The sequence below is a fragment of the Bacillus sp. FJAT-26390 genome (assembly GCF_001682865.1).
In the GTDB taxonomy this organism is placed as follows: Bacteria; Bacillota; Bacilli; order Paenibacillales; family Paenibacillaceae; genus Pristimantibacillus.
Window position 1 is genome coordinate 403700 of sequence record NZ_MAQX01000022.1, and the last position, 115343, is coordinate 519042.

Annotated in this window: 102 protein-coding genes (2 of these 102 running past the window's edge); 90 read left to right on the plus strand and 12 right to left on the minus strand. The window is 49.9% G+C overall.

Going from position 1 to position 115343, the window contains the following annotated elements:
- The 8 genes in view from ruvC to yajC are tightly spaced (at most 19 nt apart) and all read left to right on the plus strand, a layout consistent with a single transcriptional unit that may run on beyond the window.
- On the plus strand, nucleotides 1-126 hold the end of the coding sequence (gene ruvC / locus A7975_RS18965; protein ID WP_053374809.1) for a crossover junction endodeoxyribonuclease RuvC. The gene continues 378 nt to the left of window position 1, outside the view; 126 of the gene's 504 nt are visible here — the last part of the coding sequence; the start codon falls outside the window, past its left edge; the stop codon is at nucleotides 124-126.
- Complete coding sequence (gene ruvA / locus A7975_RS18970; protein ID WP_053374810.1) at nucleotides 123-758, plus strand: Holliday junction branch migration protein RuvA; 636 nt, start codon at nucleotides 123-125, stop codon at nucleotides 756-758. The genes ruvC and ruvA overlap by 4 nt, the downstream gene beginning before the upstream one ends.
- Nucleotides 759-777: 19 nt before the next feature.
- Nucleotides 778-1779: a Holliday junction branch migration DNA helicase RuvB gene (gene ruvB, locus A7975_RS18975; protein WP_053374811.1), complete on the plus strand. Its 1002-nt coding sequence runs from the start codon at nucleotides 778-780 to the stop codon at nucleotides 1777-1779.
- A gap of 6 nt (nucleotides 1780-1785) precedes the next feature.
- Entirely contained in the window at nucleotides 1786-2265 is a 480-nt protein-coding gene (locus A7975_RS18980) for a thiol-disulfide oxidoreductase DCC family protein (RefSeq protein ID WP_065386129.1), read from the plus strand.
- Nucleotides 2243-4363, plus strand: a complete 2121-nt coding sequence (locus A7975_RS18985; protein ID WP_065386130.1) for a SpoIID/LytB domain-containing protein — start codon at nucleotides 2243-2245, stop codon at nucleotides 4361-4363. The genes A7975_RS18980 and A7975_RS18985 overlap by 23 nt, the downstream gene beginning before the upstream one ends.
- A 10-nt stretch (nucleotides 4364-4373) precedes the next feature.
- A complete protein-coding gene (gene queA, locus A7975_RS18990; protein ID WP_065386131.1) occupies nucleotides 4374-5420 on the plus strand; it encodes a tRNA preQ1(34) S-adenosylmethionine ribosyltransferase-isomerase QueA in 1047 nt (348 codons plus the stop codon).
- Nucleotides 5421-5439: 19 nt separating this feature from the next.
- Nucleotides 5440-6576 (plus strand): tRNA guanosine(34) transglycosylase Tgt, encoded by a 1137-nt coding sequence (tgt, locus tag A7975_RS18995; protein WP_065386132.1) that lies wholly within the window; start codon nucleotides 5440-5442, stop codon nucleotides 6574-6576.
- A gap of 17 nt (nucleotides 6577-6593) precedes the next feature.
- Nucleotides 6594-6899, plus strand: a complete 306-nt coding sequence (yajC, locus tag A7975_RS19000) for a preprotein translocase subunit YajC (RefSeq protein WP_065386133.1) — start codon at nucleotides 6594-6596, stop codon at nucleotides 6897-6899.
- Between the two features lie 80 nt (nucleotides 6900-6979).
- On the opposite strand, the gene A7975_RS19005 is transcribed toward yajC, so the two are convergent.
- Nucleotides 6980-7372, minus strand: a complete 393-nt coding sequence (locus tag A7975_RS19005) for a TIGR04086 family membrane protein (RefSeq protein WP_065386134.1) — start codon at nucleotides 7370-7372, stop codon at nucleotides 6980-6982.
- Nucleotides 7373-7575: 203 nt separating this feature from the next.
- Here A7975_RS19005 and A7975_RS19010 point away from each other — a divergent pair, with 203 nt between their 5' ends.
- Entirely contained in the window at nucleotides 7576-8355 is a 780-nt protein-coding gene (locus A7975_RS19010; RefSeq protein ID WP_065386135.1) for a YetF domain-containing protein, read from the plus strand.
- Between the two features lie 54 nt (nucleotides 8356-8409).
- Here the strand turns inward: A7975_RS19010 and spoVB are convergent, their stop codons facing one another.
- Nucleotides 8410-9978, minus strand: coding sequence for a stage V sporulation protein B (gene spoVB, locus A7975_RS19015; RefSeq protein ID WP_053374819.1), 1569 nt, complete (start codon nucleotides 9976-9978; stop codon nucleotides 8410-8412).
- 206 nt (nucleotides 9979-10184) lie between these two features.
- On the opposite strand from spoVB, the gene A7975_RS19020 reads away from it, so the two are divergent.
- The 15 genes from A7975_RS19020 to A7975_RS19075 all read left to right on the plus strand — a co-directional run bounded on the left by A7975_RS19020 (nucleotide 10185) and on the right by A7975_RS19075 (nucleotide 26150).
- Complete coding sequence (locus A7975_RS19020; RefSeq protein ID WP_053374820.1) at nucleotides 10185-10424, plus strand: post-transcriptional regulator; 240 nt, start codon at nucleotides 10185-10187, stop codon at nucleotides 10422-10424.
- An 83-nt stretch (nucleotides 10425-10507) separates the two neighbouring features.
- On the plus strand, nucleotides 10508-11740 hold the full coding sequence (gene secD, locus A7975_RS33170; RefSeq protein WP_082198301.1) for a protein translocase subunit SecD: 1233 nt from the start codon (nucleotides 10508-10510) through the stop codon (nucleotides 11738-11740).
- Entirely contained in the window at nucleotides 11730-12644 is a 915-nt protein-coding gene (secF, locus tag A7975_RS33175) for a protein translocase subunit SecF (protein WP_082198302.1), read from the plus strand. The genes secD and secF overlap by 11 nt, the downstream gene beginning before the upstream one ends.
- 105 nt (nucleotides 12645-12749) lie before the next feature.
- Nucleotides 12750-13667 (plus strand): cation diffusion facilitator family transporter, encoded by a 918-nt coding sequence (locus tag A7975_RS19030; protein ID WP_065386136.1) that lies wholly within the window; start codon nucleotides 12750-12752, stop codon nucleotides 13665-13667.
- Nucleotides 13668-13699: 32 nt separating this feature from the next.
- On the plus strand, nucleotides 13700-15712 hold the full coding sequence (gene recJ / locus A7975_RS19035; protein ID WP_065386137.1) for a single-stranded-DNA-specific exonuclease RecJ: 2013 nt from the start codon (nucleotides 13700-13702) through the stop codon (nucleotides 15710-15712).
- A gap of 49 nt (nucleotides 15713-15761) precedes the next feature.
- Nucleotides 15762-16289, plus strand: a complete 528-nt coding sequence (locus tag A7975_RS19040) for an adenine phosphoribosyltransferase (RefSeq protein ID WP_065386138.1) — start codon at nucleotides 15762-15764, stop codon at nucleotides 16287-16289.
- A 190-nt stretch (nucleotides 16290-16479) separates the two neighbouring features.
- The gene (locus A7975_RS19045) at nucleotides 16480-18660 is read left to right on the plus strand and encodes a RelA/SpoT family protein (protein WP_053374824.1); all 2181 of its coding nucleotides are present in this window, start codon (nucleotides 16480-16482) and stop codon (nucleotides 18658-18660) included.
- Between the two features lie 51 nt (nucleotides 18661-18711).
- On the plus strand, nucleotides 18712-19155 hold the full coding sequence (gene dtd / locus A7975_RS19050) for a D-aminoacyl-tRNA deacylase (protein WP_065386139.1): 444 nt from the start codon (nucleotides 18712-18714) through the stop codon (nucleotides 19153-19155).
- Between the two features lie 93 nt (nucleotides 19156-19248).
- Nucleotides 19249-19419, plus strand: coding sequence for a hypothetical protein (locus A7975_RS34255; protein WP_176707764.1), 171 nt, complete (start codon nucleotides 19249-19251; stop codon nucleotides 19417-19419).
- 350 nt (nucleotides 19420-19769) lie between these two features.
- A complete protein-coding gene (locus tag A7975_RS33740; protein WP_141680357.1) occupies nucleotides 19770-19964 on the plus strand; it encodes a hypothetical protein in 195 nt (64 codons plus the stop codon).
- Between the two features lie 142 nt (nucleotides 19965-20106).
- A complete protein-coding gene (gene hisS, locus A7975_RS19055; protein WP_053374826.1) occupies nucleotides 20107-21354 on the plus strand; it encodes a histidine--tRNA ligase in 1248 nt (415 codons plus the stop codon).
- A 45-nt stretch (nucleotides 21355-21399) separates the two neighbouring features.
- A complete protein-coding gene (aspS, locus tag A7975_RS19060) occupies nucleotides 21400-23223 on the plus strand; it encodes an aspartate--tRNA ligase (RefSeq protein WP_065386140.1) in 1824 nt (607 codons plus the stop codon).
- A 29-nt stretch (nucleotides 23224-23252) separates the two neighbouring features.
- The gene (locus A7975_RS19065; protein WP_053374828.1) at nucleotides 23253-24008 is read left to right on the plus strand and encodes a tRNA threonylcarbamoyladenosine dehydratase; all 756 of its coding nucleotides are present in this window, start codon (nucleotides 23253-23255) and stop codon (nucleotides 24006-24008) included.
- Entirely contained in the window at nucleotides 24005-24676 is a 672-nt protein-coding gene (locus A7975_RS19070) for a YdeI/OmpD-associated family protein (RefSeq protein WP_065386141.1), read from the plus strand. The genes A7975_RS19065 and A7975_RS19070 overlap by 4 nt, the downstream gene beginning before the upstream one ends.
- Before the next feature lie 163 nt (nucleotides 24677-24839).
- Nucleotides 24840-26150, plus strand: coding sequence for a replication-associated recombination protein A (locus A7975_RS19075; protein WP_065386142.1), 1311 nt, complete (start codon nucleotides 24840-24842; stop codon nucleotides 26148-26150).
- Between the two features lie 140 nt (nucleotides 26151-26290).
- On the opposite strand, the gene A7975_RS19080 is transcribed toward A7975_RS19075, so the two are convergent.
- Together A7975_RS19080 and A7975_RS19085 are read right to left on the minus strand one after the other, a co-directional pair.
- Nucleotides 26291-27376, minus strand: a complete 1086-nt coding sequence (locus A7975_RS19080) for a copper resistance D family protein (RefSeq protein WP_065386143.1) — start codon at nucleotides 27374-27376, stop codon at nucleotides 26291-26293.
- Nucleotides 27376-27951 (minus strand): copper resistance CopC family protein, encoded by a 576-nt coding sequence (locus tag A7975_RS19085; protein ID WP_065386144.1) that lies wholly within the window; start codon nucleotides 27949-27951, stop codon nucleotides 27376-27378. Before A7975_RS19085 ends, A7975_RS19080 begins: the two co-directional genes overlap by 1 nt.
- A gap of 383 nt (nucleotides 27952-28334) precedes the next feature.
- Between A7975_RS19085 and A7975_RS19090 the strand changes: the two genes are divergently transcribed.
- On the plus strand, nucleotides 28335-29672 hold the full coding sequence (locus tag A7975_RS19090) for a hemolysin family protein (RefSeq protein WP_065386145.1): 1338 nt from the start codon (nucleotides 28335-28337) through the stop codon (nucleotides 29670-29672).
- Between the two features lie 69 nt (nucleotides 29673-29741).
- Here the strand turns inward: A7975_RS19090 and mnmA are convergent, their stop codons facing one another.
- Nucleotides 29742-30875 carry a tRNA 2-thiouridine(34) synthase MnmA gene (gene mnmA / locus A7975_RS19095; RefSeq protein WP_065386146.1) on the minus strand — a complete coding sequence of 378 codons (1134 nt, stop codon included), beginning with the start codon at nucleotides 30873-30875 and terminating at the stop codon, nucleotides 29742-29744.
- A gap of 200 nt (nucleotides 30876-31075) precedes the next feature.
- Between mnmA and cymR the strand changes: the two genes are divergently transcribed.
- The 15 genes from cymR (at nucleotide 31076) to A7975_RS34980 (ending at nucleotide 47721) form a co-directional block, all read left to right on the plus strand.
- Nucleotides 31076-31495 (plus strand): cysteine metabolism transcriptional regulator CymR, encoded by a 420-nt coding sequence (gene cymR, locus A7975_RS19100; protein ID WP_053374835.1) that lies wholly within the window; start codon nucleotides 31076-31078, stop codon nucleotides 31493-31495.
- A 349-nt stretch (nucleotides 31496-31844) separates the two neighbouring features.
- On the plus strand, nucleotides 31845-32999 hold the full coding sequence (locus A7975_RS19105; RefSeq protein WP_065386147.1) for a cysteine desulfurase family protein: 1155 nt from the start codon (nucleotides 31845-31847) through the stop codon (nucleotides 32997-32999).
- 17 nt (nucleotides 33000-33016) lie between these two features.
- Complete coding sequence (locus tag A7975_RS19110; protein ID WP_053374837.1) at nucleotides 33017-33553, plus strand: PRC-barrel domain-containing protein; 537 nt, start codon at nucleotides 33017-33019, stop codon at nucleotides 33551-33553.
- Nucleotides 33554-33566: 13 nt separating this feature from the next.
- Complete coding sequence (locus A7975_RS19115) at nucleotides 33567-33764, plus strand: hypothetical protein (protein WP_053374838.1); 198 nt, start codon at nucleotides 33567-33569, stop codon at nucleotides 33762-33764.
- A 154-nt stretch (nucleotides 33765-33918) separates the two neighbouring features.
- Nucleotides 33919-34989, plus strand: a complete 1071-nt coding sequence (locus tag A7975_RS19120) for an AI-2E family transporter (protein ID WP_053377681.1) — start codon at nucleotides 33919-33921, stop codon at nucleotides 34987-34989.
- Nucleotides 34990-35344: 355 nt separating this feature from the next.
- Nucleotides 35345-37978, plus strand: a complete 2634-nt coding sequence (alaS, locus tag A7975_RS19125; RefSeq protein ID WP_053374839.1) for an alanine--tRNA ligase — start codon at nucleotides 35345-35347, stop codon at nucleotides 37976-37978.
- Nucleotides 37979-38028: 50 nt separating this feature from the next.
- Nucleotides 38029-38289, plus strand: coding sequence for an IreB family regulatory phosphoprotein (locus A7975_RS19130; protein ID WP_053377682.1), 261 nt, complete (start codon nucleotides 38029-38031; stop codon nucleotides 38287-38289).
- Nucleotides 38290-38315: 26 nt separating this feature from the next.
- The gene (ruvX, locus tag A7975_RS19135; RefSeq protein ID WP_053374840.1) at nucleotides 38316-38732 is read left to right on the plus strand and encodes a Holliday junction resolvase RuvX; all 417 of its coding nucleotides are present in this window, start codon (nucleotides 38316-38318) and stop codon (nucleotides 38730-38732) included.
- An 8-nt stretch (nucleotides 38733-38740) separates the two neighbouring features.
- Nucleotides 38741-39037, plus strand: a complete 297-nt coding sequence (locus tag A7975_RS19140) for a DUF1292 domain-containing protein (protein WP_053374841.1) — start codon at nucleotides 38741-38743, stop codon at nucleotides 39035-39037.
- A complete protein-coding gene (locus A7975_RS19145) occupies nucleotides 39037-39348 on the plus strand; it encodes a DUF1292 domain-containing protein (RefSeq protein ID WP_053374842.1) in 312 nt (103 codons plus the stop codon). The genes A7975_RS19140 and A7975_RS19145 overlap by 1 nt, the downstream gene beginning before the upstream one ends.
- 201 nt (nucleotides 39349-39549) lie before the next feature.
- The gene (mltG, locus tag A7975_RS19150; RefSeq protein ID WP_255314357.1) at nucleotides 39550-40665 is read left to right on the plus strand and encodes an endolytic transglycosylase MltG; all 1116 of its coding nucleotides are present in this window, start codon (nucleotides 39550-39552) and stop codon (nucleotides 40663-40665) included.
- A 56-nt stretch (nucleotides 40666-40721) separates the two neighbouring features.
- Nucleotides 40722-41654: a peptidase U32 family protein gene (locus tag A7975_RS19155; RefSeq protein ID WP_065386148.1), complete on the plus strand. Its 933-nt coding sequence runs from the start codon at nucleotides 40722-40724 to the stop codon at nucleotides 41652-41654.
- Between the two features lie 96 nt (nucleotides 41655-41750).
- Nucleotides 41751-43013 (plus strand): peptidase U32 family protein, encoded by a 1263-nt coding sequence (locus tag A7975_RS19160; protein WP_053374844.1) that lies wholly within the window; start codon nucleotides 41751-41753, stop codon nucleotides 43011-43013.
- A 197-nt stretch (nucleotides 43014-43210) separates the two neighbouring features.
- Nucleotides 43211-45427, plus strand: a complete 2217-nt coding sequence (locus A7975_RS19165) for a methyl-accepting chemotaxis protein (RefSeq protein WP_231637430.1) — start codon at nucleotides 43211-43213, stop codon at nucleotides 45425-45427.
- Between the two features lie 197 nt (nucleotides 45428-45624).
- On the plus strand, nucleotides 45625-47721 hold the full coding sequence (locus tag A7975_RS34980; protein WP_065386149.1) for a peptidoglycan D,D-transpeptidase FtsI family protein: 2097 nt from the start codon (nucleotides 45625-45627) through the stop codon (nucleotides 47719-47721).
- Between the two features lie 362 nt (nucleotides 47722-48083).
- Here the strand turns inward: A7975_RS34980 and ytvI are convergent, their stop codons facing one another.
- Nucleotides 48084-49235, minus strand: a complete 1152-nt coding sequence (ytvI, locus tag A7975_RS19175; protein WP_053374846.1) for a sporulation integral membrane protein YtvI — start codon at nucleotides 49233-49235, stop codon at nucleotides 48084-48086.
- A 167-nt stretch (nucleotides 49236-49402) separates the two neighbouring features.
- Here ytvI and A7975_RS19180 point away from each other — a divergent pair, with 167 nt between their 5' ends.
- Nucleotides 49403-50812, plus strand: a complete 1410-nt coding sequence (locus A7975_RS19180; protein ID WP_053374847.1) for a polysaccharide deacetylase family protein — start codon at nucleotides 49403-49405, stop codon at nucleotides 50810-50812.
- Between the two features lie 76 nt (nucleotides 50813-50888).
- Here A7975_RS19180 and ilvD read toward each other — a convergent pair whose 3' ends face one another.
- Nucleotides 50889-52559, minus strand: coding sequence for a dihydroxy-acid dehydratase (ilvD, locus tag A7975_RS19185; protein WP_483295926.1), 1671 nt, complete (start codon nucleotides 52557-52559; stop codon nucleotides 50889-50891).
- Nucleotides 52560-52815: 256 nt separating this feature from the next.
- Between ilvD and A7975_RS19190 the strand changes: the two genes are divergently transcribed.
- The 18 genes from A7975_RS19190 (at nucleotide 52816) to melA (ending at nucleotide 70122) form a co-directional block, all read left to right on the plus strand.
- Entirely contained in the window at nucleotides 52816-53520 is a 705-nt protein-coding gene (locus A7975_RS19190) for a response regulator transcription factor (RefSeq protein ID WP_065386150.1), read from the plus strand.
- A 256-nt stretch (nucleotides 53521-53776) separates the two neighbouring features.
- The gene (locus A7975_RS19195; RefSeq protein ID WP_255314358.1) at nucleotides 53777-54607 is read left to right on the plus strand and encodes a sensor histidine kinase; all 831 of its coding nucleotides are present in this window, start codon (nucleotides 53777-53779) and stop codon (nucleotides 54605-54607) included.
- 96 nt (nucleotides 54608-54703) lie between these two features.
- Nucleotides 54704-55672 (plus strand): D-alanyl-D-alanine carboxypeptidase family protein, encoded by a 969-nt coding sequence (locus A7975_RS19200; RefSeq protein ID WP_065386151.1) that lies wholly within the window; start codon nucleotides 54704-54706, stop codon nucleotides 55670-55672.
- A 204-nt stretch (nucleotides 55673-55876) separates the two neighbouring features.
- Entirely contained in the window at nucleotides 55877-56182 is a 306-nt protein-coding gene (locus A7975_RS19205; RefSeq protein WP_065386152.1) for an urease subunit gamma, read from the plus strand.
- Between the two features lie 88 nt (nucleotides 56183-56270).
- Nucleotides 56271-56639 (plus strand): urease subunit beta, encoded by a 369-nt coding sequence (locus A7975_RS19210; RefSeq protein WP_053374853.1) that lies wholly within the window; start codon nucleotides 56271-56273, stop codon nucleotides 56637-56639.
- Entirely contained in the window at nucleotides 56636-58351 is a 1716-nt protein-coding gene (gene ureC, locus A7975_RS19215) for an urease subunit alpha (protein ID WP_053374854.1), read from the plus strand. The genes A7975_RS19210 and ureC overlap by 4 nt, the downstream gene beginning before the upstream one ends.
- A gap of 16 nt (nucleotides 58352-58367) precedes the next feature.
- Nucleotides 58368-59060, plus strand: a complete 693-nt coding sequence (locus tag A7975_RS19220; RefSeq protein ID WP_065386153.1) for an urease accessory protein UreF — start codon at nucleotides 58368-58370, stop codon at nucleotides 59058-59060.
- Nucleotides 59061-59084: 24 nt separating this feature from the next.
- Nucleotides 59085-59813 (plus strand): urease accessory protein UreG, encoded by a 729-nt coding sequence (gene ureG, locus A7975_RS19225; protein ID WP_053374856.1) that lies wholly within the window; start codon nucleotides 59085-59087, stop codon nucleotides 59811-59813.
- 53 nt (nucleotides 59814-59866) lie between these two features.
- Entirely contained in the window at nucleotides 59867-60694 is an 828-nt protein-coding gene (locus A7975_RS19230) for an urease accessory protein UreD (RefSeq protein ID WP_065386400.1), read from the plus strand.
- Between the two features lie 136 nt (nucleotides 60695-60830).
- Nucleotides 60831-61334 (plus strand): MarR family winged helix-turn-helix transcriptional regulator, encoded by a 504-nt coding sequence (locus tag A7975_RS19235; protein ID WP_197286075.1) that lies wholly within the window; start codon nucleotides 60831-60833, stop codon nucleotides 61332-61334.
- Between the two features lie 144 nt (nucleotides 61335-61478).
- A complete protein-coding gene (locus A7975_RS19240) occupies nucleotides 61479-62534 on the plus strand; it encodes a BMP family lipoprotein (RefSeq protein WP_053374858.1) in 1056 nt (351 codons plus the stop codon).
- A gap of 116 nt (nucleotides 62535-62650) precedes the next feature.
- A complete protein-coding gene (locus tag A7975_RS19245) occupies nucleotides 62651-64150 on the plus strand; it encodes an ABC transporter ATP-binding protein (RefSeq protein WP_053374859.1) in 1500 nt (499 codons plus the stop codon).
- On the plus strand, nucleotides 64143-65192 hold the full coding sequence (locus A7975_RS19250; protein WP_053374860.1) for an ABC transporter permease: 1050 nt from the start codon (nucleotides 64143-64145) through the stop codon (nucleotides 65190-65192). Before A7975_RS19245 ends, A7975_RS19250 begins: the two co-directional genes overlap by 8 nt.
- Nucleotide 65193: 1 nt before the next feature.
- Nucleotides 65194-66117 carry an ABC transporter permease gene (locus A7975_RS19255; protein ID WP_065386154.1) on the plus strand — a complete coding sequence of 308 codons (924 nt, stop codon included), beginning with the start codon at nucleotides 65194-65196 and terminating at the stop codon, nucleotides 66115-66117.
- Between the two features lie 28 nt (nucleotides 66118-66145).
- Entirely contained in the window at nucleotides 66146-66820 is a 675-nt protein-coding gene (locus A7975_RS19260; RefSeq protein WP_053374862.1) for a sulfite oxidase-like oxidoreductase, read from the plus strand.
- 4 nt (nucleotides 66821-66824) lie between these two features.
- The gene (locus A7975_RS19265) at nucleotides 66825-67547 is read left to right on the plus strand and encodes a nucleoside phosphorylase (protein ID WP_065386155.1); all 723 of its coding nucleotides are present in this window, start codon (nucleotides 66825-66827) and stop codon (nucleotides 67545-67547) included.
- Nucleotides 67548-67581: 34 nt separating this feature from the next.
- Complete coding sequence (locus A7975_RS19270; protein ID WP_065386156.1) at nucleotides 67582-68496, plus strand: AraC family transcriptional regulator; 915 nt, start codon at nucleotides 67582-67584, stop codon at nucleotides 68494-68496.
- 129 nt (nucleotides 68497-68625) lie between these two features.
- Nucleotides 68626-70122, plus strand: a complete 1497-nt coding sequence (gene melA, locus A7975_RS19275) for an alpha-glucosidase/alpha-galactosidase (protein ID WP_065386157.1) — start codon at nucleotides 68626-68628, stop codon at nucleotides 70120-70122.
- Here the strand turns inward: melA and A7975_RS19280 are convergent.
- A complete protein-coding gene (locus A7975_RS19280; RefSeq protein ID WP_053374866.1) occupies nucleotides 70119-70733 on the minus strand; it encodes a 3'-5' exonuclease in 615 nt (204 codons plus the stop codon). The two genes, melA and A7975_RS19280, sit on opposite strands and share 4 nt — an antisense overlap.
- A gap of 720 nt (nucleotides 70734-71453) precedes the next feature.
- On the opposite strand from A7975_RS19280, the gene A7975_RS19285 reads away from it, so the two are divergent.
- The 30 genes from A7975_RS19285 (at nucleotide 71454) to A7975_RS19430 (ending at nucleotide 109136) form a co-directional block, all read left to right on the plus strand.
- Nucleotides 71454-73796, plus strand: a complete 2343-nt coding sequence (locus A7975_RS19285) for a glycosyl hydrolase family 18 protein (RefSeq protein ID WP_065386158.1) — start codon at nucleotides 71454-71456, stop codon at nucleotides 73794-73796.
- Nucleotides 73797-74157: 361 nt separating this feature from the next.
- The gene (locus A7975_RS19290) at nucleotides 74158-75411 is read left to right on the plus strand and encodes an MFS transporter (protein ID WP_053377686.1); all 1254 of its coding nucleotides are present in this window, start codon (nucleotides 74158-74160) and stop codon (nucleotides 75409-75411) included.
- A gap of 175 nt (nucleotides 75412-75586) precedes the next feature.
- Nucleotides 75587-76738, plus strand: a complete 1152-nt coding sequence (locus tag A7975_RS19295) for an MBL fold metallo-hydrolase (RefSeq protein WP_065386159.1) — start codon at nucleotides 75587-75589, stop codon at nucleotides 76736-76738.
- A 32-nt stretch (nucleotides 76739-76770) separates the two neighbouring features.
- Nucleotides 76771-77253: a DsrE/DsrF/DrsH-like family protein gene (locus A7975_RS19300; protein WP_065386160.1), complete on the plus strand. Its 483-nt coding sequence runs from the start codon at nucleotides 76771-76773 to the stop codon at nucleotides 77251-77253.
- 74 nt (nucleotides 77254-77327) lie between these two features.
- A complete protein-coding gene (locus tag A7975_RS19305) occupies nucleotides 77328-78110 on the plus strand; it encodes a sulfite exporter TauE/SafE family protein (protein WP_176707765.1) in 783 nt (260 codons plus the stop codon).
- 21 nt (nucleotides 78111-78131) lie between these two features.
- Nucleotides 78132-78704, plus strand: a complete 573-nt coding sequence (locus tag A7975_RS19310) for a sulfurtransferase TusA family protein (RefSeq protein WP_065386161.1) — start codon at nucleotides 78132-78134, stop codon at nucleotides 78702-78704.
- A gap of 37 nt (nucleotides 78705-78741) precedes the next feature.
- On the plus strand, nucleotides 78742-78966 hold the full coding sequence (locus tag A7975_RS19315; protein ID WP_053374871.1) for a sulfurtransferase TusA family protein: 225 nt from the start codon (nucleotides 78742-78744) through the stop codon (nucleotides 78964-78966).
- A 212-nt stretch (nucleotides 78967-79178) separates the two neighbouring features.
- Complete coding sequence (locus A7975_RS19320) at nucleotides 79179-79439, plus strand: metal-sensitive transcriptional regulator (RefSeq protein ID WP_053374872.1); 261 nt, start codon at nucleotides 79179-79181, stop codon at nucleotides 79437-79439.
- 227 nt (nucleotides 79440-79666) lie between these two features.
- Complete coding sequence (locus A7975_RS19325) at nucleotides 79667-81007, plus strand: ABC transporter substrate-binding protein (protein ID WP_065386162.1); 1341 nt, start codon at nucleotides 79667-79669, stop codon at nucleotides 81005-81007.
- A 28-nt stretch (nucleotides 81008-81035) separates the two neighbouring features.
- Nucleotides 81036-82820: a cache domain-containing sensor histidine kinase gene (locus A7975_RS19330; RefSeq protein WP_065386163.1), complete on the plus strand. Its 1785-nt coding sequence runs from the start codon at nucleotides 81036-81038 to the stop codon at nucleotides 82818-82820.
- Nucleotides 82821-82825: 5 nt separating this feature from the next.
- Nucleotides 82826-84436 (plus strand): response regulator transcription factor, encoded by a 1611-nt coding sequence (locus A7975_RS19335; RefSeq protein WP_065386164.1) that lies wholly within the window; start codon nucleotides 82826-82828, stop codon nucleotides 84434-84436.
- A gap of 186 nt (nucleotides 84437-84622) precedes the next feature.
- Nucleotides 84623-85429, plus strand: a complete 807-nt coding sequence (locus tag A7975_RS19340; RefSeq protein WP_065386165.1) for an ABC transporter ATP-binding protein — start codon at nucleotides 84623-84625, stop codon at nucleotides 85427-85429.
- A 9-nt stretch (nucleotides 85430-85438) separates the two neighbouring features.
- Complete coding sequence (locus A7975_RS19345) at nucleotides 85439-87256, plus strand: ABC transporter permease (RefSeq protein WP_065386166.1); 1818 nt, start codon at nucleotides 85439-85441, stop codon at nucleotides 87254-87256.
- A 103-nt stretch (nucleotides 87257-87359) separates the two neighbouring features.
- Nucleotides 87360-87695 (plus strand): PadR family transcriptional regulator, encoded by a 336-nt coding sequence (locus tag A7975_RS19350; protein WP_053374877.1) that lies wholly within the window; start codon nucleotides 87360-87362, stop codon nucleotides 87693-87695.
- 1 nt (nucleotide 87696) lies between these two features.
- Nucleotides 87697-88509 (plus strand): permease prefix domain 1-containing protein, encoded by an 813-nt coding sequence (locus tag A7975_RS19355; protein ID WP_053374878.1) that lies wholly within the window; start codon nucleotides 87697-87699, stop codon nucleotides 88507-88509.
- Nucleotides 88510-88726: 217 nt separating this feature from the next.
- Nucleotides 88727-91567: an extracellular solute-binding protein gene (locus tag A7975_RS19360; protein ID WP_082198304.1), complete on the plus strand. Its 2841-nt coding sequence runs from the start codon at nucleotides 88727-88729 to the stop codon at nucleotides 91565-91567.
- Entirely contained in the window at nucleotides 91564-92463 is a 900-nt protein-coding gene (locus A7975_RS19365; protein WP_053374880.1) for a carbohydrate ABC transporter permease, read from the plus strand. The genes A7975_RS19360 and A7975_RS19365 overlap by 4 nt, the downstream gene beginning before the upstream one ends.
- A gap of 16 nt (nucleotides 92464-92479) precedes the next feature.
- Complete coding sequence (locus A7975_RS19370) at nucleotides 92480-93349, plus strand: carbohydrate ABC transporter permease (RefSeq protein WP_065386167.1); 870 nt, start codon at nucleotides 92480-92482, stop codon at nucleotides 93347-93349.
- Nucleotides 93350-93369: 20 nt separating this feature from the next.
- Complete coding sequence (locus A7975_RS19375) at nucleotides 93370-94836, plus strand: hypothetical protein (protein WP_176707766.1); 1467 nt, start codon at nucleotides 93370-93372, stop codon at nucleotides 94834-94836.
- A complete protein-coding gene (locus A7975_RS19380; protein WP_065386169.1) occupies nucleotides 94833-95465 on the plus strand; it encodes a YIP1 family protein in 633 nt (210 codons plus the stop codon). Before A7975_RS19375 ends, A7975_RS19380 begins: the two co-directional genes overlap by 4 nt.
- 32 nt (nucleotides 95466-95497) lie before the next feature.
- The gene (locus A7975_RS19385; RefSeq protein WP_065386170.1) at nucleotides 95498-97720 is read left to right on the plus strand and encodes a DUF5696 domain-containing protein; all 2223 of its coding nucleotides are present in this window, start codon (nucleotides 95498-95500) and stop codon (nucleotides 97718-97720) included.
- An 11-nt stretch (nucleotides 97721-97731) separates the two neighbouring features.
- On the plus strand, nucleotides 97732-98634 hold the full coding sequence (locus tag A7975_RS19390; RefSeq protein WP_053374885.1) for a carbohydrate ABC transporter permease: 903 nt from the start codon (nucleotides 97732-97734) through the stop codon (nucleotides 98632-98634).
- A 30-nt stretch (nucleotides 98635-98664) separates the two neighbouring features.
- On the plus strand, nucleotides 98665-99615 hold the full coding sequence (locus tag A7975_RS19395; protein WP_231637615.1) for a carbohydrate ABC transporter permease: 951 nt from the start codon (nucleotides 98665-98667) through the stop codon (nucleotides 99613-99615).
- Between the two features lie 162 nt (nucleotides 99616-99777).
- The gene (locus A7975_RS19400; RefSeq protein ID WP_176707767.1) at nucleotides 99778-101133 is read left to right on the plus strand and encodes an ABC transporter substrate-binding protein; all 1356 of its coding nucleotides are present in this window, start codon (nucleotides 99778-99780) and stop codon (nucleotides 101131-101133) included.
- 82 nt (nucleotides 101134-101215) lie between these two features.
- On the plus strand, nucleotides 101216-102778 hold the full coding sequence (locus A7975_RS19405) for a glycoside hydrolase family 32 protein (protein ID WP_065386172.1): 1563 nt from the start codon (nucleotides 101216-101218) through the stop codon (nucleotides 102776-102778).
- 25 nt (nucleotides 102779-102803) lie between these two features.
- On the plus strand, nucleotides 102804-104282 hold the full coding sequence (locus tag A7975_RS19410; protein WP_065386173.1) for a glycoside hydrolase family 32 protein: 1479 nt from the start codon (nucleotides 102804-102806) through the stop codon (nucleotides 104280-104282).
- Between the two features lie 9 nt (nucleotides 104283-104291).
- On the plus strand, nucleotides 104292-105785 hold the full coding sequence (locus tag A7975_RS19415) for a glycoside hydrolase family 32 protein (RefSeq protein WP_065386174.1): 1494 nt from the start codon (nucleotides 104292-104294) through the stop codon (nucleotides 105783-105785).
- The gene (locus A7975_RS19420) at nucleotides 105779-106780 is read left to right on the plus strand and encodes a PfkB family carbohydrate kinase (protein WP_218061020.1); all 1002 of its coding nucleotides are present in this window, start codon (nucleotides 105779-105781) and stop codon (nucleotides 106778-106780) included. The genes A7975_RS19415 and A7975_RS19420 overlap by 7 nt, the downstream gene beginning before the upstream one ends.
- Before the next feature lie 289 nt (nucleotides 106781-107069).
- Entirely contained in the window at nucleotides 107070-108518 is a 1449-nt protein-coding gene (locus A7975_RS19425) for an FAD-dependent oxidoreductase (RefSeq protein ID WP_065386175.1), read from the plus strand.
- Between the two features lie 15 nt (nucleotides 108519-108533).
- Entirely contained in the window at nucleotides 108534-109136 is a 603-nt protein-coding gene (locus A7975_RS19430; protein ID WP_065386176.1) for a TetR/AcrR family transcriptional regulator, read from the plus strand.
- Between the two features lie 71 nt (nucleotides 109137-109207).
- On the opposite strand, the gene A7975_RS19435 is transcribed toward A7975_RS19430, so the two are convergent.
- The 3 genes from A7975_RS19435 to A7975_RS19445 are packed head-to-tail and all read right to left on the minus strand — an operon-like array spanning nucleotide 109208 to nucleotide 112457.
- Entirely contained in the window at nucleotides 109208-111007 is a 1800-nt protein-coding gene (locus tag A7975_RS19435) for a CotH kinase family protein (RefSeq protein WP_065386177.1), read from the minus strand.
- Nucleotides 111008-111025: 18 nt separating this feature from the next.
- Nucleotides 111026-111742: a DUF4956 domain-containing protein gene (locus tag A7975_RS19440; protein ID WP_053374895.1), complete on the minus strand. Its 717-nt coding sequence runs from the start codon at nucleotides 111740-111742 to the stop codon at nucleotides 111026-111028.
- Nucleotide 111743: 1 nt separating this feature from the next.
- Complete coding sequence (locus A7975_RS19445; protein WP_065386178.1) at nucleotides 111744-112457, minus strand: polyphosphate polymerase domain-containing protein; 714 nt, start codon at nucleotides 112455-112457, stop codon at nucleotides 111744-111746.
- A 169-nt stretch (nucleotides 112458-112626) separates the two neighbouring features.
- On the opposite strand from A7975_RS19445, the gene A7975_RS19450 reads away from it, so the two are divergent.
- On the plus strand, nucleotides 112627-113865 hold the full coding sequence (locus tag A7975_RS19450) for a purple acid phosphatase family protein (protein WP_065386179.1): 1239 nt from the start codon (nucleotides 112627-112629) through the stop codon (nucleotides 113863-113865).
- 67 nt (nucleotides 113866-113932) lie between these two features.
- On the opposite strand, the gene A7975_RS19455 is transcribed toward A7975_RS19450, so the two are convergent.
- Nucleotides 113933-115343 carry the 3' portion of a sensor histidine kinase gene (locus A7975_RS19455; RefSeq protein WP_065386180.1) on the minus strand. It continues 119 nt past the right edge of the window, so only the last 1411 of its 1530 coding nucleotides appear in the window; the start codon falls outside the window, past its right edge; it ends in the stop codon at nucleotides 113933-113935.

The window sequence follows — 115343 nt, forward strand, 5'->3', positions numbered from 1 at the left end:
AAAATGTTTCTGAAGCTCTCGGCGGTGCCTAAGCCGGATGATGTCGCCGATGCGCTGGCAGTAGCCATTTGCCATGCCCATTCCGTCGTTCTGACCCAGAAAATTAATGAGGTGAATCGTTCGTGATCGATTTTTTAAGAGGCATTGTCGTCCATTTGGACTCCGAGTATATCGTTCTGGACGTAAGAGATACAGGCTACCGCGTATTCACACCTAATCCTTACGCATTTGCCAAAAAGGAAGAGCCAGTTACCGTTTATATTCACCATAACGTCCGCGAGGACGCTATTTTGTTGTTCGGCTTTGAGACGAGGGAGGAGCAGACCTTGTTCCGCAAGCTGCTTGAGGTATCGGGTATTGGACCGCGCGTCGCTTTAGGCATATTATCGGGCGGCAGGCCCGATGCGGTTATTGCGGCGATTCAGCAGGAAAATATAGCGTTCCTTGTCAAGCTTCCCGGCATAGGGAAGAAAACCGCGCAGCGGATGGTTCTCGACCTGAAGGACAAGCTGATCGGCGCTGGGCTTGACGGCGGTTTATTAACGGCAGCGGGCGTTGCGCTTGATCTTACATCGAGCAGACATTCGGGACAGGGCGCAGGCACCGCTTGGCAGGAAGCGCGGGAAGGTCTCGCGGCACTCGGCTACACGGCTGCGGAGCTGGACAAAGCATGGAACGGGCTTCAGCATAGCGTAACGGCGGAGGAAACGGTCGACTCTCTGATGAAGCGGGCGCTGCAGCAGCTGTTTAAAGGCTAACGGAAGGAGATGAACGCAGATGGATGATAGAATCATTTCCGCTAACCTAATGATGGAAGACCAAGCGGTGGAGCTTAGTTTGCGTCCCCGCTATTTGGCTGAGTATATTGGACAATCAAAGGCCAAGGAAAACTTGAAAATATATATTGAAGCGGCAAAATTGCGCAAAGAAGCGCTTGATCACGTGCTGCTATACGGTCCGCCTGGACTTGGCAAGACGACGCTGTCGAACATTATCGCAAATGAGCTTGGCGTCAATCTTCGCACCACTTCCGGTCCGGCGATAGAGAGGCCAGGTGATCTGGCGGCACTGCTGACGAATCTGCAGGAGGGCGACGTGCTCTTTATCGATGAGATTCATCGACTGCATCGTACGGTGGAGGAAGTGCTTTACCCGGCGATGGAAGACTTTGCGCTTGATATTATGATCGGCAAAGGACCAAGCGCACGTTCGGTGCGGCTTGATTTGCCGCCATTCACCTTAATTGGCGCTACTACGCGGGCAGGCTTGCTGTCAGCGCCGCTTCGCGATCGTTTTGGGGTGGTCAGCCGATTAGAATTTTATACGGTGGATGAACTGGCTTTTATCGTTGCTAGAACGGCAGAGATTTTGAATGTCAGCATCGTAGGGGAAGCGGCCTCGGAGATTGCGATGCGTTCACGCGGGACTCCGCGTATTGCAAACCGATTGCTCAAGCGTGTGCGGGATTTTGCACAGGTACGCGGTGATGGCGTCATTACACATGACATCGCCCAATCCGCGCTTGAACTGCTCCAGGTTGATCCAATGGGTCTCGACAATATCGATTTCAAAATGCTTCAGGCGATGATGACCACTTTTGCCGGCAGACCTGTCGGTCTTGATACGATAGCAGCGACGATTGGTGAAGAAAGCCAAACGATTGAAGATGTGTATGAGCCTTATCTCATGCAAATCGGCTTCTTGCAGCGGACGCCGCGGGGCCGAATTGCTACCGATAACGCCTATCGGCATTTAGGTCTTCCAATACCCGGGAGGTAGCCATTCATGAGCCCGATAGCAAGCGGCAACAAGGAGAAGCTTTATGTCATTTACGATGGACAATGCAATCTATGCCTAGCTTCCGTAGCCAAGCTGAAGGAGCTCCATTCTAAGGCGGACTTACATTATGTGCAGATACAGCAATTGGAAGCAGAAGGACAAGCGCAGAAGCTTGTCCCGCATATTCGGTCATTGAAATTTGAAGAGCTGTACGAGAAAATGCATGTTGCCGATGAGAGAGGCGAGCTGTTTGCTGGAGCGGACGGAGTCGTTCGGATATTGAGAACGGTAAAGGGCCTGCGCTGGCTTTCTTCTTTTTACCGAATACCGGGAATGAAAAGAGCGGCTAATTATATTTATCGGTTTATCGCAAGCAGAAGATATGAATGGTTTGGCAAGACCGAACAAAGCTGTTCGATTAATGGGTGCGAGTTACCGCAAAGCGGAGGGGAGAATAACAAGCATGAAAACGAAACAATCCATTAAGCGATACATCATTATGGCTGCGGCGATTCTTTTGCTCGCTTCGGCTTGGACAGGTTCCCCGTCACAGGCGGCGGTTCCGAAGCTGGATAACATCCGGGTTGCCTTATTTATGCAATTGCCTGGGAAATATGATGATACGACTGCTGTTGCGACTTTCTCGTCAGCGGGCGGCATGAATATTGGCGTAAGGCAGCCAAATGGCACAAGCGATCTATTTAGCGTGAATGGAGCTGCTTCGGCACGTTTTACGCTAGACAGCTTTAAAGTAAAAGTGTTTGAGTCTTCTAATTTCGGAGCAGCGCAGGCTGTTTTCAAAAGGGTACAAGCGTTGAAGGGAGCAGCTTCCCTGACATCGCTATCCAAAAACGGCGCAATCGTCTATCAAGTTATAGAAGGTACATATAAGACTGCAGCTGAAGCGACAACGGCACAAACAAAATGGAATGGCGATGGCGAGCTATCCAAGCTATCCGGCGGCTTTAAGTCGCTGCTCCAAGGTCCTCTTCATCTAGAAAGCGCTCCTCTCGCTAGCAAGGACGCTGCTCAGGCGGCTGCAAGCGGCTTTGGCGCCGTAGGTCTCGATGCTTTCGTAGCTGTCCGTTCAGCGCAAGCTGGCGCAGCAAGCTACTCGGTCATGGTAGGAGCAGCCGTGACGGATGCGGAGCTTCAAATCGTGAAGGCGGCGGCTGCAAAGGCTGCAGGCGGTGGGGCGTTGAAGGACGCAGATTCAAAGGCTGCTTACTTGTTAGTAAGAAATGATCACTCCGTCAGCGCTCAAGCAGAGAATAGCTCCGAGCTTTATATGTTTGCAGGAAGCGATACGAAAATAGCGGTATCCCCGGCTGGCTCGGATCCGATCAAGCTGGCGGAGAGAAGCAATCGCAGCTATCGCGGCGTGTTTGAGCTAAGCGTGCTTAATGGGCGCATGGCCGTCATAAACGAGCTTCCTTTCGAGCAATACCTATATTCGGTGGTAGGCGTCGAAATGTATCCTACATGGCCGGCAGAGGCATTAAAAGCGCAAGCTGTAGCAGCACGCTCGTTTGCTTTGAACAAAGGCTTCGGCTTCCAAATCGCGCATGTTGTGGATACGACATTAAGCCAGGCTTATTATGGCGTAGGCTCAGAGCGTCCTTCCACAATAGCTGCAGTAGATGATACGGCAGGCGAGGTCGCTTTGTACAATGGCAAGGTCATAGAAGCGCTGTTCTCTGCCAATGGCGGAGGCATTACCGCTGATGCCAAAGAGATTTGGAACAACGCGGTGCCATACCTGCAAGCGGTGAAAAGCCCGGATACCTCGTCAGAGGCAGGTTTATACAACTGGTACAGAGTGGTGCTTCCAAGCGGAGCAATTGGTTACATTCGCGAGGATTTGCTAGATGAGACCGGACAAACGACGGCAGCAGGCAGCAAAATCATGCAAGTAAATACGAATGCTACAAAGGTGCGCAAGCATCCGCTCATTCAAGATACGATTCCTGTCATTGCGCAGGCGGAGAGCGGAACACAGGTTGTTGTACTTGAGAAAAGGGTAGAATCCAATTCGATGTCATGGGTACGCGGCCCTTATACTGCGCAAGAAATGCTTGCCGTTATTAATTCAAAAGCGAAGACCGCAATATCAGGTCCGCTAACAACGTTAGAAGTGAGCCAGCGCGGCGCTTCCGGGCGTGCAACGGAAGTGACGGCAAATGGTCAAAAGGTCGCGGTTTCCTATCCGGTTGATTACAGGGCTGCATTAGGCGTACAAGGCTCGCTGCCGAGCACCTTGTTCCAAATCGAGGAGACAGCCAAGGTCGCTTTGCTTGGCGCAAGCTCGGCGACACGCAATAAGCCGGCGGATACGGCGCCGGTGTATGCGATTGGCGCAGGCGGCAAAACCGCTCAGGTTGTTGACGCTAACTTGTTTGTTTTAGATGGAAGCGGCCAGATGAGGGCAGCAACGAAGGAGCCTTCTTATCGCATTATAGGCTCTGGCAACGGCCACGGAGTCGGATTATCGCAGTACGGCGCATTAAGCCTTGCGCAACAAGGGTATGACTATCAATATATTTTGAAATACTACTACAAAGATGTAACCATCGCTAAGGAATGATTGAATCGATATGAACGTAGAATGGTTTGATTTTGAATTGCCGGAGCGCTTAATCGCTCAGACACCCCTATTGGATAGAACAGCATCAAGGCTGCTTGCTCTTAATAAGCAGACAGGTGAAATTACACACAACAAATTTACCGACTTGGAGAACTATGTCCAAGCCGGCGATGTGCTCGTATTAAATGATACTAGAGTGATACCTGCCCGCTTGACAGGAATGAAGAGTGACACGGGAGCCAAGATCGAGCTGCTGCTGCTTAAGCAGCTTGAAGGCGACCGCTGGGAAGCTCTTGGCAAGCCTGCTAAGCGGCTTAAGGTCGGTACGGCACTATCCTTCGGTGACGACGGAGAAGGCAATCCGCTGCTGCGCGCAGTCATCGAGCAGGAAGGCGAGATGGGCGGAAGAACGATAAAGTTCGAGTACGAGGGCATCTTCCAAGAGCTGCTGGACCGTCTTGGCGAAATGCCATTGCCGCCTTATATCAAGGAGCGGCTTGAGGAAAGAGAGCGATATCAAACGGTCTATTCGAAGCATGCCGGCTCGGCTGCCGCGCCGACCGCGGGTCTGCACTTTACGGATGAGTTTCTGGAGAAGCTTCAAGCTAAGGGCGTTCAGCTAGCATATGTTACGCTGCACGTAGGACTAGGCACATTCCGTCCGATGTCTGTAGAGCTTGTTGAGGATCATGAGATGCATGCGGAGTATTATGAGTTGAATGAACAAAATGCCGCGATAATAAATGAAGCCAAACAGCGCGGAGCACGTATAATTGCTGTGGGGACAACTTCATCAAGGACATTAGAGACGGTTGCGGCACGCTTCGAGGGCAAACCTATTGAAGCTTGCAGCGGCTGGACGTCCATTTTTATTTTTCCGGGCTATTCGTTTGAGCTCGTCGATGCTCTTCTCACCAATTTTCATTTGCCGAAATCTACGCTGGTTATGCTCGTAAGCGCACTGGCTGGACGTGATGCTGTCATGAAAGCCTACGCGGAAGCGGTCGCGCATGATTATCGTTTTTTCAGCTTTGGCGATGCTATGTTTATTTACTAATTAGGAATAGGAAGCGTGAATTGTGGCTGTAAAATATGAATTAATCAAACAATGCAAACAATCGGGTGCTCGGCTTGGGCGGGTACATACTCCCCATGGCATTATCGAGACGCCAACCTTTATGCCGGTAGGCACGCAGGCTACCGTCAAAACGATGAGTCCGGAAGAACTTAAAACGATGGATGCTCAAATTATTTTGAGCAATACGTATCATTTGTTCCTTAGACCAGGCCATGACATCGTTCGGAATGCAGGAGGCCTGCATAAGTTCATGAACTGGGATCGCCCGATTCTAACGGATAGCGGCGGTTTTCAGGTGTTCAGCTTAAGCGAAATGCGCAAAATTACGGAAGAGGGCGTTCATTTCCGTTCCCACCTCAATGGCGACAAAAAATTTCTTTCACCCGAAGTAGCGATGGAAATTCAAAACGCGCTAGGCTCGGATATTATGATGGCATTTGATGAATGCCCGCCTTTCCCGGCTGAGCATGATTATGTGAAGAAATCGCTGGAGCGGACGACTAGATGGGCAGAGCGCTGCCTCAAAGCGCATGCAAGGCCTCATGATCAAGGATTGTTCGCGATTGTGCAGGGCGGCATGTACAAAGATTTGCGTATTCAAAGCGCAAACGATTTGACTTCCATGGATTTCCCGGGGTATGCTATTGGTGGACTGAGTGTAGGCGAGCCTAAGCATCTTATGTACGATGTTCTCGATTATACGGTTCCCATTTTGCCGGCTAATAAACCGCGTTACCTAATGGGAGTCGGATCGCCGGACGCGCTGATTGAAGGCGCTATCCGCGGCATCGATATGTTCGACTGCGTACTGCCGACCCGAATTGCCCGGAATGGGACAACGATGACTAGCCAAGGCAGACTTGTCATTCGCAATGCGAAATACGCCGAAGATTTTAGTCCACTAGATCCAGAGTGCTCCTGCTATACATGCACGAACTACTCGCGGGCTTATATCCGGCATTTAATTAAAGCCGACGAGACTTTCGGTATGAGATTGACCACGTATCACAATTTGCATTTCTTGCTACAACTCATGCGGGACGTTCGGCAAGCGATTATGGAAGACCGGCTGCTTGATTTCCGGGATTCCTTCTTCACGAGCTACGGCCTGTTCGATAATGAGAAAGGGTTTTGAAAGGGGGGGATTTCGGTATGCTAGCAGCAGATGCAGGTGGTTCAGGTAATATTCTAGGTATGATTTGGCCGTTTGTGCTTATGTTTGCGGTGTTTTATTTCTTACTTATCCGTCCGCAGCAGAAGAAACAAAAGCAACGTACTTCCATGCTTAACCAATTGAAAAAAGGCGATAAAATTTCAACAATTGGTGGTTTGCACGGTACGGTTGTGGAACTCAGCGACGATACAGTTGTTCTTCGTGTAAACGATACAACAAAAATGACGTTCGAGCGCAGCGCAATCAACACGATCATTAACTCAGCACCAGCAGTAACGGAGTAATATACTTAAGCGCAAAGAGCGGCTGACATGTAACGATGTCAGCCGCTCTTTTTTTTATTTTTGTAAACAAGTTAAGAAGCTTATTTCTTCATATTAACCCCGATCATGCCGCCAAAGGCGCCAGCCAGCAGAGATGCCCCTAGCAGGAGGAGGCTGTGCATCGATATCGAAGCGTTTGAAGCAAGAAAACTGATAATGATGACAATGACACCATACAATAAGCCGAGCAATGCGCCATTGTACCAGCCTTTGTTCTCCGATCGTTTTCCAGAGGTAAAGCCGCCCGCAAGTGAAGCGAATCCATGCACCATTAATGCATTGGCAGGCAAGCTGCTCTCTTTCATGCTGGTAAAATGCAAAAGCAGCGAGAGCAGCAAGGCGCCAACTGCCAACCAAATAATGGAGAAGAGCACTCCGGCAAGCAAAGGTGAAGCAATTAATGGCGGTTTAGGAGCTTGTTTAACCGAACTCATCAAATTTCCCCCCAACAAAAGGTACGTATTACTAAACCATATGGTCAAGCATTAAGGAATAGTACAACTTATCCTCGCGTTAGCAAGTATTTATCGGGAAAAATTGGGCCATTGCCATATATTCGTGTAAGTTGCCTCAGTATGATGTCTATAAGCGTAGGTCAGAATAGCTGTACGGACAAACACAGCTGACATCAGCTCGTATGACAAAGTCGAGGAGGCGGTTTCCGGTGGAATTTTGGAGCCTGTTGATTCGGACGGTGATCATTTATTTCGTCGTATTTTTGATCATGCGGTTTATGGGAAAACGAGAAATCGGAAAGCTTTCGGTGTTCGATCTCGTTATTTCAGTCATGATCGCGGAAATTGCCGTCATCGTAATCGAAGACATGGAACGCTCCATGTGGAGCGGCATTTTACCAATGGTGCTGCTGCTGCTTATACAGATTGGCAGTGCATTTATGACGATGAAAAGCAGAAAGCTAAGGCTGTTGTTTGATGGCAAGCCAAGCGTCATTATTGACAAGGGCAAGTTAAATAGCGATGTTATGCGAAAGCAACGCTATAATTTAGATGATTTGATGCTTCAGCTAAGGGAAAATAAGATCAGCGCCGTATCGGATGTCGAATTTGCCATATTGGAAACAAGCGGGAAGCTATCCGTCATTCCGAAGGATAACTCTGATGCTTCTGAAAACAATGATAACGATGATCAGCCTTCAGACCACTCCGACCAAAAATTTAAAAATTTTAATATGGACAATATCATCCCGCCGAAATATCGTTTCGAAATTTTGCCCGTGCCGCTCATTATGGATGGCAAAGTGCAGGATAAAAACTTGGAAAAGCTGGAGAAAACGAGATTTTGGCTTAAAAACGTTCTTCAGGAGAGAGGCGTATTAGATTTCAAGGACGTATTCTTTTGCACGATTGACCATAAGGGCAAGCTGTTTGTTGATATGCATGACAAAAAAAAGCGTTAAAGAGAGGGCTGCCCTTTCTTTAACGCTTTTTCGCTTTATTCACGACATGCTGCCTCATTTAAGCCAGTTGCCCAATATAGGAATTCGTTTTATGTCATGGCGATCAATGATTTTCATCGCTACCATAAGCAGCAAATAGACGATTACGCTTGCGGCGCACGCGAGCATCAGGTTAATCCATTCTGCCGGTAGCGGCTGACGATTCATCGTAAACTGCGCTGCTGCGCCCATGATGAGCATAGCTGCGCCAACTTTTACAAAATCAACAATTTTCATGTGAAAGCCGATGAAGCGGAGGACGCTAATGCCATGCAAAACGGTGACAAGCACAATGTTGACATTGATGGCGATTAAGGCTCCGTATATGCCGAATTCAGGATCGGATGCGAGCTGCACAATAATAAATAGCTTGACGATCGCACCGATTAGCGTGTTGATTAATGCGGTTCCAGGCTTGTTGAGCGCTTGAAGCGCGGCTTGAAGCGGCGCTTGCAAATAAATGAAAATACCGACTGGCGCGATGAGCTGCAGCATCGGGGCGATTTCGGTGTGATTATATAAAATGCGGCAAATCGGTTCTGCGAACAGCGTCATAATTACGACAAAGGGAGCGCCTGATACTAGAGCCAGCCTGAGCGATTGATGAAGCCTTTTATGGATTAAGGCGTTTTCGCCTTTTGCGGCAGCCTCTGACAGAGAAGGGACTAACGAAACGGCAAGGGAGTAAGTTAGTGCGGTCGGCAAAAGCAAAAGTGGAACAATCATTCCTTGCAGAGCGCCATACTGTGCGGTGGCGATGCCTGTTGCAATTCCAGCAGCCGCTAAGCTTCGCGCAGTAAGAATCGATTCAAGCAAATAAGATAAAGAGCCAACCATCCGGCTTCCCGTTACCGGAATCGACAGTCCAAGCAGCCTGCGCAGGACGGGGACGTTTTTGGAAGCGGATTGGTTGGGGCTGCCTATCGCTTCTTTAATTCGGGACTTGTCTCGGTAATATTTCCAGAGAAGTACAGCTAATCCGCCGATCTCGCCAACGACAGCGCCGAGCATAGCGCCTGCCGCTGCCCATTCCACCCCAAGAGGAAGGAGCATATAAGCAAAGGAGAGCGATGCAATGATGCGCAGAATCGTTTCGACGGTTTGAGATACCGCGGTCGGTATCATATTTTGTTTGCCTTGAAAGTATCCGCGGTAAACCGAGGAAATGCCGATAATAAGCAAAAGCGGCGTCATCACCATAAATGTGCGGTATACGCGGGCATCCGGCAGTACATGCTTCATGATCCACGGGGCACAAAGCAGCATTATGGCTGTCATCAAAATGCCAAGCGAGGTAACTAATGCCATCGCGGTTCGGAAAATATATTTCACGCGCGCTGAGTCGCCTTGTGATTCGGCTTCCGCAATCCATTTCGCAACGGCCAGCGGTATGCCGCCTGTAATTATGGTGAGCATGACGGTTAAAAACGGATAGCTGAGCTGATATAAGCCGACGCCTTCTGCGCCAATAATGCGTGGCAGAGCGATGCGCGGAACGAAGCCAAGCAACCGGTTAATAATGCCAGCGGCAAGTAAAATCATGGCTCCCTTAATAAAGGTTTGTTTGGTCTGCTTCGTCATCATATAATACCCTCTTCTCTATCGTGGAATAGCTGGTTAGCTTCTGCCTCGGTATAAGACGAAGCTATGAGACAGGCCGGTACTATCATCTTTATGCTCGGCATGTCCGATTCGATGTCATTCATTTTGCGGATTTGGGTTTATACGGGCAGGAATATGGCAAAGCCATAGCGAATAGTTGGTTTAGAGAAGTATTTAGGAGGCGCAGCATGGCAGACGAAGAGTTAATCCGAATGATCGAGGAGCTATGCAACAGCAAAGCGGAGGAATTTCAATTAATTGGCTATGAGCACGTCACAGGCCAAGAGGTTTGGGAGTGCGTTAGCGAGAAATATAATAAAACAGGTCAGCCCGAGCTTCACGAATTAGTGAACGATATTTTATCTCTAAAGGTGATGAAATTCATGAATTTCATGACGATAAGCGCATATAAGGGAACCCAATTTTAAGGTGAGGGTTTCTTTTTTTTTTGACTCGATTTTGCCGCGTCTGTATAATAGGAATATTGAGATCATAAGGGGGATTTAGACGTATGTTCGGGAAGAGAATTATTGCCTTCCTTGCGATCGTAGTCATTATGTTTGGCGTTATCGCTTGGACAAGCCCATCGCTGGTAAAAGACGTAAGGCTAGGCCTTGATTTAAAAGGCGGATTTGAGGTTTTGTACGAAGCTTCGCCACTTGAGGGCGGACAGGCTGTTACGCCTGAGTCACTGAAAGAAACAGCAAGAAGCTTGGAGAAAAGGATTGACGAGCTTGGTATTGTTGAGCCTGAGATTACGACCGAAGGCGCTAACCGTATTCGTTTGAGACTAGCCGGAGTTGCGAATGAGAATGAGGTAAGAGATATTCTTGCCAAACCTATCAATCTGACTTTCCGCGGTCCTGACAACAAGATTGAGCTTGATGGCAGTGATTTCAAACCAAACGGCGCTGGCATCGGTTACGACAGCTTAAGCAAGCCGTTCGTTACCATCGAACTGAAAGACGCGAAGAAATTCGAGGAAATTACGACTCGTTTGACGGGCCAATACTTAGCTATTTACCTCGATGACAAAGAGCTGTCCAGACCGAAAGTTAACTTTCCGATTTCCGGCGGATCCGCTCAAATCTCTGGTGAATACACGGTAGACGAAGCAAATGAGCTGGCAGATATGATCAACCTTGGCGCTTTGCCGCTTAAGCTGACTGAAAAATATACCCAATCCGTAGGCGCTAAGCTTGGCCTCGCATCATTGAAAGACACCGTTGAGGCGGGCATTATCGGTACGGTAATTATTTTGGTATTCCTAATCATCTTGTTCCGTATTCCAGGCGTTGTTGCCGGCATTACGGTTATTACTTATACGTGGCTCTTGATCGTTGTGTTCAATTTAATGAATGCGACCTTAACCTTGCCTGGTATAGCGGCCTTCGTACTCGGTATCGGTATGGCGGTCGATGCGAATATCATCATGTACGAGCGGATTAAAGAGGAGATTCGCAGCGGCAAAAGCTTGCTGTCTTCCTTGAAGTCAGGCTCGAAAAACTCGTTCCGTACGATCATGGATGCTAACATTACGAATATTATCGCGAGTGCAGTATTGTACTATATCGGCAATGGCGCGATTCGCGGCTTTGCGCTGACGATGATCTTCAGTATTCTAGTGAGTATGCTTACGAATATTTTCTTGTCTAGATTTTTGATTATGCTGCTTATTAAGAGCAATCTGTTTACAAAACCAAGCTATTACGGCGTGAAGGAGGCAGAAATCCGTGAACTTTAATACAAAAATACGTTATGACTTTATTGGGAACCGCAACAAGTTCTTTCTGTTCTCAATCACATTGACCGTAGTAGGTATCTTGTCCTTGCTTATTTTCAACCTCAACTTCGGGGTGGATTTTAAGGCTGGTACGAATATGGATATTTTAGTAGGCAAAGCGGTTACGCAGCAGGATGCCAAAGAAATTCTTGTGAAAGCAGGAATCGAGGGCATTACGCCTACGGTGGGCGGTACTGGAAACGAACGTGTTTCCGCTCGTTTTGACGAGGTGCTTACACAGACCAAAATCGTAGAAATTCAAGACGCATTCAAAGCGAAATTCGGCGATCAAGTATCGGCCGAGGTAAACGTCGTATCGCCTGATATGGCACAAGAGCTAGGAATCAAAACGATCTGGGCGATTCTTATCGCGAGCGTTGCGATTATGATCTATGTGATGATTCGTTTCGAATGGCGCTTTGCGTTAGCGGCGAACATTGCGATTTTGTATGATGCGTTTGTCGTTGTAGCGCTATTCTCGATTTTCCGATTGGAAGTGGATCTCCCGTTCATCGCGGCGGTGCTGACGACGATCGGTTACTCCATCAATGATAAAATCGTCATTTTTGACCGGATTCGCGAGAATCTCCGTTTTGGTCAGTTCAAAAACCGCGATCAGCTTGCGGAGATGGTCAATGCAAGCATTTGGCAAACGATGGCGCGTAATATTTATACGGTATTAGCGGTGCTGGTCGTAGCGGTTTGTTTGTTTATTTTCGGAAGCGAGTCAATCAAGCTGTTCGCGCTTGCGAAAATCATCGGTCTTACAAGCGGTGCTTACTCCTCGATTTGTATCGCGAGCCCGCTTTGGCTCTTGCTTAAAGGGAAGCAAAAACCGAAGGTTGCTGTTAAACCGACAGCTTAATTGGTTAGGAGATATTAAGCTGACGAAGTAGATTTTGCATTCGCAAAATCTAAGCACACGCTTACGAAGTAGATTTTGCATTCGCAAAATCTTTAGGAGGTACAAATGTCAACCACACAGCGATATGCAAAAGCAGAGTCCGCAAGCTGGGCCGGCTTATGGGGAAACATGCTGCTGGCACTATTTAAAGGCATAATAGGTTGGTTGTCAGGAAGCAAGGCACTGCTTGCGGATGCATTTCGAACGGCAGCCGAGGTTGCCGCTGGCATTATGGCTATATCAGGTTTACGGGCGAGCCGCCAGCGCAAAACAGCAAAGCCAAACGCGCCTTCGGAAGCGGAGGACACAAGAGGAGAAGCTGCGACTACGATTTTATTGTCTGTCGTGCTTCTCATTATTGGCCTTGAGATCGGAATATCCGCAATCCGGGATATTTCCGATGGCGTGACAAGCGCTCCTCATTGGAGTGCGGTTGCGGCGATTGCATTTTCTTTAATCGTTCAGCAATTGTTTTTTCCTTCGAAGGATCGATTGACCGGCCTTTATTGCTCGGCGGCTGCTTTGATAGGAGCAAGCGGAGCCATTATGGGCAAAATGCTGTCCGTTCCGGTGTTCTACTATTTTGATCCGGCAGCAGCGATCGTCATTGCGGTTATCGTCGTCATCAACGGTTACAGAATGGCTACGGTCTTCATTCGCAAAGACGGCAGCGGCAGCGTCTCGGAGGAAAATCCCGATGAGCTGATGCAGCTCGTTCAGCGCGTTGAAGGAGTCGTCACCGTGCAGTCGATGCGAGCGAAAGAGCACGGGCATTATGTCATAGCAGAAATGGTAATAAGCGTTAATCCGCGCATTTCTGTTCTTGAGGGTCATGAGATTGCAAAACGGGTAAAACAGCTCGTTATGAAACGTTTTATACATGTAACGGATGTTTCGATTTATGTTGAGCCTTATGATCCTGGTTATCCGTACAAGTCCAATCATGATCCGAATCAGGAGCAGATGCCGACACTGCTGCAATAAGATCTGCCAACAGCAGGAGAGGGGAAAGCAACATGATTCAAAGGAAGACAAGGTGGGCTGTAGCGCCATGGTCTTTAACCGATGAGGACAAAGCGAAAAATCTGGCTGCTGGGCTTAGCGTGCCTCCGCTAGTAGCAAGGCTTCTCGTTCAGCGCGGCTATGATGACGTCGCGGCGGCGGAACGTTTTTTGCGAGGCGGACAGGAGCATTTCCATGATCCTTATTTATTACTTGGCATGAAGGCGGCTGTTGATCGAATCCGATTAGCTGGCGCCCGCAACGAGAAAATAAGGATTTATGGCGATTATGACGCGGACGGCGTCTCAAGCACCTCTTTATTGGTCCATTTATTTCGTTCCTTGCAATACAATTTTGACTACTATATTCCACATCGTGCCTTGGAAGGCTACGGCTTGAACAACAAAGCGATCGAGCTTGCGGCAGCGGAAGGAATCGGGTTAATCGTAACGGTTGATACAGGCATTAGCGCTGTTCAAGAAATCGAAAATGCGAAGCAGCTTGGCATCGACGTCGTCGTCACCGATCATCATGAGCCGCCGGAGCAAATCCCGCAGGCAGCCGCTGTCGTTAATCCGAAACAGGCGGACTGCGGCTACCCTTTCAAAGGGCTTGCCGGCGTTGGCGTCGCCTTCAAATTGGCGCATGCCTTGCTGGAGCGGCCCCCGCTCGAATGGGCTGACATCGTATGCTTAGGTACGATTGCCGATCTAATGCCGCTGAAGGATGAGAATCGCATTTTGGTGCGATACGGCCTCGAGAGGCTGCGCAGCCATACCAGCGTTGGCTTTCGGGCACTGGCAGAAGCCGGCGGCATTGAGCTGGATGGCCTCACTGCGACAAACGTAGCATTTGGCATGGCGCCCCGCGTTAATGCAGCAGGCAGGCTGGATCATGCCAAGCGTGCGGTTGAGCTGCTGACGACCGAGGATTACGACAATGCGATTTTGGCGGCAATCGGGCTCGACAGCTTAAACAAGGAACGGCAGCGCGTTGTTGAGAGTATCGTGAAGGAAGCGGAGCAGCAATGGCAGACAAAGGTTGCGGAAGCAGCGGAGGCTGGGATAGATTCGCCGCCTGTCATCGTGCTTGCCGGCGAAGGCTGGAATGTAGGCGTCATTGGGATTGTCGCTTCAAAGCTGCTTGAGAGAAATTATAAGCCGGTTATTATTCTTGGCATAGATGAGCAGACAGGGATGTGTAAAGGCTCTGCGCGCTCCATAGAAGGCTTTGACCTGCATGCGGCGCTTACAGCCTGTGATGAGCTGCTCGATCATTACGGCGGACATCAGGCTGCAGCGGGCATGAGCCTTCATCGCGATCGATTGCTTGAGTTCGAAGGGCGTCTAGGCACACTTGCTTCTGAGTGGCTAAGCGCTGATGATTGGATTCCAAAAACATCGGTCGACCTTGTATGCTCAGTCAACGAGGCGACGCTTGAGACGATTACCGAGCTTGCGCAGCTGGAGCCGTTCGGGATGGGAAATCCATCGCCGAGGCTGCTGTTCCAGCGGACGGAGCTTGCGGATCGGCGCACGATAGGCAAGGAGTCGAAGCATTTGAAGCTGTCGCTTGGCGGCGGACGCCGAATGTTAGACGGAATTGGCTTTAGCATGGGGATGCTGGCGGAGAAGCTTAAGCCGGGCAGTAAAATCGATGTGATCGGCGAGTTATCCGTTAACGAATGGAACGGGCAGCGTAAGCCGCAATTGCAGCTGCACGATGTTCACTTTGATCCGGCAGCGGCAGATTTTCCGGAGCGCGAGCATTTCGGGAAAGTCTATCAGCGGCTAAAGCAGCTAGGGCAAGCGCCGCTGGAAGGATTAAACGCTCGCTTATCGCAGCAAAGCGGTTTATCCTTAGAGACGGTGGAGCTCATGCTGGATGTGTTCGAGGAGCTGCAGTTCATTGAACGAGGGAATGGCCAAATGATTGCGGCACCGTCGCCGCAAAAACAAGATTTGTCTGCTTCCGCTCGCTATAGAGAGGCTAAGCAGCAATTTGAAGCATCCCAATTATTAGTATAACGTATGAGATTTTAAACCAATTTGTTGAAATGGAAAGGGTTGACCTCTTGTGTCTAACACGCAATACAACTTCAAAGATTATATTCGGGTAATTCCAGATTTCCCGCAGCCAGGAATCCGTTTCAAAGATATTACAACGCTTCTGAAAGACGGCGGGGCTTACCGCGCTGCCATCGAAGAAATGCGCGTCGCTGTTAAGGACATGAAAATTGACATCATCGCTGGGCCGGAAGCGCGCGGATTTGTCGTTGGCGCTCCGCTGGCGCTAGCGCTTGGCGTAGGTTTTGCTCCAATCCGCAAAAGCGGCAAGCTTCCAGGCGAGACGATTACGGCTTCTTACGATTTGGAGTATGGCAATGATGTGCTTGCCATGCACAAAGATGCTATCACGCCAGGCCAACGCGTCTTGATTGCTGATGATTTGCTTGCAACAGGCGGCACGATTGCAACTTCCATTAATTTGATCCGCCAGCTTGGCGGCGAAGTGGTTGGAGCGGCATTTCTAATCGAGCTTTCGTATCTTACGGGCCGCGAGAAGCTTGACGGAATCGATGTCTTCTCCCTAATGACTTACTAATAAATGAAGCGGTGCAAACCGTCTCTAAATATGCCGCCTGTTCCCTCAATCGCGAGGGCAGGCGGTTTTATTTTATTACAGAAGCTCTCCGGTAGTTGACGCGGTGCCGCTATAACAGGCATAATATTATAAAAACTCGGAAAACGCATGAATGGGATCCGCCAGGAGTGTAAACAGAAAGGGACGTTTCATGGGCATTGAGCATTTACTCGAGAAGGCATCCGCCTATATGAAAGAGCAGGACCTTATACGCATCCAGGAAGCCTATGACTTTGCGGAACAAGCCCATCACGGTCAAGTGAGGAAATCGGGAGAGCCGTATATCCTGCACCCCGTAGCGGTTGCGGATATACTTGTTGATATGCAAATGGACGTGCTGTCGATTATTGCGGCATTGCTTCATGATGTCGTTGAGGATACGACAGTAGATTTGCAGACGGTTCGCGCGAAATTTGGCGAAACCTGTGCGATGCTGGTAGACGGTCTAACGAAGCTCGAAAAAATTCAATTTCGTTCCAAGGAAGAGCAGCAGAACGAAAATTACCGTAAAATGTTCGTCGCAATGGCTCAGGACATTCGCGTCATTCTCATTAAATTGGCAGATCGCCTGCACAATATGCGCACGCTCAAGTTTCAATCGGAGGAAGCGCAGCGGCGTATCGCCTACGAGACGCTGGAAATATTTTGCCCGATCGCGCATCGGCTTGGTATTTCGGCAATCAAGTGGGAAATGGAAGATATTGCGCTTCGTTATTTGAATCCGCAGCAATACTATCGCATCGCCAATTTGATGAAGAAGAAGCGTGCGGAACGCGAGCAATTTATCGATGATGTTATTTCCCGCATAACGGAGAAGCTTGATGAAATGGGCATTGAGGGTGATATTTCCGGACGCCCTAAGCATTTGTACAGCATTTACAAAAAAATGACCGACCGCAATAAACAATTTACCGAGATCTACGATCTGCTTGCGATTCGCATCATCGTCGATAACATCAAAGATTGTTATGCGACCCTCGGCATTATCCATACACTCTGGAAACCGATGCCAGGCCGCTTTAAGGACTATATCGCTATGCCTAAGGCGAATATGTATCAATCGCTGCATACGACGGTTGTTGGCCCTAATGGAGAGCCTACAGAGGTGCAGATTCGAACATGGGAAATGCACCGGACATCGGAGTACGGAATCGCGGCGCATTGGGCCTACAAAGAAGGGTCTCTTGTGCCAGGCGGCAACTTTGAGGATAAAATGTCCTGGTTCCGCGAAATATTGGAGCTTCAGCATGAAGCGCGCGATGCATCTGAATTTATGGAATCGCTCAAGATGGACTTTTTTGCCGATCTCGTATTTGTGTTCACGCCTAGCGGCGAAGTCATTGAGCTGCCTGCCGGCTCCGTGCCGCTTGATTTTGCGTACCGCATTCATACGGAAGTCGGCAACCGGACGATTGGCGCGAAGCTGAATGGGCGCATCGTACCGCTTGACCATAAACTAAAGACTGGCGATATTGTTGAAATTCTAACCTCTAAGCATTCGTACGGACCAAGCCAGGATTGGGTCAAAATCGCACAATCCTCGCATGCCCGCAGTAAAATCAGGCAGTGGTTCAAGAAGGAGCGGCGCGAGGAGAACGTTGCGAAGGGCAAGGATTTGCTTGAGCGCGAGCTGAAGCGTCTTGGCCTTGAGCCGTCTGCTTGGATGCAGGACGATAAGCTGCAGGAAGCTGCGGCGAAGTTCACTTTTAACGATATTGAGGATATGATGTCCGCGATCGGCTTTGGCGGCATTACGGCGGCGCAAATTTGTACGAAGCTGACTGAGAAGATGCGCAGGGAAGCGGAGCTCGCAAGCCAGCTTGAGCTGACGAGCGAAGTGAAGGAGATCAAGTCTCCGGGCAATCGCAAAACGAGACCTAACCAAGGCGTGACGGTTCGGGGAATCGACAACCTGCTTGTCAGGTTCGCGCGCTGCTGCAACCCCGTGCCGGGCGATTCGATAATCGGCTATATTACGCGCGGCCGCGGCGTCTCCGTCCACCGGATGGATTGCCAGAACATTCCGATCGGCGATCAAGGTGAAGAGGGCGAACGCGTCATAGAAGTCGAGTGGGAAGAATCCATCGAGGCTAATTACAGCGTGGATATCGAGATTACGGGCAGCGATCGCAGAGGGGTTCTGAACGAAGTGCTGCAGGCGGTATCAGAGAGCAAAACGAACATTTCAGCCGTTACCGGACGTACGGTTAAAAATAAAATGGCGCTTATTCATATGACGGTGCTTATCCGCAACATTGAGCATCTGAATGCCGTCGTGGAGAAAATAAAACGCGTTCAGGAGATCTATTCCGTTCAGCGTATTATGCAATAATCGTTTGGACCTTGCATGGACCGGGCGAAGCAAATATCGGAGGTTTAAGCGGTGAAGGTTGTTGTGCAGCGCAGCAAGCAGGCGAAGGTCGTCATTGAGGACGAGACTGTGGGCGCAATCGATTTTGGACTCGTTCTGCTGGTCGGTCTGACGCATGGGGACTCGGAAGCGGACGTCAAATGGATGGCGGACAAGGTTGCTAATCTTCGCATTTTCGAGGATGAATCGGGCAAAATGAATCATTCCGTTACAGACATCGGTGGACAGATTTTGTCTGTATCGCAATTTACGTTATATGGCGATTGCCGTAAAGGCAGGCGGCCGAACTTTATGGCGGCAGCAAGGCCGGAGCAAGCGGAGCAGCTTTACGATACCTTTAACGATACGCTTCGTTCGATGGGCCTTGTCGTTGCGACAGGCCGCTTCGGGGCGATGATGGATGTGGAGCTTGTTAACTCGGGCCCGGTGACATTAATTTTGGAGAGCGGCGCTTAAGAATCCGTTCGTGGGAAACAATAGACAGGAAGCATTGCTAAGAAGTGCTTGAACTTCTGGCGAGCAGATTGCCGTATTGGAGGAAAACCACGAATGCATCAATCACGCAAGGAGCAAGGCATCGAGAGAATCTCTCGGAGGCTGCTTCATCCGGACCGCAGAGAAGCTAAGGTGTTTGCAGAGCTAGAGGATGACATTGAAGCGGCTGAAGAATGGGCGGGTTTCCCGCAGCAGCCTCGCCGCGATAATTCGGGACTTTTATAGTTTGATTAGACGGCCGTCCGAGCATGCAGCAAGGGCGGCTTTCTGCGTTTTCTGTAAAAACGCTTTCGAAATTGTAATATTTCTGTAATCAATCTCTAACTTCTTTTTAACATCATTAACCTATACTAGAACTCGACCCCCTTTTTAAAAATATATTTTACTTTTGGACCTACAAACACGTTTTGTAGGTTTTTTTCTGTCCATTTGCAGTTGGGCTGCGGCCAGGTGAGATCGACCTTGACTTTAACCGCTGCCGAATGTAAAATTAATCTTCAGTATGACTAGCATGAACGGTTGGATTCATCCGAACAGGATGTGCTCGTTTAGCGGTTGAACATAACGATTCAAGGATGGGACAAAGTAATTCTACGCGCTATACCCAGAGAGGGATGCCACTTGGCTGCAAGCATCCTTATATCGGCAGAATGAACAGACTTCCCGGAGAACAGACGGTGAACGGCGGAGCGGAACAGGCAATTGCCTGTGACAGAAGCACAGTAGCTGGACTGCGGATGACGGACGTTACCCGTCTTGGAGCGGGCTGATGCATAGGATGCAGGCTCGGAATGTGGGTGGTACCACGGGAGATTCACTCTCGTCCCTTTTGGCGCAAGCTATGAGGAACGGGAGTTTTTTGCGTTTACCGAACTTTAGACGGTTTATTACGCGGGCAGGAGGGGTTATTCAATGGCATTTCAGAAAATGCCGGGCACGCAGGATATTTTGCCTGGCGCAGTAGAGAGATGGCAGTTTGTGGAGCAGAAAGCGCGGGAGATTTGCCAGCGTTACAACTTTCGCGAAATTCGTACGCCGATCTTTGAATCAACGGAGCTGTTCCAGCGCGGTGTAGGTGAAACAACCGATATCGTTGAGAAAGAGATGTATACCTTCACAGACCGCGGCAACCGCAGCTTAACGCTGCGCCCGGAAGGAACCGCAGGCGTTGTAAGGTCTTATGTGGAAAACAAGCTGTACGGCGAGCCAGACGTGTCTAAGCTGTATTACATCGGTCCGATGTTCCGTTATGAGCGGCCGCAGGCTGGTCGTTACCGCCAATTGCATCAATTTGGCGTAGAAGCACTCGGTTCTGTTGATCCGGCTATTGATGCAGAGGTTATCGCACTTGGTTATACCTTCTATACGGAGGTAGGGCTAAAGGGCGTGCGCGTTGAGATCAATTCAGTCGGCACGCCGGCAGTGCGCGCGGTATTCCGCGAGCGGTTGCTAGCTTTTCTTGAGCCGAAGCGCGAGCTTCTGTGCAAGGATTGCCAATCGCGCATGGATCGCAATCCGCTGCGCGTGCTTGACTGCAAGGTCGACCAGGAGCACTTTACAGATGCGCCATCGATTTTGGACAGCTTGGATGAGGAATGCCAGATTCATTTTGACAAAGTTAAAATGCATTTGAGCGACATGGGCATTCCTTATGAACTCAACCACAGGCTCGTTCGCGGACTCGACTACTATACCCATACGGCTTTTGAATACAAGGCTGAGGGTATCGGTACGATCGATACGGTCGGCGGCGGCGGCCGCTATAACGGGCTAGTCGCGGAAATCGGCGGACCCGATCAACCGGGTGTCGGCCTTGGACTCGGCCTTGAGAGAACGATCCTGCTGCTGCAGCACCAAGAAACGGAGCTGCCTATTTTCAACCAAGTCGACGTTTATGTCGTTGCGCTTGGCGAAGCGGCGGAGCGCGAGGTGACAAAGCTCGTTTACCAGCTCAGACAGCGCGGCATTCGCGCAGAACGCGATTATCTTGGCCGTAAGATGAAAGCGCAGATGAAGTCGGCAGATCGGCTTCAGGCGCGTTACACAGCTATACTCGGCGACGATGAGCTGGAGCGCGGCGAGATTTCACTCAAGGATATGGCCAAAGGCGAGCAGCGAGTCGTAGCATTAGATAAGCTTGCCGATGAAATTAGCGGTTAATCTTTACCTATATAACAATCTAACTAAATGAGGAGCATGATTATTATGTTGTTAAAAACACATCACTGCGGCCGCTTAACGAAAGCGGACGTTGGTCAAACTGTCATTCTAAACGGCTGGGTACAGCGTCGCCGCGACCTTGGGGGCGTACTATTTATCGATTTGCGCGACCGTTCGGGTATCGTTCAAACGGTATTCAACCCGGACTTCTCCGGCGATGCGCTGGCAATCGCTGACCGTGCCCGCAACGAGTTCGTTCTTGCGATTCAAGGCACAGTCGTAGAGCGCGATGCAGAAACGTACAACGCTAACCTTGCTACAGGTGAAATCGAAGTTCGCGTTACCAAAATCGAAGTGCTGAACGCGGCCAAAACGCCTCCATTCCCAATTGAAGACGGCGTAGAGGTAGATGAGTCGCTTCGTTTGAAATATCGTTACCTGGACCTGCGTCGTCCGGAAATGCAAAAAACATTGTTCCTTCGCTCGAAAGCGGCTAAGGTTTTCCGCGACTTCCTAGACGGAGAAGGCTTCATAGACGTAGAAACACCGATTCTTACCAAAAGCACGCCGGAAGGCGCGCGTGATTACTTGGTGCCGAGCCGCGTACACGAAGGCGAATTTTTTGCCTTGCCGCAATCGCCGCAAATTTTCAAGCAGCTTTTGATGGTTGGCGGTATCGAGCGTTACTACCAAATCGCACGCTGCTTCCGCGATGAGGATCTTCGTGCAGACCGTCAACCGGAATTCACGCAAGTCGACATCGAGACTTCCTTCCTATCGCAAGATCAATTGCTGGCGATGATGGAGGAGCTGACGGCTAAGCTTCTTAAAGAAACCGTTGGCGTAGAGCTTGAGCTTCCGTTCCAACGCATCACTTATGCAGATGCGATGAACAAATACGGCTCTGACAAACCGGATCTGCGTTTTGGCCTAGAGATTGAAGATATTACAGATATCGTGTCAAGCAGCGACGTGAAAGTATTCGCAAGCGTAGCAGCGGGCGGCGGCGTAGTTAAAGCGCTGAACGCTAAAGGCTGTGCGAGCTGGAGCCGCAAGGAGCTTGATGACCTGCAGCCATTCGCTGCACGCTACGGCGGCAAAGGCCTTGCATGGATTACGGTTAAGGATGGCGAATGGCGCGGTCCGATCGTAAAATTCCTTAAACCGGAAGAAATTGCCGCTCTTACAGAGCGCCTGCAAGTAGAAGACGGCGATTTGCTGACTTTCTCTGCGGATAAGAAAAAAGTGGTTGCAGACGTTCTTGGCAACCTTCGCTCGAAGCTGGGCAAAGATCTTGGCCTAATCGACGAATCGAAATTTAAATTTGCTTGGGTTGTTGATTTCCCGCTGCTCGGCTGGGATGAAGACGCGAAGCGTTATGTAGCCGAACATCACCCGTTCACGCGTCCGAATGAAGACGATCTGCATTTCTTCGATACGGACCCAGGACAAATCCGCGCGCAAGCGTACGATCTAGTATTGAACGGCTACGAGGTAGGCGGCGGTTCCATGCGTATCTACAAACGTGAAGTACAGGAGCAAATGTTCAAGGCGCTTGGTTTCAACAACGAAGAAGCGCAAGAGAAATTCGGCTTCCTGCTTGATGCATTCGAATACGGAACGCCTCCACATGGCGGTATTGCTTTCGGTTTCGACCGTCTGGTTATGCTTCTTACCGGCCGCACGAACCTGCGTGAGACGATTGCATTCCCGAAAACGGCAAGCGCGACCGATTTGCTTTGCGATGCGCCGTCCGAGGTCGAGCTCTCGCAGCTGGAGCAGCTTCATATCCGCACCGTGCTTAAACCGAAGCAACCGGTTGCCGCAGCAGCTGGAGCAGCACCTGCAACGGAAACCAACGAAAAATAAGCGATTTGCGCTAAGGAGGCGGCAGCCTGATGCTTCATCAATTTTCACGTACAGAGCTGGCGATTGGGCCAGAGGGGCTTGCGCTTATGAAGGGGAGCACGGTTGCCGTGCTCGGCATTGGCGGCGTTGGCGGCATAGCTGCTGAGGCGCTTGCGCGCACCGGCGTAGGCCGCATTATTCTCGTGGATAAAGACGTAGTAGATATTACGAACGTCAATCGCCAGATTCATGCGCTCACGACAACGGTTGGCCAGCCAAAAGCAGAGCTTATGCGCGACCGGATTAAGCTCATTAATCCCGAATGCGATGTCGTAGCCTTGCGGATGTTCTATACGGAGGAAACGTTTGAGCAGTTTTTTGAATATCCGCTCGACTATGTCGTAGATGCATCCGATACGATTTCGTACAAGATTCATTTGATCAAGCAATGCTTGGAACGCAAAATCCCGATCATCTCGAGCATGGGCGCAGCCAATAAGATGGACCCGACGAAGTTCCAAGTTGTTGACATTTCGAAGACGCACACCGATCCGCTGGCTCGTGTTATTCGCACGAAGCTTCGCAAGGAAGGCATCAAGCGCGGGGTTAAGGTCGTATTCTCGACCGAGACTCCGATGAAGCCTCGTGAGGATGTCACGAAAAAAATCGTTCCCGCGAATGCGCCTGAGATTCGCAAGGCTAAGCAGCCGCCGGCAAGCAACGCGTTTGTTCCGCCTGTTGCCGGTCTAATCATGGTCAGTGTCGTCGTAAACGATTTGCTTGTTGCAGGCGGAGTCGAGCTGTGAATGAAGCGCTCGCCAAAAAGCTGAGGTTATCGCCCGAGATGAAGGCGCTTGTGCTTAAAGCGCCTTCTGATCATTACTTGGCCGAGCTTGGATTAACGACGGAAGATACGGTTTTGGAGCCGGAAGCACAATATGATTTTGTCTTGTTATTCGTCGTCAGTTTGGCCGAGCTGGCGGAGCATGCGCCTGAAGCGATCCGTGCGGTTAAGCCGGGTGGATTGCTGTGGATCACGTATCCGAAGGGCTCGTCCAAAATAAAGACGGATATAAACCGCGATACGGGCTGGAAGCTGATGCTGACGTTCCATGTGGAAGGTGTCGCAATGATTGCGATGGACGATACATGGTCTTCGATGCGTTATCGACCGGCTGGTGCTGGAAAGGGCGGCACCAGCCGCCGTCCATCTTCAGCAGCCTTGGCTGCCGGAGCTGGTCAGCGTACGACCGCTTCCCAAGGTGAAGAGCTTCCTATGCCGGAGGATCTTTCCGCTGCGTTACAAGCATCGGATGCGGCTGAGCAATTTTTTAATGGCGGTCTGACTGCAGCGAAGAGGCGTGACTTCATAAAGTGGATTACCGATGCGAAGCGCGAGGAAACGCGTGCGAACCGGGTAGCCGCGACGGTTGATAAGCTTGCGAGAGGTTTAAAATCTCCATTCGATAAATAAAGAACAAAATGCGGCCGTATTACAGAAAGAGCTTATATGCTTTTTCAGTGATACGGCTATTTTGCGCTGTCTATACCGTAGCTGCATATGCCCATGTCTGGCGAACAAATGTGCTTGTATGCTATGATCGATGTAACAGATGGCAGAAGGTTGGGAAGCGAAAATGGATTTATTCTCTTATCAGCAGGAAGCTGAAATGCCGCGCGCAAGGCTGCTTGCAGACCGTATGCGGCCTCAGACGCTTGACGAATATATTGGACAAGAGCATATCGTAGGGACGGGCAAGCTGCTGCGCAGAGCAATCGAAGGCGACCAAGTATCGTCTATTTTGCTATACGGCCCTCCAGGGTGCGGGAAGACAACGCTAGCGCATATTATCTCGCTGCGGACGGCAGGCGAGTTCGTGAAGCTGAACGCCGTTGACGCTTCGGTTAAGGATGTCCGCGAGGTCATTGATCAGGCTCGCACGAATAAAGCGATGTACGGCAAAAAAACGATTCTTTTTTTAGATGAGGTACACCGCTTCAATACAGCAAGGCAGGACGCTTTGCTGCCGGCTGTCGAGCAGGGCATTATTATCTTTATCGGGGCGACAACCGAAAATCCGTTTCATCATGTGAATGGCGCCTTGCTGTCTCGCTCGACGTTATTTCAATTGGAGCCGCTGGTCGAGGCGCATGCGTATGAAGCTATGCAAAGAGCGTTGTCCGACCGGGAGCGGGGGCTCGGCTTTATGGATTTGCGTGCGGATGAGGATGCGCTGCACCATATTGCCGCTATGGCAGGCGGCGATATTCGCCGCGCGCTCAACGCGCTTGAGCTGGCTGCGGTCACGACGCCATCGGAGCAGGACGGTTCCGTACACTTGACGCTTGAGGTAGCGCAGGAGTCGATTCGCAAGCCGTCGATACGCGCCGATCTGTCGACGCAATATGATGTGCTTTCGGCCTTTCACAAGAGCGTGCGGGGATCAAGCGACGCGGCGCTGTTCTGGTTTTTGTACGCGGTCGAGAAGCTGGGGATGGATCCGATGACCTTTATTCGCAGGCTGATCGTCGCTTGCAGCGAAGACATCGGGCTCGCGAATCCGCAAGCGATGATTCAAGCGGTAACCGCGATGGACGCCTATCATAAGATTGGCTGGCCGGAGGCGAAGTACAACATCTCGCAGGCGATTTTATTTGCGGTGGAGAGCCCTAAATCAAACGCAACGGCAATCGCGATCGGCAATGCGGAGGCGGCGATTGAGCGGGCGGGCGGTGCTGAGGTGCCGCTTCATCTGCGTGATACGCATTACAAGGGAGCGCAGCAGCTTGGGCATGAGGGTTATAAATATCCGCATGATTATCCGAATCATTATGTAGCGCAGCAATATTTGCCTGAGAGGCTTGGCGGGATGACCTTTTATAAGGCAACGGAACAAGGGATGGAAGATAAAATCAAGCAAAACCAGCAAAAGCGCAAGGGCAAATAATGGGATGGAGACTCTTCTTTAACTGGAAACTCCCTTTCTAAATTCCGCCTTTTTATTTGTTGATCTAACGTACACGCAGATGTAAAAAAGAGACTTTCTTAGACGTCAAACGTCTAGGAAAGTCTCTTCTCTCTTACCACTTAAGCAATTGAAAACATAAGGCCGAAATAACCGAATACGGCTGTCAAAATACCCATCAAGAAAGCGGGGATAAGCTTATTCGTGCGGTACATCCAAATGAGTCCGCCTGCCATAATCAAAGCTGCGGCTAGCATGAGGACGCTCTCGAAATGCAGCGTAAATTTCACAGCGATATCGGGGCTAAAGCTGCCCTTGTATATCGAGGTGAATAACGGTGACGGAGAGACGGTTTGAAGCGTCTCTTTCACTTTATGCGGCGGCGTTTGCTGGCCTAGCACGCCCGTTGCAGCAAGCACGAGCAGCGCGATAATGCTTTCCGCTTTTAGCCAGCGCTTTGGATTGAAATTCGCATTGTTTTTGGCTAATTTTTTGTAAACGAAGCCGTTTGTATAAGAAAATAGCAGCAAAGGCACAATCAATAGATGCTTGATCAGAAGCATTTGCCCGTAAGGCAGCATCCAAGCGTTCACATACTCGGGAGTCGTGAACGACATGAGAACAATGCCCGCTAGAAGCGTAACGAGCACGCAAATGATCGCAACCGGCGAAAACCAACGCAGAAACGCATCCCAATTCGCATTATCCTTGGCAAACCAGCTCGTTACGAATAATATGCCGATCCATACGCTTACGGCTAGGAAGTGGGCAGAATGGGTGACTAAACCCCTAAATCCGTAGAGCGATGAAGCATGGCTTGCATAACCTAACCAAACGATCAGCAAAAACGTAACGAACAACGCAACCTTAGACATATGCTTGTCGCCCCGAAACGCCTTGAGCCCCAGCAGAAACGCAAGCCCGATTGAGCCGATCGTCGTCCACACCCAAGCCTTCCCGGTATTGATATCAAGCAGAATGCTTTTGAGAATCGAGCTGTATGTCATGTCAAAATCTTTGGCAAAAACAAGCGCGAGCTTATGGATAGGCACATAAGACAAGATCGGGATGGCTATGACACATGCGAGCAGCAAGCCGTTCGGTACCTGTATGGAGGGCTTCTTGCCCTCCGGCACAAGCCGAAGCAGCAAGCCTCCCGTTAAGATAGCGAAGCAAACATATAGAAGGCCTTCGCTGATATAAATCATTATTTGCGCCTCCGCATGAGCAATACGAGCGCAGCTACAACTATAATCGCGCCGATGATGATAGCAGGCGTGTAGTTGGTGCCATCATTGCTCTTTGTTGTATCGCCTGCATTAGATGGATTGTTTGCATCCGCAGTGGCTTCTGGCGAAGGGGTCGGCGAAGCTGTCTCAGCCGGAGCTTCGGTCGTCGCTTCCGGCTCAGCCGTAGGCTCTTCCGTAACGGCAGGCGCTTCCACCGTAAAAGCATAATCGCCTTCGACAGAGTGGCCGTCTGCGCCGATGATCGTCCATTTTACCGTGTAGATGCCATTTGGCAGCACGGCCGGGAGAGTGCCGCTCATCGTCATGCCGCCGACTTCGACTTTGTCTTTTTCCATTTCCTCGCCCGCGGCATTCAGTACTTTAAAATTACTAAGCTTCTCGATCTTTGTGTTAAAAGTCAGCTCCACGCGCTCCGGAGAGACGTTTACCGTCGCATCCTTCCCGGGCACAGCGGTTTCTAGTTTGGAATGGGCAAGCGCAACACCCGGAACAAGCCATAGAGCTGCCAGACATATAAGCAAAATCCTTTTCATTTGTAATCCTCCTAAAATATTTTTAGTGACTAATCTGCTGCATAAGCTGTTAGCATTATAACAGATACGGCGAAACGTTAGCTTCACATTAAATGAGCATTTCGTAACGGCTTTATGAACATTTGTTGAAGACCGAACGAATGGGCGCTTAAAAAACGCGAGCAAAGACTGCAAATCCGCGTATAAAGGCTAGCCTTAGGCGAATACACTTAATTACAGCCTTGAGAGAGGCTTACCCTTGCGGTTTGACCGTTTGACGCGGCGGCTTGGCATCTAGGAGAGCACTTACATCACACAAAGATCGCCGTATCTTTGTTCCAAAGGGAGGTGTACCTGTCATCGCACCGCAGCAGCTCATCGTGCGAAGGACAGGATATCGTTGAATGGACCCATTACCGACTAGTTTGTCCCTGGCGCTTATTATGCTTCTCGTATTTTTGAACGGTTTTTTTGTGGCGGCCGAGTTTGCGATGGTGAAGGTGAGAGGGAGCCGGATCGATACGCTTGCCTCCGAGGGACGCGCACGGGCGAAATATGCTTCTCATTTGACAGGCAATCTCGATGCTTATCTGTCCGCCTGCCAGCTTGGCATTACGCTTGCTTCGCTGGGGCTCGGGTGGATTGGGGAGCCTGCCATCGCTAGAGTGATTGAGCCGTTATTTGGCTATGTCGGCATACGCAACGAGGTATTTATTCATACATTCTCCTTTATCCTCGCCTTTTCCTTCATCACGGTGCTTCATATCGTTTTAGGGGAGTTGGCGCCTAAGACGGTTGCAATCCGCAAAGCGGAACAGATCACGCTATTAACGGCTGCCCCGCTTATCTACTTTTACAAAATCATGTACCCGTTCATTTGGGTGCTTAACGGAATGGCCAACCGGCTTCTAAGGCGAATCGGGATCGAACCGGCAACCGAGAAGGACGCTGCGCATACCGAGGACGAGATTCGAATCCTGATGAAGGAAAGCCACAAAAACGGACTCATTGACAATACGGAGCTTACGCTCGTAGATAATATTTTCGATTTTACGGAAACGAATGCACGTGAAATTATGATTCCCCGCACGGAGATGATTTGCCTAAATACGAGCCATAGCCTTACGGATAACAAAAAGCTTGCACTCGAGCAAATGCTGACGCGATATCCGGTATGCGAGAATGATAAGGATAACATTATCGGCTTCGTCCATATTAAAGATTTGCTTAAGGATACGGCTCATAGCCTGCAAGACATAAAACAAATTACGAGGCCGATCACGACCGTGCCCGAGTCCATGCAAATTAGCACGCTGCTGAAGCTGATGCAAAAGCGAAAGTCCCAAATCGCTATTTTGATCGATGAGTATGGCGGCACCTCAGGTTTAGTCACGTTAGAGGACATCATGGAGGAAATCGTAGGCGAAATCCAAGACGAATTTGACGAGGAGCGCGAGCATCTTGAAAAAAGGGATGACGGTACCTATTCGGTCAGCGGCCTCATGCTTATTGAAGAGGTGAACAGCTTTTTCGGCCTTGATATCGATACGGATGATTACGACACGATCGGCGGCTGGATCTACTCGAAAATTGATATCCCTCCAGTCAAGAATCAACGGGTAGAGTATGCCGGCGAGTTCGAGTTCATGATCGAGGAGACGGACCATCTGCGGATATCGCGGCTTCTTATCCGTAAGATTGGCAAGCGAGCGGAGGGGCAAAACGGTCAATATTTTGGCTAAAAGCAAAAAAACAAGGCTGCCCCATCGCAATGTAATTATGCGTCAAGGCAGCCTTGCCTATTGTCACTCTTATGCTTGCTTAGCAAGCGCTGATGCGGCGTCAATCTTTTGGACGGTTTCAATCGTACCGCCGGCAAGACATTGGCTGCCGTCATACAGGACGACCGCTTGTCCAGGCGTAATCGCTTTTTGCGGCTTATCGAACACGATATGTGCGGTGCCATCCTCGCGGTACGTCACGGTAACGCCTTGATCGGGCTGACGGTAGCGGAATTTGGCCGTGCAGCGGATTGTGCCGGCTTCGGTTACCGGCACGATCCAGTTCATGCCGCTTGCCATAAGGCTCTCGGAGTAGAGGCTAGGATGCTGCTCGCCCTGTACAACGTACAAAATGTTGCTCTCCAGATCCTTGTCGGCTACGAACCATGGCTCGCCGGAGCCAGATCCGCCGATGCCGAGTCCTTGGCGCTGGCCAAGCGTGTAATACATGAGGCCATCGTGGCGGCCCTTTTTCTCGCCGGTTTGAATATCGATCATATCGCCTGCTTGCGCCGGCAAATAACCGCTGAGGAACGTCTTAAAATTGCGCTCTCCGATAAAGCATACGCCGGTGCTGTCTTTTTTCTTAGCCGTATAAAGGCCTGCTTCCTCAGCGATGCGGCGCACCTCCGGCTTCGGAAGGTGACCGATCGGGAACATCGCTTTCGCCAGCTGCTTCTGGTTAAGGGAGCTAAGGAAATAGGTTTGGTCCTTATTGGAGTCAATTCCGCGCAGCAGCTTCGTCACGCCGTCTTCCGTACGCTCCACCTGCGCGTAATGTCCTGTTGCCAAATAATCGGCACCAAGCTCCAAGGCACGCTGCAGGAAGTCGCCAAACTTGATTTCGCGATTGCACATGACGTCTGGGTTAGGCGTGCGCCCGCGCTTGTATTCATCCAGAAAATAAGTGAATACCTTATCAAAATATTGCCGTTCAAAATTAACGGTATAGTAGGGTATACCGATTTGTTCACATACGCGGCGAACGTCTTCTGAATCCTCTTCCGCCGTGCAATGACCGAATTCATCGGTATCGTCCCAGTTTTTCATAAAGATGCCGACAACGTCATAGCCTTGCTGCTTTAGCAGCAGCGCTGTGACGGAGGAATCGACGCCGCCCGACATGCCGACGACCACTCTTGTCGAAGCTTTTGGTTTTTCCATCGTGAACACCACCTTGCTCTAATCAAACATGTACTATTGTAACATAGGCTGAAAACTTTTTCATGAAGATGTCAACCTTTTTTCACACGTTGCTCGCTTGATATGTTAACATATAAGGGAACTGGGAATACAGAGATATAAGCGCAAGTCGATCAGACACATTCATAACCAACCATAAAACAAATAAAAGAGGTGCCACTTTGAAAATATCGACGAAAGGCCGTTATGGCTTAACAATTATGATGGAGCTTGCGGCTAAATTTGGTGAAGGCCCGACTTCGCTCAAGAGCATTGCTGAGAGAAATCAGCTTTCCGAGCACTATTTGGAGCAGCTAGTAGCACCTTTGCGTAATGCAGGACTTGTGAAAAGCATACGAGGCGCTTATGGCGGCTATATTTTATCCAAAGATCCAGAGACGATTACTTCAGGGGATATCATCCGCATACTCGAGGGGCCAATCTCGCCTGTTGATTTTACCGAAGAGGATGATCCGGCAAAACGTCAATTGTGGCTGCGCATTCGCGACAGCATTGCAGAGGTGCTCGATTCAACAACGCTTGCTGATCTGATCAACTTTGAAGATGAAGGCAAGCCTGACAGCTATATGTTCTATATTTAGAAGGAAGCGGAGGAAGGGCGGCTGCGATTTTTTCGCCCTTTCCATACTGCTCAAAATAGCCCTTTGTCTATAGTCCTCCGATTTATATCAACATCGCCCACTGAAATGGACCCTTCATCCAAAACCTATCCCCTTGCGGATGCACTTGCTTCTTACCTTACGCTACTTTTTCAGTCTCATAGTCAGGCATAGTTAAGCGCTGGAGCCTAGGGGATCATTATTTTGATCAAGCCCTTTATTCAGTTTCGGCATGTACCTTAACCCAACGTTGATGCGTATGAAAAGTCGTTGTGCTATACTCTTGTACATGAAAACACATACTTGTTCAGTATTTAAAGGAAGATGACCTATGAAAATACATTATTTTGATCATGCCGCCACTACCCCTATGCATCCAAGCGTTGCAAGCACGATGCTTGAGCTCATGCAGGGACCTGGAGGCAATTCATCGAGCATGCACGCTCTTGGACGAGCTGCGAAGCAGCAGCTTAACCGTGCGCGCGACTCCATTGCTGCTGCCCTTGGCTGCAAGCCGGGAGAGCTATTGTTCACATCAGGCGGAACCGAAAGCGACAACGCTGCTTTGATCGGCGCTGCAAGAGCGCAGCGCAAGCGGGGCAAATCGCATATTATAACTTCAGCTGGCGAGCATCACGCCGTTCTGCATACCTGCGAATGGCTGGCTAAGGAAGAAGGCTTCACCTTGACGGTGCTTCCATTAGATAACAGCGGCCGTACTTCGCCTGAGCTCGTGCAAGCGGCGATTACGCCGGAAACGGGACTCATCAGCATTATGCACGGCAATAATGAGGTGGGCACCTTGCAGCCTATCGAAGAAATCGGGCAAATCGCGAAGGCGAGCGGCGCGATTTTTCATGTTGATGCCGTTCAAGCATTAAGCTCGATCAATTATCGGTTAAATGAGCTGCCCGTCGATTTGATGAGCTTCTCCGCACACAAAATCAATGGACCGCAGGGTGTCGGCGCGCTGTATGTGGCAAACGGAACGCTTCTTGAAGCCATCCAGCATGGCGGATCCCAAGAGAGAAAACGCCGTGCAGGCACGGAAAATATCGCCGGCATTGCCGGATTTGCGGCAGCTGTTGACATTTGTGTGAACGAGAGGGAAAATAAGCAACCTTTTATGGACAAGCTTCGTAAGAGATGGATAGAACTGCTGCAAGCTCATGTTGAAGTGCCAATCGTTATAAATGGCAACGAGCAGCACTATTTGCCGCATATCGTCAATGTCAGCTTTATCGGGGTCGATACGGAAACGATGCTGATGAATTTGGATATGGAGGGAATCGCTGCAGCAAGCGGATCAGCTTGTACTTCCGGCGCGCTTGAGCGATCGCATGTTCTGCGGGCTATGCAACTGCCTGAGGATCAAATTCATTCCGCTGTAAGATTTAGCTTCGGTTTGGGGAATACTTTGGAGGAATTAGAAGATGCCGCACAAAAAGTTGGAACAATCGTGAGGCGTATTCGTAATAACTACTAGGAGGACTCCGACTAAGCGTGATTAAACTTCAACAGCTTATAGGGCTTCCCGTCATCGTAATCCATTCCGGCAAGCTGGTCGGCACCGTCAAGGATGCTTGGTTCGATGAGCATTGGGAGTTGAAGGGGCTAATCCTCGATTGTGCCAAGTGGTTTGCTTCATCTGTAAAAGTAGTGGAGTGGTCTCAAGTATTATCCTGTGGAGATGACACCGTTATTATTTCAAGTGAAGCAGCGATCACGCGGATGAAGTCGAAGCAATTGCTGCGTTCTTTTTACACAGGATTAGTGAAATTGAAGGATTTGCCCGTCGTTACTGTGCAAGGATTACAGCTTGGCCGTGTATCGGATGTTTATTTTTACCCAAAACAGGGTACACAAATAGTAGGCTACGAGCTTACGGACGGTTTTGTTTCGGATCTGATGGAAGGGCGCAAATGGCTGAAGGTGCCGAGTGATCCGGATAGCGTATTGCTCGGGGAAGACGCGATTATTGTTCCTGCTGTCAGTGAAGCGGAATTGGAGCCTGTCGCAGCTTCCAATTTCAGAGGATAGGGAGAAATGAAATATGATGAGATGTCCGAATTGTAATTCGAAAGATATCGGAAAAATAGGTTCCCACCAGTTTTATTGCTGGGGGTGCTTCATTGAACTGACGGTTAACGGCGACAAAATGTCGGTTTACCAAGTGGAAGAGGATGGCACGTTAAGCTCGCTCGACGACTTGTTCTTTGAAGAAGAGATACCGCAAATTCACGTCAACTGATGTGTTTGGCCATAAATAGGAATACAAGAAGACGGTCATTGGCCGTCTTTTTTTGCTGTTCAAGGATGATTTTCACCCCATGTACATATACTGAATTAGTTCCGCTTGTCCTGCTTAATACAGGCTGGAATAAGAAGGTTCGGGGGTGAGGACGGTGGAGCGTTTTACTAAGAGCCGTCTGTTTGTATGGCTTATCTATTTGATATTAGGCTTAATCGCTATTTATCTATTGCTGCTTATTAAGCCGCTTATCGTGAGCGTGTATATTTTTTTAAAAGCCGTGCTTGCGCCGTTTATTATCGCGATGATCATTTCCTATGTGCTCAATCCGATCGTTACGATGCTGCATGACCGGAAGGTGCCCCGAACGATAGCGGTGCTGCTGATTTACGCTGTTTTTTGCGCGGTCATTACGGTGCTGCTCGTTAATTTGATACCGATGTTCATTGAACAGGTGCAGGAGCTGAACCACCATGTGCCGGAATTGTCGATGCGTGCCCAAAACATCGTTACGGACATCAACAATACGTCCTTTTTGCCGGAGAGCATTCGGGGAGGGCTTAACAAGTCGCTTGTCCATATCGAGAAAAAGCTGTCGGAAACCTTGTTTAATTTTGTGAACAATATCGGATCGATGGTCAATGCGCTGTTTATTGCGTTCATCATTCCGTTTCTCGCTTTCTATATATTGAAGGACTTCGACGTATTTGAACGAACGGTCATCACGTATGTCCCGAAATCGCATCGCAAAAACACGGTCCGGCTGCTAAAAGATATCGATACCGCGCTTGGCAGCTACATACGGGGTCAATTCCTGGTTTGCGTCATAGTGGGGGTGCTTGCGTACCTCGGTTATATGGTTATCGGAATGCCCTATGCCTTGCTGCTGGCGAGCATCGTTGCGATAACGAATGTCATTCCTTATTTAGGCCCGTTTTTTGGAGCTGCTCCCGCTCTGCTGATGGCCTCAACCGTTTCGCTCAAAATGGTTATTCTCGTGGCGATTATCAACACGTTATGCCAAATTCTCGAGGGGAATGTCATCTCACCGCAGGTAGTTGGCCGAACTCTCCATATGCACCCCTTGTCGATTATTTTTGCGCTGCTCGTCGGAGGCGAAATTGCGGGCATCGTTGGCATGATTTTAGCCGTTCCTATATTTGCGGCCTGCAAGGTGATCATTCAGCATATGTTTGCTTATTATGTACGCAGAAAGATTATTTGACAGGCGGAAAGCGTGTGGCTATAATTTTAAAATAATCGTGTCAATCATATAGGAATAAAGCGTTGACGAAATGAAGTAAGCCAATGCCCGTTAGCCAGAGAGAAAGCTTCTTCGCTAGTGCTTCAAGATGAAGCGTTAAGCGATGGTTGAGAGAGCTTTTATGACGAAGAGTGGCCGAAAGCTCTTTTCGGAGTGTGAATGAACTTCACCGGTTGGACCCGTTAATGTCTAATGAAGGCGATTGTTTATGCTGCTTGCAGCTGAGCAATAACCAGGGTGGTACCGCGAATTTATTCGTCCCTGTCTATGACAGGGGCGTTTTTTGTGTTTTATCAATTAAAGGGGGCTCTTACTAATGAAAGCTAGTGAAATCCGTGCCAAATGGCTTGCTTTTTTCGAAAGCAAAGGCCATAAAATCGAACCAAGCGCATCGCTCGTTCCGCATAATGATCCGTCCTTGCTATGGATCAATGCCGGTATGGCGCCGCTAAAAGCATATTTTGACGGACGCGTCATACCGGAAAACCCGCGTATTACGAACTCGCAAAAATGTATCCGCACGAATGATATTGAAAACGTGGGAAAAACACGCCGTCACCACACCTTTTTTGAAATGCTGGGCAACTTCTCCATTGGAGATTACTTTAAAGAAGAAGCGATTACTTGGGCATGGGAGTTTCTAACCGAGCCGCAATGGATCGGCTTTGATCCGAACCGCTTGTCGGTAACGGTGTATCCTGAGGACGAAGAAGCTTTTGCTTTCTGGAACACCAAAATCGGCCTTCCAGCAGAGCGCATTTATAAGCTGGAGGAAAACTTCTGGGATATCGGCGAGGGCCCATGCGGACCTTGTACGGAAATTTTTTATGACCGCGGCGAAAAATACGGCGACCTGTCCGACCCAGAGTGCTGGCCGGGCGGAGAGAATGAGCGTTTCCTCGAGGTTTGGAACGTCGTGTTCTCGCAATTCAACCATAACAAGGATGGCAGCTATACGCCGCTTCCTATCAAAAACATTGATACAGGCGCCGGACTTGAGCGTTTTGCTTCGATTTTGCAGGACGTGGATTCAAACTTTGATACGGATTTGTTCCTTCCAATCATCGATCGTACCTGCCAAATTGCAAAAGTAACCTATAAAGCGAGCGAAGAGCAGGACGTTGCGCTTAAGGTTATCGCGGATCATATCCGTACCGTTGCGTTTGCAGTAGGCGACGGCGTAATGCCGTCCAACGAAGGCCGCGGCTACATTATTCGCCGTTTGCTTCGCCGTGCCGTACGTTATGGGAAAACAATCGGCATCGACCGTCCGTTCCTGCATGAGCTAACATCTGTCGTTGGCGAAGTCATGGGCGTTTACTATCCAGAGGTTGTGGAGAAGCGCGAATTCATCGAGCGTGTAATCCGGACGGAGGAAGAGCGTTTCCATGAGACGTTGTCCGACGGTTTGGCTATGCTGTCTGAGCTCGTAGCTGCCGCTACAAAAGCAGGCAACAAAGAAATTAACGGCGACGATGCGTTCCGCCTATATGATACGTATGGCTTCCCGTTTGATTTGACGGAAGACTTTGCTTCGGAGAACGGCATGACGGTTGACCGCGCCGGCTTTGATACTGCAATGGAAGCGCAGCGTGACCGCGCTCGCGCTGCGCGCCAAGACACAGGCAGCATGAAGGTTCAAGGCGGACCGCTTGGCGATTTTACGGTTAAAAGCGATTTTGTTGGCTATAATGTACTGGTAACTGAATCGCAAATCCTTGCCATTGTTCACGACGATTTGCTAGTTGATGCTGCGGCTGAAGGCAGCAAAGTAGTCGTTATTCTAGATCGCACGCCTTTCTATGCGGAAAGCGGCGGCCAAATCGGCGATAAAGGTACAATCGCAGGCAACGGCTTCACCCTGCAAGTTGAAGACGTGACAAAAGCGCCTCACGGACAAAACGTTCATCATGCCATCGTAACGTCAGGAACCGCTCGCACAGGCGAGACAGTGAAAGCGACCGTTACAAGGGATGTGCGTGACGACGTTATCAAAAACCATACGGCAACGCATTTGCTTCATAAAGCGCTTAAAGAAGTGCTCGGCGATCACGTCAATCAAGCGGGCTCCCTGGTAGAAGCAGAGCGTCTCCGCTTCGACTTCTCGCATTTTGGCAGCATTACAGCTGAAGAGCTGGTTGAGATCGAGCGCCGCGTGAACGAGCAAATTTGGCTTGGCACGGCTGTATCGATTGACTTGAAATCGTTGAACGAAGCGAAGGCGATGGGCGCTATGGCCTTGTTCGGCGAAAAATACGGCGATGTGGTGCGCGTCGTTCAGGTTGGAAGCTACAGCTTAGAGCTTTGCGGCGGCTGCCACGTAGGCAATACTTCGCAAATTGGACTGTTCAAGCTGCTTAGCGAGAGCGGAATTGGTTCAGGCGTACGAAGAATTGAAGCTGTTACGGGTAAACATGCGTATAACTATTTGGAAGGCCAGCTTGAGCTGCTTAAGCAATCGGCTTCTCTTCTGAAATCGAACACGAACGATGTCCCTAAGCGGATCGAAGCTTTGTTCGGGCAAGTGAAAGAACTATCGCGTGACAACGAATCGCTGCAAGCGAAGTTGAGCCGGATCGAAGCGGGCTCGCTCGAGCAAAACGCGAAAACGGTTGATGGCGTTACGGTGCTGTGCGCGAAAGTAAATGCGCCTTCGATGGATGCGCTTCGCGGCATCGTTGATGAGCTGAAGCTGAAGCTTGAATCCAGCGTTATCGTACTAGGGGCAATCGCGGATGACAAAGTGAATCTGGCAGCAGCCGTTTCTGCGGACCTTATCAAAAAAGGTTTCCATGCAGGGAAGATTGTCAAAGAGGCTGCCGTACACTGCGGCGGCAGCGGCGGCGGACGCCCAGATATGGCGCAAGCGGGCGGAAAAGATACATCCAAGCTGGATGAAGCATTGAAACTTGCGGAAGAACTAGTTCTTAATCAAACAAATGTGATATGATATAAATGTATATCCGATTAGAAAGCGGTTTGGAAAGCGAGGTGCTGGCGATGAGTTCCATGGACAATACAATGAAATTTAACGTGAAGGCGGAGGGGGTTGAATCTTCTCAAGACATTCTGCTATCGGTGCATGAAGCGCTTCTAGAGAAAGAGTATAATCCGATTAACCAGATCGTTGGGTATTTGCTGTCCGGAGATCCCGCGTATATTCCGCGGCATAACAACGCCAGGAGTTTAATTCGCAAGAAGGAACGAGACGAATTAATTGAAGAGCTTGTCCGGTTTTATCTAAACCATAAGAAACAATAACAAATTAGGCAGGAGCCGGACAAGACATGAGATTGATGGGACTGGATTACGGTGACCGCAACATTGGAGTTGCAGTCAGCGACGCCTTTCGTTGGACCGCACAAGGGACCGGAGTCGTAGAGCGCAGACGCGATGGAAGCGAATTTGACCGCATTGCCGACTTGGTAAAGGAGCATGAGGTTAGTGAGATCGTTGTCGGTCTGCCAAAAAATATGAACGGTACCATCGGTCCACGTGGCGAAATTTGCATGGAATTCGCAGAACAGATTAAGCAGAAACTAAACATACCTGTTCACCTTTGGGATGAAAGGCTGACAACGGTAGCTGCCGAACGAACGCTTATTGAAGCGGACGTCAGCCGGAAGAAGCGAAAGCTCGTAATAGACAAAATGGCGGCAACGCTTATTTTGCAAAATTATCTCGATTCTAAAGCGAAAAGGTGAGGGTAAACATGACAAAAGAAGATCTGGAATTCGAAGAGCCGGAAATTATTTATATCCCGGATGAAGAAGGCAATGAAGAGGAATTCGAAGTCATCATGAAATTTGAAGTTGATGGTTCCGATCAGAAATATATGATGGTCGTTCCGCTTGCAGGCGAAAATGACGAGGAAGATGAAGTATACGCTTTCCGTTACGAAGAAGAAGGCGACGACTTGAAGCTTTACACCATTGAAGACGAAGAAGAGTGGAACATGGTTGAAGAAACGTTCAATACTCTCCTAGGCGAGATGGAGGAAGAGGACTAATGTCAGGCACAGAGCATGAAGCGCCAAAGAAGCTCAATAGCTTGAGAACGGCTTTTGGCAATGAAATCGAATTGGAAGCAGATGACGGCAGCGTAGAAGTGTACGATATCAAAGCTGAGTTTCAGCTGGGCGATCGTATTTATGCAGCCCTTCAATCAGATCCGATGCGCGGCGAGGAAGATGTAGAGCTATTCCGCGTGATCCAAGTTGACGGTGAGCCGCAGCTGGAGAACATCGAGAATGATGAAGAATGGGAGGCAGCTTCAGAAGCTTATGACGATTTGTTATTCGCGACTGACGAGCGGCCTTAAGAAAGTCTATATGCATGAAGCAAGAGAGCGGCTTATAACCGCTCTTTTGTTCCATGTAGAGGGACATTTGCTCAAGCCCTGTATTAAGGTTGTTGTTGTACTCGGAACTTAAGCTGAGCCGCCAACGCTATGGTCTCAGCCGTTTTCGCCTGCGCATTGCTGATTAGGGAAAATAATGGAAGATAAAGAGGGGGTCCCAGGTTGGACAAGTTATCACAGCAGCCTGAGCATCGCGACCAGCAATCATCATCCGGTCCGAAGCGAAGCCGCATAACATTATGGGTTATTTTAAGCTTGCTTGGCATTATGATTCTTGGTGCCGGCAGCGTAGCTTTCTATGTTTGGAACAGTTTGCAGCCTACTAAGGCTGGCGAGGTGCAAAAGCTGGAAATTCCTTCGGGAACGTCGGCGAACGAGGTTGCGGATTTGCTTGAGCAGCAGGGGATCATTAAGAACTCATTTATTTTTAAATATTACTTGAAGCTGAATGACCAAGGATCTCGCTTCCAAGCGGGTATATATGAGCTTAGCCCTGGAATGGATAACGATGCGATTATCGCAAAGCTGAACGCCGGTGACACGGTGGCGGCTGAAACGATTCGCTTCACGATACCTGAAGGCTTTACCGTGCTGCAAATTGCTGACAAGCTTGCGGCGGAGAAGCTGATCGACAAGGATAAATTTATGGAGCTCGTCGCCACGCAAAAAACGTGGGGAGATGCGGAGGCTGTTCGCTCAATCCCAGATACGGATAAGCTTCATAAGCGGCTGGAAGGGTACCTATTCCCCGAGACGTATGAAATGAAAAAGGAAAGCACCGAAGAGGACATTATTAAGCGGATGGTGTCAGAGCTTGACCGCAAGCTGGGCGAGCTTCCTGAGGGCTGGGTGGATGTGCTTGAAGAGAAAAAAATGACGCTCCATGAGCTTCTGACCATCGCTTCGCTAGTGGAGCGAGAGGTTGTTGTGGATGAGGAAAGAGCGCTTGTAGCGGGCGTCATTTATAATCGCATCGCGGATGGGATGAAGCTCCAAATCGATGCGACGGTTCAATATTCGCTGGATAAGCCAAAGGAAAGACTGTACGAGAAGGATTTGCTCGTAGACAGTCCTTATAATACGTACAAAGTGGAAGGCTTGCCGCCTGGACCGATCGCTAGCCCTAGCCTAGATTCGATTGAAGCGGCATTGCACCCAGAGAAAACGGATTATTTCTTTTACGTAACGAAAAAAGACGGCACCCAGACCCATTTGTTTGCAAAAACCTATAAAGAACATTTGAGAAACATCGAGAAAAGCAATCAAACAGCTGGATAGATCAGATGTATAGAGGAGCTGTGACAGCTGTCGCAGTTTTTGAGGAGGATTTGAGCATGACGTACAAGCCGGAATTGTTAGCTACCGCCGCATCGTTAGAGGAGCTTGAGAGGCTCATGGCAGCAGGTGCGGATGCTTTTGTCATCGGCGAAGCACGTTACGGTATGCGGTTAGCAGGCGAGTTTACTATAGAGATGATTGCAGAAGCTGTAAAGGCGGCAAAGCCAAAGGATGTAAAGATTTATGCGGCGCTTAACAATCTGATGGACAATGATGCAGTGGATTCATTGGATTCGTATGTAGCCTCGCTTGCCGAAGCAGGCGTCGATGCGATTGTATTCGGCGATCCAGCCGTGTTGATGGCAGCCAGAGTGCATGCCCCGGGCATGGCTTTGCACTGGAATGCGGAGATGACTTCAACCAATTTTGTTACGGCTAATTATTGGGGGCGCAGAGGCGCTACTAGATATGTGTTGGCACGCGAGCTGAACATGGAACAGGTTATCGAGACAGCTTCTAGCTCAGAGCTGGAAATTCAGGTTCAGGTGCATGGCATGACAAATATTTATCACTCCAAACGCTCGCTGGTGGGCAGCTATATGGATCACCAAACGGAAGCAGAACGGCTGCCTGTGAAGGATAAGGATCGTGGCCTGTACGTGATGGAAGCAGAGCGCAAGGATGAACGGTACCCAATCTATGAAGATAGGAATGGGACTCATATTATGAGCTCAGACGATATTTGCATGGTAGAGAACTTGCACGAGCTGCTAGAGGCTGGCGTAAAAAGCTTGAAGATCGAAGGTTTTATGAAATCGATTGAATACAATGAGATCGTCGTACGCGCCTATCGGAAAACGATTGACGCTTATATGGCTAATCCGGCTGATTATTCTTTTCAAGAAGAGTGGCTGGACGCGATTAAAGAAGTACAGAACCCGAACCGCGAGCTGAGCTACGGATTCTTCTACAAAGAGCAAGTATATTGATAGTGAGTTGATTACGAAGTAAGTTTTGCTCCGCAAAACTAAGATAATGCTTACGAAGTAAGTTTTGCTTCGCAAAACTTTAGGAGGTGCACATAAATGACGACAATCGAGAAGACGACTCCGCGCTATCAAGGCAAGCGGAATCGGCTGGATAAGCCGGAGCTGCTTGCTCCCGCAGGCAATTTGGAGAAGCTGAAATTCGCCATTCATTATGGGGCTGACGCGGTTTATATCGGCGGTCAGAAATACGGCTTGCGATCCAATGCGGATAACTTTAGCTTTGAGGAAATGAAGGAAGGCGTAGAGTTCGCTAATCGCTATGGCGCAAAGGTGTTTGTCGCTACGAATATCTATGCGCATAATGAGGACGTAGAAGGTCTTGAGGACTACTTGCGCGCGTTAGAGGAAGCTGGCATATCGGCTATCATAGCTGCTGATCCTGCTATCATTGAGACAGCGCAGCGCGTAGCGCCAAAGCTGGAGGTTCATCTAAGCACGCAGCAATCGACCCTGAATTGGCAGGCTGTCCAATTTTGGAAGGATGAAGGTTTGCCGCGCGTCGTGCTGGCGCGTGAAACAAGCTTTAAAGATATCGCCGAAATCAAAAAACATGTTGATATTGAAATCGAAGCGTTCATCCACGGAGCGATGTGCTCCTCGTTCTCTGGGCGCTGCGTGCTGTCGAACCATTTTACGGACCGTGACTCCAACCGCGGCGGCTGCTCGCAGTCATGCCGCTGGAAGTATGATCTGTTTGTTGACGATATGCCGTTATATCCGGAAGAAGAAGATAAGTTTACGATGGGCTCAAAGGATCTATGCATGATCGAATACTTGCCGGAGCTTATCGAGGTTGGCGTGGACAGCTTCAAAATTGAAGGCAGAATGAAAAGCATTCACTATGTCGCCACTGTCGTTAACGTGTATCGGCAAGCGATTGATGCTTATTTTGCAGATCCGGAGCATTTTGAGCTGAAGCGGGAATGGGTCGAAGAGATCAATAAAGCTGCGAATCGACCGCTTAATACAGGGTTTTTCCTGGATACACCAGGAGCAGAGGATCATATTTACGAGCCTGAGGAAAAAGCGGCTCCTTATGATTTTGCAGGCGTAGTGCTTGATTATGACGCGAAGACGGGATTTGCTACTGTACAGCAGCGCAATCATTTTAAGCTGGGACAGGAAATTGAGTTCGTTGGTCCGCAGGGTACTTTCTTCAAACAAACGATAACTGAAATTACCGATGCCGATGGCACCGCGCTTGAAGCGGCTCGCCATCCGTTGCAGCATATACGAATAAGGACCCTTAAGCCTGTTAAGACGATGGATATGATGAGAAAAAAGATTGGGAAAAAGTAATAAAAAAAGCAAACATTTGAAGAGTCTTATTTTTCGACAAAAATAAGATTCTTTTTTTTGGTTTATTATTATAAATTGACAAGATGCTGTCGATATAAAATAATATATTGTAAATACATATTCCGGCAAGATTCGCTAGCAACAAATGAACTATTTTACTATTTTAGACTCTTAATTATAAGGCGGTGTCTTTCCTAATGAAAAATGCGGAAGAACAGAAAGAGAAGAAGCTCATGAAGAAAAAGAACAAAGCAGAACCACTCGATTCAAATGGCACGAAAACAGATAAAAATTTGAAAGCGCAATCAGGAATAAAGGCAATATCTCAAGCTGCGAAGTCGGCAACAACCTCGATAAAGGGTACAAAACTGTCGAATCCGGTAAAATCGGTAGGTACAAAGTTATTTTTAATTATTTTTTGCAGCATCATTGCTTGCGTAATGACTGTAGGTCTAATGGCATATTCCAAATCGAAGTCGATAGTTGAAAGCAAGGTTTCGGATGCAAGCTTTGAAACAATCAAGCAGGTGGCTAATAACCTGGACGTTATTTATCGTACATACGAGGATCTTTCGCTGCAAATTTTGATCGATAAGGACTTTCATGCCATTGTTAGGAAAATGACCGAGAGTCAGGAAGAATACGCAAAGTTTGAGGCGTCGCGCAATTTAGGCGACAAAATGCAAAATTATTTAATGGGCAACAGCACGATCGTTTCCATGATGTTATTGCCGGTAAACCCGAAGCTGGATGTTATAACGGCTGGTTCGGCAACCAACAACAGCGCGGAGCGATTGATGAAAACCGCTTGGTACATGGATACTCTCAAAAATGCGGGTAAAGCGAGCTGGATTCCGCCACAGCCGGAAGGTCTGGCTAATGCATCCGGCGTACCGACTATCGGACTAAGCCGTCTCATAAAAGATACGACGACTAGCGAAGCCTCGTATGTATTGCTGATGGAAATACCGGTTTCCTCCATTGCGGATCGTTTCAAAGATGTTAGCCTTGGCAAAGACAGCCAGCTTGCGATCTTAGATGCTGGCAGCAACTATATTACAAATCCTGATGAGTCTATGATAGGCAAGATGGCCAGCATCACTCTTCCGAAAGAAGGGGACAAGTCGCAAGAGGACTCCGTGAAAATGAAAACAATCAACGGAGAAGATGTGCTCGCCGCTTACAAAACCTTTGAGGCGATGGACTGGAAACTAGTAGGTACCGTTCCGGTTAAAGAGCTCGTGAAGGATGCGAAAGCGATTCAAAACATGACTTGGATTACTGTATTCGTCGCTGCGCTAATCGCAATAGCAATCGGTATTCTCGTCATTATGACGATTGCGAAACCACTCGTGAAGCTTCGTAATTTGATGACTGAGGGCGCAAGCGGCAACCTGACCGTACGCTCCGAGATGAACAATCGCCAGGATGAAATCGGTGAACTGAGCAAGAGCTTCAACCTAATGATGACGCAAATTACAGCATTGGCCGTTCAAACGACAAGGTCAGCTGAGGATGTATTATTGACAGCAACCGAGCTTAGCGACGCTTCCAGAAAAACGGCTATTTCCGCTAAGGAAATTGCCGTCGCTACAGAGGAAATCGCGGGCGGTGCTACAAGCCTTGCGGTGGAAGCCGAGAGAGGCACGGATTTGACCGGACACATTGACGTCCAAATGAAGAAGGTAATAGATGCCAATGAGCAGATGGTCCGCTCCGCACAAGAGGTAGAGAAGGCGAGCGAGCAAGGAACGGCATATATGGGCGTGCTTATCCAGAAAACGGGCATGACGGAAGAAATGACGCGTTCCATGGTTGAGAAAGTTGATGCGCTGAAGGAAAGCACGGGCTCGATCGTTAAAATTTTGGACGTGCTCAACAACTTAACGAAGCAAACGAATATTTTGTCGCTGAATGCAACGATTGAGGCGGCTCGTGCAGGAGCTGCTGGCAAAGGCTTTATGGTCGTAGCCGATGAAATCCGCAAGCTTGCCGATCAATCCCGTCAGTCCATAGATGTAGTCGGACAAATTACCGAGAAAATCAGAGGCGAGATTGACGAGACTGTACATGTTCTGTCGGACGCTTATCCGTTGTTCCAAGAGCAAATTGGCTCGGTAAAAGAAGCTAACCAAATTTTCTTGACGGTATCGGGTCAAATGGGGCAGCTGACGCAGAGGCTGGAGCTAGTTACCGATTCGATCGGTCAGTTGGATGAATCGCAAGCGGTACTCGCGGAAGCGATGACGAACGTAAGCGCGGTAGCGGAAGAGTCGTCCGCAACTTCCGAGGAAGTAGCTTCACTCAGCACGGAGCAGCTCAGCATCAGCGACGGCATGGTTCGCCTATCCGAGAAGCTGGATACGGTATCCCGCGAGCTGAAGGATTCGCTTGCCCAGTTTAAGATTGAATAGAGGCGCTACGGCAATATGGAATGGAAGTAGAGCTGTTCAGGCATTGATTGCTGAACGGCTCTTTTTTTTATGCGGAAATAAAGAGCGATGTTTGGAGTGATGCGGATAAAGGAAATAATGATTGAATATGGCAAGCGGCAGCCGCTGAGCGGAGGCGGCAAGCAAAAGGAGATCTGGCATCGTGGTGGTGAGTCGAGATGTTTAAACGCATAGGGGTAGCTGCATGTATCATCAGCTTCATCATGTTTATCTATATTGGGCGGCTTGCGTGGCTGCAGCTCATGCCGGGAAGCTCTTCGGCGGCTGTACTTTCGCCGCAGGCTAGTCGAGGAGGCTGGCAGAGGCTGTCTGTATTGCAGCGTCAGCGTAATTTGGTGCTTGATACGGGACGAGGCGATTTTTACGATCGTCATGGCGTGCCTATTACAGGCGAAACGTATTCGACTGTCGCTTTATTTCCCGTAAGGAAAGATACACGCGGGGAAATGAAGGACGTAAGGGAGCTTAGCGGGCTGTTAGGCGTAAATGTGGAACAGCTGCAGCAAAGATGGGATGCCGTGCGAGAGCCTGTATTTTGGGAGGCTGAAGGGCAGCGGCATCCTCTGCGCCTAACGGAAGCTCAAGCCAAACGGATTAAAGAGCTTAAGCTGAACGGAATCCGCGTCCTTCCCTATCGCAACCGCTATTTGCCGCAGTTTGATGCCAAGCATCTGATTGGCTTTACGAGCCAGCATCCAGAGTGGCTGCAGGCTGAGCATGCGGATGAGCTCGCGAGCGGCAAAAGAAAGCTGGCGGAGCAGGTTGGCGGCTCTGGGCTGGAGAAGTCGCTGGACAAGCTGCTGCATGGCGTGGGTGCGACGTCCGTATCTTATTTCATAGACGGTCAAAACGCTCCGATGCATGGGCTTGATATGCGGATTACGCAGCCTGGCAACCCTTATTATCCGCTGAAGGCGATGACGACTATCGATTTGAAGCTGCAAAATGAGATAGAGGAATACGTGGATAAACAGGGGATGAAGGAAGGGGCAATCGTGGTGCTCGATGCGAACAATGCGGACATCGTCGCCATGGTGTCGCGCCCGCAGCTAAAGCCAGGGCAGTTCCAAAGCTCCGATGGCTCCGAGTGGTCTAATCACGCGCTCAAGGCCGTTGCTCCCGGCTCCGTGTTCAAGCTGGTTACGGAGGCAGCGGCTTTGGAGACAGGCGTGGCATCGCAGCATGAAACGTTTACTTGCAATGGCGAATACGGCAAATACGGCTTGTCCTGCTGGAAGGAAGGCGGCCACGGCCGTCTGACCCTCCAAGAAGGCTTAGCCCAATCATGCAATATCGCTTTCGCGACCATTGCCGAGCGGCTTAAAGCGTCTGAGCTCCAACAAGTGGCTGATGCCCTAGGAGTGGGCAGGCAAGCAGGCTGGCATCGAGACCATGCCTTTGGTCCGTTCGGAGGCCCGCTGCGGCTGCTGGAGGAAGAAGAGGGCGGACAGCTGTTTGCGGCTGTGGGGAGCAGTGGGGGGAGTGCGGGAGGTGTAGGAAGTGCAGGGGAGTTACAAGAGGGTTTGAAGAGTGGGGGTGAAGGGAACGACCGTAGTGGCGGGAATGTTGGGGACAGTGGGAATGGAGAGGCCAAGGGGAGCGGAAAGAAAAGCGAGCAAAGCGGAAACGGCAACGATGGAAATGACGTAAAAAGCGAGCAAAGCGGTAACTTAGAGAAGAGCGAGAAGCGAAGCGGGAAGCAGGCTGCGGCGCAGAAGGCGCTGGATCGAGCTGCGATGCTTGCAGCTGTCGATGGTGGCGTGCTCGCGCAGAGCGGGATTGGGCAGCGTGATGTCAGGATGACGCCGCTTCAGGCGGCAAATCTGATTGTAACGCTGCTTAATGATGGGCGCGTGATGGAGCCGCGCCTGGTCAGTGAAATCCGCTATGCCAACGGCCAGCGGATGGTGAAGCTGCCCGCGCAGCGTGCGCAAGCCATTAGCGGCCGGATCAAGCCGGCCACTGCTCATGCGCTGCGGCGCGGCATGGAGGCGGTCGTCGACCATGGAACCGGTCGGTCGATCCGCCAAGGGCTGTGGGCGGTAGCCGGGAAATCAGGCACCGCCGAAACGACGCGGGCCGGAATCGCCCGCAACCACCAGTGGTTTGCAGGCTACGGCCCGGTCAAAAAGCCTCGCTACGCCATAGCCGTGCTCGTCGAGAACAAACCGCCTGGCAGCTCCCACCAGGCGACAAAGCTTTTTCGCGGCGTCATGGATATCGCCGCCCGTATTTCCAGCCAAGAAGGAAGCTAATTCGGTACGCCGTCCTAGCTTCCTTGCGATGTCGAGCCGCATTAACATCGGTTTTTCGGCTAGGTTGCGGTTTATACAACGTGAACCAGACACGGGAGCGCTTTTTGCTGATTCGATTGCAGTTATGCAATAGAAATTAACCAATCCCATCTCAGAAGGGATGAATCAGCCGATTCTGCTTCATTTTCTACAGCGCAGCGCAGTTTTGATGCAGCACCTCCAGCAGTTAGTCGCCGTCGTTCGCTGCAATCAATCGCAACAAAAAAAAGCCAAGCCCCTTCAGCGAACATTCGCGCTGAAGGGGTTTGGCTTTTAAACCTACTGCTTTTCTCACATTGTCCTTCACTTACTTTTCCTCAGCCTTACTCTTTCCCCTTCTCCTCATCACGCTTCAAGCTATCCACATACGGCCCGGTCACGGGGGTGTCGAATTCGCCTAGCGGCGCGTGAATCCAGCGGTGGAAATAACCTTGATCGTACAGCGCTTTGATTAGGATCATAAGAATTGGCGACAGGATGACGCCGGCAACGCCGAACAGCGATAACGAAATGATCATGAAGGCAAGCATCGTAAAGGCGGATACGCCAAGTGAGTCGCCCGTAATTTTTGGCTCAAGAATTTGACGGGTAAGCACGACTGCAAGAAATAGCGCGGATAACCAGATCGCTAATGAAATTTTGCCTACGATGATCAAATAAATAATCCATGGTATAAAAATCGTCCCAACGCCAAGCAGCGGCAAAATGTCGAAGATCGCAGAGACGACGGCTATGACGAACGCATTTTCTACCCGGAGGCAAATAAGCGCGATCAAGATGACGATAAAGGTGATGCTGATCATTTTTGCCTGCGCTTTAATGTAAAGCGCAATGCCCTTGAATACGTTGTTGCGAAGGAAGAAAAAGGCGGTCTTAAACGTGTTAGGCGTTTTGTTCTCGGCAGTCTGCTTCCATGTCGTAATTTCGATGCTTAAGAAATAAGCTAATATAATACCGACCACAAAATTAAAAACAAAGGTGGAGATGGAGGAGACGTAGTTGATTAGGTTTTTAAAGATGGATTGTCCGAATTTCGCAAAAGTGGATGAAGCGCCATTGATTAAATCTTTGGAGCGTTCCACCAAATCTAGATCATCCGGCATCGTGCCGAGACGTTTCTGTGCCTCTTCCGTTATGTTCGCAATTTGGACCGCGAGAATTTCTTGATATTTCGGAAAGTTCGCATACAGCTCCTGGCCTTGCTTCGTTATCAAATAAGCGGCACCTGAGAAAGCGCCCAATATGACAAGGGTAAACACCAAGATCGATATGCCTGATGCGATTGATTTTTTCATGCCTAGCTTGTTCAACCGCCTTGCCAGCGGCTCGATACATAAAAAAATGAGAAATGAAAAAAATATAGGAGTTGCGATGCGGTACAAGTAGCTAAAGGAATACATTATTAAATACACGGTTAAAGCAATAAGTGCGATGTCGAAAGCGGTTCGCCAGTACTTTTTGTAAAAGGGCAGCATGGTTGGTACTCCTTCTTTTTCCATAATCATATTTCCATAAAGATTGTACTATAGTTTTTAAAAAGATGCCTATTTTTTATTGCGTTATGCTACAATTAAAGCTACTGTTGTTGTTTTGTACCGCTATCCATTCGTCGACTAAATCATATAACGGTGGGGAAAACAAAATGGAAAATTTGCTGTTATGGGGATTATACGTCGCAACCTTCTATGCGTTTCTTCCAGGTCTTATTAGCCGTACATTTGGCTTTCGTGTTTTTAAGAAGGGCCGGGTAGAAAAGGAAATTTCCCTGACGTTTGATGATGGGCCTGATCCGGTTTATACGCCGATGCTGCTCGATCTTCTCGCCCGTTACGATGCCAAAGCGACCTTTTTTGTCGTTGGCTCGCATGCTGAGGGACAAGAAGCGCTGCTGCGGCGGATGAGTGATGAGGGCCATGTCCTGGGCATTCATAATTATGTTCATAAATCGAATTGGTTGATGCGTCCTAGAACGGTCAAACGCCAAATCGAGCGTACGATTGACATCATTGAGAATGCAACGGGTGTGCGTTCGGCTTATTATCGGCCGCCTTGGGGAATCGTAAACGTATTTGATTATGCGAACTTAGGTTATTTACAAATTATTTTATGGTCGGCGATGTTCGGTGACTGGCGCATTCGGCTTGGCCCTGACCGGCTGAAGAAGCGGATGCTAAAGAAGCTTAGACCGGGTGAAGTCATGCTTCTGCATGATTGCGGCATGACGTTTGGGGCAGATAAAGATGCGCCCAAAAATATGCTTATCGCCTTAGAAGCTTATTTAGAGGAAGGCACGAAGCGCGGCTACCGATTCGTAGGCATTGAGGAAATGATGAAGCTGTCCGACGTTTCGCGTTCGACAAGTGCTCCCTCCATTTGGAAGAGAGCGCTCATCTCGCTTTGGCTGATGTGGGAAAGAGCATTTCACGTTATATTCCGCCTCAAAACGGTGGGTGACGTCAAGGACGCAGCTTTCCATTATCGGGTGACGACCTATCACGGGGAGGATATCGAGCTGGCGGCAGGCGGAAGAGTTGAGAAGGGCGACCGCATTGCAGAACTGCATTTCGACAACAAAAAGCTGTCCTCCATCGCCGCTACCTCCAAATCGCCGGTAGCTACCGGAATCCGAATGCTTCGTGAGGTGGAGCAGGCTCTGCCGCTGCTCGCGAATCAGCTCGCTGCCGATCATGATGCGGATGATATTAAAGCGGTCTATGGCGTCACGATGATCCATCGCGGGGCTGATCGTCTCGGTTTTGAAATCTTTCAGCTTCCGGAAGGCTTTTTTGCCAAATCGACTCGCATATACTTGCGTATTTTGATTCGAGTGCTTACCAATAATACGAAGCAGTCGGCAAAGGGCAAAAAAAGAAGAGAAACGATCTCGCCGCGGATGCTGCTGATGCCGGTCAACACTATAAGGCGCCATGCGACGGTTCAACTGAACAAGATGCAAGAGGAAGCAGAGCGAATAAGCGATGCTGTAGAGAGAACTATAAGCGCGGCAGCCGACGAAGCTGCGCAGCTAGGTACGAAAACAACAGCTATATGAATACGACTTTCGTAGAAAATAAAAAAGTGGAGTGCAGGCTGTTTCCAGCTTGCACTCCACTTTTTATTAATCACGATTACATTTTCATTACGCCGCCTGTGCTGGCGGAAGTAACAAGGTGAGCGTAACGGGCGAGATAGCCGCGTTTGATCTTAAGCTCGAAGCCTTTCCATTCGGAGCGGCGTTTTTCGAATTCTTCGTCGCTGATCAGAAGGTCCATCGTACGGTTGTTCATATCGATCTCGATGATATCGCCGTCTTGTACGAATGCGATAGGTCCGCCTTCAGCAGCTTCTGGTGAAGCGTGGCCGATGCTTATTCCGCGAGATGCGCCAGAGAAACGTCCGTCCGTTACAAGAGCGACCTTCGCGCCAAGACCCATACCTACGATTTGCGAGGTAGGAGCAAGCATTTCCGGCATACCAGGGCCGCCGCGCGGTCCTTCGTAACGGATAACTACGACATGGCCTTCTTTGATTTTGCCGTTAGCGATGCCGTGAAGCGCATCATCCTGTGAATCAAAGCAAATCGCTGGACCTTTGTGATAGCCGCCAACTGATTTGTCGACTGCACCAGTCTTGATGATTGCGCCGTTAGGAGCAAGGTTGCCGAACAATACCGCAAGGCCGCCACGCTCTGTGTGAGGGTTGTCGATCGTGCGAATAACATCGGTATCTTGAATTTCACAGCCGATTACGTTCTCGCGAAGCGTCTTGCCTGTAACTGTCAAGCAGTCGCCATGCAAAGCGCCTTCCTTCTTGAACAGCTCGTTAAGAACAGCGCTTACGCCGCCTGCATTGTGAACATCTTCAATGTGATAATCCGATGCCGGAGCGATCTTCGCAAGATGCGGCACGCGCTCAGCTACTTCGTTGATGCGTTCGATTGGATAGTCGATTCCAGCTTCATGCGCAATAGCGAGCGTGTGAAGTACGGTATTCGTCGATCCGCCCATCGCCATATCAAGCGCGAAAGCATTGTCGATCGTATCTTTTGTAACGATATCACGTGGCTTGATGCCAAGCTCAATAATTTTCATCAACTGGCGGGCTGCTTCTTTAACGAACTCTTTACGCTCTGGGGCTACAGCAAGGATCGTGCCGTTACCAGGCAATGCAAGTCCAAGGCCTTCAGCCAAGCAGTTCATGGAGTTAGCTGTAAACATACCCGAACATGAGCCGCAAGTAGGGCAGCCAAATTGCTCAAGCTCCATCAACTGATCATCGTTGATTTTGCCGGCTTGGTGAGCGCCTACGCCTTCAAATACGCTCGAGAGCGAGATGGAACGGCCGTCGGAAGTTTTACCAGCTTTCATAGGTCCGCCGCTAACAAGCATAGTCGGGATGTTGACGCGAAGCGCGCCCATGATCATGCCCGGCGTGATTTTGTCACAGTTCGGAATACAAACCATGCCGTCGAACCAGTGCGCATTAACGACTGTTTCGATCGAATCCGCAATAATCTCACGGCTGGCAAGGGAGTAACGCATGCCGATGTGACCCATAGCGATACCGTCATCTACGCCGATCGTGTTAAATTCGAAGGGAACGCCGCCAGCTTCGCGGATCGCTTCCTTAACGAGCTTGCCGAACTCCTGAAGATGAACGTGTCCAGGAATAATATCAATATACGAGTTACATACCGCGATAAATGGTTTGTCGAAATCTTCCTCTTTTACGCCTGCGGCGCGAAGCAAGCTCCGGTGCGGTGCGCGGTCGAAACCTTTTTTGATCATGTCAGAACGCATTCTTTTGGCCGCCATGTAAGTGCCCCCTATGTGCTTATTAAAATATCGATACTCTCGATTTTATCACAATGGACAAGCGTTGGCTATAACGGCAGATGGTAAGGGGTTATCTGCCAAACGTTAAAAAAACATAAAGAAACACTTAAACTTTGTGAATTTGCGCCAAACGTCGGGACATGTCGAAGGAAATTCATGTATAGTAGGCTCAACGGACACAATGAAAATGACCCTATGGATACCAAGGAGGAGATCGATGATGGAAAGAAGAGTACTAATCGTAGATGACGAGCGGGAAATTGCTGATCTCATTGAAATATATTTGAAAAACGAAGGTTTTGTAACGGAGAAGGCCTACGATGGCGAGCAGGCTTTGCTAGCGTACGAGAAAAACCCGTTTGATTTGGTTATTTTGGATATTATGATGCCGAAAATGGATGGTCTTGAGGCGACAAGGCGCCTAAGGCGCGATCAATCGGTCCCCATTCTTATGCTTAGCGCAAAGGCGGAGGACATGGACAAGATAATGGGACTGATGACCGGCGCTGACGACTATATGATCAAGCCGTTTAACCCGCTGGAGCTTATCGCGCGCGTTCGTTCCTTGCTTCGCCGATCTTACCAGTACAGCGGCAATCCGGAAGGCGGCGGCGCTTCCCGGTCGGATAAGGAGCTGCGGCTCGGACCGCTTCGCATCGACAAACTGAGCCATACTGCTGAGGTTGATGGCAAACCCCTCCATTTGACCTCTACAGAATTTGGCATTTTGCATTTGCTGGCGGGACAGCCGGGCAGAGTGTTTAGCGCGGAAGATATTTTTCAGCAGGTGTGGAAAGAGAAATATTTTGATTCCAATAATACGGTGATGGTTCATATCAGCAAGCTCAGAGATAAGCTCGAGAAGGAGCTGGGCGATAAAATGATCGTTACGGTTTGGGGGGTAGGCTATAAAATTGAAGGATAATCTCGCTAGAAAATTAGTTGTGCGTTCGCTGCTCCATTTATTCGGAAGCGTGTTGCTTTCGGTTATTTCGATGTATTTTTTAATTAATGTAGGGGTGTGGCTTACGGACAATGTAAGCGAAGTAGGCTCTATTGTGCGTAGAGTTTTATCTATATTCGATCGAACTTATATTGCTATGGGAGTAAGCATTTTAATGTTTTTTTTCTATTTCACTGTTTTACAGTGGAGCTTGTTTCATTATCTCAGCGAGTTGAATATGACAGTGAGAAAAATAGCAGACGGAACGTATGGGCTGGATCACAAAATCGAGGTGCGCAGACGCAGTCTCTTTGGTCCTATGGCTGCTAACGTGAATAGCTTAGTTGACCGCTTGCATCATGCGCTTGAGGAAGAGCGCAAGGCGGAGCAAACCAAAAACGAATTAATAACGAATGTCTCGCATGACCTTCGTACGCCGCTTACTTCCGTGCTTGGTTATTTGGGGCTCATTGAACAGGATCGGTATAGAGATGAAGTGGAGCTTCGCCATTACGTGCAGATTGCTTATGAAAAATCAAAACGGCTCAATGTATTAATCAATGATCTGTTTGAATATACGAGAATGCGTTATGACTCGGCGGAGCTCAAGCTGAAAAACTTCAATTTAACGGAGATGCTCGGACAAATGCTCGTTCAATTCCACTTGCCGCTTCAAGAAGCGGGCATGACAAGCAAGCTGGATGCGAAGGAGACGTCCGTTATGGTAAAAGGGGACGCCGCCAAGCTTGTGCGCGTATTCGAAAATCTGATCGCAAATGCGATGAGCTACGGGAAAGAAGGCAAAAAGCTTTTGATAACGGTTCATACGGAGGAAAAAGCTGCAGTTGTCGAGGTCATTAACTATGGCGAGCCGATTCCGACGACCGATATGCCGTATATATTTGACCGGTTCTATCGGGTGGACAAATCGCGTACGCAATGGTCGGGCGGCTCGGGTCTTGGTCTAGCGATAGCCAAAAGCATTGTTTTAAAGCATGGAGGCACGATTTCGGTAGCTAGCGACATTGAACAGACCGCATTTCGGGTAACCTTGCCTTTAATTAAATAATTATTAAGGTTTTCTTATGGTTCGGTTACGGTCTCCTTAAGCTGCGCCTTCTATACTTTGTCGTATGGAAGTGACAGCGGAAGGGGATCGTTTACGATGTTGGAGAGAACATATAGAAGGAAATTTAATCCGGCTATCAAATTATTGCTTATTGCGGCTGGCTTAATCGCATGTATCCTGTATCTTGTTTCATTAAAAGGCAAGCCTGCCGTATCGGATCTGCAGCTGGGAGCTAGCTCGGCGATCTTGATGGATTTGCAGACCGGCGAAGTATTGTATGAAAAAAATGCAAATGAAGCGCTGCCGCCAGCGAGCATGTCCAAGCTGATGACAGAGCTCATTATTTTGGATCTGACGAGCGAAGGCGCGCTTGGCTGGAACGAGAAGGTTAAGACGAGCGCTTACGCAGCGGAGGTGCCGGGCTCGCAAATCGGCTTCGAGGCGGGAGAGAGCTATAGCGTTAGAGAGCTGTTCGAAGCGATGGCGGTTCACTCCGCTAATGATGCGGCGGTTGCGCTTGCGGAGCATGTCAGCGGCAAAGAAACGGCATTCGCCGCCTTAATGAACAAACGGGCAGAGAAGCTGGGTTTGTCCAGCCAAACTATTTTCGCCAATGCAACCGGGCTTAGCTCGGAGGACCTGCTTCCGTTCCCGGAAGCGTCAGCGGAGGGTGATACGGAGATGACAGCGAAGGACACCGCCATGCTGGCAGCTTATTTGTTGAAGAAATATCCGGAGGTTCTGGATGTTTCGCGCCGCAGCAGCGTGAAGCTGGCCAATAGGGCGAAGAGCCTGCAATCGACGAATTTGATGCTCAGCGGCATGCCGTATGCTTTTCCGGGCAATGATGGGTTAAAGACGGGCTACACCGTGCAGGCTGGTTATTGCTTCACAGGAACGGCAAAGCAGGATGGGCGGCGCCTTGTATCGGTCATCATGGGAGCTGACACGCCGGAGCAGCGCTTTATCGAAACAGGCAAGCTGTTTCAATTTGGCTTTAAAACGGACGGATTGACGAGCTTGATCGGACATATCCAAAGCAAGCTGGGCATACAGGTAGGATAAAAGCTGGGCTCAAGACGAAAATTGTCGAATTTAGTCGATTAAACCTACTTGTTTAATAGTGTAAGAATGATGTTAAATCTAGAACAATCGCTGGGCGATTTTTCTAGATTTTTTTGTTTTATGTCACAATATATGACGCGGAATGATTTACTTACTAATATTTGCTGTCTATAATGAAATTATTACGGGTAGAGAGGTGAAAAAATGCAGTTGACTGAACGTGAGAAAGAAAAGCTGCTTATTACAATCGCTGCGGATTTGGCAAGGCGCCGGATGAACCGCGGTGTGAAGCTTAACTATCCAGAAAGCATTGCGCTTATCACCTCTGAAATTATGGAAGGCGCGCGCGATGGGATGACGGTGGCCAAATTAATGGAATTTGGAACGCAAATTTTGAAGGCGGATCAAGTCATGCCCGGCATCCCGGAAATGATCCATGAGGTGCAGGTAGAAGCTACTTTCCCCGATGGGACGAAGCTTGTAACCATTCATTACCCGATTACGGGTTAAGCAAAGGTTCGGCTGTGAGCGCAGTATATCGATAGAGGTTCCCATACAAGTTAGAGCGACCACATAAGAGAGAGGAGCGCTTTGCAGGATGATACCAGGACAATACCGCACGGCCCCAGGGGAAATCGAATTAAATGCCGGGCGCCTGACGAAGCAGCTAATCGTAGTCAATACTGGCGATAGACCCGTGCAGGTAGGCTCTCATTTTCATTTTTTTGAAGTGAATCGCGCACTGAAATTTGATCGCGAGGCAGCGTTTGGCATGCGGCTTCATATTGCAGCGGGGACAGCGGTACGTTTTGAGCCGGGCGAGGAGAAGCCGGTGACAGTTGTAGAGCTAGGCGGCGCGAAGCTGTCATATGGCTTGAACGGGCTAAGCCAAGGGAAGGCGGAGGCAGGCGCAATGTCCGAAGCCGTACGAGCGCGGCTCGCAGCTTGGGAGGGTGAAGGCGGATGACGAAGATGGATCGACGAAGCTATGCGGCAATGTTCGGACCTACGACCGGAGACGCGATTCGCCTGGCAGATACGGAGCTATGGGCACAGATCGAGCATGACTTTACCGTTTATGGCGACGAGTGCAAGTTCGGCGGAGGCAAGGTTATCCGAGATGGCATGGGGCAATCAAGCGGTGCCATGCGTGATGAAGGCGTGCTTGATACGCTCATCACCAACGCAGTTATCATTGATCATTCCGGCATTATAAAAGCGGATATCGGCATTAAAGACGGATATATCGTCGGCATCGGGAAGGCGGGCAATCCAGACATTATGGATGGCGTGCATCCGAATATGATCGTTGGCGCAAGCACCGAGGTAATCGCCGGAGAAGGCAAGATCGTAACGGCAGGAGCAATCGATTCGCATATTCATTTTATTTGCCCGCAGCAAATCGAGACGGCGCTCTCCTCTGGCGTGACCACGATGATTGGCGGCGGCACCGGCCCGGCAACGGGAACAAACGCTACGACCGTTACGCCGGGCGCTTGGCATATGAGGCGCATGCTGGAGGCGGCTGAGCATTTTCCAATGAATATCGGTTTCACGGGTAAAGGCAATGCCTCGTTTACCGCTCCGCTCATTGAGCAAATTGAAGCGGGAGCGATCGGGCTGAAGCTGCATGAGGATTGGGGCACGACACCAGCGGCGATCGATGCCTGCTTGCAAGCGGCGGACCAGTATGACATTCAGGTAGCCATTCATTCGGATACGTTAAACGAAGCGGGTTTTGTTGAAGATACCCTCGCAGCTATCGGTGGACGAACGATTCATACCTACCATACAGAGGGTGCGGGAGGCGGCCATGCGCCTGATATTATTATCGCCGCTGGCGAGCTGAACGTGCTTCCGTCGTCGACGAATCCGACGCGGCCTTTCACGATCAATACGATCGAGGAGCATTTGGATATGCTGATGGTTTGCCATCACCTCGACAGCAGCATCCCCGAGGATGTCGCGTTCGCTGATTCGCGGATTAGGCCGGAGACGATTGCCGCAGAGGATATTTTGCATGACATGGGCGTGTTCAGCATGATCAGCTCCGATTCGCAGGCGATGGGACGCGTTGGCGAGGTCATTATTCGGACTTGGCAAACCGCAGACAAAATGAAAAAACAACGTGGACCGCTATCGCCGGATAACGAGCAGCACGATAATTTCCGCATTAAACGCTACATTGCCAAATATACGATTAATCCGGCTATCACCCACGGTGTATCTCATCTGGTTGGCTCGCTGGAAGCGGGCAAGTACGCTGACCTTGTCATTTGGAATCCGATGTTTTTTGGCGTCAAGCCGGATCTTGTCCTGAAAGGGGGCAGCATCGCGTTTGCCCAGATGGGCGATCCGAACGCCTCGATCCCGACGCCGCAGCCGGTATTTGGCCGTCCCATGTTCGCTTCCTTCGGGAAGCTGGTGTACAGCAGCTCGATTACGTTCGTCTCTCAGGCTGCCTACGACCGCGGTATCGCGCAGGAATTGGGGCTTCAGAAACGAATCGAGCCGGTGAAAGGCTGCCGATCGGTAACGAAAAAAGATATGATCCACAATGATGCAACGCCTAAGCTCGAGGTGGACGCAGAAACCTACCATGTGCTGGTGGACGGCGAGCATGTGACCTGCGAGCCGGCTGAAGTGCTGCCTATGGCGCAGCGTTATTTCTTATTTTAACGAGGGGCAAAAGATAATGAAGGATCACGTAAGATGGCTGGCGATGCAGCAGCTGCTGGATTCGGCGCTGCCGATCGGCGGTTTCTCGCATTCGTTTGGCCTTGAGACGCTTGTTCAGGACGGCAGGATGAATCATACGAGCCAGCTTTATGCTTATGCATCCGCCATGCTGCTGCAAAGCTGGGCAACCTCGGATGCGATGATCATCAAGGCGGTTTACCGGGATGCGCCGCAAGCGGACTGGAAGCGACTATGGTCAGTCGAGCGGATCGTTCATTTGCAGAGAGCGGCATCGGAAACCCGCAGCGGCGTGGAGAAAATGGGGCGGCGCCTGCTGCAGCTCGCATCGGCTATCCATCCTCAGCTTAACTGGTCGCCGCTTTCCGAGGCGATGCGCGCAGGCCGTTGCTTTGCTTCCCACCCGCTTGCGCACGGCTATGCCTGCTGGCTGCTTGGCGTTTCGGAGGAGCAAGCGATTCAGGGCTATTTTTATACCTGTATCGTTACCTGCGTCAATAGCGCGCTTCGCCTTATGTCGATGGGACAGACGGAGGGGCAATCCTTAATTGCCAGGCTGACTCCCTTGACGGAGGAAGCGATGGAGATAACGAGGGAGCTTGAGCCAGAGGAGGCTTATTCCAATATGCCGATGGCGGAGCTCTCGATGATGCGCCATGAGCGTTTATATTCTCGGTTATTTATGTCTTAACTATATCAATTGGAGGAATGACAAATGTGCCAAGGACAAGGACATACGCATCAAGAATGGGAAAGCAAAGCGATTGACAGCTCAAGACCAATTAGAATCGGGATTGGCGGGCCGGTTGGCTCCGGCAAGACAGCGCTTGTTGAACGGCTTACGCGCGAGCTTCACACGAAATTCAGCGTTGCGGTTATTACGAACGATATTTATACGAAGGAAGATGCCCGTATATTGTTTAACACTGGCGTTCTGCCGGAGGAGCGCATTATTGGCGTAGAGACGGGCGGCTGTCCGCATACGGCGATTCGCGAGGATGCTTCGATGAATTTTGAAGCGATTGAAGAGCTGGAGCGCCGATTTGACCATTTGGATCTGATCTTTATCGAGAGCGGCGGCGATAACTTGGCCGCTGCATTCAGCCCGGAGCTTGTTGATCGTTTTATCTATATCATCGACGTAGCCCAAGGGGAAAAAATTCCGCGCAAAGGCGGTCCCGGCATTATGCGCTCGGACCTGCTCGTCATCAACAAGATCGATCTGGCTCCTTATGTGGGCGCAAGCCTTGAAGTGATGGAGGCGGATACGGTGAAAATGCGCGGCGACCGTCCCTTCGTCTTCTCGAATCTGTTCGGTGGGGACGGCGTTGATGAGATCGTAAGCTGGCTTACGCACGAGGTTGCTCACGCAAGAGGAACAGAGCATTCGCATGTGATTCAGCTCACGAGCATTCCTGCTGAGCACCGCCACTCCGCATCCTAATGGAGCGTACGCAAGTTGCCCTAACGGCAAAGGAACAAGGGAACTCTTCGGATATGAGAACGTCCGTGCTGCGCGCTTCCTTCGCTAGCTCGCGGGGGCAGACTTTCATCGAGAACAAGTTCCACACCGCCCCGATTAAAATAGCGAAGGCTTTCCCGCTGGAAGGTCAGCTTGGCGTCATCGTCATGGACGTATCGCCCGGCCTGCTGGACGGTGACAGATATGAACTCGAATGGACTGCCGCGGTTGCTGCCCATGCCATGATTACGAATCAATCATACACGAAGGTGCACCCAAGCACGTCAAGCAGGGGTTCCGCGATGCAGCAGACGTTTATCCTTGAGGAAAATGCGGTTATCGAGCATATGCCGGAGCCAGTCATGCTGTACAAGGACGCGGCGTTTCGGAATGAGACGGCGGTTCGTTTGAAGGAAGGCTCGGCGTGGCTGCAAGCCGAGGTGCTGTGCCCGGGACGGACGCTCCGCGGCGAGCGCTTCGATTACCGCGCATACAGCAATGCGCTGACGGTTCATTACGGCGAGGAGCTTATTTTCTCGCAGCGGCAGCGGATCGAACCGGCGAAGCAAACGATTTCCGCTCCCGGCTGCTGGGATGAGATGACCCACTGGGCCACCTTTTATATGTTCTCAGACCTAGTAAGAAGCGTGCATCTGGAGCAGCTTCAGGAGACGCTGGATAGCTGCGCGGCGCCTGACGGGCACAAGATCCTTGCAGGTGCGTCGATGACGCATCGGTTCGGGGTAGCGGTATCCGCCGCATCAACGGCGGCATGGCCGCTGCAGCAGCTGATGCAGGAGCTGTGGCGGACGGCGCGCAAAGGTTTGCTGGGCAAGCCGCCGCTGCGCTTTTTGCAAGGATAACGAAAAGAATAGAAATAAAATGGGTCTGCCAACGGCTGTTGGCAGACCTTTTTATGTTTATGCAGGTTCTTGCCTACACAAAATAAATATATTTCTTGGAACAATATTAGTTAATCTTATAAATGGACGTTATAATATGGACAGCAGAGAAAATAGAAATATGAGATGGGTTGGTGATCGATTGGAAGCTTCAAGTGCGGAAAGGCTGGAATTAATGAGACGTCTGGACGAATCCTTTCGTCAGGTGCGGAGACAAATTAATGCCGAATGGAACACCTACAACGTACATGGCTTAGGTATGACGCATGGAAGGATGCTTACGATTTTAGCGCAATCAGGCGCGCAGAAGGCGTCGGCACTGGCTGAGCAGCTCCTTATTACAAGCGGAGGCGTTACCGGAATAGCAGATCGGCTGATCGAGCTTGGTTATGTGAAGCGGGAGCGGGGCGAGAAGGACCGGCGCGTGGTCATGCTTGATATCACGGAGGCGGGGCTTGAAATCGTCAAGCTAATCGAAACGATTCGAATGAAGATGATGCATAGGCTGTTCGACGGGATGTCGATTGCGAATATGGAGCAGGGTTTATATATCTTCGAACATATGAGCAAAAATATGGAAACGGATGTTACGAATTCGTGACTATTTACATATTTCATTTTTAATCCTATTAAAACTAGTGTAAAATAAACTAGAAATTTGTCGAATGGAAATAGGTTGACAAATTCCGATAAAACAACTAGGATTAAAAGGAAATAATACATTCAACGTTTAGGGGAGATTTTGATGAAGAAGGCAATTGCTTTAGCGGTATCGTTATTTCTAATGGTCGCGATTGTTGCAGCTTGCGGATCTAACAAAAACGATGCAGGAAACGCAGCGAATAATGGCGCGGCGACAAATAATGCAGCGGGCGACAAAGCGGATAAGAAAAAAATCGCTCTCGTGCTTCCAGAAAAAATCGGCGTGAACAAGTTTTTCGTATTGATGGATGAAGGCTTCAAAAGAGCTGGCGAAGAGTTTGGCGCAGATGTCAAAACGATTGAATCTACTGATCCTGCCGCTTTCGAGCAAAATCTTCGCGCTACGGTAGCTGAAGATTATGACCTTATCATCACAGCAACGTTCCAAGCTGAGGATGCGCTTAAAAAAGTAGCTGCCGAAAATCCGGACAAGCCATTCGCAATCATTGATACCGTTGTTGATTTGCCGAACGTTCGCAGCGTAAACTTCCGCGAGCATGAAGCTTCCTACTTGATGGGAGCACTTGCTGGTCTTGCAACTAAAACAAACATCGTTGGTGCTGTCGTAGCTATGGACGCGCCACTGCTTAGCAAATATACTTCGGGCTTCGAGCAAGGCTTGAAAAGCACGAACCCAGACGCACAATTCCTAATCAACTATGTAGGAAGCTTCGCAGATCCGGTTAAAGGCAAAGAGCTCGCATTGCTTCAACAATCCAAAGGCGCAGACTTCATTGCCGGCATGGCAGCTGTAGGCGACAACGGCGTATTCGAAGCAGCGAAGGAAAAAGGCTTCTTCACTTCCGGCCAAGATACAGACCGTACGGATGAAGATCCAGAGCATATCGTTCTATCGCAATTAAAAGGTACAGATGCTGTTGCTTACGAAACGGTAAAATCATTCGTAGAAGGCAACTTCGCATACGGCATTGCCGACTACGGTTTGAAAGAAGACGGCGTAGGTCTTACATTCGTAACGAAAGAAAGCCAATCAGCGCTTAACCCGTTCATCGGCCAAGAGAATGTTGATAAAGTTAAAGCTATCGCTGAAGATATTAAATCTGGTAAAATCGTAGTAGTAAACCCGCTAGCTCAATAGGTTGATATGCCGGCTGCTATCCATGCAGCCGGTTTGCTTGTTGATTGGAAGCTTCCTCCATCTTGGAGGAAGTGGTTTTTTTTGTTTATACGGCAATGAAAGGAGAGGGCGTTTGTATGTTGCTTCAGATGGATAACATCACCAAGTCTTATGGAAGTGTAACCGCAAATAGCGGCGTTTCGTTTTCGCTCGGAAAAGGAGAAATTCATGCCTTGGTCGGTGAGAACGGTGCCGGGAAAACGACGCTGATGCGTATTTTATATGGCATGGAAAGCCCGACAAGCGGTGAGATCCGTTTGAACGGCAAGCCGGTTTCCTTTGTAAGTCCTGCTGATGCAATCAATCACAAGATCGGAATGGTTCACCAGCATTTCATGCTGTTCCCGACGTTTACGATCGCGGAAAACATTGTGATTGGCCGTGAGCCCTCCAAGGGAGTCGGCTTCGATCGGAAAGCTGCTGCCATAGAGACGGAAAGGCTTGGCAAGCTGTACGGCATGCCTGTAGATCCGTGGAAAAAGGTTGCGGATTGCTCTTTGGGCATGCAGCAGCGCGTTGAAATATTGAAGGTGCTCTATCAGGGAGCGGAAGTTATTATATTGGATGAGCCGACGGGCGTTTTAACGCCGCTCGAGGTGAAAGAGCTGCTAATTGCGATTAAAGCTTTAGCTGCTCAAGGAAAGAGCTTTGTATTAATCAGTCATAAGCTGCAGGAAATTATGGAAGTGGCGGATCGTGTAACGGTGCTTCGGGATGGCAAGGTCACGGGAACGCTTGATGCCAAGGACACGAATGTGGAAAGCTTGTCGCGGCTTATGGTTGGCCGGGATTTAGTGCATATATCGCGAAACGAGTCGTTCAGAGGAAAACCCGTCCTTGAAGTAGCGGAAGTGTCGATGAAGGGGACGAAGACGAAGCCGCTTCTGAGTGACATCAGCCTTCATGTCAATGAAGGCGAAATTGTTGGCATCGCAGGCATTTCGGGCAATGGCCAATCGGAGCTTATTCAGGCCATTTCTGGTCTAATGAAGCCGGATAACGGAATGATCAAGCTGCTAGGTCAAGACGTGACAGGCGCGCCGGTCGGGGCCATTCGCGAGCGCGGACTTGCCCATATTCCAGAGGATCGCTATCAATGGGGCGTTGCGAAGGATGCGACAGTTACCGAGAACGGCTTGATGGGCCATACGGGAAGCCATCAGAAGTATGGCATTTTAAATGGAACGAGCATTCGCCATATGATTGCGGAATGGGTAACGCGGTTCGGGATCAAAACCGGCTCGCTGTCTACAAAGGCTCAATTCTTGTCTGGCGGGAATCTTCAAAAGCTGATCGTGGCCCGGGAGCTTGCACAGAAGACTCCGTTTCTTATTGCAGCAGAGCCGACGCGGGGCGTCGATGTTGGCGCGATGGAAATCATTCATGGCGAGCTGCTTAAGAAACGTGACGAGAAGGGAGCCATTTTGCTCATTTCCTCGGAGCTTACAGAAATATTAAAGCTGTCGGATCGAATTTTGGTCATGTATGAGGGACGGATCGTAGGCGAGCTTGATGCCGACTCGGCAACGGAAGAGCAAATTAGTTTGTTAATGGCGGGAGGAAAAGCGGTTGGATAAGCTGTTACAATACGGACGTTCGCTGATGCAGCCGCTGCTTGCTGTCATCGTAGGCCTTGCAGCCGGAGCGATCGCCATCGTAATCGTCGGAGGCTCCGTCATGGAGACGTATGCGGAAATGTGGAAAGGCGCCTTCGGCAGCTTTTACTTTTTTACGAATACGCTAAGCAGGGCTACGCCAATTATTTTGATCGGACTTGGCGTAGCGCTTGCTTTCCGTGCCGGATTTTTTAATATGGGCTCGGAAGGGCAGATGGTGCTTGGGGCACTAAGCGCAGCTGTTACGGCGATCTATTTGCCAGGGCCAGGTTGGTTTAAGCTTGTCGCTGCCATTATAGCCGGAATTATTTCCGGGGGAATATGGTCGGCCTTCGCAGGCTGGCTGGACGCAAGATTCCGAATGAATTTACTTATCACGACATTATTGCTCAATTATATTGCTACGTTATTCGCGGGTTATATCGTCTCGTATCCACTTAAGGATCGAACAGGCTCTGCGGCTATGGCACAAACGGTTATGATTGACCAAAGCGTGTGGCTGCCTAAGCTCTTTAAAGGAATGAGCCTGCACGCAGGCTTCATTATTGCCGCGGTTGGAGCGATATTGCTGTTTCTGTTTATGCGTTATACGGTCAAAGGTTATGAAATTAGAATGTTAGGCGGCAATCCTCTGTTTGCTAGCTACGGCGGCGTGCAGCGGGGCAAAATGATGCTGCTGAGCATGTTCGTCAGCGGTGGATTCGCGGGACTCGCCGGCTCTGTTGAGGTGCTTGGCACGCAATACCGCTATTTGGATGGCGCATTAACGTCACCGGGATACGCGTGGTCAGGCATCATGGCGACGCTGCTTGCCGGATCACACCCGCTAGGCACAGCATTTGCGGCGATATTGCTCGCTGCGCTGCAGACTGGCGGAATGGGCATGGAGCGCAACACCGATGTGCCGCTTGAGGTGTCGAGCATCATTCAAGCCGTGCTCATTTTGTTCGTATCGGCCAAATTCACTTATTCGTTTATTAAACGCAAGAAGGCGAGGTCATAGTATGGATTTTTTATTGGATGTCTCGCTATACGCCTCGACGCTTCGTATGGTTACACCCATTCTTCTTGCAGCGCTCGGCGGCGCTATATGCGCGCGTGTCGGCCTGTTTAACGTAGGCTTAGAAGGTTTAGTGCTAATTGGCGCATTCTCGGCAATCGTGGGCAACCACTTTACGGGCAATGTTTTTGCAGCGGTACTGTTTGCGGTAATATGCTCGCTTATCTTTTCAACATTGTTTGGCTATATGAGCATCCATCTTAAAGCCAATGTTATCGTAGTTGGTATAGCGCTCAACTTCCTGGCGCTTGGACTGACGACCTTCTCGCTGCGTGCGATCTTTGATGTAAAAGGGGCATATTACAATAAGGATATGGTAGGCCTTCCAAAATGGGACATTCCGGTGCTAAAGGATATTCCATGGCTAGGAGATGTGTTGTCAGGCCATTCGCCGCTCGTCTATCTATCCGTTGTGCTCGTAATTGCCTTGCAGTGGTTCCTGTTCAAAACAGTCACAGGCTTTCGTTTGCTCGCAGCCGGCGATAATCCGACGGCGGCTAAGAGCCTTGGCATTAAGGTGTCCCGCATTCAGTATGGCGCCGTGCTCATGTGCGGCGTGTTATGCGGACTGGCAGGCGCACAGCTGTCGCTTGGCAATGTTACGATGTTTACGGAAGGCATGACTTCGGGCAGAGGGTTCATCGCACTCGTTGCCACGATGCTCGGCCAGTCCAATCCGATAGGCGTTGCGGCTTCGAGCTTGCTGTTTGGCTTTATGGACGCGCTCAGCATCAGGCTTCAAGGATTCGCTTTGCCAACGCATTTTACGATGATGCTGCCTTACATGGTTACGATTGCCGCAATGCTGTTCTTTAAGGACAAAGGTTATATGCAAGAAGCTCGTAAATCGAACGAAAGCTCACGCTAGTATCATATAAAACTCGGAGGTAAGCACCATGCACAAAAAAGCAGAGCGTCTGAAAAAAGTGACCGCGATCAGGCAGGCGGAGGTTGCTCCTGAGCTTGCCAGCCGTGTGCCGCCTGGTCAAACGTTGACGGAACGGTTTCCGATTTTGCATGAGGGAGATGTTCCTCTCTATGATATAAACGAGTGGTCGCTTCGGGTGTTTGGCGAAGTGGACGAGGAGCGCTCATTCAGCTTCGAGGAGCTTCTCGCGCTTCCTCAAACCAAAACCGTGTGCGACATTCACTGCGTTACGCGCTGGTCGAAGCTCGATACCGAGTGGGAAGGGATTAAGTTCAAGGACCTTTTGCCTCTGCTTGGCGTGAAGCCTGATGCCAAATATGTGATGATTCATGCGGACGAGGACTATGACACCAATGTGCCGCTTGAGGATTTGCTGCACGATAACATCTTGCTGGCACATCGTTATGACGGAGAGCCGTTGACCGATAAGCATGGCTGGCCGATGCGCCTGCTCGTTCCGCATTTGTATTTTTGGAAGAGCGCCAAATGGATTACAGGCATTGAGTTTATGAAAGAGGATCGAGAAGGCTTCTGGGAGCGCAATGGCTTCCACAACTACGCAGATCCATTCAAAGAGCAGCGGTTCACCAGCGAGGAGAACGCGATGCCTGAGGATGAATGGATGAAGAAGGAGTTTGATTAATACGATGTTGCCTATTCTACAAGTAAATCCAGAAGATTTGCCGGATTACGCCATTGTCTGCGGCGACCCGCGCCGTGCGGAGACGATTTCTAAGAAGCTTGCCAATGTAAAAGAGCTCGCGTTCGCCCGTGAATATCGGACGTTCGTAGGTGAATATGAAGGCGTACAGCTAGCGGTTGTTAGCCATGGAGTAGGCTCGCCGGGAGCGGCAGTTTGCTTTGAGGAGCTTATTCGCGGCGGCGTGAAGACGCTCATCCGGGTTGGAACAGCCGGTTCCTATTCGGCAGACCATCCTGCGGGAAGCCTTGTCGTTAGTACGGCGGCTGTACGGGCGGAAGGTCTTACGCATCAGCTTGTGCCTGCCGGCTTCCCTGCTGTAGCGGACAGCGAGGTTACGGCTGCGCTGTACGAATCAGCGCTTGAGAGCGAAGGCATCGTGAAAAAAGGGATCACCGTAACGCTTGACGTCTTTTTCTCAGGCGTAGTCGACATCCCGCATCGCGAGTATAAACAAGCTGGTGCGCTGGCTGTTGAGATGGAAATCGCAGCATTGTATGTCGTTGCGTCGCTGCGCGGAGCTCGTGCAGGCGCGATTTTGGCGCTGGACGGATACGCGGATTCGGATTTGGCGGGCGAGTATGATCCGCATACCGATGTTGTTGCGAAAGCAATCGAGCGGGAGATTGAAACAGCGCTTCGCGCTGTCGTTAAGCTTGCTTCTGCGTAACTAAAATGGCTGCTGGCTAGGAGGGGAACATCTCGTGAGCGGAACGCTGTTCAAGCGAGAGTGGTTAGTTGGGGATTTGCATCCGCATGTTTTTGCTTATTATTTTAAACAGTGGGCAGATTACACCATGACCTTTCATACGCATGATGCGATTGAAATTATGTATGTCATTTCCGGGTCATGCGGCATCGAGATTGAAGCGACCTCGGCTGCCGCAGCATGCGAGATGACGCTTAAGAAAGGCGAGTTTATCATTCTTGATGCGAATGTGCCGCATCGCCTTATCGTTGACGAACGCGGACCGTGCCGGATGCTTAACGTTGAATTTGATTTTAGGGAGCGCCCAGCGGCGTTCCCCTCTATGCGACAGCTTGCTTTGGAGGACGAATTTGTGGCCGAATTGATCACAGAGCCGTCCTCTTATTTGTTATTGCGCGATCCAAGCGAGGTCTATCAGGTGCTTAAGAGCCTGGTACTGGAGCTGGACAGCCGCGGCAAAAGCATTAACCTGAAGGCGGAGCTGCTGTTTGCGCAGCTGATCTTGGCCATTGCGCGCTTGCATGGCGAGTCTGGCGCGCAAGGGATCAATACGGTAGAGCTGTATGTCAAGCAAGCGATTGAATACATGCATCACAACTATGACCGAGACATTCAGGTGAAGGATATTGCAGCGGCAGTCAGCCTTCATCCCGGCTACTTGCACCGGATATTCCGAGCGCACTATGGCAAGACGTTAACCGGTTATTTAACGGAGCTGCGGATGGAGAAGGCCAAAATGCTGCTGCGTGAGACGGATGTGGCGATTGCAGATATTTGTGATTATGTGGGCGTAGGGAGCCGGCAATACTTTCATGCGATGTTCAAAAAATATACGAACCAGACGCCGATTGCTTACCGGAATGCGGTGGATACGCAAATTTTGGATAGCCGGGGATTAACGTTTGAATGATAAAAGTGACGATATCTGACAGCTAAAGAGTGAGTTGGTCACTATTTTGATAACGCTTCCGTTTTATCGTTGTTACAATGTAGAGGAGATTAAACGACTCTATTAAACGATATTCGGAGGCGATTTGGCATGTCTGCTTTTAAAATTACATTTATCGGCGCGGGCTCGATTGGATTCACGCGCGGCCTGCTTCGCGACTTGCTCGCGGTGAAGGAATTCCACAACATTGAAATTGCTTTTACCGATATTAACGCACATAACCTTGAGATGGTAACTGCGCTTTGCCAGCGCGATATTCAGGAGAACGGCTTATCGATCTCGATTCAATCATCAACCGATCGGCGCGAAGCTTTGAAGGATGCGAAGTACGTTATTTGCACCATTCGAGTCGGCGGGCTTGAAGCGTTCGCAACGGACGTTGATATACCGCTCAAATATGGCGTCGACCAGTGCGTAGGCGATACGCTCAGCGCTGGCGGCATCATGTACGGACAGCGCGGCATTGCCGAAATGATGAATATTTGCCGCGATATAAGGGAGGTTGCAGCAGCGGATGTGCTCTTGCTCAACTATGCAAATCCGATGGCGATGATGACGTGGGCATGCAATAAGTACGGCGGCGTGCGGACGATTGGCTTATGCCATGGCGTTCAGGGCGGCCATTGGCAAATTGCAGAGGCGTTTGGCTTAAAGCAGGAGGAAGTTGATATCATTTGCGCAGGCATCAACCATCAAACCTGGTACATCCAAATTAGGCATAATGGCGAGGATTTAACCGGCAAGCTGCTTGAGGCATTCGAGAAGCATCCCGATTTTAGCCGTACGGAGAAGGTGCGCATCGATATGCTGCGCCGCTTCGGCTATTACAGCACGGAATCGAACGGCCATTTGAGCGAGTATGTGCCTTGGTACCGCAAGCGCCCGGAGGAAATTAACGATTGGATCGATCTAAGCTCATGGATTAATGGAGAAACGGGTGGTTACCTGCGCGTTTGTACAGAGGGGCGCAATTGGTTCGAGACTGATTTTCCAAACTGGATGAAGGACCCGGCAAATGAGTTCAAAAGCGAGCTGCGCAGCCATGAGCATGGCTCTTACATTATCGAAGGGCTGGAAACGGGCAGAGTGTATCGCGGACACTTCAACGTGGAAAATAAAGGGGTTATCGCCAATCTGCCAAATGACGCGATTATCGAGGCACCGGGTTACGTTGATCGCAATGGCGTTTCGATGCCAACGGTTGGCGAGCTGCCGCTTGGCGCCGCAGCCGTCTGCAATGTAAGCATATCGGTGCAGCGCCTAGCCGTTGAGGCAGCGATTCATGGCGACGACAAGCTTTTGCGGCAGGCATTTATGATGGACCCGCTAGTTGGCGCCGTTTGCAATCCGAATGAAATATGGCAGATGGTAGATGAAATGCTCGTGGCGCAGGAGCAGTGGCTGCCGCAATATACGGAATCAATCGCCGCAGCCAAGAAGCGCCTGACGGAAGGCCCGCTGATTCCTACACGCGATTATGAAGGAGCAGCCCGTCTCAAGGTGAAGACGGTTGAGGAAATGCAGCAGGACCGGGATGCCGCGAATAAAAATGCAGGCGAATCGGATAAAGGGAAGGAACGCGTCTAACGAGGGGCATATTTGAGCTCGATGGGCTCGAGAATCGCCCCAGACGGACTCCAAGCCGGAGGGCCGAACTTTTTGAGATAACCCAGCGTATTCATATAGTCTTCAACGGATTGTTCGTCATTCATTTTTTTGAAAATTTCCCAGCAGGCGATAACGTCGTTGAGCGCGCGATGGCCGCCAATTAGTGGGATGCCGTAACGATCGGACATGTCTTTGAGCGTATGCGGATAGACATGTCTGGCGCGGCTGATCGTCAGCGTATCGATAAAGCTGTTCGTAAAGGATCTGCCGGCGATTCTTAGCAAGGAATGGTGCAGGAAGCCAAGATCGAAAGCAGCGTTGTGAGCGATCAATACGTTGTCGCCGAGCATGCGGTTTAAAATCCGGAATGCGGTATCCTCGTCCATGCCGGTAGCGGTCATCTCATCGGTAATGCCGGTCAGCTCCGTTATTTTTGCCGAAAGCTTGCCATCATAACGGACGAGCGTGCTGAATTCGCTGGCGATTTCACCATTGACGCAGCGAATCGCCGCCATTTCAATAACCCGATCCTTCTTCGGATCAAGTCCGCTCGTTTCAAAATCGATGACGGTATAAGAATGATTAGTCATAGTTGGTTCACCACTTTTTCTAGTTATAAGTTGCAATCGCTTCTGAAATAATTCGACAAAAAACATAAAAAACCTTCTATTGCGAACATGAAACGACCCATTGCCGGAGCTTAGCAAGCCGGCAATGGGTCGTTTTTGCTTTGTTAGATTCTGTTTAGGGGTTAGTGGTTATTGCCGGACGCGTTGCCTTTTTTGTCGGAAGTTTTTGTCGTTGTATTTTTGGTTGCGTGTCCTTGCTGCTTCGCCATATCGGTTCCCCCTTTCAACGTAATGGTTGTATTTTGTGATTAGAGGGGAGGTGGTTATTCGCGGTTAGGCAAGAAGGGGTAGGTCATTCGTGGTGAAAAGATAGTTAAAAGGACCGATAGCAATGTTTGATGATGATTCTACAAGACCATGTTTATCCAGTTTCTTATTAAGAATCATTATAACTTATTATTTTTACTTGTAAACATATACAGAAATAAGTATTTATATGCGGTTTTGAACATTTAATTTATAAAATTTAACATAAACTTACCCCCAAAGTGTCAAAAAATATCCCTATTCAACAGCGTGATTCACCCTCACAATATTCATTGTAGCCATTTTAGAAAGCGCATACATTTTTGTGTTGTCCCCGGGAGGTGATTTGCTCTTCACAGCTTTGTTTTTGTAAGAGGAAGCAGCCATAAACGATGGAAACGGAACATTTTTAAATTTGAGAGGAGAGATTGATGAATGAAGAAGAGGATGAAGAAAGCTTCCACGCTTGTGATGCTGGCGGCAATGCTCTTGTCAGCGGTTGGTTTATTTGTGCCTGCTGCGTCTACTCAGGCCGCAGCTGCGAATAATTCGTATAAAGTAATCGGGTATTTTCCGGCATGGGGCGCTTATGGGCGCGGTTATAACGTAACGGATATCGATGCTTCTAAATTGACTCATATCAATTATGCATTTGCGGACATTTGCTGGAATGGCTCTCACGGAAATCCTGATCCAACAGGCCCTAATCCTGCGACTTGGTCATGCCAAAATGAAGCGGGAGCGATTACTGTTCCGAACGGAACAATAGTACTGGGAGATCCATGGATTGACGCCCAAAAGGCTTATGCGGGAGATGCATGGGATAAGCCGCTAAAAGGAAATATTGGCCAGCTCATTAAGCTGAAGCAAGCGAACCCGCATCTAAGAACGATTATTTCGATCGGCGGCTGGTCATGGTCGAATCGTTTCTCGGATGTTGCCGCAAGCTCCGCTACACGTTCCGTCTTCGCTAAGTCCGCTGTCGACTTTATTCGCCATTATCAATTTGACGGCGTTGATCTTGACTGGGAGTATCCGGTAAACGGAGGTTTGGCCGGCAATAGCGCAAGGCCGGAAGATAAGCATAACTATACGCTGCTCCTGCAGGAGGTACGCAAGGAGCTGGATGCGGCTGAAATCGTAGACGGCAAGACGTATGAGCTTACGATCGCTTCGGGCGCATCGCCTTCGTACGTAAACAATACGGAGCTGGCACAAATTGCGGCTACGGTTGATTGGATCAACATCATGACTTATGATTTCAACGGCGGTTGGAGCACAAAGAGCGCGCATAACGCACCGTTATATACCGATTCCGCAGCTGTGCAAGCAGGCATACCGAACGCGGACACTTTTAATGTTGCAAAAGGTGTGCAAGGCCATCTTGATGCGGGCGTCCCAGCCAATAAGCTCGTGCTAGGCGTTCCGTTCTACGGACGCGGCTGGAGCGGCTGCGCAGCTGGACCTAACGGAGACGGGCAATATCAAACTTGCGCAAGCACGCCACCTGCGGGAACATGGGAAGCCGGCGTATTCGACTACGGCGATTTGGCTGCCAAATATATTAACAAAAACGGATTTGTTCGTTATTGGAACGATGTTGCGAAGGTGCCATACTTATACAATGCTGCCTCCAAAGTTTTTATCAGCTATGATGACTATGAATCGTTCGGCTACAAAATCGATTATTTGAAAACAAAAGGATTAGCTGGCGGCATGTTCTGGGAGCTTTCCTCGGATTGCAGAGTTAGCGGCAACTATAGCTGCAGCGGCAATAAGCTGCTAGATAAGCTTGCAGGAGATTTAAATAACGGAGGAACGCCTGGCGGCGGAAATCCAACTGATCCTGCGGACACGACAGCTCCTTCCACTCCAGCTAATTTGACTTCAACCGCAAAGACCTCTTCAAGCGTTACCCTCAGCTGGTCGGCGTCTACAGACAATAAAGGCGTGACCGGTTATCAGGTTTATAACGCTGCAGCACTCGCAGCAACCGTGACGGGTACATCTGCAACGATTAGCGGGTTAACTGCTGAAACGGCATATTCGTTTACTGTCAAAGCAAAGGATGCGGCAGGCAATTTGTCGGCAGCAAGCGCGGCAGTTTCTGTAACGACAGCTGCAGCGCCAACGGGTACATGCCCGGCTGCAGAGTGGGCGTCAGCAACCGCTTATAGCGGCGGCCAGCAGGTGAAATATAACGGAACCGTATACGAGGCAAAATGGTGGACGCAAGGCGATCGGCCTGATCAATCCGGCGCATGGGGCGTTTGGAAAGTAATCGGGCCTTGCGGCAGCGGCGGTGGCGGAACGACCACGCCTGTGCCCGTTGATACGGCAGCGCCAAGCACGCCTGCTGGATTAACCGTGGCGGGACAAACGACTTCGAGCGTATCGTTAAGCTGGAGCGCGTCTTCAGATAATACCGGGGTGACGGGTTATGAAGTATTTAATGGATCGACGCTAATCGCGCAATCTGCAACAGCATCTATTGTAGTTAGCGGCTTATCGGCAGGAACGACTTATCACTTTACCGTAAAAGCAAAGGATGCAGCCGGCAACCGTTCGGCAGCGAGCTCGCAGGTTTCGGTAACACTGGCTGCAAGCGGCGGAGGCGGTAACGGCACGGGCGCAGCAGCTTGGAGCGCGGGCGTTTCCTATCATGCCGGAGACTTGGTTAGCTATGGCGGCGTGACTTATAAATGCTTGCAGCCCCATTCAGCGATAGTTGGCTGGGAACCAGCAAATGTGCTGGCACTATGGCAAGCGCAGGCCTAGTTGATTCGATTAGAAGCTGGGCAACGGGGAAGGAGATAGTGCTCACTCATGCGTTATAGTAAATAGGAGATTCTCGAATGAAGGACATAAACGCTTCCAAAACCACGTTGTCAGTGGGCTTGGAGGCGTTTTTTGCTAGAATCATTGATGTTTGAGTATTTTCAAGTCGGGTCGGCAAGTCTAATCATGCGAACAAAGGACATAATCAGTGAATACGGTTACTTGATTGCCCTATATGGAAGGATAGCGGCTATTTTGAGGGAGAGAGCGCTTTCTTAAGCCGAGGGTAGGGGATTGCCATGTGATAAACTAAATAAAAAGAAAGCGTTTTTCAGTTGAGAAGCAACGGGGGATGCAGCAAATGCAGACGGAGACCAGATTTTGGACTAGATTGAATCTATTCAAAGGTACGCAGATTCCGCCAGAAAGCAGGCTCGGAAAGGACGCTGTAACTGCTTTAATTATTCATTGCTGTTTTCAGTTCGGTGCATCGATGTCTGGTTTATTTCTCAATTTATACTTATGGCGGCTGACACAGGATTTAACGGTAAACGGGATTTATAACATCGTTGTGTTCATCCTGACACCGCCCGCCTTTGCGCTTGGAGGCTGGATTGCAAAACGAAGCGACCGAATGGTGACGTACCGGCTGGGCATCGTCATGATCGCCATTTTTTATTTGATGGTCGTTATTGCACAGGAGCATGTCGCACAATATTACATATGGTTTGCCATTTTTAACGGCGTTGCCGCCGGGCTATATTGGACCGGATACTTAGTCATACAATATGATGTTTCGACGGAAGCGAACCGGATTCGGTTTCTTGCGATCAATATGATTTTTTTTAATGCATCGGGGCTTGCCGGGCCTGCGCTTGCAGGCTACATCATCCAGCGAAGCGAAGGGCTGCAGGGCTATGTTATTATTTTCACGCTCGCATTTATTATGTTCCTTATCGCTGCGTTCGTCAGCTTCCGCATTCCGATGGTAAAGTCCCATCATAAAGCTTATTATTTAAAGTTTATGGGACTTGTAATGAACAAAAATAGGCGCTGGTTAAAAGCATTGTACAGCTTTTTTGTGCTCGGCTTATTCCAAGGCATTATGCTGTTTCTGCCCAATATCATGCTGTATCAAACGGTAGGGCGCGAGGACTGGGTAGGCTATATGGGTGTTTTCTTCTCATCGCTGACCGTGGCAACCGGTTATGTCATTTCCAGAAAAGCGCAGAAGGAGCAAGTGCGCAAATACGTTCTGCTGTCTACGACCGGTGTTGCGATTGGCTCCGCGCTGCTGCTCTTCCAGGTTGCTTTTTGGTCCGTCGCCGTATTTATGATTTTATTCTCGATCTGTAATCCGCTTGCAGTCAATACGCTTACGTCTTATTACTACCGTCTCATCGGGACGCTTCCGCTCAAAGGGCAGCTGCGCGTTGAATCCGTTGTGATGAGGGAGCTGTTCTTGAATGTAGGGAGGGTAATCTCAATAAGCGTCCTTATATTGCTAGCTTCGGATTTGGCTTCCATATGGATGCCGGTCGTGCTGTTTACAACAGCAGTGCTTCAATACATTTCGGTCATGTTGATTAAAGAAAAGCAGCATGCCGAGCCGTAATCATGACGAGCTTAGTTGTCAACTAATCTTAGGAGAGACTGTCCGGCCGGGTCTTAACGGATCTGCGGGCAGTTTTTTTATTTACAATTATTTGGGATTGACGAGAAATATGAAATCCCTTATAGTCTTTACATACCCATACGGGTATATGTATAAACAACGAAGGGAGCATAACATGACGGCAAATCACTCTGAATTAACGGGAATGACAGCAGAGGCGCTAGCTAAGATAGTATTTGGCAAGGACCCATTATTTATTTTGGATGTTCGCAATGAAGAAGAGTATAGCAATTGGAGAATAGAAGGCGAGCATGTTCAAACGATAAACATTCCTTATTTTGAGTTTCTAGAAGGTGCAGAACAGGTATGGGATCAAATACCGGAGCATCAAGCGGTGCTGGTCGTCTGCGCCAGAGAAGGCTCTTCAAAATATGTGGCGGAACAGTTAATGGAGCATGGGATTATGGATGTATCGTATCTAATGGGCGGGATGAAAGCTTGGAGCGAGCATTTGGAGCCGGTTAAGGTAGGCGACTTGAACGATGGAGGCGCCATCTACCAATTTGTTCGGGTGGGAAAAGGATGTCTCTCCTATATGATTATCTCTGGCGGCGAGGCGGCAGTTGTTGATGCCGTTCGCATGACGGATGTGTTTACGGGCTTCGCCGATAATCTGGGTGTGAAGATTACCCATACAATCGATACCCATCTTCATGCAGACCATATTTCTGGCGGACGCAAATTAGCTGAAACAACGGGTGGTTCCTACTGGCTGCCGCCAAAAGATGCGGGTGAGGTCGTATTTTCCTACCGCAAGCTTGGAGAAAGCTCTGCAATTACCGTTGGAAAGTCAACGATCAGCATTCAGCCGGTTTATGCGCCAGGCCATACGATTGGCAGCACATCGTTAATCGTTGACGGTAAGTATCTGCTCTCGGGTGACAGCTTATTTGTCCAATCGATTGGCCGTCCTGATTTGGCTGGCAAAGCGGAGGATTGGGTAGACGATCTTCGAAACACTTTATACAAACGCTATAAATTAATATCAGAGGATTTGGTTGTATTGCCTGCGCATTTTGGACAAGCTGCCGAGCTTGGTGAAGGAGGCAAAGTATCAGCGCGCCTCGGTGATTTATACCGGATGAATCCGGGATTAAACATGCAAGACGAAGCTGAGTTTAGAGCAGCAGTCACGGAAAACTTGCCGCCTCAGCCCCATGCATACGAAGCGATCAGACAAATTAATATGGGGAAAATGTCACCGCCCGATGAAGAGCAGCGCGAGATGGAGCTTGGGCCTAATCGCTGCGCGATTCACGATAAATAAATAGAAAGATCCATTTCAGGAGGTTCATGTTGATGAGCAGCACAAAGGAAAAATCAACGATTGTGTTATTTAGCGGTGATTTGGATAAGGCGATCGCTGCATTTATTATTGCCAATGGGGCAGCTGCCTATGACCATGAGGTAACGATCTTCTTTACTTTCTGGGGGCTAAATACGCTGCGCAAAGATCATGTCGCTGCTAGTGAAAAAGGGTTATTAGAAAAAATGTTTGGATGGATGATGCCGCGCGGAGCAGACAAGCTTGGTCTTTCAAGGATGAACTTTGGCGGCATGGGGCCTAAAATGATCAAGCATGTAATGAAAAAGCATAATGCGCTCTCTCTGCCGCAGTTAATCGAGCTCGCGCGTGAGCAAGGCGTGAAATTAGTCGCTTGTACGATGACGATGGATTTGTTGGGCCTGCAAGAGGGAGAACTGCTCGACGGCATTGAATATGCGGGCGTATCCGCTTATTTAGGAGACGCAGCAGATGCAAGGGTTAACTTGTTTATTTAATGAATTAACAGCTAATAGTTGTTTTTTTTAGCCATTTTATATACCATTACGGGTATATGTATAAGGAGATTGTTATGGATTATGGATGGATGATGCTGCTGCTCGCGATTGGGTTTGTCGGATCACTAGTGTCCGGGATGGTTGGCATTGGAGGCTCCATTATCAAATATCCTATGCTGCTCTATATTCCTCCTGCGCTTGGCTTTGCTTCATTCAGCGCACAAGAGGTATCGGCAATAAGTGCGGTTCAAGTTTTTTTTGCCACGCTCTCAGGCATGCTGGCTTTTCGAAAAGGCGGTTTTATTAATAAATCTCTAGTCGTGATTATGGGCTCAAGCGTTGTAATTGGCAGCTTTATCGGTGGGTACGGCTCTCAATTTTTGGAGGACTCGTTTATCAATGTGACCTATGCCGTTCTAGCGCTCATCGCAGCGATTATGATGTTTCTTCCGAAAAAAGGCGAAGAGGCTATGGAATATGCAAAGCTCACATTTAACAAGCCGCTAGCAGCGATACTTGCAGCTATCATTGGAATAGTATCAGGTATCGTTGGAGCAGCGGGCGCATTCATAACCGTTCCCGTTATGCTCGTTATTTTAAAAATACCGACACGAATTGCGATTGCTTCATCATTAGCCATCACGTTTATTTCCTCCATTGGCTCGACAGCGGGGAAGGTGATGGGAGGGCATATGCTGCTTGTGCCTTCGATTGTAATGGTTGTTGCCAGTGTCATTGCGGCTCCAATTGGGGCCAAAATAAGCAAAAAACTAAATGCCAAGCTGCTTCAGTGGATTCTGGCTGCGCTTATCGTCGCGACTGTCGTCAAAATTTGGCTTGATATTTTAATGAAATGATTAAAGGAGGCAAAGTATCATATGTCAGCAATAAAAGTTGATCGGATCTTGGAGTGCGTTGGACTCGCGTGTCCGCTGCCGGTCGTCAAGACCAAAAAGATAATGGACGAGATGAACGGTGGGGAGGTTCTGGAAGTGACGGCTACGGATAGAGGTTCCGTTGCTGATCTCCAAGGGTGGGCAAAACGGATCGGCCATCAGTATGTGGGCTTGAAGGAAGCGAATGGCGTATACCATCATTTTATTCGTAAGGCGGAGGAAGCGGATCGCCTGGTTGATCTTCAATATCCCTATATTATTAATAATGAGGACATTCAAGAGCGGCTGGAGGCTGGGGAGAAAATGAGCATCGTGGATGTTCGCGAGCCGGCGGAATATGCTTTTGGACATCTGCCTGGCGCCCGGTCGATACCGCTTGGCGAGCTGGAAGAGCGGCTTGGCGAGCTCTCGCAGGATCAGCAATATATAGTCGTATGCCGTTCGGGTGTCCGAAGCGACATCGCATGCCAGCTGCTTTTGGAAAAAGGATTTGGTCATGTGAAAAATATGAAGCCGGGCATGTCAGAGTGGCAGGGCATGACTGAAAAGGGTTGACCACTAATTGTAACACCATCTGAGGAGGAATAATGAAATGGCAGATCTTCTTATAGACGCAAAAGGACTAGCTTGTCCGATGCCGATTGTTAAAGCTAAAAAAGGAATGGACTCGCTGCAGACGGGGCAGATTATGGAGCTTCAAGCAACGGATAAAGGTGCGCTTAACGATTTTGAGGCATGGGTGAACAAAACGAAAAATGAGCTGCTTGAAACGAAATCGGAAAATGGCGTATTTACCTTTTTTATAAAGAAAGGTTGATTGCGGCTGCAAAGCCGATGGGGGGGGAGCTATCACAACGCGTGATAGCTTCTTCTGATCTTGAAGGGGAGATTGCATTGTCTCTATTTGTAACAAGGTATATAATTTAAGACAATAGCATTTGGTAACGGCCTGATTGGATATAGGTTTAAGGCCTACACGTGGAAATCAAGCGATGAAACCATAATGAAATGGAAAGGAAGCGTGTAAGGATGATATATGATGATGATGTGAAGAAACGGCTGAAAAGGATCGAAGGACAAGCACGAGGCGTTCTGAACATGATGGAAGAGGAGAAGCACTGCAAGGATGTGGTGAGTCAACTGTCCGCCATTCGAAGCGCAGCAGATAAAGCGATTGCTTATATCGTAGCGGTAAACTTGGAGAAATGTATTCTTGAGGAAATAGCGGCAGGCAAAGACACCGGGACGGTTGTTAAGGAAGCGATGGAGCTGCTCGTGAAAAGCCGTTAATATATGGGGTTTGGAATTAAACGTTAGTATCGCTTAATTAAGCCGATTCTGCCTTAACGGGCTGATAGGCTTTTTTTGTGACTGTATCAAGTGCTCTATATTTGCAACCAGAGAATATTTAAATAAAAATACTGAAAAAATGAAAAGGATATTAGTCTCTGAATCTGTTATTCTGAATGGATGAAATGGCGCAGCAGATCGCGTGCAGCAAAGGGGGAGTCACAGCCATGCGAAGGAAAAGATATCCAATCGGCTTGATGATTATGTTAGGAATGCTGCTTATTGCAGGATGCATGAAAGGCGGCAGTACTCCTTCGGAAAATGACAATCAGCTAGAGAAAGCCGCGATCGAAAAACCGGTAACGCTTACTTTTTGGAGAAACTCCGGCAACAAAGCTGAAAATATGGCTTATGATCAGTTAATTGCCGCGTTTATGGAGAAGCATAAGGCGATAAAGATAGTAATGATGCCATTTCCGTACAGCGATTACGATACGAAGCTGAGAACCTCGGTAGCAGCGGGCAATCCGCCTGACATTATGGCGATAGATGCGCCGAATCTAGCGTCCTACGCGGAAGCTGGGGCACTGCTGCCGTTAACCGGCAACTTTAATCGTAATGGTCATATCGAGGATATCCCGCAAACGACGATCGATGGTTATACGTACCGGCAAAACATCTATTTGGCTCCCGTAACGGAATCATCGATAGCGATGTTTTACAATAAAAAAATGTTTGAGGCTGCCGGTATCACTCTGCCTTCCAGAAACCCGGACGAAGCGTGGACATGGGATCAGGTCCTTGAAGCAGCGAAGAAAATCAATGATCCGGTTAATGGCATCTACGGCATTGATCCCGCACAGGGCTTTCAGAACGCGGGCGCGACCGCTTACTTCAAATACCCGATCATTTGGCAATTCGGGGGAGAAGTGATGAATCCGGAAGGCACGTCAGCGAAAGGTTATTTGGACTCGCTTGAGACGAAGCGGGCGCTGACCTTCTATACCGACCTGTTCACGAAATATAAGGTGGCGTCATTTGAGTATCCGGTGGATGCTTTCCCTAACCGCAAACTAGGCATTACAATCGACGGCACGTGGTCCCTTTCGCATATTGCTGAGAACTTTCCGGACTTCAAGCTAGGGGAAGACTTTGACGTGGCACCTCTGCCGAAGGGAACCAGACAAGCGGTTGCCAATGGCAGCTGGGGACTGGGCATCTCGGCAAAGAGCAAGCATCCGGAGGAAGCTTGGATGTTCATAAACTGGATGACCAGTTATGAGGGCTTGAAGATTTATACGAGCATTACGCATGATATTCCAGCGAGATACTCTGTCGCCAAGGAGTTTACGGAGCTGAATGAGTATCCGAAAAATATTTTTGTTATCCAAAACCAAAAGTATGGCAGGCCAAGGCCGATTACGCCTGTATTCCCGCAAGTATCGGAGGCCATCAAAAATCTGTTCGAGGAAGTGGCGCTGGAGAAGCGGGATATGGACGAGGCGATTCAGTCTGCGATCAGCACCATCGACAAGTCGTACGCCGATTCAATTGCTATAACAAAATGATGAAGATAGTTAGAGAGGAGGCTGCCCGGTGTTTTTCTCATTAAGAAGTCGGCTGATGGCTGCTTTCTCTTTGCTGCTGATCGTCCCTTTTATTACCCTTGTGCTCGTGCTAAGCCAAGAATCGGCAAAGCTTATTCGGCAGTCGATTGAGACTTCGACCTCTCAGACGATCGAGCAATTTGGCTCGCATCTTAATACGTCGATGACGCAGGTTGAGGAAATCGGCAATCAAGTGATGAGCAATCGCGTGACGCAGGAGTGGATTACCGCGCAAATGAGCCCGGATAGCACGGTAGAGGAGCGTCTGCTCGCCAAGCAAAGGCTAATGGAATATGTATCCTCCTATTCAATTAACAATTCAAGCGGCATTTCAATCGGCGTTTTCTCAGACTTCGGAGGCGGCGTATGGACGCAGGATCGAACATATTTGGAGCGGGATTGGTATAAGTGGTTTGTGAAGGAGGATGAGCGCTGGACGAAGGCGCATTCGGACCCCGATCAAGCGGACACGATTATGAAATCCAGATTAGTTAACAGTTATATGCTGCCGTTGGTACAATTGCAATCGTTTACAAAATCAGGGTTCGTGAAAATAAATTATCCGACCTCCGTGCTGCGTGATGCGATTGAGAAAATTCGGTTTGGAAAAACAGGCCGTGCTTTTCTGCTTGATTCGGATGGAAGCAGCGTGCTTAATCAGCAGGTGCCGGAGGCTAATGTCTCGATATTGGCGGCTGGCCTAGCAGAAATTAAAGCGGCGCAGGGAGAGGCAACGAACGGCGTGTTTCCGATTAAGCATGATAAAGACAGCTATTTATTGTTTTATCGGTATTTTGAAGAGCAGGATTGGTACGTGATCGGAGAGGTGCCTGAGAAAGAGCTATTCATCAAGATCGATCAAATCCGCCGCACGATGCTGTTTATTAGCGTCATTTTGCTGCTGCTCATCATTTTTGTTGCCTATTGGTTCTCTTATGGCATTACAAGGCCGCTTACGTCGATGGCCAGAGCGATGAAGCATGTGGAACGCGGGGAGTTTGCGCAGGCATTCAGCATGATGCCCCATGTCCGCACCGGCCATAGCGAGGTTGGTTATGTCACGAGAATATTCGAGAATATGACCACTCGACTAAGATACCTCATCGAGACGGAATTCGAGACGAATTTGCGCCGAAAGAACGCCGAATATAAAGCGCTGCTGCTGCAAATCAATCCGCATTTTTTTAACAATACGCTAGAAATTATTAGCGGCCTTGCAGCGATGAAAAAGAATGATGTATTGATGGATGCGACGGAAGCGCTTGGCCAAATGATGCGCTACTCGCTGAACTTAAATAGCGATCTAGTTAAAGTTAAGGACGAGATGAACTATATCCGCGATTATTTGTTCATCCTTCAGCTTCGTTACGAGGAGCGGCTGCATGTCGAGATCGAAGAGGATATGGCGTCAAGCCAGCTGCTGATTGCGAAGTTTATATTGCAGCCCATCGTAGAGAATGCTGTTAAATATAGCTTGGAGGAAAGCGGCGTGGCGAATATATCGCTTCGCGTCAAAACGGAGCAGGACAAGCTCCGCATCGCCGTTGCGGATAACGGGATCGGCATGGATTCTGAATTGATCGCCCACTTGATGGGGGAGCTTAGCAATACCGATTCAGTCGATATTTTGAACAGCGGCGGGGATAGCATCGGACTTCGCAATGTGTTGTCGCGCTGCCGTCTTTATTATGGGGAACAGCTTGAAGTGAGCATTAAATCAAAACGTGGCGAAGGAACGGAAATTCGAATCATTATTCCCGCGGTTAAGGGGTGAGCGATGTGTACAGCATATTATTGGTGGATGATGAAGCGGGTGTACGCAGCAGCATAAAAGCGAAGCTGGATTGGAGTGCCGCAGGCTATCAAATCGAAGCCGAAGCGTCAAACGGCGTGGAAGCGCTGGAGCTATTGAAGAAGCATAAGCGTCCAGATGTACTTATTACAGACATACGCATGCCTCAAATGGATGGCATTGGACTCATAACGGCTTGCAAGCAATTGTATCCGTCGCTTAAAATCATCGTCTTATCAGGCTATTCCGATTACGCCTACATGCAGGCAGCCATTCAAGCTGGCGTGAAGGATTATTTGCTCAAGCCGGTCGGGCGCAGAGAGCTGGCAGCTCTGCTCGAGAAGCTGTCGGCGGAGATTGCCCTGGAGCAGACCGATGAGCAGCTGCATAAAGCGGAGCAGCTTCAAAGGGAGCAGCAGTTATTCTCCCTACAGGAGCAGATGCTGCTTCGACTTGTGAAGGAGGAGTTTTACAGCCTTCTCGTCATCAAGGAAAGATTGGAGCAGCTGAAATTGTCAGCCTTCATTGACGAGCGGCTACAAGTCCGCTTTGTTGCCGTGGAAATGCGAGTGCCGCAGGGAAGGCTTGGTGACGAGCGAGAGCATCTCGATCTGCTGCATATGGCATTTCAGATGTTATGCCGGGAAACGGCGAATGCCTATACCGGGGTTCATCCTTTCTATGATGCCAGCCATCCTTCGATGATGCATTTTTTGGTGGAGGCAGGGGATGCAGGCGCAGGTCACGATTTGACGGAACGGTTTGTTCGGCAAATCAAGTCGAATATACAGAAATACTTGAGGCTCGATTCCGTGGTTGGAATCGGAGAGTCGGTCAGCGGCGTGAAGCAATTCAAGAACGGCTACTCGTCGAGCATGCTTTCTTGGAGCCGCAGCACGATTCATGGCATAAGTGGAGCGGGTGACCCGAAGGTAAAGGATTTGATCGCAGCGTTCTCGCCGGAAATGGAGAGACAGCTAGTCGTTTCTGTTGAGAATGGCGATTATAAAGCCTATTCCGTTCTTATAGAGCGTATGATCCCGCGTGGCGCCGATTATCCGATGTTTTCCTTTACGTTTATCGCATCGCGCATATTGCTCCTGTTTCATTCGATCGCCAAAAAGTATGAAGCGGGAGATACGGTGCTGCAAAAACGTCTGTGGGATTGCCAAATGACGATCGGCGATTTTCATTCGCGCGAGCAAGTATTGGAGCAGCTGGAGGAGCTTGCCCGTCTAGTGATGAAGGAAGCGCTGAAAACGCGCAGCTCAAGCGGACAGTCCATCGTCAAGGCCATCCAAAAATATGTGGACGATAATTTCGCCTATGAGCTTACGCTGACCTCGCTCGCCGGGATGTTCCATCTGAACGAAACGTATTTGTCAGGCTTGTTCAAGCAGCATGTCGGCGTGACGTTCAGCGAATATTTGACGAGCTTGCGGATGAACAAGGCAGGCGAGCTGCTCCGGCAAAGCAATCTTAAGCTGACGGATATTGCGATGCTGGTTGGCATATCCAGCTCCAGCTATTTCAGCACCTCTTTCAAAAAGTTTTATGGACAAAGCCCGAAGGAATACCGGGAACGTCCAAATGAATAGGAAGAACCCTGCAAACGGGCGATAGCGAAAGATGCTGTCGTCTTTTTTTTCGATAAAAAAGAAACTCTCCATATGTTAAGGAAATCTTTAAGATTTCTTTAGTGTTACATTACGTTTGATTTGGGCGTCTTCCTTATACTGAATATTATAGCGCCTATGAGCGCCGAGACAGAAGGAGATGCAGCAATGACGACTAATGCGCCAGTTATCGATATCAGGCAAATATCCAAAATATATGGAAACAAGAAAGAGAATCAGGTATATGCCTTGAATAATATTTCTTTCACCATGCAGGAAGGAGAATTCATCGGCATTATGGGGGCGTCCGGTTCAGGCAAAACGACGCTGCTGAACGTCATCTCAACGCTCGATAACCCGTCGGAGGGAACCATTTCCATTGCCGGCACCGATATTACGCGGATGAAAGCCCATGAGCTGTCCGACTTTCGGGCGCAGCGTTTAGGATTTATTTTTCAAGATTTTAATTTGCTGGACAATTTGACGGTCTTCGAAAATATTGCGCTGCCGCTGTCCTTGCAGAACGTACCGGCAAGCGAGATTCGCGGCAGAGTCCAGCAGGTGATGGACAATCTTGGCATCTCTGCACTTGCGGAGCAATACCCGGCGATGATCTCCGGGGGACAAAGGCAGAGAACGGCGGCGGGACGCGCGATCGTCCATGAACCAGCGCTGCTGCTCGGCGACGAGCCAACCGGAGCGCTCGATTTGAAAAATGCAGTCAGCCTGCTGGAGACGATGAAAAGGCTTAACGAGGAGCAGCAAATTTCGATTCTTATGGTGACGCATGATGCGTTCAGCGCCAGCTACTGCCGCAGAATTCTGTTCATTCAAGATGGAGAGCTGGTGAAGGAGCTTCACCGCACGGGCAGCCGGGAATCCTTTTATAAGCAAATACTAGACATGCTCGGCGATTATGGGGCGTCGGCTGCTGCAGCTGCAGCGGTGCAGTGGCATGGAACTGGAAGGCAGTGAGATGACGTCATGTTAATGAAATTAGCTTTATCCGGCATGAAAAGCAAATACAAGGATTATGTCGTGCTGCTCGCAGGGCTCGTTATGTCGATTTCTATCTTTTATATGTTTCAGACGATGGCATGGAATCGCAGCTTCACCGAGGAGAACGCCGTTATTAATTCGATACAGCTCGTCTATATTTTAGGCTCGGTGCTGCTCTCGTCGATTACGTTTTTTTACATTCTTTATGCAAACGGATTTTTGCTCTCGCTGCGCCAGCGTGAGTTCGGCCTTTATTTGGTGCTGGGCGCGAGAAAAAGCAAAATACGCTCGCTCATGTTTATCGAGACGATCGCGCTTGGCCTTATCTCGCTCGCAGCGGGGCTTGCGCTAGGGTTCGGGTTATCGGCGCTTGTCGGGCAATTGATTGCCAAGCAGCTGAACGCGAACTTATCCGGCTATCACGCGGTATACATGCCGGCTATTTTGTTTACGGCATTGTTTTTCGTTATTTTGTTTGGTCTGTCCGCGGTATGGAACCAGCTGAAGCTGGCAAGATTGCAGGTGCTGCAGCTTGTCCATGGCAGCGTTCAAGCAGATCGGATGTGGCGGAGCAGCTTTTGGAAGGTGCTGCTTGCTATTGTAGGAGTCATCGCCCTGGGGCTTGGCTATTTTTCTCTGACCTTTATGGAACAGCTGCGGGAAATTGGTCTGTACACCGCGACAGTCATGACGCCGCTTGGCACCTACCTGCTGTTCATGACGCTGCTCCCTCCCCTTGTTGCGAAATGGAAAAAGAGCAACAACACGCGCGGAATAAAGGCATTTACTTACGGGCAGCTATCCTTCCGAATCAACGGCCTAACGAAGCTGCTTGCGACAGTCGCCATGCTGATCGCGCTTGGCGCAGGCGCAATTTCCGGAGGAATGGCTTTCGTAAACGATGCCAAGATTAAGGGCGAGAGCTACAGCGTATATGATGCGATCGTGCATGATCCATCAGCCGAGGAGGAGGCTGTGCTTGCAAAAATTTCGTTCACGGAGCGATTAGAATACCGCTATAAAATCGAGAATGAGCTAATCTACTTTGCCAAAGAAGATCTCGAGAGCCACCGTCCATTTGCAAATTTGACGAGCAATCAGAAATACGGTGATCCTTTGAAGCGGATTACAGATAGGCTTCCGACAGGTACGGACGATACGACGACGCCTTACAGCGAAGGGTGGCAAGATTTTTTGTCGCGGATTACTCCGGACCAGCAATTAAGCTACCGAATAGTCGATGAGCAATCCTTGCAGGAGCTTAAATCAAACGAAAAGGTTATCGTTATCGGAAAGACGGGCGATTTTCTGGAAAACCGCTCCTCATGGGAAGCGCTGGACCAGCTTAACATCGATAAACACAAAGATGATTACATGTCATGGAGCAAATACCAGTATTACCAGTACGCCCTTGGCAATGCGACCGGAACCCTGTTCATGGGCTTCTTTCTTGGCATAGCTTTCCTCGCGATGATGGCAAGCTGCTTGATGTTCAAAATATTATCAGGCGCAGCAAAAGATGTTCAGCGTTACGAGATGCTCAGCAAGCTGGGAGTGCGAAAGGAGAAGCTGTCTCGCTCGATCTATCACGAGCTGTTTCTCGTATTCCTATTCCCGGGGATCGCGGGTCTGCTGCATGTGTTGGTCGGGATGAACCTCTTCTCATTTATTTTGGCTGAGCCTTACTATCGTATCTGGATTCCGATCGCGCTTTTTGCGGCAATTTATACCGCTTACTATTTGTTGACCGTGAGACTTTATCGGAACATCGTGCTGCCGGGAAGGGTCAGGACTGCAAAATAATGACTATGAATTTAGCCTAGGCGCAAAGCCTAGGCTATTTATTTTATGAATACCTTGCATTATAGAGTAATCTATTTTAAGGTATAACTAGGAGGTGAAAAGGATGGAAGTCAATAAAGAGGTATTAAAAGGCCATATCGATACGTTAATCCTCTCGTTGTTACATAACAAGGATCGGTACGGCTATGAACTAGCGAAGCTCGTTCGGGAGAAAAGCGAAAGCCAATTCGAGCTTAAAGAAGGCACGCTTTATTTGTCGCTAAAGCGTTTGGAGAACTATAAATGGATTACTTCTTATTGGGGCGATGATCAGGGACCCGGGGGAAGACGGAAGTATTATAAGCTTACGCCGCTTGGTGAAGAGGGCTTTGAACAAAAGCGTTTGGAATGGCAGTTTCTAAAAAAAATGATGGATTCGTTCATTGGAGGGGGACAATAAGATGAGCCAAATTGAGTTGTTTGTAGACTCGGTATATAAAAATGCAAGCGGGAATAAACAAGAAATGCAAGAGCTAAAAGCAGAGATGAAAAGCCATTTGCTAGAGGCCGTTCATGAATTGAAAATAGAAGGAAAATCAGAGCAGGAAGCGATAGAGATTGCGATCGAACGGTTTGGCGGGGAAAAGGAGATGCGTGCGGTTGTCAGCCTATTATTTAAGGCACAGAAAATTTTTGCCAAAAGGGTGCTGTATATCGCATTTGCGTTTCTACTTATTAGTCTGGTGGCTTCTGGCTTGATATGGAAGGCTGAAGTAGGCAATAGAGAGGAAAATAGTGCAATCGCGGGCTCGATATACGAATTTCTTGATAAACATTCCTTGTATACAGAAGAGTCGGAAAAGGGTTTAATCGCTTTGGTAAGAGATGCAAAACAAATTACAAATATACGCCTTTATAAGACGGATGATGTTAAGACGGAAACGGCAGAGGGCAGCATATCCTATTTCAATCATAATGCGAAGCCGTTCTATCAATACGAAAGAGAAAAAAGGCCGTCCTCCGTAATGGATTTCTACTATGCGCACGGCGACCAATGGTTTATCCATTTGGAATCCAAAAATCTAGCTACATTAGTCGGTTACCTGTTAACAGCAGGCATAACGATTTACGCGGTTTTATTTACGATTTGGGCTATCATCAACGCTTACCACCATCGGCGTCTGAACGTTGGCTGGATCATTGCTTTTGCGCTCATGAATGTGCTCGGATATTTGGCTTATTTTTTAGTTGGCAGAAGAGCGAATCATAATTAACAAAGCTCATTTATTCATATAAGGATGATCCTCAAGCACTTGGGGGTTATCCTTTTTTTTTATGTCTGCACCAAAAACTTTGAAAGTACAAACCCGAGCATAGTGAAATTAGTGCCGATTTGTTTTTGATATAGTGGTCGTGCAGCAGAAATTCAAAGAGCTTTCACCCTGTTCGATCAGGGCGGGAGAGCGGAAAAAACGAATTCGGGGGTTGGCCGTGAATAAAAATTGGATCTTTTACAACGTGATGTGCTTGCTACTCATTGTAATGATAGGCGCGGCGGCAGTGTTCTCCTATTCCGAGGAAGAGGCCGCTAGCGCAACAGCATACAAGCTTACGGATGCCAAGCGTCCGACAGATGGCATTCTGCTTGGTGCGGGCAGCATGAATGACGCGCATGCGAGCGCGGTTGTTATGCCAGAGTGGAAGGGACGAGAGCAGATCGCCCAGTGGAATGAAGGCGATACGCTTGAATGGACGGTTCATGTGGCGGATGAAGCCGATTATGAGCTATCCCTCGGCTATTATCCGCTCAAAGGAAATGGGCAGCCGATCGAGTTTATGCTTTATGTCGACGGCAAAGCGATCTCTGATCCGTATGCGCCTTTTGAGCTGAACCGACTGTTCTATGATGAGCCGGGTGCGCTTAAGAGAAGCGGCGGAAACGAGCTTCGTCCGAAGCAGCTTGAAGGAGCGGTTTGGCTAAGCGCTAAAGTGGCTGCCGCAGGCGAGCTGGAAGATGGGCCTTTGCGACTCTCGCTTAAGAAGGGAGAGCACGTTATCCGGCTTGAAAATGTGAGGGAGAGCGCCGCTGTGGATTACCTCCAGCTGACGAAGGCAACGAATGCGCCAAGCTATGCGGAGTACAAAGCATCGCAGGCAGCTAATGCTTCGAATGGAAGCGGCAAAACCTTCGTTACGGTTCAAGCGGAGCACGCATACGCCAAGTCGGCATCGGGATTGTTCCCGACGACGGACCGAACATCGCCGTTAACGATGCCCTACAGCCCGACGAAGCTTCGAATCAATACGATCGGCGGCAGCAACTGGGATGCCCCCGGCCAATGGATCAGCTATAAATTCGAAGCGCCGGCGGATGGATATTACAAAATCGGCGTCCGTTATCATCAGAACGAGGTGAAGGGCTCCTTCGTCTCCAGGAAGATTGAGCTGGACGGCACCGTGCCGTTTCGGGAGCTGTACGCCGTTCGTTTTCCCTATGAACTGAAATGGGACATTAAGGAGCTGGGAGAAGAGACTGGCGAGCCGTTCCTCTTTTATCTGACGAAGGGCGAGCATGAGCTGAAGCTGGAGGTTACGCTTGGCGACTTGGCGCCTGCCGCGCAGGGTATCCGGCAAATGGTATATGACCTTAATCAGCTTTACCGCAAAATCGTGATGATTACAGGCGTCAAGCCTGATATCTACCGCGATTATGAAATCGACAAAAGCGTGCCGGGTTTGATCGGGCAGTTCCAAAAGCTGTCCGCACAAATGAAAGAAGAAGCAATCAGTCTCAACCAATTGTCGGGGCAAGCGAATGCCGGCTCCCGTACGTTAAAGCTGCTTGCGCTCCAGCTGGATGGCTTCATCGACCGGCCGGACCAAATACCGAAGCGTTTGGAAAATTATAAAACAAACATAACGGCGCTAGCCGATTGGATGCTAAGCGCCATGAAGCAGCCGCTTGAGCTTGATTATTTGTATATTGCCTCGCAGGAGAAGCAGCGGCCGCAAGCGGAAGCCGGACTTCTAGCGCAGAGCGTGCATGAGGTTCGAGCGTTCGCAGGCTCGTTCCTGCAAAATTACGATTCCATGGAAGGAAGCGAGGACGCGAATCGCTCCATTCAAGTGTGGACGGGGCTTGGCCGCGACCAAGCTTTTGTATTGAAGCGGCTAATTGATGAGTCTTTCATTCCCAAAACGGGCATTAGCGTCAATTTGAATCTGGTTGGCACCTCCCTTGTAACTGCTGTAATGGCGGGAGAAGGGCCGGATGTCAATCTGTTTACGAGCCGCGGCGATACGATGAACCTTGCTGTACGCGGAGCGCTGACTCCCCTTGATCGATTCAGCGAATTTGCTTCGATGAAGAAGGAATACATGGAAACGGCATTCATTCCGTACCAATACAAGGGCAGCACCTTCGCCATCCCGGATGATCAGGAATTTTTTATGCTGTTTTACCGGAAGGATGTCTTGAAGGAGCTTGGCATCGACCCGCCGCAAACTTGGGAGGAGCTGCTTAAGATCGCTCCCGTGCTGCAAAACAACAATATGCAAATCGGCTTGCCGTACGAGAACTTGGATGCCTTCCAGCTGCTGACCAAAGGGATCGGCTCGCTTAATCTGTTCCCGACGCTTCTCATGCAGAGCGGCAGCGGCATCTACAATGCGAAGGAAGACGGAACACGCTTTGACGAGCCGCAGGCATTCACCGCTTTCAAACAGTGGACGGATTTTTACAACCTTTACGATTATCCGCTCTATAAGGATGACTTTAACCGGTTCCGTACAGGCGAGATGCCGATTGTCGTCTCGACCTATAAGCTGTATACCCGCTTAGCGGCAGCGGCGCCCGAAATAACCGGCACATGGGATATGGTTCCGATTCCGGGAATGAAACGTGCGGACGGGACGATTGACCGTTCAACCGGAGCGACGGGTACGGCTTCAATCATTTTGAAGGACGCCAAAAACAAGGATGATGCATGGGCGTTCATGAAATGGTTCAACCAGCCGGAGATCCAAAGCCAGTTCGCCAGTGAATTGGAAAACGAGATGGGCATGCTGGGCCGAAGAGTGCCAGCCAATCTGATTTCGTTCGAATCAACCAATTGGAGCCGCGCCGAGCAGGCCAAGCTAACCGAGCAATGGGAGCAGGTCAACGAAATTCCTGAGCTTCCGGGCGGCTATTATACGTCAAGAAACATCGATAATGCCTTCCGCGAGGTCGTGTTCCAAATGGGCAATGCGAGGGAGAGCCTTTTCTATTGGAATAAGGGCATCAATGAAGAAATTAAACGAAAAAGGTATGAATTCGGGGTGGAGCAATGAAAAGATCAATAATCCAAACGATCGGCAGACACAAGGAAAGTTATCTGCTCATGACGCCGTACATGATTTTCTTTCTGCTCTTCACCATACTGCCCGTCGTTCTATCGATCGTGCTGGGCTTTACCTACTACAATATGATCGAGCCGCCGCGCTTCATCGGCTGGTATAACTTCATCCGGCTGTTTCTGGATGACGACATCTTTATCGTCGCGGTCAAGAATACCTTATTCTTCGCCTTCGTAACCGGGCCGCTAAGCTATCTGCTTAGCTTTCTGGTCGCTTGGATGATCAATGATTTATCGAAGACGCTGCGTTCTATCGCGACGACGGTATTTTATATCCCGACCATCATTGGGATATCGGTATTCCCGATGTGGCGGCTCCTTTTCAGCCCGGATGCTTACGGCTATTTGAACGGCATGCTGATGGGGCTTGGGATCATAAGCGATCCCATCGCATGGCTGCTCGATAAGGAGTATATTTTGCTCATTTTAATCGTCGTTCAGCTTTGGATGAGCTTAGGCATAAGCTTCCTTGCCTTCGTGGCCGGTTTGCAAACGGTAGACCGCAGCCTGTATGAAGCGGGTGTCATGGACGGCATTAAAAATCGGTTCCAGGAGCTATGGTACATTACGCTGCCATCGATGATTCCGCAGCTGATTTTTGGAGCGGTTATGCAAATCGTCATCTCGTTTAGCGTCTCCGATGTCTCGATCCAGCTTGCAGGGTTTCCAAGTACGGAGTATGCAGGCGAGACGCTAGTCACCCACATTATGGATTACGGCAGCATCCGTTATGAGATGGGTTATGCATCCGCGATGGCGGTCGTCTTATTTTTCATGATGGTATTTACGAACCGGCTCGTAACGAAAATTTTGCAGAAGGTCGGAATTTGATCGCAGGAGGACATCCATGTTCACGATAACTACCAAAAAATCCGGCACGAAAGCAAGGCGCTCGCTTGCCGGCAACATCGCGATATTCGGATTCGTGGCGCTTCTCGGTGTTTTCTCCGCGTTTCCGTTCATCTTCGCCGTTATTACGTCGCTGAAGCCGATTGACGAGCTGCTGCAGTTTCCGCCTCGTCTGATCGTCATGAGGCCGACATTCAATAACTTTACGGATTTATTCCAGCTGGCATCCAATATGTGGGTGCCGCTGTCCCGGTACATTTTTAATACCGCTTTTATCTCGGTTGTTGGCACGGCACTGCATGTGGTGTTCGCCGCGATGGCGGCTTATCCGCTTGCGAAGCATAAGTTTCCGGGAAAAAACATTTTGTTCTCCATCATTGTAATGGCGCTGATGTTCGTCCCGCAGGTGACGTTCATTCCGCAGTTCGTGCTGATGTCGCAGCTTGGCATCGTAAACACCTATGTGGCATTGATTCTGCCTTGGATCGGTGCTTCGCTTGGGCTGTTCCTCATGAAGCAGTTCATCGAGCAGCTGCCTGACGCGATTTTGGAGGCGGCGCGCATCGACGGGGCAAGTGAATTTCGAACGTTTTTCTCCATCATCTGGCCGAATTCTACACCTGCCATCATGACGGTCGTCATCTTCCAGTTTATTAATCTTTGGAACTATGCGCCGAAGGAGCTTATTTTTGACGAGTCGCTCAAGGTGTTCCGAATGGCGCTTGAGCAAATCGTTACAGGCGATCCTATCGCCAGAATGGGAGCCGGAGCTGCCGCAGCAGTCATTCTCATGATTCCTCCCATTATCGTATTTATATTGCTGCAACGGAAGGTCGTAGAGACGATGACCTTCGCTGGGATCAAATGATGGAGGTTAAAAGTGAAGCCATGAAAATCAAACTTGTGCTGGCTGCCGCGCTGCTTCTCCCGATTTTGGCCGCAGCGCCGCTAACGGTAGAGGCGGAGGCGCCTTACCAATCTTATGTATATGACGAATGGGATGCATCAAAGGCGGCTCCCGCCAGTTATTTGCCCGAACGCATGTATTCGGGAATCGAGGTAGGGGCCGGAGCATTCAGCGAGCCCCAGGATCTGTTCGTGGACAAAAGCAACCAAATTTACATCGCGGATACCGGAAATAAACGGATCGTGAAGCTGAATGAACGGTTTGAGACGGTTGATATCATCGACAAGCTGGACTTGGGCGGCAAAGAAATATCGCTTGCCTCACCGATGGGGCTGTTTGTTGCAGATGACGGGACGATGTATATCGCGGATAGGGATAACGGCCGGATATTGCGCGTTGGCGCGGACAAGAAGGTGCAGCTTGTCATTGAGAAGCCCACCGATCCGCTTATCCCGGAGGGCTTTAAATTTAAGCCGACGAAGGTGGCTGCCGATCAAGCAGGGCGCATTTATGTACTGTCGGAAGGGCAGTTCTTCGGTCTCATGCAGTTTAGCAGCGAGGGGGAATTTACGGGCTATTACGGCAGCAACAAGGTGGAGGTCACGCCAGCCGTCGTGCTCGAGACCTTTTGGAAAAACCTGCTGTCTAAGGAGCAGCGCTCGGCAATGATGAAGCTGCTGCCTATCGAGTATTCGAACCTCGATATCGGGGATGACAATTTCATTTACACGACGACGATCATATCCAAAAATTCGCGGGAAGAAATAAAGAAGCTGAACCCGCTTGGCAACAACGTTCTGATGAGCCAAAACGGCAGCGATTTTGGCGATAAGGAGTTTTCCTTCAAGCAAGGAGTGAAGCAGGATACGTCATTCGTTGATTTAAGCGTAGATGCGGACGGCTTTATTGCCGGACTGGACCGGACGAGAGGACGCGTATTCGAATACGATTCCGAAGGCAATTCGATTGCGGTATTCGGCTCGCTCGGCAATCAGAAGGGAACCTTTCTACAGCCCTCGGCTGTCGCTTATTGGAAGGGCGAGGTACTTGTTCTCGATACGGCAAAGCGCAATGTAACGAGGTTCTCGCTCTCGGAATATGGCTCTCTCGTGCGAAAAGCGACTGTGCTGTATAACCAAGGGCTCTATGAGGAAGCGGCTGTGATCTGGCAGTCCGTTGCCAAGCGAAATGCGAATAACAGCATCGCCTATATAGGGATTGCCAAAGCGCTTGAGAAGGAAGGGAACTATGATGCTGCCCTGTCCTATTACCGGCAAGGAACGGACCGATCCGGCTACTCGGATACGTTTGGACAAATCAGGATGCAGGCTGTACGCGAGAATCTGCCGATCATCATGACGATTTTTATAAGTGCGATCGTTGTGTTTTACGGCTATAAGCTGCTTAGAAATACAAGGAGAAAGAGACGAAGGGAGGTTAGCCGATGATCGCTGCGCTTGTTAACTCGAAGAGACTAAATCCCCTCAGCTCGCTGCTGCATCCTTTTGACAGCTTTTACTCCGTTAAGGAGGAGGGCAAGGGCTCGCTGCTCGCTTCGGGCTTCATTGTTCTCGTTTTTTTCATCGCCTCGGTCTTCAAGCGGCAGAGCACGGGTTATACCTTTAACCTTGTTGATTTGAGCGCTTTAAACGTATGGCTGATTGCTGCAAAAACAGTTGTGCTGTATGCGCTATGGGTAGCCGGCAATTGGGCTGTGGCGACATGGATGGACGGCGAGGGCAAAGCAAGGCAAATTGCAATCGTCAGCGCATACGCGATCATTCCTTATGTGGCAGCGGTAATCGTATCAACGCTCCTCAGTAAGGTGCTCGTCCAAGAAGAGGGTATGTTTCTTGGCTATTTAACGACAGTGGCGATGGCGTGGAGCGCGGTGCTGATGTTTATCGGCCTGCTGACCATTCATGATTACGGGGCAGTTAAGACGCTCCAGTCGGTTGCCCTGACTTTTGCGGCGATGGGTGTTGCCATCTTCCTGGCAGTGCTGTTTTATACGCTGTTCCAGCAGGTGTACGTGTTTATCTATACGGTATACAACGAAATGCTGTTCCGCTTATGAGGCAGAACGTGGATCAGAAAGGAGAAGGCAGCATGAAATTACGAATATGGACAGCAGTCATGGCGGCAATGCTGCTTATTATGAGTGCTGCGGGGGGAATTGAAGCTAATTTTGCGGCGGGCAGGGCGGTAAAGCCAGCACAAGGAGGCGAAGCGGTACGCGCAGCGGATACCGGCAGGCTTACGCTCGATTATAAGCCCGCCACAGCAGAGATCATCGTGACGGATACAGCGTCAGGAGCGGTCTGGACGAGCAATCCGGCCGATCGTGAAGCCGATAAGGTTGCCAAGGGCGCCAAAAAAATGGATCTAGCAGCTCAGCTGCTGCTCGATTACGTGGATGACCAAAATAAACCGTTTCAGCTCAACAGCTTCACGGGAAGCGTTAAGGAAAAACAGCCCGGATGGAACAAGGTCCCAAACGGAGTTGAAGTGACCTACTCGTTTCCGAAAGGAGGCTTTACGGTGCCGGTAAGATACACGCTTAGCGGAGATGCCTTGTCGGCGACTATTGTAACGGAAGGCATTAAGCAGCAGGGCAAATACAAGCTGGTTAATATTAGTTTGCTGCCGTTTTTTGGGGCAGCGGGCAGCGCGAACGAAGGTTATCTGTTCGTGCCCGATGGCAGCGGCGCATTAATTAACTTCAACAATAGCAAAAGCAGCTACAAAAGCTATAACGAGAGAGTTTACGGCGGCGACCAGTCGCTTGATTATCCAAGCAAAACGGATTCGAAGGAAGCGATCAGGCTGCCGGTGTTCGGCATGAGGAAGGATGACTCGGCCTTTGTCGCGGTCATTCATAATGGCGCTTACCAAGCGGGCATTGCAGCCGAGGTTAGCGGCAAAAACAATACGTATAACAACGTGTTCAGCTATTTGAATCTGCTCGAGTTCGAAACGAATCTGCTGCTGGAAGGAACGTTGAATGAGAAGCAAGTGACCCGTTCCTCGCAGTCGATGACGGGCGGCGTAAATTACGAGGTCAAGTATTACTTCCTAAACGGCGAGGACGCTGATTACGCCGGGATGGCAGCCAAGTATCGCAGCTACTTGCAGACGGAGCTTGGCGTCAAGCCTATAGCGGCACAAGCCGCAGCAGGCGGGAAGCAGCTTCCTCTGCTCGTTGACTTTATCGGGGGCGTGAAGAAGAAGGGAACGTTTCTAGGCATTCCGTACAACACGGTCGAGGCGCTAACCTCCTTCAAGGACGCAGGGCATGCTGCTGATCGTCTGCAAAAGGACGGCATCGTGAATCTAACCATTCGGATGGAGGGCTGGGCTGCGGGCGGCACCAAGGACGAAGTGCCGGTATCGCTTGCTGCGGAAGGAAAGCTTGGCGGAAATAAGGGCTTCAAGAAGCTCGCGAAGGAGCTCGATTCGAAGGGGATCGCTTTCTATCCGGTTGTCGATCCCGTCAAATTATATGAAGGCGGCAACGGCTTCAGCAAGTTTTGGGATGCCGCCAAAGGCATCAGCCGCGCTCCAGTGCTGAAGTATGATTACCGCTTGAGCGATCAAACCAAAAACAAGAATTTGAAGCATTGGTACCTGCTGAAGCCAGCAGCAGTAAATGAAGCGCTTGACCGATTTACCGCTGCTGCGGCCAACGGGGGCCTAAAGCATGCTTCGCTGCAAACGGTGGGCTCGATGATCTACTCGGATTTCCGGCGGGACAGCCAGCCGAAGAACGTAACCGGCAGCACTTGGGAAAACGGGCTTCGGAAGGCGCAAAGCAATCTGGACGGCTTGCTGTTCGAACAACCGAATGCGTATTCGTTCCCATATGCGCAAAGCTTGTCGGACGTGCCGCTGTTTGCAAGCGGCTTCGACTTGGAGGATGAAGAGGTTCCGTTCTACAGCATAGCGCTGAGCGGGCTGCTGCCTGCTTACAGCGAGCCTATCAATCTATCAAGCATGCCGCGGCGCTACCTGCTGAAGCTGATCGAAACCGGCACGTTCCCTGCCTTTAAGTTTATCGCAAACGATTCCGCGAGATTGCTAGGGACGGAATACGATTCACTGTATAGCGTCGATTTTAATTTGCTTTATGAGGATATGAAGGGGCAATACGAGCAATTGAACGAAGCGCTTGGCGAGCTGGCAGGCCAAGCGATTACGAACCATGAGAAGCTGCAGGATGGCGTTTTCCGTACCACGTTTGCAAGCGGCAAAACAGCCGTCGTCAATTACAACAATGAGAAGGCTGCCGTTGGCGCTGACATGATTCCAGCGCTTAGCTATCTCATCCGATAGGGGGTGAACGCATGATTAGACAACTACGGGCTTTGCCTTATACGAAGAAAAAAGAGCTTTACGGCTTTCTGTTCGTTCTGCCTTGGGTGCTCGGCTTTCTATTGTTTTTTGCGAAGCCGTTGCTCACTTCACTCCTTTATTCGTTTCAAAACATGGAGATGACGCCCGAAGGGCTGCGCGGGACATTCATCGGCTGGGGCAATTTTGAGTACGCCTTGTTCAAGGACCCAACCTTCATCCGCGAAGCGGTTAATTCCTTTGTGAACATGCTCTACGGCGTTCCGCTCATTTTGGTGTACAGCATATTCGTAGCCGTGCTCTTAAAAAACAAATTCCGCGGCAGAGGGTTCATGCGGGCGGTATCGTTCCTTCCCGTCATTATCGCCTCGGGCGTGCTTATGCAAATTTTGAAGGAGGATGTGTTCTCCGAAGGGATGCGAGGCGGAGCGGGAAGCGTGTATTTGTTCACGGGAGCCGGCATTAACGGTATTTTGCAGGAGCTTGGGCTTGGCACGGAGCTCATCGGAATTTTTAACAATGTGATCGCTCGCATTTTTGATTTAACATGGCGCTCCGGCGTGCAGGTGCTGCTATTTCTAGCAGGGCTGCATGCGATTCCAGGCTATTTGTACGAGGCGTCGTCGATTGAAGGGGCTAGGCCGTGGGAGCAGTTTTGGAAGATAACGCTGCCGATGTTGACGCCGATGATGATGCTCAACATTATTTACACGATTATCGACACGTTCACCGATTATGGAAACAGCGTCATTCTGATGATTTACAATACGGCTTTTTCGCAGGTGCGGTTCGGCTACAGCAGCGCGCTTGCGTGGCTATACTGCCTGGTGATCGCCGTGTTCCTTGGCGCTGTCTATTTGCTGCTCAAGAAACGCATCGTCTACATGCAGGATTAAACGGAAAGCGGGGAACCCCACTTGAATGCAATGATTCAGAAAAAGCAGCTGAACCTGGCAAGGAAGAAGCTTGCCTCCATCGCTCGGTTCGCTCTGCTTGCGGCACTGGCTTACCAACTGCTTTATCCGCTTTTATACATGCTCAGCATGGCGCTCCGCCGTCCCGCGGAGGCGATGGACCCGAGCGTCATTTGGGTACCCAAAACGTTTACATTAAGCAATTTCACCGACGCGCTGCGGGTGATGGACTTTTGGGACGCGCTTCAAAACAGCATGATCATCGGCATTGGCTGCGGTCTTCTTGACGTCCTGTCCTGCGCTTTCGTCGCATACGGCTTCGCTCGGTTTAAATTCCGGTTCTCGGGCCTATTGTTCACGCTCGTCATATTGACGCTGGTCGTGCCGGTGCAGACGATTATTTTGCCGCTGTATGCGGACATGAAGTACTTTGATGCATTCGGCATCATGAAGCTGACCCAGCTCGTGACGGGCGGGCCGGATTCAATTAGTCTCGTCGGCAGCTACTCGGCCTTTTTCCTGCCGTCGATGCTAGGGATGGGGCTTCGCTCCGGCCTGTATATCTTCATCTTCCGGCAATTTTTCAAAGGGATGCCAAATGAGCTTGAGGATGCTGCATATATGGACGGCTGCGGACCGTTCAAAACGTTTTTTACGGTCATGCTTCCGAATGCGAAAAACGCAATTATTACGGTATTTCTCTTCTCCTTCGTATGGCACTGGAACGAGTTCTACATGTCGAACCTGCTGCTTGGCAATTTGAAAAAAAACTTTGCGATTGCCTTATCGTCGCTGCGCGTGGATTTGCAGGCTGTCGTCAATGTGCAGACCATCAGCGATCCGCTGGTCGTCGTCACCCGCATTCAAGCAGGTGCATTGCTCGCCATCCTGCCGCTGTTCATTTTGTATTTGGTCACGCAGCGGTACTTCACGGACAGCATCGAGCATGTCGCGATTAAATAATGAGACGGAATCGGCGGATTGCGTTGATGAGGGGAGGCGATGCCAGCATTTAGCGCTTGGACGCAAGGCGACTGCAAGCTGAATAAGGGTGTCAACGAAATAAACAAATGGATACAAAGTGGTATCAATCAGATGAATGCAAATAAGGGGAGGCATTTTACAATGGTCAAAAACAGGAAATCGCTTGCGATCATGTTGGCTGCAATGATGATGTTCGTTACGGTAATGGTTGGCTGCTCCGGCAGCAATGGCGGCAAGGCAAAAACAAACGAAGGCGCAGCAGCCGGCAACGGCAGCACGCCGGAAGCAACGGAGGAGTCAAAGGCAGAAGCGCCTAAGCTCGAAAGCGGCGATATTACGATTTTATACCATACCTCCAAAGAGCAATATGAACAAAATAAAGCGGCAAACCCGGCTGCCTATGACGCTGTATGGGAAACGGTCGCGCAGTTCGAGCAGGCTTACGGCGGTAAAGTAAACGTCATTGCGGTGCCATGGGGGGACCAAAAATCGACGCTGATCTCGATGGTCAATGCAGGCGATCAAGTGGACGTAGCGCAAGCGAACGATCAAAACTTCCCTGTATATCCGCTCAAAAAAATCGTTCAGCCGCTTGACCAGTATATGGATATGGCTGATCCGTTCTGGAATGCGTCCGTAACCAAAGCGTTCACGTTCGGCGGCAAGCCTTACGCGGCTGGCGTAGGCGCGGCTCCAATCGTGATCTACTATAACAAAACGCTGTTTGACAACAATGGCGTCAAAACGCCGGGTGAGCTGTACGCCGAAGGCAAATGGACATGGGATACGTTCCGCTTGACGGCGCTTGAGCTTACGCAGGATACGGACGGTGACGGCAAGAACGACCAATACGGCTTCGGCTGGTGGGATGCTGGCTATCCGCTAATGGTTGCATCGAACGGCGTGACATCGCTTTCATATAACGAGGACGGCTCGATTTCTTCCAACTATGAGACGGACAACATGAAGGAAGCGATGCAGTTTACGCAGGACGCGCTTCTCAAGGATAAATATATCGACAAGGACAAAGAAGGCGACTACTTTAATGCAGAGTTCAAAAACGGCAAGCTGGCTATGACGGCGGAATACGGCTTCGGCGGCTTCACTGTATTCAAAAGCGACTATGAGCTTGATTTTGTTCCCGTTCCGACAGGCCCAAAAGGCGCAAAAGACGTTGGTCCAGGCGGCATGTCCGGATGGTCGATCCCGACCGTATCGAAAAACCCGCAGGGCGCTGCGGTGTTCATCAAGATGATGTCGGAGAACGAGCTTAAAGTAGCGACGGAAAACAATGTGAAGCAATTTGGTCAAGAGAAGGTTGATCAAATGAACGGGCTTGGCGGCAAAATCCTATTTACGCCGATCGGCGTCGAGAAATACTGGGATGCCAATACGGCTGCTTTGACGGGCATTAAGGACGGCACGCCGGTCGGAACTTTTGCGGCTACTGCGAAAGCGCTGCTTGAGGAAGGCATTAAAATTACGCTGACCCAATAACTGGAACGTGAATCTATCCGCCGTCATGCACGCATGGCGGCGGGTATAGTTATGAGCGCATAGACGGGAGGACAATCATATTTTGAACAAAAGGTGGAAGATGCTTATGGTTGCCGCGGCTGGCCTCGCGACAGCTGCTTTGGTTAGCTCTTGCAGCGGCAATGAGTTCGAGGCGGCGACGCCCAGCATAGCCGAGACTGCGGAGCCGGCAGCAACGACAGCCACGGCGGACGAAGCGAAGGATCGGTTGTTCTGGAAGCCGCCTGAGGGCTGGGTAGGCGATGTGATGCCATTTTCCGATAACGGCCAAATTCATTTGTTTTATTTGCAGGATTGGCGGGACGGCGCTCCCGGCTTTCATCCTTGGCATATGGCAGCGACAGCGAATTTGACCGACTATTCCTATGCAGGAGAATCGATCCCTTTTGGAGAAGAGCATGAGCAGGATTTGGCGCTTGGCACGGGGAGCGTCATTAAAGCGGGCGATACGTACCATGCGTATTATACCGGCCATAATTGGAGGTTCCCGCAGGAAGGCAAGCCGAAGGAAGCCGTTATGCATGCGGTCAGCAAAGATTTGAAGAGCTGGACGAAGGCGGAGGAGGATGCTTTTTACGCGCCGGATGGTTATGAGAAGGATGATTTTCGAGATCCGTTTGTTTTATTCAATGAAGAGAAGGGCGAGTATTGGATGCTGCTTAGCGCGAGGAAGGAAGGCACAGGCGGCGTCATTGCTTTATTCGCGTCCAAGGATTTAAGCAAATGGGAGGCTCGCGAGCCGCTTTCGGTCGAAGCTTCATCGTCGTTTTTTATGCTCGAATGCCCGGATGTTTTCCAGATGAATGGCAAATGGGTGCTTGTATTCTCTGAGTTCAGCGACAAAAAGTCTACCCATTACCGGATAAGCGATACGCTTGACGGTCCTTGGACCAAGCCGGAACAGGATGTCTTTGATGGAAGAGCGTTTTATGCGGCCAAATCAGGCGCGCTAGGCGAGAGGCGGTTTTTATTCGGTTGGGTGCCTACGCGCCAGCTGGAGAAGGATTATATGAAATGGGATTGGGCCGGCAATATGGTCGCACACCAAATGGCGCTTGGCAAGGACGGAGCACTTGGCGTGAAGGTGCCGGATGAGATTGACCGCTTATTGTCAAAATCAGCTGAACTGAGAGCGACTCGTCAGCTAGGCGGCGCAACCGAAAATGGCGATACATGGGAGCTTGACGGAACGGCTGGGACAAGCGGTATGATTTTTGCGAAAATGCCACAAACGGCGAAGATTACCGGTACCGTGCGATTCGATGGCAAGGTTGCTTATAGCGGCTTAGTGGTTGGTGTGGGAGATGATCCTGAGAAAGCATACGGCATTCAGATCGAGCCAGCTAAAGATCGGATTCGCTATGATGCGGCTAATGGCGATTTGCTCCCATCGACCGAGCCCGACGTACAGGTGCCGATTGATCTCGAGCCGGATGCGGACTACCCTTTCACCATTATTATCGAAAATGATGTGGCGGTCTTCTATATCGGAGAGTCCGCGCTTACAACTAGAATATACAAAATGCCAGGGCAAGCTTGGGGCTGGTACTCAAGAGGCGGAAAAACAACGCTTTCGAAGCTGAAGCTATTCGTCCCGGGAGCTTAAGTAAACGGTATCTGGAGGAATGAACATGACCGACTTGTACAAGGAGCCGTTCCGGCCGCAGTATCATCTGACGCCGCCGCAAGGCCCGATGAGCGATCCGAACGGTATGGTGTTTTTTGAGGGCGTGTACCATCAGTTCTATCAGTTTACCGGACGATGGGGCCATGCGATCAGCCGTGATCTTATCCATTGGGAGCATTTGCCGCTTGCTCTTGTATCAGATGAGCTGGGCGACATTTGGTCGGGCTGCTGCGTCGTGGATACCCATGATTCGAGCGGCTTATTCGGCGGCAAAGCGGGACTGGTCGCGATCTTCACCCACTATAAGGACGGCTTGCAATCGCAAAGCCTTGCTTACAGCCGCGACAGCGGGAGCAGCTGGACGAAATATGAAGGAAATCCGGTCATCCCGAATCCGGGAATCCGCGATTTCCGTGATCCGAAGGTGCTCTGGCATGAGCCAAGCGGCAAATGGGCCATGGCGGTATCCGTTAATAAAAAGGTATATTTTTACTCGTCCAGCAATTTGCTAGCATGGAAATATGAAAGTGAGTTTGGCGAAGGCCAAGGCTCCCAGGCAGCCGTTTGGGAATGCCCGGATTTGTTCCTCCTTCCGGTTGATGACGATTCCGGGCGCCACAAATGGGTGCTTCACGTCAGCGTTGGCGATAACGAGGAAACGGATGGCTCGACCGCGCAATATTTTGTCGGCGAGTTTGATGGCCGCTGTTTCGTGAACGATGATACGGCTGGCGAGCAGATCCGCTGGACCGATTACGGACAAGATTTTTATGCGGCAGTTACCTATTCGGGCATTCCGCAGGAGGACGGCCGCTGCATTTGGCTCGGCTGGACATCCAATTGGAAGTACCCGTTCGCAGGGCCGACCGAGCCATGGAAGGGCGGCATGTCGATCCCGCGCTCGCTTTCATTAAGGACTTTAAGAGACGGAACGATAACACTTTGCCAGAAGCCGATCGCAGAGCTTAAGCGGCTGCGAGTTGATTCGCTTCGTTTTGCTTCCATAGAAGCGTCAGACCAGACTGTAAAGCTGGATTTTCAAGGCAGCTCGTATGAGCTCATTGCGAATATCGAGTGGGAGAAAGCCCAGTCCTTCGGCTTACGCGTGCGTTGTTCAGAGGAAGGAAATGAGGCAACTGAAATTGGCTACGAGCCCGGGACGCAGACGGTTTTCGTAGACCGGATGCGGTCGGGCAGAAGCGATTTCATGAATCGCGAAGGCAGCCCGTTTCATTTTGGCAAACGATTTGAGGCTCCACACCGCGCTGCGGATAAAACGGTCAAGCTGCATGCATTTGTAGATGAATCGGTCATTGAGCTGTTCGTCGATAACGGGGAAACGTCATTTACGGCATTGATTTATCCGTCACCCGGCAGTCTCGGGCTAGAGCTGTTTGCAAGCGGCGGAGCTGCCTTCTTCCGTTCAGTTGACGTATATAAACTGGAGTCCGTTTGGAGGCAGAAAAATAACAAGTTAGGATAGGTGATTGCAATGGAAAATGTGACAAGCAAGGGCGCGAAGCATCAAGCTTTCATCGCGCAAGCGGAGGAAGCGCTGAAAGCGAACAAGGCTGCGATGGATAAGACGTTCCGGCTCCATTATCATATGATGCCGCCAGCGGGCTGGATGAATGATCCGAACGGGCTGATTCATTGGCAGGGGGATTATCATTTGTTTTACCAGCATGATCCGTTCCAGGCAAAGCAAGGGCCAATGCACTGGGGGCATGCCCGCAGCCGCGATCTCGTTCACTGGGATCATCTGCCGGTGGCGCTTGCGCCGTCGGAGGATTATGATAAAGGCGGAAATGGCGGACAAGGCTGCTGGTCAGGCAGCGCAGTTGACCATAATGGACAATTAACCTTGATTTACACCGGGCATGTCGACGGCAAAAACCCGGAGGAAGTGCAGTGTCTGGCAACTAGCGCGGACGGCGTGACGTTCGAGAAGCATGCAGCCAATCCCGTTATAGGCGGCTCGCCCGACGAGGAGCGCTTCGGCTTCCGTGATCCGAAGGTCTGGAGGCACGAAGACCTGTGGTACATGGTCGTTGGTTACGGCAAAGACGGATTGGGCAAAGGCATTATTTACACGTCAAGCGATTTGATGAACTGGGAATATCGTGGCGCTGCGGTTGAGAGCGACGGCACGATGGGCGATATGTGGGAGTGCCCGGATCTGTTTCCGCTTGGGGAAGGCGGCCAGCATGCGCTGCTCATCTCGCCAATGAATATTGCGCCAATCAAAAACTTGTATCTGTCTGGCACATTTGATTATGAAAGCTGCCGCTTTGAGAAGCAGCAAATGGGGCAAATCGATTACGGATTTGATTTCTACGCGCCGCAGACGCTGCTTGATGATCAAGGCAGAAGAATTATGATCGCTTGGATGAACATTTGGGGTGCGGTTATGCCGGAGCAGGCGCATGGCTGGCTGGGTGCGATGACGCTTCCGCGGGAGTTGACGCTGGCAGCAGACGGAACGGTGCGGAGCAATCCGGTACCAGAGCTTGCCACGCTGCGCGGCGCGCATGTGTCCGCATCCGGCATCACTTTAGTGGACGGAGAACCTACTGCCATAGATAACGTTCAGGGCGATTCGCTTGAACTAGCTATCGTGTTTGATTTGAGCCAATCGGATGCCTCAGAGCTTGGCCTTCGGATTCGCTGCTCCGAGGACGGCTCCTCGTATACAGAGATCCGTTACGCGATTGCCGGGCAAAAGCTTTATATGGATCGGAATCTAGGCGGAGCAGGCGATGGCGGAGTCAGCGAAGCTTCGCTCGCTCCTTCAGAGGACGGGCGTTTGCAGCTTAGACTGTTTATCGATCGTTCCTCGGTTGAATTGTTTGCAGGCGAGGGGCTTGTCGCAATCACGAACCGCCTTTACCCAGACCCGGCTAACGTTGGTATCAGCTTCTTCGCTCGACAAGGAACGGCGGTAATCGAATCATTGGATGCTTGGGAGTTGAAGCCGATTTGGTAACGAAAGCAAAGGTTGATTTGGACGTCGTCGCGCTGGGCGAGCTGCTGATCGATTTTACGCCGGATGGAATATCGGAGCAGGGACAGCCGTTGTTTGAAAGGAATCCGGGAGGAGCGCCCGCGAATGTGCTTGCAGCTCTAGCCAAGCTTGGCTGCAGCACTGCTTTTATCGGGGCGGTAGGGAATGATGCCTTCGGTCATTATTTGGGCAGCGTGCTGGCGCAAAGCGGTATTCTCGTAGAAGGCTTGAAATATTCGGCAGAGGCGAATACGACACTCGCTTTTGTCCATTTGGATGCCAGCGGCGACCGCTCCTTCTCGTTCTATCGCAATCCTGGCGCCGACCATATGCTCCGCGCCGAGGATGTTAACCGTGAGCAGATCGATGCAGCGAAAATATTCCATTACGGCTCGATCTCGATGACGCATGAGCCATCGCGGACGGCAACGCTAGAGACTGCCGCCTATGCGAGAAGCCAAGGCTTGCTGCTCTCCTACGACCCGAATCTGCGTTTGTCATTATGGGACAATGAAGCACTGGCGAAGGAGCGTATATTGGAGGGGCTGAAGCTTGCGGATGTGGTGAAGCTGTCTGAAGAAGAGCTGCTATTCCTAACCGGAACCAGCGATCTCGAAGCGGGCACAAAGCTGCTTTGCGAGCAGTTCCCCTCACTGTCTATGCTGCTTGTAACGCTGGGGGCTAGTGGGAGCTACTGCCGTGCAGGCATGGTCACTGCGGCTCATGCGGGCTATAGAGTGGAGGTCATAGATACGACAGGCGCAGGGGATGCATTCCTAGCCGGCATTCTGTATGGACTCCTCACTCGGCAAGCAGATGGCCAACAGGAGTGGACGCAGGAGCGGCTTAACGCTTTGCTCGCATTCGCTAACGCGATGGGAGCGCTTGCCGCAACGGGCAAGGGAGCGATTCCTTCGATGCCGTCGCTTGAGGCGATTGCAGCGCTTGCCGGATCATCCATTGTTAGCTTGACGTAGCAGTTTGCAGCTTTAAGCGCGAGCAGACGATTGCAATTAAGAAAGAAGAGCTGTCCATTCTGATCAATGCTCACATTGACCGAAGAGGGGCTCTTTTTTTTGCAAAAACGGCTTGTACGCCGGTTGACAGCTAGAAAAAAAAACCTTATTCTATGATTGACTGAACGAGTCAATCTATAATTTATCGTAAATTAACCCTTGCACTAATCACGGCTGCCTTCATTGAAATGGTTTCGTTTAGCAAGATATTGACTGAATGAATCAATCGAAAATCAAAGGAGCGATAAAGATGGCCAGTATTCCCAAAAGAGAAAAGGCAATTGTAATCGGAGGCAGTATAGCCGGCTTAATGACGGCAAGAGTGCTCTCGGATTATTTCGAGGATGTGCTTGTCATCGACAAGGATGAATTTCCCGATCAGCCCGTGGATCGCGCAGGCGTGCCGCACGGTTTTCATCCCCACCGCTTCACGGCGCGTGGTAAGATGATCACAGAGCAGCTTTTTCCCGGCTATGAGGAAGATTTGCGAAAGCTGGGGTCTCCTACTTCCCTGAATAAGACAGCTCATATTATGAGTCCATATGGAACGGTAGCTGGGCCATACGACAGAGATGATATCAAATTCAGCCGTGCCGCACTTGAGTGGGTCATTCGCAAACGCGTAAAAGCGATTTCGAATGTGCGCTATATGCCGAAGCATGATGTGCTTAGTCTCTTATCGACCTCTGATCGAGCGGCCGTTACCGGTGTCAGAGTCCGGGAACGCGGAGAACAGGGAAGCGAGAATGAATGGCTGGCGGATCTCGTCGTGGATGCAAGCGGCCGCGCGTCTAAGCTGACGCAATGGCTGGAGGAGCTAGGCTGCGAGGTGCCAGCTGCAGACCTAATGAAAGCTTCAATCGGCTACAGTACAAGAAGGTATAAGGTGCCTGCCCATAAGGCTCATTTGACCAAGGAATGGGATGTTATCAACATCATGGGTCAACCGGCTAAAGGGACGTTTACAGGCGTCTTCTCCTTTATTGAGAATGGAGTAGCTGAAGTGGTGCTTTATCGTCCCGGAGGTCAATATCCGCCAACGATTGCAGAACAATTTGAAGAGGCGATTGCTGCGCTTCCATCTCCCTTAATCGCGGAGATTTTGCAAGATCTCGAACCGGTTACTCCGCTGCGCGGTTTTCATGTCCAAGAGCTATATCGCCGTCATTATGAGCAAGTGGAGAAATGGCCTTCTGGATTGTTAGTCATAGGCGATGCCTTTTGTATCTATGATCCAATCTTCGGCCAAGGAATGACGGTTGTGGCGATTGAAGCGGATTTACTGAAAGCCAGCCTGCAAGAGCACATGATTACCCCTCAAGTGGGTTTCGAGCAAAGGCTGCTTCGGAAGATGCAAGATGAGGTCATCACGCCTACTTGGTGGTTAAACTGCTCCGCTGTGCTCGAGTGGGAGGGTGTCGAATATGAGTCTGCGTCCGAGCCGCTTAAGGGAATTGCTTTTGGACGGCGGTTTATGGATCTTGTGCTTAAAGAGGGAACAGGCAATCATAACTATGAGCTCTTCGGCATGTACTGGGCGGTAAATACGCTGTCGGTTCCGCTGCGGGAGCTGTATAATTTGGATAGGGTAAGCGCGGTGCTACAAGCTTCTGACGAAGGGCGGCAATTGCTCGCAGAGCTTTTGGAAGAGCATGGGCTGCCGCTTGAGGACGTGCTGGATAAGATTATACCTCATTAAGGAGTGAAGGATAAATTGGCGCCTTTAAACGATGAACAGCTTCATCATATTCGTGATGAACGTAAGGAGCAGATAATGGGCGCGGCCCTGAAGGTTTTCTCGCGGAGGGGCATTATTGGTACGAAGATGAGCATGATCGCAGCCGAAGCAGGCATTAGCCATGGACTGTTATACCATTATTTTAAGTCAAAAGAAGAACTCTTCACCACACTTGTTGAGAGTGCCGTGCTCGCAGCGCAAGATGCGCTCCAGAATGTCTATAACTTGCCTGGATCGCCTTTCGAAAAGATCAAAGATTTAACCATTGACATGCTTGATGAAAGCGGCACGGATTATTTTATGCTCATTCATCAGGCGCGAACCTCAGACGGTGTGCCAGAGAAAGTAAAGCAGCTCGTGGAAGATTATTCAATGAAAGCGGCAGTCGGGCAATTGCTGCCCTTATTCCAAGAGGGACAGGCGGCGGGCCAGATTATCGCGGGCGATCTCGAGGAGTTGATTTCTTCTTATTTGTCGGTTTTAAATGGCTTAATGGTGCTTAATGTACAGAAAATTGGAGGATATCAGATCCCAAAAGTTAATATTCTGCTGAGAATGATTGCTCCATCTGACCGTTGAGTTGGTCATTAAGAAGAGGCTCGCTTATCCGACTTACGGGTAGATAAGCGAGCCTCTTCTATCTTTATTGATTATAGTCGTTTTCGTTTATAGAAGGCGATGAACACGCAGGAAAGAAGTAGAATAATGAGCGTAATGCCGACAGTAGCAGCTTCTTTTGGGCTGCCTTGTGGCTGAACGGCTAGAGTGCCAGGTCCGCCTGGACCGCCGAACCCGCCGCCGCCCATGCCGCCGCCAAACCCGCCGCCTTGTCCGTCAGGCCGCTGGCCGCCGAAGCCGCCCTGCATGCCTCCATCAGGCATTTGCCCGCCTGGGGCAGCTGCGCCGGCATCGCCTTGTGGCATCTGTCCGTCAGCTGCCGCATTTCCGGCATCGGCAACGCCTGCTGCGGCCAGTTCAACTGCCGGAGCAGGATTGCCTAATGCGGATTGCTCATTAGCTGCCGCATGCCCATTGTTATCCGCATTTTCAGCGTTTGCTGCCGGAGCAGCTGCATTTTGTCCCGTATTTTGCTGGGCATTTTGACGGTTGCCGCCGCGTCCGCCGCCCATCCCGCCGAAGCCGCCGCCACCCATGCCGCCTCCGCTGCCGGAACCGTCACCGGAAGATGCAATCGTACCGTCAAGCTGCTTTGCGATACTAGTTGTTTGCGTCGTATTTAATGACAGAACCGAAGTGATGCCACTTTCATACTCGTCGTAGGTATAGAAAGAGGAAGGATCGGCTTTCACATAGGAGGAGATCATGTCGCGTATTTCCTGCACCCGTGCTGCAAATGCGTCGCCAGACAAGTAGCCTTCAATCGCTTTGGCAAGGATGTTATGATACGTTTCCTTATATTCATCCACCGCCAGCAGCTTTGCGACCAGAGGACGATCCGTCAACGTGCCGGTAGTTGGCTCATCGATCAAAATGCCAGAACCGCCTAATCCGCCGAATGCCATATTATAATCCCATGGCAGTACGTTAAATACACCGTCGTCCTCGTACAAATAATAATTATGCTTATTTTGGCCTAAGTAGCTGTCCATGTTGCTCGTAAGCACATTTAACGCGATAAACGCTAATGCTTCATCGACATCCAGCAAGCTTTCAATGTCGCTTCCGTTGTTCAGCTCATCCAGCATATCGAGCAAAATATCGTCATTGGATTTGTCCGATTTCAGGTCGAGCCCCGTATAGGATTCGATGGTTGACAGCCAATTAAGCTCGCTTCCCGTGCCGCCGTTTGCCTTGTAAAGCGCTCCATAGGCATTGTCAAAATGACGCTCCAGATAGGAGTCTCCAATTTGCTCAACCGCCAAATAAAAGCCCCAAAGCTCATCATTTACATACACGTTTACGTACGAATATTTTGGAGTAGGAAGCCCCATATCCTCCGCCAGCTCGTAGGAAAGAAACTCTCTCATATACGAAGCATCGCTGTAATTATTGTTCAAATTAATTTTTGTGATTCCTTCTAACGTCTGATTTACATACTCGTCAAAAGAGATTTTGAAGCTGTACCGATCGGAGTCGGTCATATTGACGACGCTTCTGAGACTCAGATTGCCTTTTGCCCGTATGCCGACATTTTTGAAGGTTTGGCCGTTATATTCAACGGTCGCTTCCTTGTATTCCTCGGCGCTGGCATTGTCCAGCAGGTTTTGGAACTCAGCTTCATCAATCGTAATTTTCACATCGACGACCTTATCCTTTGGAAAAACCGTTTCATCGAGCTTTTGCTCATCCGCTGATTTATCGCTTGCACTCGTCGCTTTGCCCGAGCTTGCGAGGCTGAAGGACGTACCTCCCACGGCACAGCCCGTCAATCCGATAATCAGGAGAATGGAGCAAAAGCATAATAAAACAACATGCGCTTTCGCTTTCATTGAAGCACCTCCCGATTGTTAGGACACATAATCCCCGCTATAGCTAATAAGCACCGCATTTCGAACGCCTGCAAGCTCCGTTAATTGATTCACGAAACGTCCGGTTTCGTCGCGCAGCCGAATCTCAAGCGTCATTTCAATGTTGCCTTGCGTCACTGTTTTTTGCTTCACGTTGTAGCGTTTCACGAGCGTGCCGACTTGCTTATGAACGAGCTGCTCAGTCGCATCGTTGTCGCAGTTAACGACAAGCAGGTATGGCGTTTCGACGGAACCGCCCTTGACGAAGAAGAAGAGGATAAGGCCAACGACGACAGAGCCGATTACTGCTAGCGTGAAGAAGCCAGCGCCTGTTACGATCCCTGCAACCGCAGCCCAGAAAAGGAAAATCAGATCGGTTGGATCTTTAATCGGCGTTCTGAAACGTACGATGGATAACGCGCCGACCATACCGAGCGAGAGTACGAGATTGGAGTTGATAGCGATAATGACGACAGCCGTAATCATGGTCATGCCAATAAGCGATACGTTGAAGCTTTTCGAATAAAGCACGCCGCTAAAGATTCGTTTGTATAGCAAGTAGATGAAGAAGCCAAGCAGAAAAGCAACGCCTAACGTAATTAATATTTTAGAAAGGCTGATATCGGAGGCGAAGTTCTCTAATACTGAATTTTTTAGTATATCGGTAAAATTGGTCGTAGCCCCAGTCGCTTCGGCAGCCGTTGTTGTTGTTTCCATTTTAATAATCCTCCCAAGTGTTGAATTTCAAATGTTTGCGGCAGATCACGTATTTCGAAGCCGATTGCCGGTTTAAGCCTTCAAGCTGCAGGGCGATTTTAATATAAGCCGGAATGTAGGCATCGTACTTGACCTCGAGTATGATCAGGTCGTTATCAAGCGCACGGATCGGCTCAACGCTTTTGTCAAAAATATCAACGGCGTGCAGTCCGGTGCGCAGCTCCTTATCAAACGTGATCCGCACATTGCCGTTATCGCATACGTAGGGCTCGCGGACATAATCGACGATCACCTTCGGCCTCAGCAGCTTATGGCTGATTTCATTATGGATTTCGTTCAAAAGCGGTTTGTCCGGCTCTTTAAGCACATCGTAGTCGCCGACCATCAGCTTGTCGTACATGTCTCTGGTTAGCGGTTCCTTCACCTTGGCGATGTAGTCTTTGAATTTAATTTTTTTCTCAAAGTGGATGACGTTGTCTTGGCCGTTATAAATGCGGATGCGATACTTAACCCTGTCCCGCACACCGCCAAGCTTCTCGTGCAGAGCCTTGTTGTTGATATCATCAAAGTACAAGCTTCGTATGTGATATTCGCCAGTAGGGCCGACATGCTTGTCTTGCTCCATTAGATCCTTTAGCCGCTGCCGTATAATGAAGTATTGATGATAATTGATGAAAAATTTTAGTTCGTTGCGGTAGTTTACGTTTTTGTTCATTTCACACCTCTTTTCTTGTTCAACGCCCCTTGCTGCTTTCAAATGTTATTGTAAGGGCCTTTACTTATTCTTAACTTAAGGTCGGCTGAAAGATTGCTGAATGCGCCGTTTGCAAGGTTTTTGATAAGATAGGATGAAGATCACGTAAAGATGGAGGAGGGCACAAGCCTTGAAATTGCGCAAGGATTTGATGGTCGTGCTCGCATGCTGCGCGCTGCTTCTTGCAGGCGCAGCCGCAGTGGAATGGCTAAAGGCTGACAAGTCGCAGAAGCCGATCGCCATCGTAACAACGTTCAAGGGCGATCCGATGACGAGCCGCGCCTTTACTTGGCACAGCGGGAGCCGGCAAGCAGCTTCGGTCGTTCAGCTAATGAAGGAAGATGCCTCCTTGGGCTGGGACGATGAGCGGGTCATGACCTTTACAGGCACATCTTCAAGCGTTGATATAGGGGGCGGAGCCACGCAAGCCGTCCATAAAGCGGAGGCAGCCGGTCTTGAGCCGGGAACGGCCTATCGTTACCGCGTAGGCAGCGGGGAGGCGAAGGGCTGGAGCGATGCCGCCGTATTTGAGACGGAGCCGGAGAAGCTCGATTCTTTCAGCTTCATAAATGTGACGGACTCGCAAGGCGTGACCGAGCAGGATTTTGACCTGTGGGGAAATACATTAAACAAGGCGTTTGCGACCTTTCCGAGCGCAGCCTTCATCGTTCATAATGGCGATCTGACTGAGGACCCGGAAGATGAGCAGGCGTGGACGAGTTTATTCGCAAAAGCAAGCAAGTGGGTATCGCAGTTTCCCTTTATGCCGGTAACCGGCAATCATGACGAGGTGGATGGGCAAGCAGAGCGATTCATCTCTCATTTTAATTTGCCGGACAATGGCGCGGAAGGCTCCGCCCAAGGCACAACCTATTCCTTTGATTACGGCTCCGTTCATTTTGTTATCTTAAATTCCGAATCGAATATAAAAGAGCAGACAAAGTGGCTGAGCAGCGACCTTGAAAATACAGACAAGCCTTGGAAAGTCGTTGCGGTGCATCAAGGCCCTTATGGAGGCAATACGTACAAGAAAGTGAAGGATTGGACGAAGCTGTTTGATAAGTTCAAAGTTGATTTGGTGCTGCAGGGCCATAATCACGAATATTCGAGATCTTATCCGCTGCGCGATGGACAAATTGTAGGCGACGGCGAGTCCGAGGTGCAAAATCGTGAAGGAACGGTATACGTCGTAACGAATACGTCAGGACAGAAGTTTAACGAGAAGAAGGAAGACCAATTCTACCACAAGGTCCATTTTCAAAATGGGAAGCAGATGTTCGCAGGCATTACGGTCAGCGGGGATTCGTTAACCTATCAGGCGTACGATGCGGACGGTCAAAAGCTGGATGAGTTTGTGCTAAAGCATTGAAACAAACGTTGCAAAACAAATAAAGCAGGCGTTATGAGTTGCTGACGCCTGCTTTTTATTTTGCATGCTATAAGTCGGTCGGAAGCACGATTCGGAAGGTTGTGCCTTCGTTTGGCTGGCTATTTACCTCGATCGTTCCCTTATGGGCATCTACGATTGATTTTGTGATAGCAAGGCCAAGCCCGGCGCCGCCGTTTTTGCGCGTTCTGGACGATTCGCTGCGATAAAACCGCTCGAACAAATGCGGAAGATGCTCTGCTTGAATGCCCGACCCGTTATCGGCAACGGTTAATTCGGCTTGCTTGATATGCTGCGCAAGCGTGATGCGGATTACACCCGATTCCGAATCGGTATGCTGAACAGCATTGAGAAATAAATTAAGCAGCACCTGCTTGAGCTTATCCGCATGGAAGCGGCCGCTCACAGGAGGCGCGAGGGCGAGCTCTACTTTGCGGCTGCCGGCTATCAATTGCAGTTGAGGCTCCATTTCAAGGAGCAGCTCATCCAGCCGCGTATCGGCAAGCTGCAGCTGCGGGTCTTGATCGAGCTTCGCCAGCGCGAGCAGGTCCTCGACGAGCTTGTTAATGCGCCTTGATTCGAGCTGCATGCTGATTAGCGCGCGGTTAAGCTGCTCGGGATTTGCCGCAGCCCCGCGCAGCAGCACCTCAAGAAACCCGTGAATGGACGTAAGCGGCGTCCGAAGCTCATGGGAGGCGTCGGCGATGAAACGGCGCATTTTTTCCGTTGTTTTCCGCTCGGTCTCAAAGGAGATATCCAATCGCGCCAGCATGCCGTTGAACGCTTCCGACAATCGGTCAATCTCCTCCTGCCCATGGCTGGCCGGAATGCGCCTTGTTAAGCTGCCCGCATCGGTTTGCTGAGCGGCGAGCACTACGCGGGACAATGGTTTAAGCGTGCGGCGAAGCAGCGGCAAATAGAGAGCGAGCCCGGCAGCGAGTGCTAGAGCTGACAATCCCGCGAATATGGCGAGCTGTGTCAGGAGGAGCTGCTTCAGCGAGTCCGTTTCCGTGCTTGCTTGAATGATGCCCTCAGCTTTGCCGGGCGGTCCGGCAAGGCGAAAGACGACAAGCTGCTCCGTTCCCTGCGCGTTGTTGACGATTTGGTAATCCACTTGCTTACGCGCTTGAAGCTGCTTCGAAATTTTCTTGTATTGTTCCTCGGATAGGAGCGGCGCGCTAACCGTCGTATCCTTCGACACATCTGTGATCGTCCCGTCTTGACCGATCAATACGATGGATAAGCCCGGCTGGTAAAACATTGGCGAGTCCCGGTGATTTCTTTCGGGCTTGTCCCCTAGGCCATTATCGCTTGGATTATCAGGCTGTGGACGATTGCTGCCGGTTCCTACATTAGAAGAGGAGGCATTCCTAAACCAATCCATCGGCATCGACATGATTTGAGCGTTCAACGCTTCGGCTTTATTTTTAAAAACAAAATCCTTCATTATGACATATTGG

Coding starts and splice junctions, on each gene's coding strand:
- A7975_RS19090 (WP_065386145.1), top strand. CDS start 28,335: ATGGACCCATTACCGACTAGTTTGTCCCTGGCGCTTATTATGCTTCTC.
- ruvX (WP_053374840.1), top strand. CDS start 38,316: ATGAGATTGATGGGACTGGATTACGGTGACCGCAACATTGGAGTTGCA.
- A7975_RS19265 (WP_065386155.1), top strand. CDS start 66,825: ATGTTGCCTATTCTACAAGTAAATCCAGAAGATTTGCCGGATTACGCC.
- A7975_RS19075 (WP_065386142.1), top strand. CDS start 24,840: ATGGATTTATTCTCTTATCAGCAGGAAGCTGAAATGCCGCGCGCAAGG.
- A7975_RS19235 (WP_197286075.1), top strand. CDS start 60,831: ATGGACAGCAGAGAAAATAGAAATATGAGATGGGTTGGTGATCGATTG.
- melA (WP_065386157.1), top strand. CDS start 68,626: ATGTCTGCTTTTAAAATTACATTTATCGGCGCGGGCTCGATTGGATTC.
- recJ (WP_065386137.1), top strand. CDS start 13,700: ATGATTCAAAGGAAGACAAGGTGGGCTGTAGCGCCATGGTCTTTAACC.
- A7975_RS19295 (WP_065386159.1), top strand. CDS start 75,587: ATGACGGCAAATCACTCTGAATTAACGGGAATGACAGCAGAGGCGCTA.
- A7975_RS19425 (WP_065386175.1), top strand. CDS start 107,070: ATGGCCAGTATTCCCAAAAGAGAAAAGGCAATTGTAATCGGAGGCAGT.
- A7975_RS19180 (WP_053374847.1), top strand. CDS start 49,403: ATGGAAAATTTGCTGTTATGGGGATTATACGTCGCAACCTTCTATGCG.
- A7975_RS19020 (WP_053374820.1), top strand. CDS start 10,185: ATGGCAGACGAAGAGTTAATCCGAATGATCGAGGAGCTATGCAACAGC.
- A7975_RS19410 (WP_065386173.1), top strand. CDS start 102,804: ATGACCGACTTGTACAAGGAGCCGTTCCGGCCGCAGTATCATCTGACG.
- A7975_RS19155 (WP_065386148.1), top strand. CDS start 40,722: ATGACGTACAAGCCGGAATTGTTAGCTACCGCCGCATCGTTAGAGGAG.
- secD (WP_082198301.1), top strand. CDS start 10,508: ATGTTCGGGAAGAGAATTATTGCCTTCCTTGCGATCGTAGTCATTATG.
- A7975_RS19010 (WP_065386135.1), top strand. CDS start 7,576: ATGACAAAGTCGAGGAGGCGGTTTCCGGTGGAATTTTGGAGCCTGTTG.
- A7975_RS19145 (WP_053374842.1), top strand. CDS start 39,037: ATGTCAGGCACAGAGCATGAAGCGCCAAAGAAGCTCAATAGCTTGAGA.
- A7975_RS19005 (WP_065386134.1), bottom strand. CDS start 7,372: ATGAGTTCGGTTAAACAAGCTCCTAAACCGCCATTAATTGCTTCACCT.
- A7975_RS18980 (WP_065386129.1), top strand. CDS start 1,786: ATGAGCCCGATAGCAAGCGGCAACAAGGAGAAGCTTTATGTCATTTAC.
- A7975_RS19115 (WP_053374838.1), top strand. CDS start 33,567: ATGATGAGATGTCCGAATTGTAATTCGAAAGATATCGGAAAAATAGGT.
- A7975_RS19085 (WP_065386144.1), bottom strand. CDS start 27,951: ATGAAAAGGATTTTGCTTATATGTCTGGCAGCTCTATGGCTTGTTCCG.
- A7975_RS19395 (WP_231637615.1), top strand. CDS start 98,665: ATGATTCAGAAAAAGCAGCTGAACCTGGCAAGGAAGAAGCTTGCCTCC.
- A7975_RS19400 (WP_176707767.1), top strand. CDS start 99,778: ATGGTCAAAAACAGGAAATCGCTTGCGATCATGTTGGCTGCAATGATG.
- A7975_RS19200 (WP_065386151.1), top strand. CDS start 54,704: ATGTTGGAGAGAACATATAGAAGGAAATTTAATCCGGCTATCAAATTA.
- A7975_RS19300 (WP_065386160.1), top strand. CDS start 76,771: ATGAGCAGCACAAAGGAAAAATCAACGATTGTGTTATTTAGCGGTGAT.
- A7975_RS19195 (WP_255314358.1), top strand. CDS start 53,777: ATGACAGTGAGAAAAATAGCAGACGGAACGTATGGGCTGGATCACAAA.
- A7975_RS19365 (WP_053374880.1), top strand. CDS start 91,564: ATGAAAAGATCAATAATCCAAACGATCGGCAGACACAAGGAAAGTTAT.
- A7975_RS19260 (WP_053374862.1), top strand. CDS start 66,146: ATGCACAAAAAAGCAGAGCGTCTGAAAAAAGTGACCGCGATCAGGCAG.
- queA (WP_065386131.1), top strand. CDS start 4,374: ATGAACGTAGAATGGTTTGATTTTGAATTGCCGGAGCGCTTAATCGCT.
- A7975_RS19290 (WP_053377686.1), top strand. CDS start 74,158: ATGCAGACGGAGACCAGATTTTGGACTAGATTGAATCTATTCAAAGGT.
- mnmA (WP_065386146.1), bottom strand. CDS start 30,875: ATGGAAAAACCAAAAGCTTCGACAAGAGTGGTCGTCGGCATGTCGGGC.
- yajC (WP_065386133.1), top strand. CDS start 6,594: ATGCTAGCAGCAGATGCAGGTGGTTCAGGTAATATTCTAGGTATGATT.
- aspS (WP_065386140.1), top strand. CDS start 21,400: ATGTTGTTAAAAACACATCACTGCGGCCGCTTAACGAAAGCGGACGTT.
- A7975_RS19045 (WP_053374824.1), top strand. CDS start 16,480: ATGGGCATTGAGCATTTACTCGAGAAGGCATCCGCCTATATGAAAGAG.
- A7975_RS34980 (WP_065386149.1), top strand. CDS start 45,625: ATGTTTAAACGCATAGGGGTAGCTGCATGTATCATCAGCTTCATCATG.
- A7975_RS19285 (WP_065386158.1), top strand. CDS start 71,454: ATGAAGAAGAGGATGAAGAAAGCTTCCACGCTTGTGATGCTGGCGGCA.
- spoVB (WP_053374819.1), bottom strand. CDS start 9,978: ATGATGACGAAGCAGACCAAACAAACCTTTATTAAGGGAGCCATGATT.
- A7975_RS19325 (WP_065386162.1), top strand. CDS start 79,667: ATGCGAAGGAAAAGATATCCAATCGGCTTGATGATTATGTTAGGAATG.
- A7975_RS19415 (WP_065386174.1), top strand. CDS start 104,292: ATGGAAAATGTGACAAGCAAGGGCGCGAAGCATCAAGCTTTCATCGCG.
- alaS (WP_053374839.1), top strand. CDS start 35,345: ATGAAAGCTAGTGAAATCCGTGCCAAATGGCTTGCTTTTTTCGAAAGC.
- A7975_RS19230 (WP_065386400.1), top strand. CDS start 59,867: ATGAGAACGTCCGTGCTGCGCGCTTCCTTCGCTAGCTCGCGGGGGCAG.
- A7975_RS19310 (WP_065386161.1), top strand. CDS start 78,132: ATGTCAGCAATAAAAGTTGATCGGATCTTGGAGTGCGTTGGACTCGCG.
- A7975_RS19140 (WP_053374841.1), top strand. CDS start 38,741: ATGACAAAAGAAGATCTGGAATTCGAAGAGCCGGAAATTATTTATATC.
- A7975_RS19345 (WP_065386166.1), top strand. CDS start 85,439: ATGTTAATGAAATTAGCTTTATCCGGCATGAAAAGCAAATACAAGGAT.
- A7975_RS19380 (WP_065386169.1), top strand. CDS start 94,833: ATGATCGCTGCGCTTGTTAACTCGAAGAGACTAAATCCCCTCAGCTCG.
- A7975_RS19445 (WP_065386178.1), bottom strand. CDS start 112,457: ATGAACAAAAACGTAAACTACCGCAACGAACTAAAATTTTTCATCAAT.
- ilvD (WP_483295926.1), bottom strand. CDS start 52,559: ATGCGTTCTGACATGATCAAAAAAGGTTTCGACCGCGCACCGCACCGG.
- hisS (WP_053374826.1), top strand. CDS start 20,107: ATGGCATTTCAGAAAATGCCGGGCACGCAGGATATTTTGCCTGGCGCA.
- A7975_RS18985 (WP_065386130.1), top strand. CDS start 2,243: ATGAAAACGAAACAATCCATTAAGCGATACATCATTATGGCTGCGGCG.
- A7975_RS19205 (WP_065386152.1), top strand. CDS start 55,877: ATGCAGTTGACTGAACGTGAGAAAGAAAAGCTGCTTATTACAATCGCT.
- A7975_RS33740 (WP_141680357.1), top strand. CDS start 19,770: ATGGGACAAAGTAATTCTACGCGCTATACCCAGAGAGGGATGCCACTT.
- A7975_RS19375 (WP_176707766.1), top strand. CDS start 93,370: ATGAAAATCAAACTTGTGCTGGCTGCCGCGCTGCTTCTCCCGATTTTG.
- ytvI (WP_053374846.1), bottom strand. CDS start 49,235: ATGCTGCCCTTTTACAAAAAGTACTGGCGAACCGCTTTCGACATCGCA.
- A7975_RS19440 (WP_053374895.1), bottom strand. CDS start 111,742: ATGGAAACAACAACAACGGCTGCCGAAGCGACTGGGGCTACGACCAAT.
- A7975_RS19370 (WP_065386167.1), top strand. CDS start 92,480: ATGTTCACGATAACTACCAAAAAATCCGGCACGAAAGCAAGGCGCTCG.
- A7975_RS19165 (WP_231637430.1), top strand. CDS start 43,211: ATGAAAAATGCGGAAGAACAGAAAGAGAAGAAGCTCATGAAGAAAAAG.
- A7975_RS19355 (WP_053374878.1), top strand. CDS start 87,697: ATGAGCCAAATTGAGTTGTTTGTAGACTCGGTATATAAAAATGCAAGC.
- A7975_RS19190 (WP_065386150.1), top strand. CDS start 52,816: ATGGAAAGAAGAGTACTAATCGTAGATGACGAGCGGGAAATTGCTGAT.
- A7975_RS19030 (WP_065386136.1), top strand. CDS start 12,750: ATGTCAACCACACAGCGATATGCAAAAGCAGAGTCCGCAAGCTGGGCC.
- A7975_RS19305 (WP_176707765.1), top strand. CDS start 77,328: ATGGATTATGGATGGATGATGCTGCTGCTCGCGATTGGGTTTGTCGGA.
- A7975_RS19065 (WP_053374828.1), top strand. CDS start 23,253: ATGCTTCATCAATTTTCACGTACAGAGCTGGCGATTGGGCCAGAGGGG.
- A7975_RS19390 (WP_053374885.1), top strand. CDS start 97,732: ATGATTAGACAACTACGGGCTTTGCCTTATACGAAGAAAAAAGAGCTT.
- A7975_RS19245 (WP_053374859.1), top strand. CDS start 62,651: ATGTTGCTTCAGATGGATAACATCACCAAGTCTTATGGAAGTGTAACC.
- A7975_RS19255 (WP_065386154.1), top strand. CDS start 65,194: ATGGATTTTTTATTGGATGTCTCGCTATACGCCTCGACGCTTCGTATG.
- ureG (WP_053374856.1), top strand. CDS start 59,085: ATGTGCCAAGGACAAGGACATACGCATCAAGAATGGGAAAGCAAAGCG.
- A7975_RS19220 (WP_065386153.1), top strand. CDS start 58,368: ATGAAGGATCACGTAAGATGGCTGGCGATGCAGCAGCTGCTGGATTCG.
- A7975_RS34255 (WP_176707764.1), top strand. CDS start 19,249: ATGCATCAATCACGCAAGGAGCAAGGCATCGAGAGAATCTCTCGGAGG.
- A7975_RS19435 (WP_065386177.1), bottom strand. CDS start 111,007: ATGAAAGCGAAAGCGCATGTTGTTTTATTATGCTTTTGCTCCATTCTC.
- A7975_RS19385 (WP_065386170.1), top strand. CDS start 95,498: ATGAAATTACGAATATGGACAGCAGTCATGGCGGCAATGCTGCTTATT.
- A7975_RS19280 (WP_053374866.1), bottom strand. CDS start 70,733: ATGACTAATCATTCTTATACCGTCATCGATTTTGAAACGAGCGGACTT.
- A7975_RS19340 (WP_065386165.1), top strand. CDS start 84,623: ATGACGACTAATGCGCCAGTTATCGATATCAGGCAAATATCCAAAATA.
- ruvB (WP_053374811.1), top strand. CDS start 778: ATGGATGATAGAATCATTTCCGCTAACCTAATGATGGAAGACCAAGCG.
- A7975_RS19240 (WP_053374858.1), top strand. CDS start 61,479: ATGAAGAAGGCAATTGCTTTAGCGGTATCGTTATTTCTAATGGTCGCG.
- A7975_RS19350 (WP_053374877.1), top strand. CDS start 87,360: ATGGAAGTCAATAAAGAGGTATTAAAAGGCCATATCGATACGTTAATC.
- A7975_RS19105 (WP_065386147.1), top strand. CDS start 31,845: ATGAAAATACATTATTTTGATCATGCCGCCACTACCCCTATGCATCCA.
- ureC (WP_053374854.1), top strand. CDS start 56,636: ATGACGAAGATGGATCGACGAAGCTATGCGGCAATGTTCGGACCTACG.
- A7975_RS19080 (WP_065386143.1), bottom strand. CDS start 27,376: ATGATTTATATCAGCGAAGGCCTTCTATATGTTTGCTTCGCTATCTTA.
- A7975_RS19320 (WP_053374872.1), top strand. CDS start 79,179: ATGATATATGATGATGATGTGAAGAAACGGCTGAAAAGGATCGAAGGA.
- A7975_RS19130 (WP_053377682.1), top strand. CDS start 38,029: ATGAGTTCCATGGACAATACAATGAAATTTAACGTGAAGGCGGAGGGG.
- A7975_RS19210 (WP_053374853.1), top strand. CDS start 56,271: ATGATACCAGGACAATACCGCACGGCCCCAGGGGAAATCGAATTAAAT.
- A7975_RS19160 (WP_053374844.1), top strand. CDS start 41,751: ATGACGACAATCGAGAAGACGACTCCGCGCTATCAAGGCAAGCGGAAT.
- A7975_RS19315 (WP_053374871.1), top strand. CDS start 78,742: ATGGCAGATCTTCTTATAGACGCAAAAGGACTAGCTTGTCCGATGCCG.